This is a genomic window from Chitinophaga parva, from assembly GCF_003071345.1.
Lineage (GTDB): Bacteria > Bacteroidota > Bacteroidia > Chitinophagales > Chitinophagaceae > Chitinophaga > Chitinophaga parva.
The window spans coordinates 1-115,343 of record NZ_QCYK01000001.1 but is presented as its reverse complement, the minus strand read 5'-3'; the positions used below and the strand labels follow the sequence as shown (position 1 = coordinate 115,343).

The following is a 115,343-nucleotide window of genomic DNA, read 5'->3' as shown; positions in this document are numbered from 1 at the left end:
TTTAAAGGCATCGCGCAGGAAGGGGGTATGACCGGTATAGTTCCATTGCTGGGTTTGAATATTTTTCTTGTGGATGGGCGCCGTTACCAGGCCCTCAATGTGGCCATCCTTAAGGCACTGCACGGCCACATCCAGGGAGCGGGCAGCGTATTTGCCACCGGCTTCATTGAGCACACCGGGCTGGATCTGGATCTCCTCTTCCCAGCAGTTGAACACGTTCACCTGCTTGTGGTTGATCTTTGTGAAGTCCTTGATGCTCTGGTACTGGAAATTATTTTCATTGAGCTGTTTACGGTAGAAGTTCACCGTCTTATTGGACGCAAAGATGATGGGGGTACAGAAATCCATCATCCGGCCGTCCAGGAAGGTTTTGATGATGATCTCCGCGCCTATGCTGTTAATGTCGCCGATGGTGATGCCGATCAGCGGCTTGGGATGATTTGTATTACTCATAGCTTTTTGGCTTCGACGGTCAAATATACAATAAATGTGGGTGAATTGGCCGAAGGCCCGATCTTCCGTACCTTTGTGGCCAGATGTATACGCTCAAAAAATCTCTCGGACAACATTTCCTGCGCGATGAAAATATGTGCCGCAAGATCGTGTCCAGCCTGCCGGTAGCGCCGGGCACCCAGCTGCTGGAAGTAGGCCCCGGTGGCGGCGCCATTACTAAATACCTGCTGGAGCTGCCGGGTGTGGATTTCAAGGCCGTGGAGTTTGACCAGGAGAAAGTGGACTTCCTGGAAAAGACCTATCCCGCCATCCGCGGGAAGATCATCCACGCAGACTTCCTCAAGGTGCCGGTGCCTTTTGAAGGCCCTTTCAAAGTGATCGGCAATTTTCCTTACAATATTTCTACCGAGATCCTGTTCCGCATCCTGGAATGGCGGGACCAGGTGCCGGAGGTGGTGGGCATGTTCCAGAAGGAGGTGGCCCAGCGCGTGGCCTCCGTGTACAACACCAAGGAATATGGGGTGATCAGTGTGCTCATACAGGCTTTTTATAAAGTAGACTACCTGTTTGATGTACATGAAAACTGCTTCAATCCACCGCCCAAGGTGAAGTCTGGCGTGATCCGCCTTACCCGCCTGCAGCAGCCCTATGACATGGCCAGTGAGCGCAAGTTCATTACGCTGGTGAAGACCGCCTTTAACCAGCGCCGCAAGCAGTTGCGTAACCCGCTGAAGCCTTTATTTGCCAAAGAAACATTAGCAGAAGATATATTTACCAAAAGAGCAGAAGCCTTAACGGTAGCAGATTTCGCTGCCTTAACGCATAAAATGTTATGAGCCAGAAAGTTTTGATTACGGCCAAAGTGCACCCCTGGTTACTGGAAACACTGACCGCCAAAGGATTTGAACCTGTATACCAACCCGCCATTACCACAGAAGAAACCAAGGCCATTCTTCCGGACATCACGGGCCTTATTGTTACCACCCGCCTGAAAGTGGACAAAGCCATGCTGGATTGTGGCACCCGGCTTAAATGGATAGGACGCCTGGGCAGCGGCATGGAGCTTATTGATGTGGCCTATGCGGAAAGCAAGGGCATTCAATGCGTGAGCAGCCCCGATGGCAATTGCGATGCAGTAGGGGAGCAGGCCCTGGGCATGCTGCTTTGCCTGCGCAATAATATTTTGAAGAGTAACCTGGAACTGCGCCAGGGCATCTGGGAGCGAGACGGAAACCGCGGCTGGGAACTGAATGGCAAGACGGTAGGTATTATCGGTTTTGGGCATACCGGCCAGGCATTCACCAAAAAATTGCAGGGCTTTGATGTAAAGATCCTGGCCAATGATAAATATAAAAGCGGCTTTGATACGGAGGTGGTAAAGCAGGCCAGCCTGGAGGAGATCTTTGCACAGGCAGATGTGGTAAGCCTGCACCTGCCCCTCACAGCAGAAACCCACCACCTGGCCAATGCGCAGTTTTTCAACGCTTTTGCAAAGCCGGTCTATTTCCTCAACACATCGCGGGGTAAAGTGGTAGATACGGCTGCACTGGTGGCCGCACTGGATGCCGGTAAACTGGCAGGTGTGGGGTTGGATGTGTTTGAAAACGAGAAACTGAACACTTATACTGATGCGGAAAAGCAGCAGTTTGAGCACCTGCTGAAGGCGCCGAATGTAGTACTTACACCGCATATTGCGGGCTACTCCCATGAGGCCAGCATCAAGATGCCGCAGTACGTGCTGGAGAAGCTGGGCATACTGCCAAATAGCCGGGGATAGGCCCTGGTGGCGGGTTGGTGCCGGATCGTATTATGGTTTTTAAAATACTTGGATTGGTGCTAACGAATCCAAAAAACCTTATATTTGCATAACAACATCTTGACAACGCTTCCGTGTAAACGGGGGCGTTGATTTTTTTTATCTTTTTAAAACGAATAAAGGTATGTCTGGCATCAATTACGTTACCAAGGAGACCCTGGAGCAAATGAGGAGTGAGCTGAATCAGCTGAAGACGAAGGGGCGTGCCGAAATTGCCAGGGCCATTTCTGAAGCCCGCGAAAAAGGTGACCTGAAAGAAAATGCTGAATACGATGCAGCCAAGGAAGCACAAGGCTTACACGAAGCCAAGATAGCCGCCCTGGAAAGCGCCATCGTAACTGCCCGCGTGGTAGAAGCTACGTCTATTGACACCTCCAAGGTTTCCATCCTCTGCAAAGTGACCATCACTAACCTGGCTAATAAGAAAACGCTCACTTACCAGCTGGTAAGCGAGCAGGAAGCAGACCTGAAGGCCGGCAAGATCTCCGTATCTTCCCCCATCGGCAAAGGCTTGCTGGGCAAAACCATCGGCGATGTAGCCGAGGTGCAGGCGCCTAATGGGAATTTGCAGTTTAAGATTGATAACATCACTGTGTAAGGAAATCATACAACGTACAATGTACCGCGTACAACGTACTTTAAGCCGCTTCGGAAGGAGCGGCTTTTTTTGTGACGGCAGGTGGCTTTCTTATATTGGAAATAGCTTGTACCTTGTATGCGGCCGTACGTTGTACGCGGTACATTGTACGTTGTACAAAACTTTTTCCCATGACAATATTCACCAAGATCATCAACGGGGACATTCCCAGTTACCGCATTGCGGAGAATGATAAATTCTATGCATTCCTGGATATCTCGCCGCTGGCGGAAGGGCATACGCTGGTGGTGCCTAAAGTGGAGGTAGACAAGTTCTTTGATGTGCCGGATGCGTACATGACGGAGTATCTCTTATTTGCAAAGAAGGTGGCCGGGGCACTGGAGCGCAGCTTTGCATGCAACCGTATAGGCGTGAGCGTGGTGGGGCTGGAAGTGCCGCATGCGCATATGCATCTGATCCCGATTAATCATGTGGATGATATGAACTTTGCCCGTCCTAAGCTGAAGTTAACACCGGAACAGTTCAAAGTGATCCAGGAGAAGATCCTGTCTAATTTTTAGTTCTGTGGAACATTGAAGCGGAAACCCACGCCATGCAGGGTTTCCAGTTTGATCTCGGGGTCTGGTTTGAAGTGTTTCCTCAGTTTGGTAATAAATACATCCATGCTGCGGCCCAGGAAGTAATCGTCCTTGCCCCAAACATGATAGAGGATCTCTTCGCGTTTGAGCGTTTTATTTGGGTTTTCGCAGAGGAATTTGAGCAGGTCTGCTTCTTTTTGGGTGAGGGTGCTGGAAGTGGATGCTGCGGCAAAGGTGAGCCGTAATTCCCCGTAGTCAAATACAAATTTGCCCACGGTGTAGCGGTTCCGTTTTTCAACAGCCGGCTGTACGGTGCTGTTGCTGCGGGTGCGCTTGATGAACACCTCTATGCGCATGAGCAGTTCCGTCATGCTGAAAGGCTTGGTGATATAATCATCCGCACCTGTTTTGAAACCGGTGATCTTGTCTTCGTCCATGGACTTGGACGTGATGAACAGGATTGGAATAAGGTCGTTCTTTTTACGGATCTGCTGTGCCAGGGTAAAGCCATCTTTTTTAGGCATCACCACATCCAGCAGGCAGATATCGAAATTGCGCATTACGAACTGGTCCCAGGCCATTTGTCCGTCTGTGCAGTGAAATACTTCATAACCCTGTTCTTCCAACCTTTTTTTAGTGACCGCACCCACATTTTCATCATCCTCTACCAAGAGGATCCTTGCTTTCATATCCATCTGTGATGCTGATTAAAAGTAATATCGAATAAGTATACCATGGATAGCCCCTTTATGGTGTAAATCAGATTCATAGTATAGTTTAATACGCCGGGTCTTCTGCCAGGGATTAAAAAAAGGAGATTTTTGTCAAAATAAATACAATTTCCCGATTTAAAAAATATGCGCTGCCGGCCTTTTACCATGCAGGCCCCCCGGAAGGGCCGCTGCCAGCAACGGTATGCAGCCATAGGGCCGGCTGAAACCAGCCACCAGTAAGGGTTTTATTTCACAATCCGGTGTGGGTTGTCCTGTAAAAACTGGTCCCATCCCCTGGACTTGCCCACCCCGGCCAGGGGGCTGCTTTCCTGGAAGAAGTGGCAAACGGCCACGGCCAGGGCATCGGAGGCATCCAGGTACTCCGGGCGTTCCCCGCATTGGAGAATGCGTTGCAGCATGCCCCATACCTGTTCCTTGTCTGCGTTACCATTGCCGGTGATCGATTGCTTTACTTTCTTGGGAGAGTATTCAGACACGCCTACGCCCGCCTGCATGGCTGTGGCGATGGCTACACCCTGGGCGCGGCCCAGTTTCAGCATACTTTGCACGTTCTTCCCGTAAAAAGGTGCTTCAATAGCGCAGGCGGAGGGCCTGTGAAGCCCGATGAGTTCCTGCACCCGCAGCTGTATCAGTTGTAACCGTTCGTAATGATCTTTGTGTTTGGATAGCTTCAATACATTCATCTCAATGAGGCTGGCTTGCTTGTTTTCAACGCGGATCAGGCCATAGCCCATTACCAGGGTGCCGGGGTCAATGCCAAGAATTATTTTAGAAGTGTTTGTCAACCAACAGCGTATTTTTGCCCAAATTTATTCGTCTGGACAAAAGTACAAAAACAATCCTCAAATACGGGCTAGGCACGGTTTTATTTGTAGTGCTGGCTTACCTCATCTACCGGCAGGTAAAGCAGCAACCCGATCTTGATGAGGCCTATCGCGTAATGCGGCAGAACCTCACTTTCAGGTCCGTGGTACGCATACTTACCGTGCAGCTGTTGCTGATGCTGGTGAACTGGGGGATTGAAGCCTGGAAATGGCAGTTGCTGGTGAAGCGGCTGGAAGCCATCAGCTTCCTCAGGGCCTTCCGGGCCACTTTGGCCGGCGTGTCCATCAGTATCACCACGCCCAACCGGGTGGGGGAGTATGGGGGAAGGATACTGTACCTCAAGAATAAGAACAAGCTTAAGGGCATTGCCGTGACCATTGTAAGTAGCTTCAGCCAGTTGATCACTACTATTATCTTTGGGTTAATTGGCCTGGCCTACTATCTCTACTATTATTCCTTAAGTGCAGGCAGTGAGGCAGTTATGTCTGCCGGATGGGAGAAATTCTTCGTGGTGCTCCTCATCCTTATTTGCATATTCACGATAATCCTTTACTTTCGGCTTCCATGGATTGTGACCTTGTTTGAAAAAATACCCAGGCTTCGCAAAGTCCGCATTTTTGTAGCCATTGTAGCACGCTACAAGCCCCGTGAATTAAGCATTTTACTCCTCCTATCCGCTGTACGGTACGTGGTCTTCTCGGCACAGTATTTGATTTTGCTTCGGGCACTGGGGGTGGAAATCGTGTGGTGGCAAGGGTTTTTAATGAACTGTGTGATCTACCTGGCCCTGGCAATCATCCCCACGTTTGCCATGGCCGAACTAGGGATAAGAGGGCAGGTAAGCGTTTATATAATGCGCCAGCTCACTACCAATACTGCAGGGGTCATTTATGCAACTGCAGCTATCTGGGTCATCAACCTTTGTATACCCGCTGTGCTGGGAATTGTTCTGCTGCTGGGCGTTAAAATATTCAGGGAAAAATAGCCACCGTCAAATGAAGCGTTGTTTACTTGTACTCCTCGGTATCCTTCTACTTAGCTCCGCACGGGCCCAGGACTTTTGCGGCTTGCGCAACACCGCTTACCACGCCGGTGAATCCTTTACCCTCAAAGTATTTTACAATCTCGGCCGCATTTATGTAGGCGCCGGAGAGGCCGTAATGACCATCAACAATGAAAAGCTCGATGGCAAGGACGTGTACCACATCGTTGCTGCCGGCAAAACCTACCGGTCTTACGACTGGATCTTCAAAGTACGGGATACCTACCAGACCTATATAGACACTGCTACCCTCCAGCCCTATAAGTTTGTGCGCGATGTGAACGAAGGCGGTTATAAGATCAATGCCAACGTGACCTTTGACCGGGAAAGCAATACCGCAACCAGTACCAAGACCAAGATCACCGTGCCCCATTGTGTGCAGGATGTGGTGAGCGCCGTATATTATGCCCGCAATATTGATTTCAATAAATATAAGGTGAACGATAAGATCACCTTTTCCATGTACCTGGATGACCAGGTGTACGAGATCTATATCCGCTACCTGGGCAAGGAGGAAGTGGATACCCGCTTTGGGAAGTTCCGCGCCATCAAGTTCAAGCCCCTCCTGCTCAAAGGTACCGCCTTTACCGGGGGAGAGCAGATGACGGTATGGGTGAGCGATGATGAGAACAAGATACCCCTGCGCATAGACAGCCCCATTTCCGTGGGCAGCATCAAGGTGGATATGATCGACTACAAGAACCTGCGTTACCCCTTCACCTCCCTGCTCGGTAAGCGTTAGGGCCCTAAACTTTAACAAAACATACACGGTCGTGAACGCTATGCGGACGCAGCGGTGTTGAGATATAAAGTATATTTGTCAGTATATAATTGCAGTCACATGGAAGAACGCAAGCCTAAAATATTACTGGCCGAGGATGACACCAACCTGGGCATGGTATTGAAAAATTACCTGGAACTGAACGACTATGATGTAGAACTGTGCCGCGACGGCATCCTGGCGCTGGCCGCCTTCCGCCGTGAGAAGTTCGACATCTGCCTGCTGGACATTATGATGCCCAACATGGACGGTTTTAAACTGGCCGAAGAGATCCGCGATGTAGACCCGGATATTCCCCTGTTTTTCCTTTCTGCAAAGACGATGAAGGAAGACATCATCCAGGGTTACAAACTGGGTGCGGATGATTACATTTCCAAACCTTTTGACAGTGAATTACTGTTGCTGAAAATAAAGGCCATCCTGAAACGCAACCAGGAACTTTCCGCGAAGGAAGAAGACCTGCACGAGTTCCAGATAGGCCGCTATCATTTCAACTCCCGCCTGCGTAGCCTGGAGCATGATGGACAAACGCAGACGCTCTCCCCGAAAGAGAATGAGCTGCTGCGTATGTTGTGTGAACACAAGAATGACCTGCTGCCGCGTGAACTGGCCCTGAAAAAAATCTGGGGCAGCGATACGTATTTTAACGGCAGGAGCATGGATGTGTACATTGCGAAGCTGCGTAAGTATTTAAAGGATGATACCCATATTGAGATCGTGAACATTCATGGGAATGGATTCCGGTTAGTAGTACAGGAATAGTATTTGATTTGAAGATACAATGCGGGACGCCGCTTTCCTTTTTAAGGGAGGCGGCGTTTTTTTGTGAGCTGCTTTGCCATGCGGATGCGGCCATCGCAGATGGTCATGATTATGATCGCTCTAATTGTGCCTAGAGATAGCTTAGATGCAATTAAGGTACCGCAGGTCGATCGTATCGTATTCGCCTCTACCAGTTCAATAGGTTTACTATCATTCTTTTAAACCGATATCAAAAATGCAAAGAGACGGCATATTAGACAAAAAGAAAATGCCTCGCGCCTGCTGTGGTTATCTTACATTTACTGAAAGATCTGATACTTGTCCTGTGTGCAATCAGAAGCATGATCTCGTACAGGAGGAGCGTTTGTACGATGACGATGGCGCTAATAAAGTATCCTTGGTCAAGGCAAGAGAAAATTTCAGGAAATTTGGTGCGTGCATGGATATGGAGTTTTAAACTTACACAGTTCCTGAAATAGTCCCCACAAAAAATGCCGCTGTCTGAGCGGCATCTTTGTATGACATCTAAAGTGTTTCTAAAACAACAGACTCCCATTCCCCTTCCCCGGCGTCTTCCCCAAATGCAGATACGCCTTCTCCGTCACTTCTCTTCCCCTCGGCGTCCGCTTAATAAACCCTTCCTGTATAAGAAAAGGCTCATACACCTCCTCCAGCGTCCCCGCTTCTTCTCCTACCGCCGTAGCAATGGTCGTGATCCCCACAGGACCACCTTTAAAATTCTCAATGATCGTATTCAGGATCCGGTTATCCATCTCATCCAGCCCATATTCATCCACATTCAGCGCACGCAAACTATGCTGCGCAATGGCCAGGTCTATCACTCCATTGCCAATCACCTGCGCAAAGTCCCGCACACGGCGCAGCAAGCCGTTGGCAATACGGGGCGTACCCCGGCTGCGGCGTGCTATCTCCATGGCCGCATCAGACGTGATCTTGGTCCCCAGTATTTCCGCGGCGCGCCAGATGATCTTCTGCAGCATATCCGCACTGTAATATTCCAGTCTTGACTTAATGCCAAACCTGCTGAGCAGGGGCGCCGTCAGCAACCCGGAACGGGTGGTGGCGCCTATCAGTGTAAAGGGCTGCAAATTGATCTGGATAGACCGCGCATTGGGCCCGTTATCGATCATGATATCAATGCGGAAATCCTCCATGGCGGAGTACAGGTATTCCTCCACCACGGTGCTCAGGCGGTGGATCTCGTCGATGAAGAGTACATCATGCTGGCCCAGGTTTGTGAGCAGGCCGGCCAGCTCGCCGGGTTTTTCTATCACCGGGCCAGAGGTTTCCTTAATATTCACCCCAAGCTCATTGGCTACAATGCGCGACAGGGTGGTCTTTCCCAGGCCGGGAGGGCCATGGAACAGCACATGGTCCAGGGCTTCGCCCCGGAGCTTGGCCGCCTTGATAAATATCTTCAGGTTTTCGATGATCTGATCCTGCCCGGAGAAATCAAGGATCTCTTTGGGCCGTATGCTGTTTTCAAACTCTTTTTCAGCGTTGGTGAGCCGGTTCTCGTCTGGCCTTAAATGCGGATTGGACATAATGATCGGGTAGTTGATACCTGCAACAAAAATAGGGTTTTTACCGCGCTGTGATGGAAATTCCGATTTAGCCCGGAAAAGCCTTATTTTACCGCACATTTCTAAACTGCCATTATGAACCGGTCAACCAAAATGTTACTGGCCCTGGGCCTGCTGCTGCACGCCGCATGCGCCCTCCATGCCCAAAGCGATATTAAAGAAGGCGAAGTAAAACGCATCATCAGTACCCTGGCGTCCGATAAAATGCGGGGCCGTAAAACCTTTACCCCGGATATCCAGCGGGCATCTGCTTTCATTGAAAGCGAGTTTGCCAAGGCGGGCCTCAAACCCCTCCCCGGCGAAAAGAACTTCCGCCAGGAATTTTCTGTGTTCAAACTGGTGAACACCAAAACAGACCTGCGCATCAATGGCCAGCCTGCCCATAACAAGACCATCCTGCGCAGCAATAACACCCACCTGGACTGGACCTCCACAGACAGCCGCGTAGAGATCATGAACATTGGCCCGGATGAGGACCTGTTCAAAGAAATGGGCAAATACCTGCGCCTGCAAAAGAACGCCGTGATCTGGGTAGATGCCAAACATGCAGAACAGTTTGCCCAGTTCCAGGGATACCTGAACAACAACGCAAAGGAAAAGCTGGACAGCAGCCATAGCCTGCTGTTTGTGCTGAAGGATAATAACAATGCCAATATTGATAACTGGAGCCTGTCTGTAAACCAGCGGATCGATAAGGCGAAGCTGAATAACGTAGTAGGCATCCTGCCCGGCAGGAGTAAAAGCCTGAAAGGTGAGTACGTGGTATTCTCCGGCCATTATGATCACCTCGGCATCATTGAGCCCAATGCCGCTAAAGACAGCATTGCCAATGGCGCAGATGATGATGCTTCCGGCACTACCGCGGTGATCACGCTGGCCCAGCACTTTAAAAAACTGCATAACAATGCGCGTACCCTTGTATTTGTAGCTTTCACCGCGGAAGAAATGGGCGGCTTTGGTTCCCATTATTTCTCCCATCAGCTGGATGCAGACAGCGTAGTGGCCATGTTCAACATAGAGATGATCGGTAAGGAAGCCAAGTTTGGTACCAACACCGCTTTCATCACCGGCTTTGAGCGCAGCGATTTTGGCCCCATCCTCCAAAAGAACCTGGAAGGCACCGCCTTTAAATTCTACCCCGATCCTTACCCGGACCAACACTTGTTCTATCGCTCAGACAACGCTACCCTGGCGCGTTTGGGCGTACCGGCGCACACCATCTCCACAGACCAGATAGATGCTGATAAAGACTATCACCAGGTAACAGATGAAGTGAAAACGCTGGACATTGCCAACATTACCAAAACCATCCAGGCCATTGCCCTGAGTGCACAAAGCATTGTCAGCGGCAAGGATACGCCTACCCGCATTGATAAGAACAGCGTGGATCAATAAAAGAAATAACATACATAAAATAAAAATGGACTGATCAAATGATGATGCAGTCCATTTTTATTTTTATACGGGATGATCGTTAGATCACCAGGTTGATCATCCTTCCTTTCACGATCACCACGCGTTTTACCGTTTTACCATCCAGCCATTTCTGGAGGTCTTCATGGGCCAGCACGGCGGCTTCTATGGCTGCATTGTCTGCATCCAGCGGGAGGCTCATTTCAGTGCGGGTTTTACCATTCACGGCTACGGGGTAGTTGAAGGCGCTTTCCTTGGTGTACTGTTCATCAAACACCGGGTAGGCTGCATCCAGTACGCTGGTGGTGTTGCCCAGGGCTTCCCACAGCTCTGCGGCAATATGCGGCGCGTAAGGCGCCAGCAGCACCAGCAAAGGTTCCAGCACTGCACGGCGGCTGGCCTTCAGGGTGGCCAGTTCGTTCACGCAGATCATGAACTGGCTTACCGCGGTATTGTAGGAGAAGTTCTCCGTATCGTTATCAATTTTCTGGATGGCTTTGTGCAGCACTTTCAATGCTTCCGCGGAAGGTGCTTCTTCGGTCACGATCCAGCCTTTCTGCTCATCGTAGAACAGGCGCCAGAGTTTTTTCAGGAAGCGGTGTACGCCTTCAATGCCCTTGGTATCCCAGGGTTTGGATTGCTCCACGGGGCCCAGGAACATTTCATACATGCGGAAAGTATCAGCACCGTATTTATCCACCAGTTCATTGGGGTTTACGGTATTGTACTTGCTTTTACTCATTTTCTCCACTTCCGTGCCGCAAATGTACTGTCCGTTTTCCAGCACGAACGTAGCATCTGCAAAATCTGTTTTCCATTTGCGGAACGCTGCTGTATCCAGCACCACGCCATCTACAATATTTACATCCACGTGCAGGCGGTCTGTTTCATATTGATCTTTCAGGCCAAAGGAAACGTATTCATTGGAGCCTTTTACACGATAAACAAAACGGCTGGAGCCCTGGATCATGCCCTGGTTGATGAGCTTTTTGTAAGGCTCGTCAAAACCGATGAGGTCCAGGTCGCAGAATACTTTCGTCCACATGCGGGAATACAGCAGGTGGCCTACGGCGTGCTCTGTACCCCCTACATATACATCCACCTGGTTCCAGTAGTCCGTGGCATGGCGGCTGGCAAAGGTTTCTGAATTATGCGGGTCCATGTAGCGCAGGAAGTACCAGCTGCTACCGGCGTAACCGGGCATGGTATTGGTTTCGCGGCGCACACCGGGGGCAATGTCCACCCACTCGGTAATGTTGGCCAGCGGGCCTTCGCCTTCAGGGCCGGGTTTGTAATTTTCAATATGCGGCAGTTCCAGCGGGAGTTCCTTTTCATCAATGGGATGGGCCACGCCGTGTTTGTACACGATGGGGAAAGGCTCGCCCCAGTAACGCTGGCGGCTGAAGCCAGCATCGCGCATCTTGTAATTGATCTGGCGGCGGCCAATGCCCTTATTTTCCAGCTCCCGGATCACGATCTCGCTGGCGTCGCGCATGGGCGTGCCATTGAGGGAGCCGCTGTTTTCCAGGATCGCATCCTTGGTAGGATTGGCTTCCTGGCCGTTGAAGGCGGCACCGAGGATATTGGTGATGGGAATATCAAAATGCTTTGCAAAGCCAAAGTCGCGCTGATCACCGCAGGGCACGGCCATGATAGCGCCGGTGCCGTAGCCGGCCAGTACGTACTCGGAGATCCACACCGGCACTTCCTGCCCGCTGATAGGATTAATGGCATAGGCCCCTGTAAAGGCGCCGGTCACCTGTTTTACTTCTGCCATGCGCTCCCGCTCTGAGCGGCTTTGCACATAATCAATATAAGCGCTGATGGTAGCCTGTTGTTCGCCGGTGGTAATGATGGATACCAGCTCATGTTCCGGAGCCAGCACCATGAAATCTACGCCGTAAATGGTATCCGGGCGGGTGGTGTACACGGTGATAAAAGTCTCTGCCGGCGCGCCTTTGATGGGGAATTTGATCTCTGCGCCCTGGCTCTTGCCGATCCAGTTGCGCTGCATTTCCTTCATCGCATCGCTGTAGGCCACGGTTTCCAGGCCTTCCAGCAGGCGGTTTGCATATTCAGTAATGCGCATGAACCATTGGCGCATTTTCTTTTTCACTACGGGGTAGCCACCACGTTCGCTCACACCGTTCACCACTTCGTCATTGGCCAGTACGGTGCCCAGTGCCTCGCACCAGTTCACCTCTGCATAGGCCAGGAAAGCCAGGCGGTACTGCATTAATACCTGCAGGCGGGCGTCTTCACTGTACGCCTGCCAGTCTACCGCGGAGAAGCGCAACTGGCGGTCGCCGGGGCATTCATGGCGCACATTACCTTCCGCCGCAAAGATGGATACCAGGGTGCTGATGGGTTCTGCCTTCTGGGTGTGGCGGTTAAACCAGCTGTTATAGATCTGGAGGAACAGCCACTGGGTCCATTTGTAGTAGGAAGGATCGCTGGTTTTCACCTGGCGCTCCCAGTCGTAGCAAAAGCCGATATTATCCAGCTGGGTGCGGAAGGTGTTGATATTATTTTCCGTGGTCACCGCCGGGTGCTGGCCGGTTTCCAGGGCATATTGTTCTGCGGGAAGGCCAAAGGCGTCATAACCCATGGGATGTAGCACGTTAAAGCCTTTCAGGCGTTTATAACGGGCATAGATATCGCTGGAGATGTAGCCCAGCGGGTGGCCTACGTGCAGGCCGGCGCCGGAAGGGTAGGGGAACATGTCCAGCACATAACATTTGGGTTTGTCGCTATCGTTGCTGACGCGGTATGCATGGGTAGCATCCCATTGCTGCTGCCATTTTTGCTCGATTGACCTGAAATTGTATTCCATAAAAGCTTGTATCCTGTCTTTTCAAGTGTGTTTGCAAACAAAATAATGCATTGTCTGCCAACGTTATTGAATTTGTTAATTTTTAAATCTGTTGGGACGGCAAAATTAAACATATTTGTTATTTTCGCCCATAAACCGTGACTAATGGCTCAATCTGGGAAATCCTCGTCTAAAAAATCCAGTCCTTCTTACATATCTTCCATCATAGGTGTAGCCCTGGTCCTTTTCCTGCTGGGCACCCTGGGCCTCTTTGTTATCCAGGCCAATAAGCTTAGTGTGTATTTCAAGGAAGGGGTGGAGATCCAGGTGATCCTGCGCGATAACGTGAAGGATACCCAGGCCCAGGCATTGAAAGACTCCATTGCCAATAAACCGTATGTGCGCAGCATTGAATATGTGTCCAAAGATATGGCGGCAGAGCGCTTTAAGAAAGACTTTGGAGAGGATTTTACCAGCCTGCTCGGCTATAACCCCCTGTATGCCAGCATTAACTTCAAGGCGCGGTCTGCCTACGTGAACGCAGACAGCCTCAAGATAATTGAAAACAGCTTCTCCCAGATCGCAGCGGTGCGCGAGGTATCGTACCAGCGGGCCCTGGTAGACAAATTAAATGAGAACGTACGCAGGATAGGCCTGGTAGTGCTCGGGCTTTGCGTGGTGCTGGCCCTGGTAGTGATCGTGCTGATAGACAATACGATCCGCCTGGCCATGTTCAGCAACCGTTTCCTGATCAAGACCATGCAGATGGTAGGCGCCACCCGCTGGTTCATTGCCAAACCGTTTGACCTGCGGGCCATTATCAATGGCGCTATCAGTGCGTTGCTGGCCATCATCGGCCTCATTGGGGTGTTGTGGATCACCCGCCAGCGCCTGGAGCTGCCCGGTTTTGAAGACCTGAAGGATTACTTCCTGGTAGGCCTCCTCTTCCTGGGCCTGATCTCCCTGGGCATTGGCATCTGTGTGCTGAGCACCCACCGGTCTGTGATGAAATACCTCCGCATGAAACTGGACGACCTGTACTAGCAGGTACCCGTTAGACCCGGATTTCCCGGCATTGGGCGGTGAGAGCGGGGGCCTGGGCGGTTTTGACATTGGTTTTTGGACATTAATCGTATATTGCTTTCCAATTTTAGAAAATACTTATGGCTAAAGGATATAATGCACCGGGCAAACCGGCAGAAAAACATGCCGAAAAAGCTGCGCCGGCCGTAGATAACCGCTTCCTGTTCGCTAAAGATGCGTACAAGATCATGGCTGCCGGCCTGGTGGTGATCGTGATCGGCTTTCTCCTGATGACCGGTGGTGGCAGCAATGATCCCAATTCCTTTAAACCGGAGGAAGTGTACAGCTTCCGCCGCATCACCCTGGCGCCCATCGTGATCCTCCTGGGCCTCGCTATTGAAGCTTATGCTATCATGCGCAAACCGAAGAGCACCACGCCGGAAGCCGCAAAAACCCTTTAATTCCCTCCCGGATAAACGATATTTTTTTAAGTCACAAAAGCGATGCACCCCATCGCTTTTTGTATGCCCATAAGCAGGCATTAATTTTTTATTATGGATTGGTTACAAACGGTTATTCTTGCTATTGTTGAAGGTATTACAGAATACCTGCCCATTTCTTCCACCGGGCATATGATCCTCACCAGCGCTGCCATGGGCATTGCCGACGATGAATTTGTAAAGCTCTATGAAGTGGCCATACAGCTGGGCGCTATCCTGGCCGTAGTGGTGCTGTACTGGAAAAAGTTCTTTTCCTTCCAGCAAGGCTGGCTGCAGTTTTACCAGAAGATCATCCTGGGGGTGCTGCCCCTGCTTATCCTGGGGTTTTTACTACACAAGGAAATTGAGAAACTGCTGGGTAGCCCATTGGTAGTAGGGTGCACCCTGTTTGTAGGGGGCATCATCCTGCTGTTTGTGGATAAGTGGTTCAACAAGCCGGAGATCGATTCTGTAGCCAAGGTGGATGTGTTCCGCGCTTTGCGTATCGGGTTCTTCCAATGCCTTGCATTATTGCCTGGCACCAGCCGCAGTGCCGCCACGATTGTAGGCGGTATGCAGCAAAAACTAACCCGTGCGGAAGCCGCGGAGTTTTCCTTCTTCCTGGCCGTTCCCGCCATGCTGGCCGCTACCGGTTACGACCTGTTGAAAAAGAAAGACCTGCTGATCGGCCCCGGCGTAGGTAGTGATAATCTGCTGAAACTGGCCGTTGGTGGCTTCATCGCCTTCCTGGTAGCCATGGCGGCCATTAAATTGTTCATCAACTCCCTGAAAAAATATGGCTTCAAAATGTGGGGCGTTTACCGCATCATTGTAGGCCTGTTGGTGTTTGCAGCGGTTTACTGGGGGTATTTGAAAGCGTAAAAATTGTACAATGTACCGTGTACAATGTATAGTGTACCGCGAAGGATATTAAAGAACGAAGGGGTTGCGATATGACCATCGCAACCCCTCTATAATTTATGTCATTGTACACTGCACAATCATCAACCCTTCACTGCCAACAGCAGTTCCAGGTCCGTATATTTCAGTTTAAAGCGTTCGCTCAGGTGGTAATTGGTAAGGGCGCCTTTGTAAAGATAGATGCCATTGCGCACACCCCGCTTTATCCATACCAGGTTCTCAAAACCGCCGTCGTCCGCGGCTTCCAGGAGCAGCGGCATGAGCACATTGCTGATGGCTTCTGAGGCGGTGCGGGCAAAGCCGGAGGCAATGTTGGGCACACAGTAGTGTACTACGTCATATTTTTTGAAAATGGGATTTTCGTGGCTGGTGATGTGGGACGTTTCAAAGCAGCCGCCCCGGTCTATACTCACATCCACGATCACGGCCCCGGCTTTCATATTGCTCACCATGGTTTCAGACACCACAACGGGCGTGCGGCCATTCTGCGATGAAAGGGCACCCACTGCCACATCCGCATTGCGCAGCTGCTCTGCCAGTACCTTGGGCCGTAATACGGAGGTAAATACCCGTACGCCAATATTGTTCTGCAGGCGTTTCAGTTTGTAAATATTGTTGTCAAATACTTTTACAGACGAGCCCAGGGCCAGCGCGGTGCGGGCGGCAAATTCGCCCACAATGCCGGCGCCGATGATGACCACCTTGGTAGGCGGAATGCCGGTAACCCCGCCCAGCAAAATGCCTTTGCCATAATGGGCGTTGCTCAGGTACTGCCCTGCCAGCAGCATCACCGCCCCCCCGGCTATTTCACTCATGGCGCGCACGATGGGGTAGGTGCCTGCGTCATCTTTCAGGTTTTCAAAAGAAAGCAGGGTAATGCGTTTATCCATCATGCGCTGCATCTGTTCTGCCTGCAGCGCGGCCAGGTGAATAGGGGAGATCACGATCTGGTGCGGGTGCAGCAGCGCTATCTCCGCATCATTCAGCGGGGCGGATTTGAGAATAATATCGGATTTAAAAACAGCCGCTTTATCGTACAGGATCTCTGCACCTGCTTCTGCGTAATCTGTGTCATAGAAATGGGAACCATCTCCTGCGCCATGCTCCACGGCAATATTGTGCCCGTTGTGCACCAGGATGGCCACTGCATCCGGGGTCAGCGCAATGCGGTTTTCCTGGAAAGATGTTTCCTTGGGTATACCAATATGAAGCCGGGTGTTTTTTTGAGGGATGTCCAGCATCTCTTCCAATGGAGAATAAGTAAAGCCCGCACTCACAACCGGTTTTTGCCGCTGCTCCATATGATTATGCCAATTATTTGAGGGTGAATTAAGGTGTTTTCAAAGATAACTGTTATTTACGAAAAGCCGGGCCTGCCCTTAACAGCCTTTTTTGATCGGGCAGGGTTTCCAGCTGCACCAGTACCGTATCTGCCGGCAACAGGCTGGTCACAATGCCCGGCCACTCTACAAAGCAGACATCGCCCCCGTATAAACAGTCCTCCACACCGGCATCCAGGGCTTCCTGCTCATTGCGCAGGCGGTACAGGTCCAGGTGGTAAATGCGGGCCTCCCCGCCGGAAGGGCCGGGGTAATGATACTCGTTGATGATAGAAAAAGTGGGGCTGGACGTTACGTCCTGCACGGCTTTAGCGGTGCACAGGGCTTTGATGAAAGTGGTTTTGCCCGCTCCCATCTGCCCGTCAAAGGCAAAAACAGCGGTATCGGGAAATTTTTCCCAGAACAAGCGGGCCGTTTCCGGCAGTTCTTCCTGCGTGAAAATGCGTTCCATGCCGCGAAATTACGGCATTTCCGGGTGCTCCCATATCCCACGGCAGCATGCTGGCATGTTTGGAGGGAATATGCCAGGGCCCTCCCGTTCCCTTCCTCCATGGCCAGGCCCCGAAAATGAAGGATGGTTGCAATAATTTTTGATACCTGCCGGGCACAAAACGGTAAATTTGTGACCAGCATTTTATGCCGCATAAATGAGGATCAGACTATGGAAACAATCCACTGCAAGGTAGTCGGCATGCACTGCACCAACTGTGCATTGTCCGTTTCAAAATATCTGGAGAACAAAGGCATGGCCGCGGTAAACGTGAGCTTTGCCACCGATGAAGTAAGCTTCCAGCCACCTGCCGGGGCAGATGTGAAAGCGGTGCTCAAAGGCATTGCCGGTATGGGCTACACCGTACAGCTGCCGGAAGACGAAGCCAAACCCGTCCCTTTCACCCGCACCCTGGCATTCAAAGTGATCTTCTGCGCCATCTTCACCGCGCCTTTGCTGCTGCATATGTGGCTGCCCTGGCCGGCACTGCAGCACCCCATCCTGCAGCTGGTGCTCAGTACACCCGTATTCCTCATGGGCCTCTGGTATTTTGGCCGCAGCGGGGTGCGCTCCCTGCGCAATGGGGTAGCCAATATGGACGTACTGGTGGCGCTGGGCGCCACCGCGGCTTATGGCTACAGCCTGTACGGCACCATCAATAACCTGGGGCACGATTATCTCTTTTACGAGACCGCCGCTTCTATCATCCTGCTGGTGTTTGTAGGCAACCTGCTGGAAGAAAGAACGGTGAAGCAAACCACTTCCGCCATCACCGCGCTCGTAAAACTGCAAAAGACCACCGCCCGCCTCATTACCCTCGCGGAAGATGGGAATGAGGAGATCCAGGAAGTAGACAACAAATCACTCAAAGTAGGCCAGCAGGTGCTCGTGAACACCGGTGATAAAATACCCATGGACGGCACTATTTACTGGGGCCAGGCTACCATAGACGAATCGATGATCACCGGCGAAAGTGAGCCCGTACAACGCCGGGAAAAAGACAAGGTAATAGGCGGCACCATCCTGGAAAGCGGCGCTATCAAGGTGTTCATCACCGCTACCGGCGAGAACACAGTGCTGAGTTATATCATAGAACTGGTGCGCCAGGCGCAGGCTAACAAGCCGCCTATGCAAAAGCTGGCAGACCGCATCAGCGCCATTTTTGTGCCCCTGGTACTGGGCATTGCGCTGGTTACGCTCTGTGGCTGGTTCTTCATTGGCCACACTGGTTTGGAAACCGCTATGATGCGGGCCATCGCCGTATTGGTCATTGCCTGCCCCTGTGCCATGGGCCTGGCCACACCGGCTGCCGTAATGGTGGGTTTGGGGCGCGCTGCGCGCAATGGCATCCTTATCAAAGGGGCACATACCCTGGAAGCATTCAAGGACATACGCCAGGTAGTGTTTGACAAAACCGGCACCCTTACCACCGGCAAATTGCAGGTAGGCAGTTATCACGCAACAGGAATGAGTGATGAAGACTTCCGCGCCACGGTGTACAGCCTTGAAAAATTTTCTTCCCACCCCATTGCGCGTTCCATTGCCGCCGCCTGGAAACCTGCGGGGGACAAGGGGTTGCAGCAATTGCGGGAACACAAGGGCATCGGCATGAGTGCTAAAGATAAAGAGGGGAATGTATGGCAACTGGGCTCCTACAGCCTGGCGGCAGCCCAGACCCAGGACGATACGCATAATATTTACCTGCTGAAAAATAACACGCTCGTGGGCTGGGTAGACCTGGTGGACGAACTACGCCCCAATGCAAAGGAAGTGGTGGAAACCCTGCACCAGCGCGGCATCCGCACGGTGCTACTCAGTGGCGATACGGCGTATAAGTGCAATGCCATTGCGCAGCAACTGGGCATCGATGAAGTATATGCAGGCCAGCTGCCCGAGCAAAAACTGCAACGCCTGGACGCGTTATTACAAGCCGCACCCACGGCCATGGTGGGCGATGGCATTAACGATGCACCGGCATTGGCCAAAGCCACCATCGGTATTTCCCTGAGCGATGCCACACAGGTGGCTATGCAAAGTGCCAATGTGGTGCTGCTGAAGAACGACCTGGCCGGCCTGCCCCTGGCGCTGGGCCTTGGTAAGCATACCTATCTCACCATCAAACAAAATTTGTTCTGGGCCTTTGCTTACAATGTGGTGGCCATCCCCATTGCAGCACTGGGTTTCCTGAACCCTATCCTGGCAGCAGGCGTAATGGCCGTATCGGATGTGGTTTTAGCTATTAATTCTATTCGCCTGCGTTACAAAAACATCGGGTAAATTCGCGCATTGAGTGCACCGTTAGACATACTACAACAGTACTGGGGCCACCAGGCCTTCCGCCCGTTGCAGGCGGAGATCATACAATCCGTGATGGATGGACATGATACCCTGGCGCTGCTGCCCACCGGCGGCGGCAAGTCCGTGTGCTTCCAGGTACCGGGCATGCTGCTGGACGGTGTATGCCTGGTGATCACACCCCTCATTGCATTGATGAAAGACCAGGTGCAGGCGCTGCGTAAAAAGGAGATCCCTGCCCAGGCCATCTACTCCGGCATGACGATCACGGAAGTGGAACGCATCCTGGAAAATGCCCGCCGCGGGTACTATAAATTTCTATATGTATCGCCGGAAAGGCTGCAGAGCAAGCGTTTCCAGGACTATTGCGATGGACTGCCGGTATCGCTCATCGCGGTGGATGAGGCGCATTGTATATCCCAGTGGGGCTATGATTTCCGCCCGGCCTACCTGCTGATCGCAGAGATCCGCAACTTTTTTCCCAAAGTGCCGGTGCTGGCCCTCACGGCATCTGCCACGCTGCGGGTGCAGGATGATATCGTGGAAAGGCTCCGCCTGCACAACGCGCGCCGCTTTACCAAAAGCTTTGCCCGCGCTAACCTTTCTTACGCCGTGCGCTTTGAAGACGGGCGCATGGCCCAGTTGCAGCAGGTATTGCAGAAGGTGCCTGGCACTGCGATCATCTATTGCCGTAACCGGAAGCGCACCCAGGAAATAGCTTCCCTGCTGCAGGCGCAGGGTATCAGCGCCCGGTTTTACCATGCCGGCCTGCCCGCGCAGGAGCGCCACCAGCGCCAGGATGATTGGATAAAGGGCGATACCCGCGTGATCGTGTGCACCAATGCATTTGGAATGGGCATAGACAAGCCAGATGTGCGCCTGGTGATCCACTACGACATGCCGGATAGCCTGGAGGCCTACTACCAGGAGGCAGGGCGCGCAGGGCGCGATGAGCAGAAAGCCTATGCCTTGTTGCTTTGCCAGGAAGCGGAGCTGGAAAACATGCAGGCCCGCGTGGCGCTTCAATTTCCCACGGAAGAAGAGATCCGCCACGTGTACCAGTGCATCGTTAACTACCTGCATGTGGCCATTGGCAGCGCGGAAGGCAGGTATTACGATTTTGACATCAACGATTTTACCCGCACGTTCAAACTCAATATCACCGTGGTGTACGCCGCCGTGCGCATCCTGGAGCAGGAAGGCGTGCTGCAGTTAAGCGAAAGCATCCTGCTGCCCTCACGGGTAGGTTTTGTGACCAACAAGGAAGCGCTGTATGCCTTTGAAGAAGCGCACCCGCAGATGTCGCCACTGATCAAAGCCCTGCTACGCACGTATGAGGGTATCTTTGATGTGCCAGTGCGCATTTATGAGCGTCAGCTGGACCGCATCCTGCTGCAGGAAGAAGATGAGATCATGGCAAACCTGCGCTTCCTGGACCGCAGTGGCATCCTGCAATATGAGCCCCGGCGCGATAAGCCACAGCTTTGCTTCCTACAGGAGCGGGTGGGCGTAAAGCAACTGCGGGTGAACATGCAGGTGATTGCGGAGCTGCGCAAAGCTTATGAAGAAAGACTGGCGGCCATGCTGGCCTATGTGCGCAATGAAAGCACCTGCCGCACCAAACAGCTGGTCGCTTATTTTGGAGAACAACTGGAAGCAGATTGCGATGTGTGCGACATTTGCCTGCGCAGGAAAGCAAAGCCACTGAACAAGGATGGCTTTACACAATTGCAGGACCGCATTACCACCCTGCTGAAAGCCACACCGGCAGACGTTTCCGGCCTGCTGGCGCAAATGCCCGGCGTGGAAGAGCCCCGGTTTTTTGAAGTGCTGCAATTCCTCATCGCGGAAGGCCATGTGCTGCGCGACCGGGATGGCATGCTGCGTTGCCGCGAATAGTTTGTACTTTCATCCTCCTGGACCCATATTGCTTGATCTATGAACCAGCCTGACATATTAGAACCCGGGATCACCCGCGAAGCTGCCCGCCCGCAAAACCTGAAGGCTGAAGATCTCCCGCTGTTCCAGCGTTACTTATCTGTGACCACGCCGCCGGTGTTATTAAAACGGCTACGCCATGCACATATCCTGAAAGACCTGGTTTTCACTTTCCGCCCCTTTCATTTTTATACGGAGTACCGGCCCCTGGGCCGCCCCAAACGTAGTACCCTGCTGAAGCGCCTGCTGCGCGTGTTTTATCCTGTCCGCCGGCTGGAACGCGCCATCTGGATAACGGATGAATGGACGCAGGAATATTATCACTGGTACGTGGATGGCCTGAGCCGCCTGGAAGCCGCAGCCACAGCGGTGGGCAAGGAGGTGCCGGTACTGCTCCCTTACTATTATGAGCAGGTGCCTTATGTAGTGGAAAGCCTGCGCCTGCTGGGTTATAAAGCGGTGTATTATGGGCGCAAAGAGCATGTAGTGGTGAAGGAACTTTTGATGCCCGGCTACCCGGCATACTGGCACTTGCCACCCCCTGCGTTGTTCAAGGGCTTGCATGAACAACTGGCACTGCCTGCGGCACCGCCCCCGCACCGTAAGGTATATATCAGCCGGGCGCGTGCCCGCGTGCGCCGCATTTTAAATGAAGATGCCGTGCAGGCATTGATGCAGCAGCATGGCTTCGGGGTCCATTACATGGAAGATTACACACTGGCCCAGCAAATAGCCCTCATGGCGGAAACCCGCGTGCTGGCCGGGTTACATGGGGCCGGCTTTACCAACATGCTGTTCATGCAAACCGGCACCCAGGTGCTGGAGCTGCGCCTGGCAGGAGAAAAGGAGTTCAATTGCTTTTTTAACATGGCATCAGACCTGGGCATCCGTTATTACTACACCACGAATCACGGCGACAACAACAGTGGTTACAATGCAAACATCACCGCCGACCTGGCAGCGCTGGAAGCCGCGCTGCAGGCCATGGGCGCATGATACGTTGGCCGGGCATTACTTTACACCCGGGGTTCCGGGAAGCCGTACTGTAAGCCATGGGCGCATAATGCATTGCCTGAATATTGTTACTTTACACCGGTAATTGACCGCCTGCATGAATCTTCCGCCCAATATATTATACCCGGGATATGCCGTTGAAACAGACCGGCCGCAAAACCTCCGGCCGGAAGACCTGCCGCTGTTTGCGCGCAATCTTTCGCTGGACATACCGCCCGTTACTTTGCAGCGGGTTGCCCATGCACAGGTGCTGAAGGATGTGGTGCTCTCTTTAAAGCCTTTTCATTTTTATATCGCGGAAACACGGGTGGTGCCGGTGAAGCCATCCAAACTGCTGAAACGCTTACCCCGCCTGCTGCTACCAGCGCGCGTGCTGGACCAGGGCCTTTGGATCACACACGAGTGGGGACAGGCTTACTACCACTGGTTTGCCGACGTACTATGCCGCCTGGAAGCGGTGCGTGGCATAGTGGATAAAGCAGTGCCGGTACTGCTGCCGCAGCATTACGCCCGTTACCCTTACATCGTGGAAAGCCTGCAAATGTTGGGCTGCACACCGTTTTATTATAAGCCTGGTGGCAGGGTTGTGGTGAAAGACCTGTTCCTGCCCGGCCTTGCCGCGCCCATGGGGCTTTTTTACCGGGAGGTGGTATGCCGCCTGCGGGACCGGCTGGCAGATAAGCCCGCGCAGCCCCCCCATCGCAACGTATTCATCAGCCGCGCCAAAGCCAGGGTACGCCGCATCCTGAATGAAGATGCCGTGCAGGAATTGCTGACGGCCTATGGTTATGAAACCCACTACATGGAAGATTACACGCTGGCGCAGCAAATAACCCTGATGGCAGAAACCCGCACCCTCGTTGGGCTGCACGGCGCGGGCCTTACCAACATGTTGTTCATGCAGCCCGGTGCCGGGGTGCTGGAGCTGCGCAATGCCGGCGATGATCATTCCAATTGCTTCTTCAATATGGCGGCAGACCTGGGCCATCGCTACTACTACACTACCAATGCCGGCAACAGCACAGACACGTATGATGTGAGCATCACCGTAGACCTGGCAGCACTGGAAGCGGTATTGGAAAGGATGCAATAAGTGTGTTTTACTGCAAGCTTCCTAAAAGCAAAGGCCCCACCAAGTGTGATGAGGCCTTGCCAATATTTGCACAAGCAGCGCTGTACACGTGCTATCTGTTAAATAACACCCCTCATTAAAACCAGCTCTTCGTTTTCTTCCCACCCAATCCTAACGCACCGAGTAAACTGCGTGTGATCATAGAGGCGGCGGTACGTTCTACCTGCCGGGCAGCCTGGCTGTTGAGCACCTGCTCCAGGATGGTGGGCTGGGGCTTGGCGGCTTTGCCCGCAGGGGCGGCGGGGGCACTACCGCCGGCGGCTGGCGGCGGCGCAGCGGCAGCATTCAGCTTGGCTGTGAGGATCTCGTAGGCGCTTTCACTGTCTACGTTGTCGTTGTATTTTTTTACCAGGGCAGATTTATTCACCAGGGCGTCTATTTCTGCATCAGTGAGCACGTCCATGCGGGAGCGGGGGCTTACCAGCATGGTAGCGGCCAGCGGCGTAGGTTGCCCTTTTTCATTGAGGCAGGTTACCAGCGCTTCGCCAATACCGATCTGGGTAAGTAGGTCTTCCGTTTTATAGAAATCGCTCAGGGGATAGTTTTCAGCGGTTTGCTTAATGGCCTTGCGGTCATTGGCCGTAAAGGCGCGCAGCGCATGCTGTACCTTCAGGCCCAGTTGGCCCAGCACGGAGGGCGGTACGTCCATGGGGTTCTGGGTGCAGAAGAAGATGCCCACGCCTTTGGAACGGATCAGTTTAATGATGGTCTCTATCTGCTGCAGCAGTGCATCGCTGGCTTCCTGGAAAATGAGGTGGGCCTCATCGATGAACATGACCAGCTTGGGGCGGTCCTGGTCACCGGTTTCCGGCAGGGTAGCATACAGTTCCGCCAGGAGGCTGAGCATGAAAGTGCTGAACAGGGCCGGTTTGTCCTGGATATCATTTACCCGCAGCACAGAGAGCACGCCGCGACCGTCATCGCTGATGCGCATCAGGTCGTCTACCTCAAAGGATTTTTCTCCGAAGAATTGGGCGGCGCCCTGTTGCTCCAGGGCTATCACCTTGCGCAGGATGGTGCCGGTGGAGGCAGTGCTTACCTTGCCATAGTCTTTTTCTATTTCGTCTTTGCCTTCATTGCTGATGTACTGCAATACCTTTTTGAAGTCTTTCAGGTCCAGCAGGGGCAGTTTATTGTCGTCGCAGAACTTGAAGATCATGGCTACCAGGCTGGCCTGCGTATCATTCAGCTCCAGGATCTTGGAGAGCAGGATGGGGCCAAACTCGCTGGTGGTGGCGCGGAGGTGCACGCCTTTCTGCTGGCTCAGGGAGAGCAGTTCCACCGGGTAGGCGGTAGGCTCGTAAGTGCCGCCTATCAGCTCATAACGGTGCTTGATGTTGTCATTGAGCGTACCGGCGGCGGCTACCCCGCTCAGGTCACCCTTGATGTCCATGAGCAGTACGGGCACGCTGGCATCGGAAAGGCCCTCGGCGATCACCTGCAGGGTCTTGGTTTTACCGGTACCGGTGGCGCCGGCAATGAGGCCGTGGCGGTTCAGTGTTTTCAGGGGCAGGTTCACGTAGGCGTTGGGCACTACCTCCCCGTTGAGCATGGCGGCGCCCAGTTTGATGGAATCGCCTTTGAAGGTGTAGCCGGCGTTGATGGCAGTAAGAAATGCGGTGTTGTCAGCCATGCGGATGAGGTTTGCGGTGTAGAAATGTATTACAGTTCTTCTTCCCTTTCAAGAAGCAAGATGGCACTTTGCGGCACAATGAAAAATTTCTCTCCCTGGTACATCACCTCCGTGGCGCCGGTGGCCAGGAATATGGCCAGGTCGCCCTCTTTCGCCTGGAGGGGAATGTATTTGGTCTGCTCCGCTTCTGGTTTCCAGCTTTCGTCCTCGCTGCTGGGCACCGGCAGGGCGTACCCGGGGCCGGTCTTCAGCACATAGCCGCTCTGCACTTTTTCCTTCTCGCCTACGCCTGGCGGCAGGTACAGGCCACTGGAAGTACGTTCATTGTCTTTGGAAGGGCGGATCAGCACGCGGTCGCCTACTACGATCAGTTTCTTCAGTTTATTATCAGTTGTAAGATGCATATCAATAGAAAATTCTACCAGCAAAGATAAAATTTCCTGCAGCACACTACAAGTCCGCCAGGCGCAGGGTGTCCTTTACGCGGATGCCTTTTTCCGTGAGCTGCAAGGTGGCGCATTCCACCTTGGGGTCGTGCTCAAAGAAGAGGACATAAGGCTTGTCCAGGGCCTCCTGCAAAAAGGCCTTCTTTTCCGTGAGGGTGGTCAGGGGGAACATATCATACGCCATCACATACGGGATGGGCAGGTGCCCTATGCTGGGCAGCAGGTCTGCCATATAAAGGATGGTGTGGTCCTTGTAACGCAGCTGGGGCAGCATCATGCTGTCCGTATGCCCGTTTACAAAGCGCACGTGAAAATTATCGGCGAAGGCCACGCCGTCAAAGCCGTCAATGAAATTTAACTGGCCGCTTTGCTGGATGGGCAAAATGTTATCAGAAAGGAAGGAGGCTTTCTCGCGCTCGTTGGGCTGTGTGGCCCATGCCCAGTGCGATTCATTGCTCCAGTATTTTGCATTCTTAAATGCTGGTACAAGGTTGTCGCCCTCCCGCACAATGGCGCCACCACAGTGGTCAAAGTGCAGGTGGGTGAGGAATACATCGGTGATATCATCCCGGTGAAAACCATACGCAGCAAGGCTTTTATCGAGCGTATCATTCCCGTGCAGGTAGTAGTAGCTGAAGAACTTTGCATCCTGTTTGTTACCAATACCGGTATCCACCAGGATGAGGCGTTTGCCATCTTCGATCAGCAGGCAGCGCATGGCCCAGGTGCACATGTTATTTTCATCGGCGGGGTTCAGCTTATGCCAGATGCTCTTGGGCACCACGCCAAACATGGCGCCGCCATCCAGTTTGAAAAAACCCGTTTCTATGCTGTAAAGTTTCATGCCAGTTGCTTTTGTTTTTGCTGTGCGGAGAAAACCCACAACAGCCCAATGATGAAGAATACACCCAGTGCCAGCACGGACTGGCGCATGCTGCCGGTCAGCTGGTGGATGAAGCCAAACGAGAACATACCGATCACAATGGAGATCTTTTCCGCCACGTCATAAAAACTAAAGAAGGACGTAGTATCCTCCGTTTCCGGCATCAGCTTGGAATAGGTAGAACGGCTCAGGGATTGAATGCCGCCCATTACCAGTCCAACCACGGACGCCAGTATGTAAAAGTCTGTTGCCGTTTGCATGAAATAGCCCGCAATACAAATGCCAATCCAGATCAGCACTACGATCATGATCACGCTGAGGTTCCCTATTTTGCCAGACAGCCATGACATCAGGTTAGCACCTGCAATGGCCACCAGTTGTATGATCACGATGGTTACAATCAGTTTCGTAGCATCCAGGTGCAGTACCTCTGCCCCAAAGAAAGTGGCGGCCAGCATTACGGTCTGTACGCCCATGCTGTAAAAGAAAAAGCCCGCCAGGTAACGTTTCAGTACCGGCAGGTGCTTTACCTGCTGCCATACCATACCCAGCTCGGTAAAGCCATCTTTCCAGATATTGCCCTTTGTTGTTTTAGGTGCCCTGGAGGCCGGAAGCACTGCGAAGGTAAGCTGTGCGAACCCGAACCACCAGATACCCACCAGCAGGAAGGTAATGAGCAATGGTTTTACCGGGTCTTTCATTGTCAACACCATGGCAAAGCCAATGAGCTGCAGCAGCACAGAGCCAATATATCCCATGGCAAACCCTTTGGCACTTACGCGGTCCCGGTCTTCCGGTGCCGCTATTTCCGGCAGGTAAGAATTATAGAACACCAGCCCTCCGCAATACCCGATGGTTGAAAACAGCAGGCAGGCCAGCCCATACAGGGCCATGGTTTCGCCGGAGCCAAATACGCTGTCTTTAAAAAAATACAGGGCGCTGCAGGCAATGCTGCCCAGCGTAGTAAAAAAGCGCAGGAAGATCTTTTTATTGCCCCGGGTATCTGCAATGGAAGACAGGATAGGCGACATCAGTGCCACGATGAGGAACGCCAGCGCGGCGGTATAATCATACAACACGCTGTTGTGAAACGTGCTGCCAAACAGGCGGATATCCGCCGGGGTGGCTTTGTTAAAATAGATAGGGAAAAACGTGGTCGTGATCACCAGGTTAAAAACAGAGTTGGCCCAGTCATACATGGCCCACCCGTTAAGCACTTTTTTAGGCGCAGTGATTTGCATATCAATTTGGTACTAGGTCTTAGGTACTCAGTACAAGGTACGTAGTATGGAAAACAATTCGTATTAATCTCATGAGAAAAAATTGCACCATGCCCCGGGTGCCGGGTCAGGCATACGCCGTATCGAAGAGCGATTACAAACGGGAATTGCCAACCCGTAGATGCAAAGCAGTTACCATGCAATGTACCTGAGACCAGCTATTTATAATCCAGGATAGAAAGCCTTTCCTCGCACATAAAGTACTCCTGTTCATCATTGGAGCTGATGATCAGGGTGCGGCCGGCCGTATATTGGGCAATAAGGCCCTGGTAAAGTTTGATACCGGTAGTATCCAGGTTGGTGCAGGGCTCGTCCAGCAGGAGCACGGGGGTGTTGGAAAAGATGGCCAGGGCCAGTTTTACGCGCTGGCGCATGCCGCTGGAGTAATGGCGCAATTGCTTGTCTGCCGCATGTTCCAGGCTGATGGCGGCGATTACTTTTTCCGGGGTGAAGCCGGGCAGCAGCTGTTTAAACTGAAGATGGAATTGGAGGGTTTCTTTCAGGGTCAGCTCTTCAATGAGCTCCAGGGCCGGGGCGGCCAGGCTGAAATACTGGTAGAAAGTATCGGCAGGCACCGGCTGGTCTTGCAGATGGTAACTTACGCTGCCTTCGTTCTGGTGCTGGTGCCCGCTGATGACCTGCAATAAAGTGGATTTCCCTGAGCCATTGGGCCCCAGGATGGCATAGCGCCCACCCGGCCGGAACGTGTAAGTGACCTTACGGAAGATCCAGTCGTAATTATAGCGCTTGCCGGCCTGGTTAAGAGATATCGTCATTATTGCGGGAAGTATAGCCTTTCATGATGCCACGGGGCGAATCACGGATGAAGGAGAGGATCTCGTCACGTTCATCGGTAGCCGGGAATTCGGCTTCAATGATGCGCATGGCCTTGGACGTGCTGTAGCCTTTTACGAACACCACTCTGTAAATATCAAGGATGTGATTGATCTTTTCCAGGGAGAATCCACGGCGTTTCAGGCCAATGGAGTTTACGCCCACGTAAGACAAGGGCTCACGGGCAGCCTTTACGTAAGGCGGCACGTCTTTGCGCACCAGTGAACCACCGGTTACAAAAGCATGGGAGCCGATCTTTACGAACTGGTGCACGGCTACAAGCCCCGCCAGTACTACGTAATCGCCCACGGTGATGTGGCCGGCCAGGGTAGTGCTGTTGGAGAAAATGCAGTAGTCGCCCACCTGGCAATCGTGTGCAATATGGCAATAGGCCTGGATCAGGCAGTTCTTGCCGATGACGGTTTTTCCTAAGGCTTTTGTGCCGCGGTTTACGGTCACAAATTCACGGATAGTGGTGTTGTCGCCAATTTCTGCTGTGGTTTCTTCTCCGGCAAACTTGAGGTCCTGTGGAATGGCGGAAATTACGGCACCAGGGAAAATGCGGCAGTTCTTCCCGATGCGGGCGCCTTCCATGATCGTAACATTGGAACCGACCCAGGTGCCCTCTCCGATCTCCACGTTCTTGTGGATCACGGTGAAAGGATCAATCTTTACGTTAGGCGCTACCTTGGCGTCCGGGTGAATGTACGTGAGCGGATGAATCATTGCTGTGTTTTACCTTCTTTTACAATTTGTGCCACCAAGTCTGCTTCTGTAGCTACTTTGTTGCCGATGAAAACGGTACCACGCATTTCCACGATCCCTCTGCGGATGGGGTTGAGCAACTCCATCTTGAGGACCATCGTGTCGCCCGGTACCACGCGTTGTTTGAATTTACAGTTATCGATCTTCAGGAAGTAGGTGCTGTATAGTTCGGGATCGGGCACGGTGTTCAGCGCCAGGATGCCCCCGCACTGCGCCAGTGCTTCGATCTGCAACACGCCCGGCATTACCGGGTTGCCGGGAAAGTGGCCCTGGAAGAACTGCTCATTGAAGGTCACGTTCTTGATGCCGATCACCTGGCTGTCGCTCAGTTCAATGATCTTGTCCACCAGCAGCATCGGGTAGCGGTGCGGCAGGGTGCGTTGTATCCGGGTCACGTCAAAGATCGGTGGCTGGTTGGGGTTGTAGATCGGAACGTTTTGCGCGTGCTTGTTTTTCTTGATGTATGCTTTGATCTTGCGGGCAAATTCCACGTTGGAAGCGTGGCCCGGGCGGTTGGCGATCACATGCGCATTGATGGGGAAGCCCACCAGTGCCAGGTCGCCGATCACGTCCAGCAGTTTGTGACGGGCCGGCTCGTTGGGAAAACGCAGGGATACGTTGTTGAGGATGCCTTCACGCTGTACGGCTATTTCCGTACGGTTAAAGGCCTTGGCCAGGGGGGCCAGTTCCGCATCCGTCATCTTGCGGTCTACCACCACGATGGCGTTGTTAATATCACCACCCTTGATCAGGTTATTTTTCAGCAGGTATTCCAGCTCGTGCAGGAACACAAAGGTGCGGCAGGGCGCTATTTCCCCGATGAAGTCCTGCATGCCTTTCAGGTTGGCGTGCTGGGTGCCCAGAACGGGCGAGTTAAAATCGATCAGCGTGGTCACGCGGTAGTCTACGCTGGGCATAGCCACCATTTCCACTTTCTTCTCTTCATCGTAGTAAGAGATATTCTGATCAATGGAGTAATAGATCTTTTTTGCATCCTGGTCCTGGGTACCTACTTTCAGGATCACTTCCACAAAAGGCAGCGCGCTGCCATCCATGATCGGCACTTCAGGGCCGTCTATCTCCACCAGGCAGTTGTCTACACCGGTGCCTACCAGGGCGGCCATCAGGTGCTCAATGGTACTTACGCGGGCACCGTTGTGCTCCAAAGTAGTATTGCGGGAAGTGTCCACTACATAATCCACGTCCGCCTTCACGGTGGGTTGGTCCGGCAGGTCTACGCGCTGGAAGCGGATACCGAAACCGGGAATGGCAGGTTTTAAAGTGATGTTCACCTGTTTTCCCGAGTGTAAACCAACGCCCGAAAATGATATAGGCTCGTTCAGCGTGTGTTGGTTCTGCCGTTGTGTATTGTCCATCATAATTAGCTAAAAAAGGTATTACAGTTAAAGTGTAGGTCAAGGTGGGTGGCGTACGCCGGCGGCCATCACGCGGGCTGCTTATCAGATACCTGCTTTCTCTGCCAGCATTTGCTTCACCATGTCTTCCAGTTCTTTCACGCGTTTTTCAAGCTCGGGCAAATTTCTAAAAATTGCCTGACTTTTCAGTGAACTTTTATAATCAAACGCCGGGGAACCATTCACGGCGGTGTTGGTTTCAGTAATGGATTTAGACAACCCGCTCTGTGCATTGATCTTGGTACCATCCGCCAGTTGTATGTGGCCTACAATGCCTACCTGGCCACCGATCACGCAGTTTGCCCCGATCTTGGTACTGCCGGAAATGCCCGTCTGGCCTGCAATTACGGTGTTGTTGCCAATGTCTACGTTGTGAGCTATCTGGATCAGGTTATCCAGCTTCACCCCCTTGCGGATCACGGTGCTGCCCATGGTGGCGCGGTCTATGGTGGTATTGGCTCCAATCTCCACGTCGTCGTGGATCACCACGTTGCCGATCTGCGGTACTTTCTTATAACTGCCATCGGGCTGAGGGGCAAAGCCAAAGCCATCGCCACCGATCACGCAGCCTGCATGCAGCATTACGCGGGCGCCAATGATGCAGTTGTCATACACCCGCACACCGGGGTACAGGATAGCGTCATCCGCTACGGTCACATTATCGCCCAGGTATACGTTGGGGTAGATCTTTACATTATTGCCCAGCACCACATTCTCGCCCAGGTAGGCAAAAGCGCCTACAAACACGTTCTGGCCCATCTTCACGGAAGACGGAATGTAAGAAGGCTGCTGGATGCCCACCTTATTGCCGGTCAGCTCGCGGAATCTTTCCAGGAGCAATGCAAAGCTGCTGTAAGCATCCTTTACACGGATGAGGGTGGGAGATACCGGCTTTTCCAGCACCAGGCTCTCATTGATGATGAGGATGGATGCCTGCGTGGTATAAATAAATTCTTCGTACTTCGGGTTGGCTATAAAGCTCAGCTTCCCTTCGCCCGCTTCCTCTATCTTGGCTATGTTATTGACTTTTATGTCGGGATTCCCCTCTATTTTACCATCCAGCAGGGTGGCTAATTGTAATGCGCTAAACTGCATAATGTTATTTTGAAAAGTGACCGATCCGGCTTTCTTCGGAACCGCAGATTCACACGTTCGCGATGTTTATCCCTGAAACGTCGGTAGCCTGGATTTTCGGATGACAAATGTAGAATTTTTTTACTGGTATAGCCAGCGTATGACTGACTAATGCATTATCAATAGAAGAAATATCTTTTACGGTGCCATCCTTGAAAAGTATATTGATGCGCTCGTTTGCCACATTGTAGGCGCGGAGGCTGGCTGTGCCAGTAAATACAAAGTAATGCAGGTCTTCCGCGGCAATGCCCAGCTGATCCTGTATGCTACGGTCCAGCACGTCCGTGACATTCTGTTCAAAAGGCTCCCCGCTGAGCACTACTTTAAACAGGCGGCGGTTTACCAGCCAGGTGCAGAGCAGGCTCAGGATGCGGTCCGGGTGCCGGGCCCATACCTTTACGGCGCCCATGATATCGTAATCATCCAGGCGGCAGAACTCCTGCAGGCATTCCGGGTTTTCCTCAAAGTGGCGCCCGGTAATGTGCCGGTACAGGAAAAAGCGCAGGGCAGGCGAGCAGAACAGCTCCTGGCCCTGGTGCGCCAGGTATTTAGCCCTTTCCAGGATCTTTACCAGCATGTTTTCGGCGCTCAGCACCGTTTTATGCAGGTACACCTGCCAGTACATAAGGCGGCGGGCCACGATGAATTTTTCAATGGAATACACGCCTTTTTCTTCCACCATCAGCTCTCCCTGGTGTACGGTGAGCATTTTCAGGATACGGTCATGGGCTATCACCCCTTCTGCTACCCCGGTATAAAAACTGTCGCGGTTCAGGTAGTCCATCCGGTCTACATCCAGCTGGCTGCTTACCAGTTGGTGCAGGAATTTTTTATGGTAACGGTCATTAAATATCTCGATGGTGAGGCGGAGGGCCCCGCCCAGTTCCTCATTTAATTGTTCCATGAGCCACTGGCTCAGTTGCTCGTGCGATACGCCTTCCACGATGGTGCTTTCCAGGGCGTGGGAGTAAGGGCCATGGCCTATGTCGTGCAGGAGGATGGCCAGTTTGGCGGCTATTTCTTCTTCCCCGGTGATCTCAATGCCCTTGCTTTTGAGCTCCGTCAGGGCGCAGCTCATGAGGTGATAGGCGCCCAGGCTGTGGTGGAAGCGGGTGTGCATGGCCCCGGGATACACCATATTGGCCAGCGCCATTTGCTGTATGCGGCGCAGCCGCTGGTAATATGGGTGAGAGATCACGGCAAAAATAAGCGGATGATCGATGGTGATGAAGCCATACACCGGATCATTCACGATTTTGCGCTTGCTGTCGGTCATTGAAATTCGCTTTAGGCCAGTGCAAAACTACTGTAGTTATTAATTCTTTATTATTTTTTACGTCAGTAGTTTGTATTTATTTCCAAAATAATCATAGCGAAAGTATATGATAAGTTTTAACAATGCGTTATAAGTCAGGCTTTTTGACCGCTTTTAACAAATAATTGTTGAGAATACCCCTGGCGGGAACGGTTTTTGACCAAATACGCGCTACATTTAAGTCTGATGGCTTTTGAAGCCGTAAGTTCAAAACCGGAACCAATTTTAACAATAGCTAAACTTCTACGACCAGTGAGTCAAATTCATATACTTTGGGTAGACGATGAAATAGAATCCCTGAAATCCCAGATCATGTTCCTGGAGACCAAAGGTTATAAAGTATCTGCCCGGACCAACGGTTACGACGCGCTGGACTTCCTGAAAGAGAACACGGTAGACGTAGTACTGCTTGATGAGAGCATGCCCGGCATCACCGGCCTGGAAACGGTGGGCCGCATCCGCGAAACCAACCAGCAAACGCCCATCGTGATGATCACCAAGAACGAGGAGGAAAACCTGATGGATGAAGCCATTGGCTCCCAGATAGCCGACTACCTCATTAAACCGGTGAACCCCAACCAGGTGCTGCTTTCCCTGAAAAAGATTATCGATAATAAACGCCTGGTGGCCGAAAAGACCACCACCGCCTACCAGCAGGACTTCCGGTCCCTGTTCATGGCGCTCAACGACAATCCCGGCCACGCCCAGTGGATGGACATCTATAAAAAACTGGTGTACTGGGAAATGGAAATGGGCAAATCCAACAGCCCGGAAATGCTGGAAGTGCTGCAGTCACAAAAGCAGGAGGCCAATTCCGAATTTGTAAAATTCGTAGGCCGCAACTACACCGACTGGATGACACCCAGGGCCAAGGATGCCCCTATCATGAGCCATACACTTTTCCAGGAAAAGGTATTGCCCTTCCTGGACCCCAAGGTGCCCAATTTCTTTGTACTCATCGATAACCTGCGGTACGACCAGTGGAAGGCCATCCAGCCCATTTTCATGGAATCGTTCCGCCTGGTGGAGGAAGATACGTTTTACAGCATTTTGCCCACCAGCACCCAGTACGCGCGCAATGCGATCTTTGCAGGCCTGCTGCCGGTAGACATTGAAAGCCGCTTCCCCGAGCAGTGGCGTAATGATGACGAGGAGGGCGGCAAAAATCTTTTTGAAGACCTTTTCCTGGCCCAGCAACTTAAAAACCTGAAAAAGGACCTTAAATTTTCCTACACCAAAGTGACCAACCACCAGGACGGCCAGCATATGGTCAACAATATTCACAACCTGCTGGACTACCCGCTGAACGTGATCGTGTACAACTTCGTGGACATGCTGAGCCACGCCCGCACAGAGATGGAAGTGCTGAAAGAACTGGCCGGCGACGAGGTGAGCTACCGCTCCATAACCGCCAGCTGGTTTGAGCACAGTCCCCTGCACCAGGCCCTGAAAAAACTGGCAGACCGCAAGATCAATCTCATCGTGGCCACCGACCATGGCAGTGTGCGGGTGAAAACGCCGGTAAAAGTGATAGGCGACAAGCAGACCACTACCAACCTGCGTTACAAACACGGGCGCAACCTGAACTACGAGCCCAAAGAGGTACTGGCCTTCCGCGACCCGCGCGATGCCGGCCTGCCACGCCCCAACGTGAACTCGTCCTACATTTTTGCCAAAGGCGATAACTACCTCTGCTACCCGAACAACTATAATTACTTTGCAAACTATTACCGCAATACGTTCCAGCACGGCGGTGTAAGCATGGAAGAAATGATAGTGCCCGTAGTGCGGATGGTGTCTAAATAAGGGTTTTTGCTAAATTTGTAGTTAATTGTCAAACGTTAAATGTTAATCGTGCAAAATCATTCATCCGCTACGGTTAACCATTAACATTTAGCGGTTAACCATTAACCAATAACCATTACCGCGATGAATATAAAAATCACGCCCGCCAGCCTGGCGAAACTGGAGAAGATCTTCGAGGAAGCCAAATATGTACTGCGATTTGAAAAGGGCACTTTCAATTCGGGGTATTGCATCCTGGAGCACAAGCGGGTAGTGGTGATCAATAAGTTCCTGAACCTGGAAGGCCGCATTAACAGCCTGCTGGACATCCTGCCTACCATAGACCTGGATGAGAGCATGCTCAGTAGCGAATCACTGAAGCTGTACCACCAGGTGAAGGAAAGCCGCGAACAGCTGCTGGCGGAGGCGGAGGCCCAGGCCCGCGGCGAAGCAGCCCCCGCGGAAACACCGCCTGCGCCCGCGAAAAAAGGCCGCAAAGGTGCCGCAAAAAATGAACCCTCTTCCTCCGCTGATACCGAAACCAACGAGCCACAGTGAAAGTAACCTTCCTTGGAACGGGTACTTCCCAGGGGGTGCCTGTGATCGCGTGCAACTGCCATGTCTGTACTTCGCCGGATGCGAAGGATAACCGCCTGCGCAGCAGCATTATGCTGGAAAGCGCAGCGGGCACCATCGTGGTGGACACTACGCCGGACTTCCGCTACCAGATGCTGCGGGCACAGGTAAAACACCTGGAAGCCCTGCTGGTCACGCATTCCCACAAAGACCATATTGCCGGCATGGATGATATCCGCGCTTTCAACTATTTCCAGCAAACACCCATCGACGTATATGCCTCTACGTTCTCGCAGGAGGTGATCATGCGGGAATTTGCCTACGCATTTGCAGACCATAAATATCCCGGCATCCCGGAGATCCGGCTGCGGACCATTGATGAAGAGCCTTTTACCGTGAATGGACTGCCCATTATTCCCATCCAGGTAATGCACTACAAGATGCCCGTGCTGGGTTTCCGCTTCCATGATTTTACCTACATCACGGACGCTAATTTTATCCATGCATCGGAGAAGGAAAAGATCAAAGGCTCCAAGGTCCTGGTGCTGAATGCGCTGCGGCGGGAAAAACATATTTCCCATTTTACGCTTGATGAAGCCATTGCACTGGCGAAGGAGCTGGAGATCCCGCAGTTGTACTTAACGCATATCAGCCACCAGCTGGGCCGGCATGCGGAGGTATCGCCGGAGCTGCCGGATGGGGTGGCGCTGGCCTACGACGGGTTGAGCTTTGAGATCTGATGGAAATATTTTCCGTATCTTGAAATAGCTCCTGTTAAAACCCCCTTTCATCCATGTGGAGAGAATTCATTAAAAACTACCTGGATTTTTCCCGGCGCGAACGCCGCGGCATTTACATTTTACTCGCCTGCATTGTTGTTTGCTATTTGCTGCCTTACTGCCTGCCCGCACCGGACTTCCCGGATATCAAAACAGCCTTGCTATTCCCCGAAAACGCAGTGGCCGCAGGTAAGCGCAACACCGTAAAAAGCACAAGCCCGGCCACCTACTTCTTCTTTGACCCCAACACCTTGCCCCTGCAGGGTTTCCTGGACCTGGGCATCCGCGAAAAAACAGCCCTCACCATCATCCATTACCGCGAAAAAGGCGGCCATTTCCGCCAGCCGGCAGACCTGGCAAAGATCTATGGCCTGCCCGCTGCACAAGCGGCTGCACTGGCGCCCTATGTACGTATAGGCGCTACCGTTAGTAAGGGAGACGGGCGGCCTGCGGCCAATGCCGGCGCCGCGGAAAAGCGGAACAGTGTGGACACCGCCCGGTTCTCACACAGCGGGTTCCACCGGGATAGCTTGGTGTTTAAGCGCAAAACCTATGTGATGACAGACATTAACCAGGCAGACAGTGTGGCCTGGATGCAGTTGCCGGGTATAGGGCCGGGGTTTGCAGGGCGCATTACCCGGTTCCGGGACCGCCTGGGCGGTTTTTACAGCGTGCGGCAGGTGGGGGAAACTTACGGGTTGCCGGATAGTACGTTCAAAAAAATTGAACCATTCCTGCAATTGCATGAAACTTCTTTAAAGAAAATAGACCTGAACCAGGCAGATGAAAAAACTTTAGGCGCACATCCTTATATCCGCTACAGTTTAGCTAAATTAATTACCCGGTACCGCAACAGCCATGGGCCTTTTACCGAAGTAACGGGGCTGCGCCAGATAGCCGTGATCAACGACAGCGTGTACCAGCGTATTGCCCCTTATCTGACGATTACACCAAAACCATAAAACCACGGATATGAATTTTCAGCTCACGGAAATGCAACAGCAGGTGGCCCAGATGATCCGAGACTTTGGAAGATCCCACATCCTGCCGCACGTCCTGGAATGGGATGAATCCCAAACCTTCCCCCGGGAATTATTTACCCAACTGGGCCAGCAGGGGCTCATGGGCGTGCTGGTGCCAACGGAATATGGCGGCAGCGGCCTCACTTACCCCGACTATGTGACGGTGATCAGCGAAATAGCCCGCCACTGCGGTGCCATTGGTCTCAGCGTGGCGGCGCATAACTCCCTTTGCACCGGGCATATTTTGCAGTTTGGCAACGAGGCGCAAAAACAAAAATATTTACCCAAACTGGCCAGCGCCGAGTGGATAGGCGCCTGGGGCCTCACAGAGCCCAACACCGGTAGTGATGCCATGAATATGAAATGCGTGGCGCACCAAGAGGGCAACGAGTGGGTGATCAACGGCGGTAAATGCTGGATCACGCACGGTAAAAGTGGCGATGTAGCGGTGGTGATAGCCCGTACCGGTTCCGTGCGCGACAGCCATGGTATGACCGCTTTTGTCGTAGAACGCGGCACGCCTGGCTTTTCCGGCGGTAAAAAGGAAAACAAGCTGGGCATGCGCGCTTCTGAAACGGCGGAAATGATCTTTGACAACTGCCGCATTCCTGCTGAGAACATGCTGGGCAACGAAGGCGAAGGTTTTATCCAGTCCATGAAAGTGCTGGACGGCGGCCGCATTTCCATTGCGGCACTGTCGCTTGGCATTGCAAAAGGAGCATACGATGCCGCGCTGAAATACTCCAAGGAACGCCAGCAGTTTGACCAGCCCATTTGCAATTTCCAGGGCATTGCGTTTAAGCTGGCAGACATGGCCACCCAGATCGAAGCCGCGGAGTTGCTCACTATGCAGGCCGCCTGGATGAAAACCGCGGGGCAGAAAATGACACGGGAAGCCGCCATGGCCAAGTATTACGCATCAGAAGTAGCCGTGAAAGTGGCTACGGAGGCAGTGCAGATCTTTGGTGGTTACGGTTATACAAAAGACTTCCCGGTGGAGAAATTTTACCGGGATGCAAAGCTTTGTACCATTGGTGAGGGTACGTCTGAGATCCAGAAGATCGTTATTGCAAGGGAAGCGTTGAAATAAGTTTTTCCTAGGCAATTTTCCGGGCACATGGAAATTTTGAAACATGAAATTTATCATGCGCTGTTTTATTTTTCATTTCTCCAAACAAAAGGCGTTTAAATTGATGTTTTCAAAGAAACGCGCTGAACAGGGCTTTTCATTTAACTAAAACACCAGTGATTAAAATGTTTTTTAATGAATGTATTTAATGCTTAGATAAAAAATATTTTCGTTTACCCCTTTCGTTGTATAGAAATATCAGAAAGGAACGTTAAATTTGGGTTAATTCATTCTTACCATATTATCAACCTAATTAATCCAAAAAAGATCGAAACATTTCTACCCTCCAACAAAAAGCATCCATTCTAAGCTGGATGCTTTTTATTTAAGAATGTTTTGAGCCTGTACTTGACCCCACATTATTGAAAATACATCTGAAGCCGGGCTTTTGGTCCGGCTTTGCTATTTACGGCTTTGGGAGGGCATTGGCAGGGGCTTGCACGTTTATCCGGCATACGCTCACAATAAATTGTCGTTGGCGAAATGTAGGGGTGGCCCATACCAATAAAAAAGCGGATGCTTTGCAGCACCCGCTTCCTTAAAAAATATATTTCCTTTTGCTTACGCAAGAAAATCTTCCGCGTCATCTTTTTTTGCCGGCGCAGGGGCAGACAAAAAATTATCCACCATACCGGAGAGGCCGGGAGGCAGCGCCGCTTTTACGTGGTCTTTCACGGTATTGAGCGCTTTAATGGCCTGCTCTTCGGTGATACCGGCGGCATCCTTGATTTTGTTGATCAACTCTTGCATAGCATTACGTTTGAGGATGTGAGCAAATTAAATTAGGCCACTTTCAGTTTCACCAGGGTGCTGGTTTCCAGTTTTTGCTGGGCGTAGGCTTTGTCCAGGTGGAACACGGTTTCATTGGTGGAAGGCAGTTCAAACATGGCGTCGCTCATCACGATCTCGCAGATGGAGCGGAGGCCGCGGGCGCCCAGCTTGTATTCCATGGCCTTGTCCACGATGTAGTCGATGGCGTCTTCGGCCACGGTGAGAGTTATACCTTCTACCTTGAAGAGCTTCTGGTATTGTTTAATAAGGGCATTCTTGGGCAGGGTGAGGATGCTCTTGAGGGCATCTGCATCCAGGGAGTTCAGGTAAGTCACTACCGGCAGGCGGCCCAGCAACTCGGGGATGAGGCCAAAGGATTTCAGGTCCTGAGCGTTTACGTAACGCAGGATCTGTTTCTTGTTCTCCTCTTCCCTTTCCTTGTTCACGGTAAAACCGATGGAATGGGTTTGCACACGGCGGCTGATGATCTTATCAAGGCCGTCAAATGCGCCACCGCAGATGAAGAGGATATTAGAGGTGTTGATCTTGATCAGTTTTTGTTCGGGGTGCTTGCGGCCGCCTTGCGGGGGTACGAGCACTTCAGTGCCTTCCAGGAGTTTCAGCAGGCCTTGCTGCACGCCTTCACCGCTTACATCGCGGGTAATGGAAGGGTTATCGCTTTTGCGGGCGATCTTATCAATTTCGTCGATGTATACGATACCGCGTTCGGCGGCTTCCACGTCATAGTTGCACACCTGCAGCAGGCGGGTGAGGATGCTTTCCACGTCTTCGCCCACGTAGCCGGCCTCTGTGAATACGGTGGCATCCACGATGGCAAAGGGTACGTTCAGCAGTTTGGCGATGGATTTAGCCAGGAGGGTTTTGCCGGTACCGGTTTCACCTACCATTACGATGTTGGATTTTTCGATCTCGATCTCATCATCCTCCACCTGCTGGTTGAGGCGTTTGTAGTGGTTGTACACGGCTACGGCCAGGATCTTCTTGGCATCGTCCTGCCCGATCACGTAATCGTCCAGGAAGTGTTTTATTTCCCGGGGTTTAGACACCTTGGGAACAAAGTGGGAGGGGCTGGCTTTCTTCTTGTTGGCATTCTGGAACAATTCCTGCTCAATGATCTCCTGGGCGTTTGTCACGCAGTTTTCGCAAATGTGTCCTTCAGCGCCTGCGATCAGTATCTGCACTTCGTCTTTGGAGCGGCTGCAAAAGGAACAGCGTATTTTCGATTCTTTCATCAGTGATTTTTAGCGGGTATTTGGATAAAGGCCTGGTAATGATCCCGGTTAGGGAAGAACCAGTCTACAAATTTAAGGGAAAAAACCCGGTAACCCATACAAAGAAGACGGTCCCGCCTGGTGGGCGGGACCGTCCCTGTTTTCAAAGTATTATTGCTGAGGAGCTTCCGTCTTTTTGCGGGGATTTTTGTCCAGGACGTCGTCGATGATACCGTATTCTTTGGCTTCGTCGGCGGTCATCCAGTAGTCGCGGTCACCGTCTTTTTCCACTTTCTTCACGGGCTGGCCGGCGTGGGTGGCAATGATCTCGTTCAGCTCTTTTTTCAGCTTGATAAATTCACGCGCTGTGATCTCGATATCGGAGGTCTGGCCTTCCGCACCGCCGTGGGGCTGGTGGATCATTACACGGGCGTGTTTCAGGGCGGTACGTTTGCCTTTTGAACCTGCTACCAGGAGTACGGCGCCAAAGGAGGCGGCCATACCGGTGCAGATGGTGGCTACGTCCGGTGCTACGAGCTGCATGGTGTCGTAGATACCGAGGCCGGCGTATACGCTACCACCGGGGCTGTTGATGTACATCTGGATATCGCGGGCGCGGTCTACAGATTCCAGGAACAGCAGCTGTGCGGTGATGATATTGGCCACATAATCTGTCACGGGGTCGCCCATGAAGATGATGCGGTCCATCATCAGGCGGGAGAATACGTCCAGCTGGGCAATCTGCATGGGTCGCTCTTCGATGATGTAAGGCGTCAAAGAGTTGATCTGGTGCTTGGTGTAGCTATCTACCACCAGGCTGGACATACCACGGTGCTGTATGGCGTATTTACGGAATTCGTTATTAATGTTCATGATGGTGATGATGTTTATTTGGTAATTTAACAAATTCTTCTGCTGAAATTTCCTCTTCTTTAATATTCACCTTCGTTTCTGCGTAATCAAACAACTTGGCGGTAATCATCTCCCGGTAAGTCTGGTCTACGAACTTCTCATCCTGCAGCAGGCGGTCCAGGTAGCTATCCAGCCACTCAGCACCGGCAGCGGCGCCACCAAAGTGGCCCAGCAGTCTGGCTTTGGCACCTTCTTTCAGTTCTTCGAAAGAAACTTCCATTTTATTATCGCGGATCAGTTTATCGCTAATCAGTGTCCAGCGGAGCTGGTGGTCAAAGTTCGGCCATTCGTGGTCGGCTTCTGCGGCGGTTTTAGGCTTTTCGCCACCTACCTGCAGCCAGCGTTTCAGGAACTCCTTAGGCAGTTCGATGGGCGTTTCGTGCACCAGGGTTTCGAACAGTTCGTTGTGGAGGGCGTTGCGGCTTTCCTGTGCCCAATAGGTTTCGATCTCGGATTTCAGCTTGGCGCGGAAATCTTCAACAGTGGCCAGGTTTTCGTTGGGATATATTTCTTTGAAGAAAGCTTCGTTGAGTTCTTTCTTGGCGATCACCTGTACTTTGGTGATGTCCAGTTTGAAATATTTCCTGGCGGCTTCCTTGTCATCTGCGTCAAAGCCCAGGTCTTTCAGGATATAGGCCAGGCGTTCCTCATCAAAGGAACCTTCGAGCTGGAATACAATGCTGTCGCCGGTTTTCTTGCCGATCAGTTTTTCAACGATGGCGGGGGAAAAGTATTTAACGAGGAGGGAATTTTCTTTGGTGATACCACCTTCTACGGGCGTGCCGTTGGCATCGCTTTCAATGAAGGTTACATTTACAACGTTCTCGCCATCCACGATCGTATCGCCTTCCTGGATGTCGCCGCCTTTCAGCTGCATGCGTTCTACTTCTTCGTCCACCATTTTGTCGCTCACAATTACTTTGTAGCGGGTCAGGTTGGTCTTGCCACTTTCCAGGGGCGTGATCTCTACGGCGGGCTTCAGGCCCACTTCAAAATTGAAGGTATATTCCGCGGGGGCGTTGTAGTTAAATTCGTTTTCGTTTCTTTCGAGGGGGATAGGCTGACCGAAAATATCGAGTTTCTCTTCCTGGAGGTAGCTGCCCAGTTTGGATTCTACCGCTTTGATCACTTCATCTGTGAAGATGGCCTGGCCATGCATTTTCTTCACCATACCGGCCGGAACCATGCCTTTACGGAAGCCAGGAATGCTGGCACTTTTGGTGAATTGTTTTACGGCCTTGTCAAAATTAGGAAGATAGTCATCCTTGCTCACTTTCACAGTGATCTTATCATTCAATAAACCAATATTCTCTCTGGTAACGGTTGCCATAATAAATTAAAATATAAGTGTTGTAGATGAAGCAATAATAGTTCCTTAATTGTTTTGCTGCCAGAAGGTCACAAAAAAAGCGAAAGAATGACAGCTGGAAATAATTGGTGGAATACCCGGGTGCCGTAATGGCCTGTAAATGCCTGACCGGTAGGCACTAAGGGCGTGAAAGAAATTCCACCCCTGGTTGTAGGCCTGGATACCGGGCAGGCTGTAATAAGTGCGGATGAAGGGACTCGAACCCCCATGCCGTGAAGCACCAGATCCTAAGTCTGGCGTGTCTACCAATTTCACCACATCCGCAGTAAGAGAAGAACTGTTTTCTAACCTTTTGAAGGAGTGCAAAGGTATTCTTTTTTATGAATTAAAAAAATGCTAATGGGGCATGGGCGCGGGTTCCGGGGCAAGAGGGGAAGGTGGGCGGGGCTGTGATAAAAGCGGACGCGGATAGTCCGCATCCGGACGGTTTACGCGGTTATCTTGTGGCCAAAGTAATTGATTGTGAGGGTGTTATTTCCATGGCATGATCCATGCAAAACCTGGGCATCGGATGTTGCTCCTTCCGCCAGAAAGAAAATATTCAACCGATATAAAAGATACTGTTTTGTTAGAGAACCGGCCTTCGGTTCATATTGTGGTATTCAAGCAGCCTTGCAAGTCGTTGCGAGGCTTTTTTTTATAAATTTTACGGGGGAAAAATTTTGTTATTTCGATTTATGCTCTACATTTGCACTCCCATCACATAAACACGGGGGATTAGCTCAGTTGGTAGAGCGCTTGCATGGCATGCAAGAGGTCAGCGGTTCGAACCCGCTATCCTCCACAGGATATATAAAAGCCTTCAGGTCATTGACCTGAAGGCTTTTTGTTTTTACCTAGTTTTCGAAGTTGGCTTGATCCTGGGTCAAGACGGGTCAAAAATTGCTGATTACCTTACACGGTAAGCAATAACAATATTCTTATTAAATGCTGGTACGTACAGCGTTTTCGTGCTGTTGTCATAGCTGATGTCATTTGTCATTAGTTTCTCCGCCTGCGTATCCAGCAATACTTGCCTGGAGCCATCAGCCTCCAGGTAGTATAAAATGCCCGTGTAATTACTGATGATGAATTCGCCTGGCGCAACCATCACAATGCCATCCAGGCCATTTTCAAAACCGCCCGCAATTTTTGTTGCTTGTTTGTTTATGTTGATCTTATACAAGGCGCTGGTAGTGGGCAAGAGTGGTGCACAAATTATTTTGTGTGTAAATTTCGCAAAGTCCGCTACACGCGATTTTAGGAGTTTTTTACATTTTGCATACTTGCACAAGCGGGAAGAAATATTGCAGGTTTTGTTGATACATTTGTAGATGCTCAATTGCAGGAATAAGTGTGTCCGGTTCTTGTGCAAGGGAGCGGCCACGGAGAAAAATGATATTGATATTACCCGGCCAACGGGATTAAGCTCCGTGGCCAACTTCATGGCCAGCTAAAACACATACCCATGAAACTTACGCACTACGTCATATCGCCCCCTCTTCAGCCATTTGTAAAGCTGATCTGCACCATGGACTGTGAAGGGGACACCGACACCTGTCATATCACCGTGCTCCCTGATGCCTGCGTGGAATTATTTGTGAATTATTCCACCACCCCCCTGGCCATCATCGACAATGAAATATACCATCAAAGCATTGTCAGCGCCCGCATGACACGTCCCACTTCGGTACAAATGCGCAAAGGCGCCGGTTGCATTGCGGTTTGCTTTTACCCCGGAATGGCACACCGCTTTTTTAATGTTGCTATGCACGAGTTGACAGACAAAAACACTTCCTTAAATGATCTTTGGAAAGGCCTAACCCCGGCGTTGGAAGAAAGACTTGCCAACACACCGGGCAATAATGAACGGGTAGCGCTACTGCAACATTATCTTCTGCAACAATGCAACGGAGAAAACGAGGACGTGGTGCTTGCGTATTGCCTTAGCCAGGCCCGTGCCACCAAAGATTTCCTGCCGGTAAGCCAGCTTGTAAACGCCACCGGCATCAGCCAGCGCCACCTGGCCCGCAAGTTTCAACAATACGTGGGCGTCTCCCCCAAAGAATACCTCAGCGTAACCCGGTTTGTCCGCGCGCTTGCACAACTGAAAAGATACCCTGAACTTTCACTCACCCAAATAGCCTATGAGAGCGGCTACTACGACCAGGCACATTTCAACCATGATTTTAAAAATTACACCGGCCTTGCACCCGGCGATGTGGTCCGCGCAGCACATGTTTTATATTGATGTCCGTTTTATACAAGCCCTGGATCTTTAATGGAAGTAATTTTGATGCATAGCAAACAGACTTTCTATGCGAAATTTAGTTGTTGCCCTGGCCGTCTCCCTGGATGGCTTTATAGAAGGGCCCCATGGAGAATACGACTGGTGTTTTACCGACCAGGACTACGGCCTGCATGAATTTTTTTTACGCATCGATGCGGTGTTCATAGGCCGTAAAAGCTATGAAGTGGCCCGGGAATACAGGGATCATAACGGCCGGCTGGTGCCCGGTATGCCACCGGTGACGGAGTATGTATTTTCCAGTACACTCCAATCCGCAAATGAAGGTGCTGTGATCATTGCAACAGATGCGGTTGCAGAAGTGCGTAAAATAAAAGCGCTGCCGGGCAAGGACATCTGGTTGTATGGCGGAGCAGTGCTCACCAATGCCTTACTCCGTGAAGGCCTGGTAGATGAAATATGGATGGCAGTGCATCCCATCCTGCTCGGCAGCGGAAAGCCACTGTTTGAGCCCCGCAGCCAGCGCATCGGCCTCACGCTGCTGGAAAACAAAACCTATGAAACAGGGCTGGTATCGCTCCGGTATAAGGTAAATAACCACGGGCTGTAATTACGCAGTGCCCGTGTCAATGGCTGCCCCGAAGGGACGGGGCCGGACCGGCAGGGTAGGGCTGCCTGGTCTTCATGCGGCCCGGCCTCCCCCGCTCACTTTTTCCCGATCGGCCCATTTTTTTTCCCGATCCGCGTAGGTTTCCAACCCTTGCGTGCGGACCTTTGCCGCCGCAATAGCCAATCATGGGAAAAATAATATATACATTCAAGAAATTTATACTTTCTATTCTCTGCCTGATCAGTGTCTTATCCCTTCATGCCGAAGATGCCGGTGGGAAGATCTCCGGCACCGTGGTCACCAGCGACGGACAGCCTGCCGCCGGCGTTACCATCGTGATCAGCGGGTTTGCCAGGAAAACCATCACCAACGAAAGCGGCCAGTTCAGCTTTAATAATGTAAATCCCGGCACTTACACCCTCATCGCCTCCATGATCGGCGCAGAAAAAGCCTCGGCCACGGTAGAAGTGACCGCCGGCCAGCCTGCTACGGTAAATTTCACCCTGCAATCCTCCTCTCAAAGCCTGGAAGAAGTAGTGGTGAAAACCGGTGGCAACCGCTTTGCCAGGAAGGAAAGCAACGACGTTTCCAAACTGCCCCTGGCTAACATTGAAAACCCCCAGGTGTACACGGTAGTAGGGAAGGAGCTGATGAAAGAACAGCTCATCACCGACTACAACAGCGCTTTCAAGAACGTACCCGGTGCGGGTGTTCCTGAAGTAAGGAACCAGGGCCGTTCCGGTTTCGTTTCCCGCGGTTTCTCTACCTCGCAACTGGTGCGCAATGGCGTGGGCAGCTTCACTTATTCCACCATCGACCCGGCAAACCTGGAAAGGGTGGAAGTGATCAAAGGCCCTTCGGCTACCCTGTTTGGCAGCACCCTGTCTTCGTTTGGCGGACTGTTTAACCGGGTTACCAAGAAGCCTTTTGAAACTTTCAAGGGAGAAATATCCTACTCCGCCGGCAGTTGGGATCTGAACCGCCTCACCGCAGATATCAACGCCCCGCTGAACAAGGAGCAAACAGCGCTCCTGCGCGTAAACACAGCCCTGCACAGTGAAAGAAGCTTCCAGGACGCGGGCTTTAGCCGCAATTACTTCATTGCGCCCAGCTTTGTTTACAAAGTGAATGACCGTCTTACGCTGACGCTGGATGCGGAACTGGGTGCCTACAAGGCTACCTCGCCCACCCGCCTGGCACCTTACACCAAAGGCACCGCCCACAGCGTAACGGACCTGCACATTCCCTATAAATTATCCTTTGCTAACAACACCATTAATTACGTAGCGCAGCAGTACAACATCTATGCACAGATGCGTTACAAGATCTCCGACAGCTGGACCTCCCAGACGGTGATCTCCCGCACCCGCTCTTCTTCCGATGGCAACGTGGTGCAGCTCAGCATCGTGTCTGACAGTACGCTGCGCCAGGCTGTGACCAACCAGGAATATCCTTATTACGGGACAGATATCCAGCAGAATTTTATGGGTGATTTTAAACTGGGCAGCCTCCGCAACCGCGTGGTGGCGGGCCTGGATTTCTATTCCCTGCGCGCCACCCGCAACGATGCCACCATCAACATGCCGGCCATCAATTACCGCAAACCGGGTGCTGCGTATAATAACTTCACGTACGAAAAAGTATCACCGCTGTTTGCAAACGCAACGTATACGAACTTTGTATCGAACAATGAAAACACCTATGCAGCCTACGTTTCCGATGTGCTGAACATTACGGATAAGCTGCTGGCCATGGCCAGCCTGCGCGTGGACCACTACATTAATAAAGGCGTGTACTATCCCAACCTGGATTCTACCGCCGGCAATTACAATCAAACCGCCCTCTCCCCGAAGTTTGGCCTGGTGTACCAGGTAGTAAAGGATAAGGTGGCCCTCTTTGCCAACTACATGAATGGTTTCAGCAACGTAAGCGGTGCCGATTTTTATGGCAATACATTTAAGCCCAACCGGGCCAACCAGGTAGAAGGCGGTGTAAAAATAGACCTGAGTACCATCTCCGCTACCCTGAGCTATTACAACATCCAGGTAACCAATGTGACCCGCGATGACCCGGACCACGCTAACTTTTCCCTGCAGGATGGTACGCAACTGAGTAAGGGTTTTGAGGCGGAAGTGATTGCCAATCCGCTGCCCGGGTTGAACATCATTGCCGGTTATACCTACAACGATAGTAAATACACCAGGGCATCTGCCTCCATCCAGGGCCTGCGCCCCTCCACGGCCGGATCGCCGGACTATGCGAACCTCTGGGTAAGCTACCGCCTCACCAAAGGCGTGGCACAGGGCCTGGGCATTGGTTTTGGCGGCGTTTACGGCAGTGAAAGCTACCAGACCAATACAGCCGCTTTCAAGTTTACCATTCCGTCTTACACCGTGCTGGATGCCGCTGTTTTCTACGACAAGCCAGCCTACCGCCTGGGGCTGAAGGTAGACAACCTGACCAACGAACAGTACTGGTCGTACCGCCTGGCTGCACAACCACCCACCCGCCTCACGGCTAACGTAACGTTCAAATTTTAGTAATAACTTGCGCCTCTTATGACGTTCAGGAAGCTGATTAATACACTGCATCTGTACCTGGGACTTGTTTCCGGTATTTTGATCCTCATCGTGGCCACCACGGGATGCATACTTGCATTTGAGGACGAGATCCGCTTTGCCACCCAGCACAGCGCCTTGTATGTAACGCCTGAAAATAAACCACAGGCCAGCGTGGAACAATTGATCAGCGTTGTGAAAAAATACGACGCAAAGGCCAAACTGGCCCAGGTGCGTTACCTGGGCAATCCATCCAGGGCGGTACTGTGCTACCTGAAAGACAAGCGCATCATTTTCGTGAACCCATATAATGAACAGGTAGTGTCTGTGCGCAACCCGGACACTGATTTTTTTACGGTGGTATTGTCCATCCACCGCACATTGATGCTGGGTAAAACAGGGGAAACCATTATCCTGTGCAATGTGGTGGTATTCCTGGTGATGGTGCTTTCCGGGTTTGTGCTATGGCTGCCCAGGAAAATAAAACAACTGAAGCAGGCCATTACCATCAAGGCCAATGCGTCTGCAAAGCGCCGCTACTTTGACTTGCACAGCGTGTTTGGGTTTTATGGATTTATCCCGTTGGTGATGATCTGCCTCACCGGCATTTCCATGGCTACCGGCGGGTCTGATAAAAAAGTGCGCTCTTTGCAAATGGGGACTAAGCCTTCCAAAAATTTCTACGACAGCCTGGTGGCGCAAGTGTATCATAAGGAGCCGGTGGAAATGCTGCGCGTTTCTTTCCCGGCAGATAGTATGGGCGTAGTAAATGTCCTGATGCGCTATGAGACCAATGGCCTGCGCAAACAAAGCAGCTTCACGTTTGACCGTTATTCCGGCGTGTTGCTCAAAAGCGACACTTACCAGGATAAGCCGTTCATACAGCGCTTCTTTGGCTCCAGCTATGAAATTCACACCGGCAGGGTGTTCGGCATTCCCGGCAAGATCATCATGTTCCTCGCGGGGCTCATTGCATTGAGCTTACCCATTACCGGGTGGCTGATCTGGACCGGGAAACGGAAAAAGAAACCCGCCCCGGTTGCCATGGCAGCGTAATGGCAAAGGCCTTTAAACATCACTGGTTAAAGGCCTTTTTGTTGCAGGAAAGTTATTCCCCATCCACCCTGATCACAATCTTTCCCCTATGCCCGCCGGCTTCAAAATACCGGTACGCCTCTTTGGCTTCTTCAAATGCAAATACCCGTTCAATACTAGGCTGTACAGGATGTGCCGCCAGGGCCCGGCACATATTTTCAAACGTCAGGCGGCTGCCTACAAAAATGGGGTGTACCGTAACACGCTTCGCAAACATGGCCAGTAAAAGCTGATCCAGCGCGGTCGGCGCGGCCGGCGCCTGCAGGTAGCGGAAATTCAGTAAAGAGATAACACCCCCCACTGTTACCGCCTGCAGGGATTGCGCAAAGGTTTCCGCCCCGCCGGTTTCCAGTACCCGGTCCACGCCGCGGCCACCGGTAAGGTGCAATACCTGCTGGCTCCATGCATCGTTTGCATTGTACTGCACTACCTCGTCTGCACCAAGCGCACGCAGTGCAGCCTCACTGGAAGCCCGCGTGGTAAGCGCTATCACCCGTGCCCCAAACAGCTTGGCAAACTGGATCTCAAAACTGGCAATGCCGCCGCTGCCAAAGGTGAGCACCGTGCTACCCGGAGCAGCGGGGTAAGGCGCTGTGAGCGCACTCCAGGCGGTGAGCGCCGCACAGGGCAGGGTAGCGGCAGCTTCGTAATCCATACCGGCAGGAATGGCCACCAGCGCATCTTCCGGTAGTATCACGTATTCTGCCAGCATACCGTCCAGGGTACAGCCCAGTTGATCAATGATATCCATTTGCATCTGGCCATCGCGCCAGCGGGGAAAGTAATTGCCCATCACACCCTGCCCCGGCTGGAAGCGGCGTACCGCGCTCCCGCAGCGCACTATTTCCCCCGCGCCATCGCTTACGGGAATGATGCCGGCTTTGGGCTGCAAGGCGTATTTTTGATGTACAATGGCAATGTCCCGCCGGTTCAGCGACACCGCCTTTACCCGCACCAATACTTCATGGGGCCCGGGTGCAGGAATGGGCCGGTCCCGGCATACAATGCCGTCTATCGAATTGAATTGTTCCAGGTAATAAGCCTTCATGGTGCTGTTATTTTAACGGCAGCAAATTACCGGGGATTGTTCCCGCACAATTGATATAACACGACAAATGCAGATCCCCGCCCGCTTCCTGGCTCCTTTTCTCACGTACGCACGCCTGCGCCAGGTGCCGCTGCCCCGCATCCCGGAAATGGCGGAATACCCGGAACCCTTACTGGCAGACCGTTTTACGGTGATGCCGGTGGAAGGTTTTCTGGCAGTACTGTCGGCTATTGTAACACATCTGCCGGAAGAAGACCTGGGCCTGCGGGTAGGCCGGAGCATGGAACTGGCACACATTGGTATCGTATACGAACTTTCCCTGAGAACTGCCAGTTTGCAGGAAGCATTGCACTATTGCCACGATTACCTGCGCCGGTCGCTGCCCTTTGCGCTGATCACTTTGCGGGAACGGCCCGCCTGTGTGGAGGTCAGTATAACGATGGAAAGCCCGCTATTGCAGCGGGTGCTGGCGGATTTCGTGGTGACGTTGATAGCAAGGGAACTGGCGGTGCTAACCGGCAATGCAGGCGATACCGCCGTGGAGGCCCTGCACCCGGGGGCGTACCGTGTGCATTTTAATACAGCGGGCCTGCTCCAAAAGCCACGTCATTACAAGGGCTTTTACAAGGGCTTTGAAACATTATTACCGGCTTACCTGCAATTGCTGGAAGCATTGCAAGCAGACCATTCCTTTACCAGCCGGGTAAAGCAAATGGCACTCAGCATGGCCAATCCTTTACTGCCAGACCTGGCCCAGACTGCCGCTGCATTCCACCTTACCCCCCGCACCTTACAGCGCCGACTCCGGCATGAAGGAGGATCTTTTGCCGCCGTGCGGGAACACCTGAAGCGGCGCATGTGCCACCTGCTGCTGCACCACGATGATTATGACCTGCTGGAAGTAAGCCTGTTACTGGGATACGCGGAGCCAGCCAGCTTTTACCACGCGTACAAGAAATGGTATGGGCGCAGCCCGGCGAAACACCGTGAACTGGAAAAATAAAGGCAAGCCTCATAAGTAAAATGAAGGCGCCGGAAACCATGTAAGTAAAGACCCAAAAGGGCTGTTTCGAAATAAAGCAAGTCATGCCGCCATACCCTTCTCCGGCAGGGACAAGACGCTCCCATGGCCGCGATACTTCCGGGCATTAAAAAAGAGAGGCACTGCCTCTCTCTACGTGCCGGTGAGGACAAAGGCCCGCACCGGTACTAGTGTTTTTTTGCATAACAAACACGTTACTTCCCAAACAAGCCACCCAGCATGCCTCCCAGGCCGCCTTCCTGCTGTTCGCCACCATTTGCAGCGTGCTGCTGGCCAAACTGCGCCAGGATACCCGGTACGGCTGCCGCAATGTTGTTGGCAATGGCAGGGTCCAGGTTGAACTTACTGGTAAGCTGCTCTATGAGGCCACCAGACATGGAAGAAGCAATGTTGGATGCGCCGCCACCGGAGAAAAGCTCGGAGAGGCTGCCCAAACCGCCACCCAGGCTGTTTTGCAGGCTGCTTACAATATTGCCCGCCACTTCATTGTGAACGTCAGCGGCTTGGTCTGCCGGTACTGCACCAGCTACCTGGGGATGATTTTCCAATTGCTCTTTTACGAGGGACAAGATCTGATCAAACATAACTGTAGATGTTAAGTGAAGAAATGTGGTGTTGTAAGTTGTGGTCTGTTACTGGGAAACCTGGCTATGGCAAGATGGAACAATTGTACAACATTTGCTAATTAATTCCTTATTATCTTAGGGCTTTGCGTATTTGTTCCATCAAGCTGACTGTCACATGCTTAACCTTAGACTCAACTACCCATCGGTACATACGGAAATGGACGTGTTCCAGCGTTACGTAGCGGGCCTGCCCGAAGAAAGAAAGTACCACCTGCTGCAACCTCCCAACCCGCCGCCCCCTGCGGCTACGGCGGATGTAGTGGCGCAGTGGCTGCAACTCCCGGCAGATACCTGGCGCAATACCAGCACCATGATGGCTATTGCCAGCGGCAACTCCGGCCTGTACACCGTACTGTCCTGGTTCCAGTCTGTTTCAAAGGAAATAGCTACCGATGCGTATACCTTCACCGGTTTCCGCATGATAGCCAATACGTTCGGGTTTCCCCTCATCCCTATTGCCGGCGATGAAGAAGGCATGCTGCCCGCTGCCCTGGAAGCGTACCTGCAGCAGCGCAGTACCGTGCCGGGCACAAAACTGGTCTACCTGCAGCCCACCGTGCACAACCCCACCTGCGCTGTGATGTCGCTGGAAAGACGCCAGGCCATTGCGGAAGTGTTGCTGCGCTTCCCGGATACCTATATCCTGGAAGACGATGCCTACCGCTTCCTGCATCCCGCACCGCCACCTACTTTCCTGCAGTTGCTGCCGGAACGTACGGTGCATGTGTACAGCCTTTCCAAGAACTTTAATCCCTTTTTAAAAGCGGCTTACCTGGTGTATCCAAAACATATCATGGATAACATCGAGAACATGGTGCGCCTTACCACCAGTAGCACCTGCGCCCTGTTCCAGGATTTTGCCGTGCACCTCATGCAAGGGGAGGAACTGAAACAGATCATCCAGCAGAAACAGGCGGAAGGCCTTTACTGGTATAAGAAAGCAGCGGAGATCTTCTATGACCAGGAGTTCACCCTTTTTCCCGGCAGCTTCCACATCTGGCTGCACGTGGGCGCCCACCTCACCGGCCAGCAGGTGGCAGATTATTGCCTCACGCAGGACATTGCCGTGCAGCCGGGAGTGGAGTTTTCCGTAACCGGCGATGACCAGTATGTGCGCATAGCATTGGGCGCAGAATGGGCCAATCCTAAGCTGCAATCCGCCCTGGAACTGATTGCCGCTGTGGTAAGGGCCGGCAAGATCCCCGCATAAACATCCACTGCCTGTCCTTGAAGAAAGGGGCTGCCTGCTGTTAACAACAGGCGGCCCCTTTTAGTTTTTAAAATTTTCCAGGTTGATCCTCAATTCATTATGTAAAGTATGGATTACTTTTTGTAAAGTTTATTTGTCTATAAGTAAAGTTAACTTTACATTCGGATAATTAAAACCTCAAGACATGAGATCATCCCTTCTCCTTCCGCATCGATTTAAGCTGATAGGCTGGTGCCTGTTGGCCCTGGGTATTATTTGTTACCTGGCCAATGTGGTTTGGCGCCTTAATATCCCGTTCTGGGTTTTCAGCATTGACCGCTCCGGGTTGTTAAGCTCCGATAAGCCCGGCCCCGGCCTTGAAATGCAGGATATTGCTTTATCCCTGGCTGGGGTGCTGGCCATTGTGGGCTCACTGATGGTTGGCTACTCCCGTGAAAAACAGGAGGACGAATTTATTGCCCGCATCCGCCTCACTTCCCTGCAATGGGCGGTATTGGTAAACCAGTTACTGCTTGTGGTGAGTATCCTCGTGGTGTGGGATATGAACTTCATGATCGTGATGTTGTACAACATCGTTACCATTCCGCTTATCTTTATCGTTCGCTTTAACTATCTCTTACTCCGCTACGCTAAACAGGCCCGCCATGAAAAATAGCATAAAGGTAGAACGGGCTGTGAAGGGCCTTACGCAGGAGGAGCTGGCCCAGGCTATTGCTGTAAGCCGGCAGACCATCAATGCCATTGAATCCGGCAAATATGTGCCCAGCACTGTGTTGGCGCTCAAGATAGCCCGTGTGTTTGAAAAGCCGGTGGAGGAGATTTTCTCGCTGGAAGCAGGGGATTAGTGCTCGTTGAATATTTCGGTGATGGTTTCCATCAGGTCCTTTACCATCAGGGGTTTGCGCAGCAGCTTCATCACCATGGGGTTGGCATTGCTGCGGTTAATGTCTGAATAATCCAGGGAAGAAGAAACCATGATCACATAGCACTGTTGCTTGATGCGGGGCGGGTAGGTGGCAAAGGACTGGAGAAATTCAAAGCCGTCCATTTCGGGCATCTGGATGTCCAGCAGGATCACTGTGGGAGGAATTTCACTCAGGGTCAGGTTGGAAGAAAGGTATTCTAAAGCTTTGTTGGCACTGGTAAAAGGTAGTACGGTATGGCTGATCCGCTGGTGCAGGATCAGTCTTTCGTGCAGCAGCAGGTCAATTTCATTATCGTCGATCAATAAAATACGCAGATCAGGAATCGAATTCATTGCGGTTCGGAATGATAATTTCAAATTGAGTACCTTCTCCGTATTTCGATTCTACATTGATAGTGCCGCCAATTTTGTTTAATGCCTCTTTCACGATATACAGCCCGATGCCGCTGCCCGGCTTGTTGTTATTCTTGGAGCGGAAGAACATTTTGAAAATGTTCTGCAAGTGCTCACTGAGAATGCCGATGCCATTGTCTTCTATGCGGATAGTGCCTTTGTGGGGCTCTATTTTCACGCTCAGTTTCACCTGCGGCTGTTCTTCATTGGGCTTCTGGTATTTCACCGCGTTGGAGATCAGGTTATTCAGGATCACGAGAATACGGAAGGTATCACCTTTGAAATCTATCGGTTGATCTACTTCGACCAGGTACTCTATGGAAGTGTTCTGCGGACGGAACGCGTTCACACAATCTTCCAACAGGGTCGCGAAGTTAATCTTTTCATACTCTACATCCAGCCGGGAGTTCCGGTAATATTCAATGATCTTCTGGATAAAGCCGTCCAGCTTCTGCACGCAGGTCTCGATCATGTCCATATACCCGTTCGGGTCGGTCACGGTGTTATCCAGGCGCGCCAGGTTAATGATGCCCAGCACCGACATGAGGGGGCTGCGCAGGTCATGGGAAGTGGAGTAGATAAAGCGATTCAGCTCGTCGTTGGTCTTTTCCAGCTCAATGATCTTTTCTTTCAGCTGCTGGCGGGCGGTATAGATCTCAAAAGCGTTATTGATCGTTTTCTGTAGTTCCAGTTCATCCCAGGGCTTCTTGATATAAGAGTAGATGTGCCCCTTGTTGATCGCATCAATGATATCTTCCACATCGGTATAGCCGGTGAGCAGGATGCGTATAGGCTCCGGGGTAGTTTCACGGATCTCGTGGAAAAATTCCACCCCCGTGGTAACTGGCATTTTCTGGTCGGCAATGATGATATGTACGTTGATGCTCCGGATCAGCTGTTTGGCTTCCTGTGCCGAACCTGCCGTATAGATTTCATAATTCCTGCGAAAGCTAGCCTTGAACGCGTTGAGATTATGAACTTCATCATCAATGTACAATATCCTGATACGGTTGTTTTTCATTAAAGATGCAGGGTGTTGGATGATTTGGTTTTAGTTGGATACATTTAAAGGTAAATATATAATAAATTCTGCACCATTGCCTGGTGACGATTCTACTAATATTTTACCGTTATGCTTACCAATAATACTGAACACAATGGACAGCCCCAGGCCCGTGCCTTCCCCCACATCCTTGGTGGTAAAGAAAGGCTCAAAGATACGCTCTTTCACGTCCTCGCTCATCCCGATGCCGGTGTCCTTAATGGAGATCACGGCCTGGTTGTTCTCCAGGAAAGTGCTGATCGTCAGGGATTCTGCAGGGCCCTGAACAGGCTTCATCTTAATGGCGTTCAGGCCATTACCCATGATATTCATGAACACCTGGTTCAGTTTACCGGCATAACACTCAATTTTAGGCAGCTTTCCGTAGTTTTTGATGATCTGGACGTGGTGCGGGATGCTGTTACGCAGCAAGACTAACGTGGAGTCCAGCCCTTCATGGATATCTACATATTTGAGGTCACTTTCATCCAGTCGGCTAAAGGTGCGCAGGCCTTTCACGATTTCGGCGGTGCGGGCCGCCCCTTCCTCTATGCCTTTGATCAGGGACGTTATTTCACTGTGAATATAATCAATATCCAGTTCCTGGCGGTAGGCTTTTACGCTTTCCAGCTGCTCGTGGATGTCGCCGTTAGCCTGGTCCAGCTGCTCATAGCGGTCCAGGAGGCTTTTCAGGTCCTGGATGTCCAGCTTCAGGGGCTTTATGTTGGAGGTTACAAAGTTGATCGGGTTATTGATCTCGTGGGCAATGCCGGCCGTAAGCTGGCCCAGGGAGGCCATTTTCTCTGATTCCACCAGCTGGGTCTGGGCATCCTTCAGGTTGTCCAGTGTTTCGCTCAGCTTCACGTTAGAGGCCTGCAGTTCTTCCGTTCTTTCCTGCACCTTGGCTTCCAGCAGGATATTTTGTTCTTTCACCAGCCGCTCGTTCTCCTGGGAAATGTGCAGGGCAATGGCCTGCGATTCCAGGGCCTGGGCCTGGGATTGTTCCTTTTCTTTCTTGTACGTATTGATCTTATCCGCCAGGGCAAAGCTCAGGAGGATCACTTCCAGCCCGGAGCCAATGAGCAGGATATGGCTGGTAAATACGTTGTAAGGGATAATGCCGGTGTCCTTCAGGACCCACACCATCACCGCGATGATGAAGATGAACCATGCCGCCAGGAAGAACACTGCGGGACGGTAGCGCTTCAGGGCCTGGCTGATGGTAAAGCCGAGGATAAATACCACGCCGGACATGGCCAGTACGTCTATCAGCAGATAAGCCGCGGAGTAAAAATGCAACAGCGCCAGGATGATACTGCAGATGTAGCCGTAAATGAACCCGTTAAAAATGCGATAGGCGAGAAGGGCCCGTTCTTTCACGTGCAGGAACTGCTGTACAAACATGGCCACCGTAATGCCGGACAAGGCGCCCGTCCACAACACGCTTTGCTCTGTAATGAAACGGTTGTTGTGCCAGAAATACCGGTAGCCCACGCCCTGCAGGCATACCTGTGTAAGGCCTACGGCCAGGATATAAAGGATGTAGTAAAGGTAATTGTAATCCTTGGTGGTGAGGAAAATGAAGGCGTTGTACAGCAGCATTACCATGATCACTGTTACATACAGGGCCAGCCAGAGATCATCCGTATTGATCTTATTGTACACATCCAGGACGGTGCCGACGTAAATGGGCACCTGCATGGATTCCCGGCTGCTCACGCGCAGGTAATAATCGCGGGTAGCGCCCACCGGCAGGTTCAGGTTGAAGATGAAGGTCTGGTGGCTGATGGCACGCTGTGCAAAGGGCACCAGCTCCCCGCTCTTTTCAATATGATAATGGGTACTGTCTTTCAGGTAGTAAAAATCCACGTAGTCCAGGATGGGATTGGAGATCACCAGTTGCAGGCCGGCGCTGTCCGTATGGTTGGTCACCCGCAGGCGCATCCACACCGCATCCGTGGTTACATTAAAGTTGGGCACCTGCTGGTGCAGGGGCTGGAAGGGCTGCCGGCGCACCTGCTCAAAGGTGAGCTGGTGCGTCGGGTCGCGGAAGTACTCCACTTCATTGTATTCCGCCAGTTTCAGGGGCTGCGCACTGTTAATGTGCACAGTATCTGCTGTTGCCGCAAGTGCCTTCCCCGCAGGTAGCACGGTACCGAGCAACAGTATCAGCCAGAGAAGTGGCCTGCAATACGTTTGTCTCAACATCTTCGTGTATTTATCAAATAGGGATAAGCCTTTGCTATAGGTAGCGCTTGCGCTATTGCGCGCTGAATATCTGGTCAAGGTCTACATAATAACGGCCGGAGGGCAATGCGGCGCCCAGGCAGATGCCCCGGGCCACATGGGCCACTACGGCTCCACCCAGTACCACGGCGCTGGCCAGTTGCGGCCAGGTGGAGATGGTCTTGCCGATCTCGCCCAGCGACATGCGGAAACGTTCGGAAGTATTGTTCACATCCACAAAGGCGGCCGCCAGCCCAAAGCGTTCCTGGGGGTTGAGGGCCTTTACCGCCTCAGGGCTCAGGGGCGGGATCTTGCCATGCAGGATGGGCCTTTCCGGCTCCAGGTCAAAGCGCTCAATGTCCATCAGCCCCCGGTCGCTGGTGTCCATCACCACGGGAATGCCGTAATGCTGGGCGCGCACACGGGCCAGGATCTTGATATCCAGTCCGTCACATTCCTCCACCAGTACATCCAGTTTGCCGCCCCCGGTAAGGAAGGCGTCAATATTATCAGGGGTAATGCCGTCGTGGAAGGGCACCACTTTAATGAATGGGTCTATCTCCGCGATCTCGCGGGCCACCACCGTGCTTTTGAGCATGCCCAGGCTGTGCACTCCCGCGCGGATGCGGTTCAGGTTACTCAGGTCCAGGGTATCAAAATCCGCGATGCGCAGTTCCCCACACTGCCTTTCCATGGCAATGGTGAGGGCGGCGCTCTGCCCCACGGAAAGTCCAATTACCCCAATTTTCTTGGTGGCCAGGATGTCCCTTTCTTCGGGGGTTATTTTATAAACGTTCCGGTTGGTGCGCAGTTGTATAAACTCGGCTTCGTCCAGCATATGCACCAGGCGCTGGCTCCAGGGGTAGTATACCCACACGCCGTAGGCATCCCAGGGCGTGCTGCCCAGGTGGGCCTTGGCTTTGGCTTCAATTTCGTCGGGCGTGAGGCGTGCCGCGGGGTGCTGGCTTTTTACCAGCTCGTTCAGCTGGCGGTCCAGCGTGTCATAGACCTGCAGGCCGGGCGTATTGGCTGCCAGTGCGGCCACGGCGGCGGCATCTGCGGCATCGGACAAGCGAAAGAAGGAAGGACGGAAAATGGCGTTACTTTCTGCAGTATGTTGAAGCTGTGCTTGTAGCATTGAGACGTTCGGACTTTTATGGCGTGCGTTGAAATTGGCAAAAATCGGTAAAAGATCAGGCATTCACAACCTGCTGGCTGATGCGGATGTTGTAGTCCAGCTCCATTTCCCCCTTAGGGCCCTTTTCCACCATGCGTTGCACCGGACGGGCCCGCAGGTCAAAGATCTTATCACGTACCAGGGGGTGGGCGCTGGCCAGTACCACCGGGTCGGGGATAATGAGGGCCGTGGCAATGAGGTCTTCCTTCGGGTAGTAGAAGGTACCGTTGTTGCCCAGTTCATTTTTGATGATGAAGCCCAGGCGCTGGCAATTCTTGAACGTGGCCTGCGCACAGAAGGCCACCATGGTGGTGATGGGCAGCTGCTCACAAAGCGCCACGCCCACCTGGCCCATTACAATGCTGCCGATGCCCCAGCCGGCCACCTCGCGGGAGTTCCAGAGGCCACAAAGCTCGGCGGTGCCACCTTTTTCCTGCAGCTCGGCAATAATATCGTGAATGCGGGGGTCCAGGTTGGAAATAGCGGTTTCAATGGGCATTGCCAGGTCTCCGCCCGCCAGCTGCACCCGGCAGCCGGCCAGTACTTTTCCTTCATCTGTTTCTACGGTAGAAATGTAGGAGTTAGGTGCATACATCCAATCTACGTTGGCAGAAGTTACTTTGGTAACACCGTAGGCTTCCAGCACTCTCCGGTGCCCGTCTATGTAACGCATACACTCTTCCGGGTGATCGACTGCTTTGAAAACTCTTACTTGCAGCATGAGGGATATACTTTAATCAAAAACGATAGCGCAGGGCCCTGTGAGGAGCACTGCTGTTTAAATTAGAACAATTATTGCGCTTGGGTACCAGGTAATCGAATATAAATGTGTGACGTTCACTGTACAGCAAGTGGTGAGGGTTAGTGGTATTTCAACGCGTTGTGCACAGTCTGTTGTCGGCTATAGTTTCGCTCCTGCATTTCATACTACATCTACACAAGCTGACAGGGATAAAATCAGATTCATTGTTGAATATTAATGCCATTGCTGTCTTTAATGCTTCACACGCATGTAAGGTAAGGTAAATAGTAATTAATTTCAAAATAAACCGCATTTGGTTGACCGTATTTTAATGAATTGGAACGGGTTAGCACATTTTGCTAAATAACGGACTGAAGAAATAGTAAAAATTCAATATGTGTGTGGGTTTCCGGCGGATAATGGCAGGCTAAACTTTCATCCTTTTTTTAATGCTTTATAGGTTAGATTTGTGCATGAGGATTCACTAAAAACTCATGCTATGGAAAAAAGAGAATTTATAAAGATCGCAGGACTGGCCGGTGTGGCAATGCTCAGTAATCCTACGGGCCTCTTTGCCGGGAGCCGCAAGCCTGGCCAGCTGGAAACCCTGCAAGCCCCTTTTGCCCTGCCCGCCCTGCCTTATGCTACCGATGCATTAGAGCCGCATATTGATAAGCTGACCATGGAAATACACCATGACAAGCATCATGGCGCTTACGTGAAAAACCTGAATGATGCCCTGGCTTTACCGGCCAACAGTGCATTTGCCAACCTCACCCTGGAGCAGATCCTGGCCAAGGTAACTGCAAAAGACGGCGCTATCCGCAATAACGGTGGCGGCCACTATAACCACTCCCTGTTCTGGGCACAGCTCTCCCCTAATAAGACCGAACCTTCCGCCGCCTTCAAAGCTGCCATCGCCAAGGCTTTTGGCAGCTGGGAAACCTTCCAGTCACAGTTCAATGACGCCGCAAAGAAAGTATTCGGCTCCGGCTGGGCATGGCTTACCGTGAATAAAAATAAAGAACTGGCGATCATCAGCACCCCCAACCAGGATAATCCCCTGATGGAAGGCCTGGGCTACAAGCCCGCTACGCCCCTCCTGGGACTGGATGTATGGGAACATGCGTATTACCTGAAACACCAGAACCGCCGCCCGGAATACATTGATGCTTTCTGGAACGTGGTTAACTGGCCGGAAGTGGAAAAACGCTGGAAAGCTTAATGCAGCTACACTTTAATGAATTTTATTTCCATAAAAAGAAGAAGGCTTTAGCACCACGCTAAAGCCTTCTTTATGTTTACTGCTTTCGTTTAAAGAACACAAAACCATTCTTCTCGCCTACCAGTTCCAGGCGCGGATCGGTACGCCAGTGATCACTGTTGCTCACGCGGCAGATGAAGTAGGCCGGCTTATCAAGCTGCCCGTTCAGCAGCCAGTCAGGGTCTGCATAATAATGCGGGTTGGTAGCCGGCAGCTTGCGGGTGTAAAAAAGATGTGCGTAGCTTTTGTAGTCTAACGGTGCCACATATACGTCTTTTCCGATGAACGACTGGAAGTACTCAATGGCTGCACGCTGTGAGTAAGCTTCTACCTTGGGAACAAAATGCACCACCGTTACCTGTATAGCCACGATGGTACTGATGAAAAGGCAGAGCAGCCCTGGCTGCACCTTTTTGCGCAGGAGCAAAACGCAGCTGACGACCACCATCACGGCATAAGCCAGGCCGTAGCCGCACTCTGCAAATGACCAGGGCACATCTGCCTGCAGGTTGCCCACGGCAAAGCGGTCATGGATCTGGGGAATGAGCTGTGCTTTGTAAATGCCTACCAGCGGCAGCGCACCAATAGCAATGCCCAGTACCACCCCTACCAGCATGAGCAACGCTACCTGCCACTTGCGCAGGGTAGCCTTGCCTTCCAGCAGGCGGTATACCTGGTAAGCCGCCAGGAAACTAAGCGGGAAATAACACAGGGAGGAGTAGTGCACGATCTTGGTTTTCACGATGGAGAACAGGATGAGCACCACCCAGAAAAGCACCCACATCCATTTTACCAGGTCCTTCACTTCCGCTTTCTCAACCTGCCTGTTTTCCTGCCTGGCACGCAGGTAGCTGAAGAGGAAAATGCTGGCCGGGAAACAGCCAATGAGCAGGATGATCCAGTGGTAAAAGAAAGGGCCTCCGTGCCCCGCATCTTCCGTCTGGAACAGGCGTACCTGGTAGGTTACAAACTGGTTTACAAACCACCAGCCATGCCGCACGATCTCCACGCCAAACCAGGAGGCAGTAGTGATCACGGCAAACAGCGCTACCAGCAGCAGGTGGCCGATCTTGGCCCCCAGGCGGAACCGGTTCACCACGAAATACACGGCCAGCGTAAGCCCGCTCACCAGGATGGCCACCGGCCCCTTGGTAAGCACGGCCAGCCCCAGGAAAACGCCCGCCAGCACCGCCAGGCGGATCTTTTTTTCACTGAAGCCAATACGGTATACGCAATACACCGCCAGGAAAATAAAATAGTTGAAAGTAGGATCGATGATGCCGGACTTAAAATAGAAATGGGGCAGCCAGCAGCCTGCATACAGGAGTGCCCACCACATGCCGAATTTTTCACTCACCAGCTTTTTGCCAATGGCAAAAAAGGTAACGATGGTAGCAATGCCAACCAGCGCATTGGGCAGGCGGGCCGCAAATTCATTGACCCCGAAAACCGCCATACATGCAGCCTGCATCCAGATAAACACCGGCGGCTTTTCCCAGAACGGGTGGAAATCTATCTGCACCTGCAGGTAATTGTGGCTCACGAGCATCTCACGCGCCGCTTCGGCAAAATTGATCTCGTCCCAATCAAATAAATGTACAGCCCCTAAGAAAGGGATAAAAAGCAAGGCAGCCACCAGGCCAATGAGGAAATATTTCATATACAGTAAAATGCCGGCGCTGTTTGCAGGCGCCGGCTATCAGAAAATGGTTTGTCGTTTTTAAAACAAATACCTGGTACCCGTCTAATTTCAGATCTCCGGTACCAGCTCAGGAGCAGGCTCCGTTGCGGGAGCGGCCTGGCGGATGCGGATGTAGGCAAACAACCATGCTACCAGCATAGCGCATACCGTACCCAGTATGCTGCCAATGTACACATCTTCAAAGAAATGCTGCGCCAGGTAAATACGGCTGTAACCCACCAGCAGCGCTGCAAAAAAGAGGGTGGCGCCCAGCTTTTTGTTGGGCAGCAGCATGGCCGCAAAGCAGCAAAGACTGAATGCGCAGGCCGTGTGCCCTGATGGAAAACTGTTGCTGCCATGCACATGCACCCAGCTGATGGTATGCACAATAGGACTGTGGTCAAAATATACGATGGGGCGGGGGGAGTGGTAGCGGTGTTTCACTACCTGCACCAGGATGCCCATCAGTACAATGATTGCCACGCCGGGCAAAAAATCATGGAAGCGGCGCTTCCACAGCAGGAACAGCAGCACAAGGATAAACGGGGTGGCATCACCCACATAGGTATACCCTGTGAAAAAATAGTCCAGCACCAGATTGTGCGTATGATTGATACCAAGGAACAGGTGTTCTTTTCCAATAGTAACAATGAGCAGCCCGCCCAGGATCACCCAGGCAAGGAAGAACAGGAAAAACGGTTGGTTTTTCCTGCACAGGGAGACGATCGCTTTCACTTTTTCAGTGTTTTAAGTTGTAGGTCTTGGTAGCGTTTTCATATGCGCAGCGGTCTTGTCTCCTGGTCCCAAAATAGTCTAATGGTCATTTACCGCATGCAAAGGATCATCTGGCGTACTTACGTTCGTCTGTTGTATAGAAAGTGGTGTCGTTAAAGTTGTAGGTCTTCGTCTCTCTTGTTAATTAAAAATCCGTCAGCGTACAGGTTAAAGTGGATGTACTTCGTATAGACATAAAGGTTAAAGTGGTATAAAAACAGATCGTCTGCATCAGCAACCAACCTGGAAATGTTGTATGTTCAGGATGCCCGCTTCCCGTTGCTGGCGCGCACTTTTACCAGTGCGGCCACCGGCGTGCGGTCTATGAGCTGCCGAATGTACCGGAACAGGCGGAAATAAAATTCTTTGTTGAACAGTTGTGAATCGTTGAGTGCTTTATAGATCAAAAAGATCGCGATCGGCATCAATACAATATTGCTCAGCCACATGCCGCCAAAGGTGGTAAGCACGTTACTGCGGGCCATCTTTTCACCTACCATGAAGAAGATGTTGAAGATCACGAAAAAGATCACGGCAAATACCAGCGGGGTGCCCAGGCCGCCCTTTCGGATGATGGAGCCCAGCGGCGCACCGATCATGAACATCACGATGCAGGCAAAGGCCAGGGTGAATTTGCGTTGCCATTCTACTTTGAACAGCAGGATCTGCGAAAATTTTTCTGCATAGTCTTTAGCTGAGCCGTCCAGCGTCATCTGCGTTTCGCGCAGGTTCTGCGCTACGCGCTGCCACACATACTCCTGCTGCTGCGCGGGAATAGCGTCAATGAAGTGGGACACGGCCAGGGGTGGTGCCTGCTTCAGCCAGCCCGTATCTTTCCACTTGTTAAAGCTGTAACGGGTGGTTACATAAGCGTTGAGGCTCTTGGTATAGATCTTAATATCACGCTGCAGGGAGTCCAGTGCTTTATCCAGCTGTCTGACGTTCAGCATCTGCTGGTTACTGGAAAACAGGTTCACGTCTGTCTGGTTAAAACGGAAGCTGCTCATGTCAAAGGCCTTGGTGTATTCTTTGAAGCCCAGGCGGATCAGGTCACCCGGCTGCATATTGCCCATGCGGGCATAGCGTTCTTCATAGCGCCAGCCGTTCTCCAGTTTAAACAGCAGGAACTGTTTGTTGGCCGAAAGGCCCATGGTGCCTTTATCCGCAAGGATCACCTGGTCAGAGCCACCACCGCTGCTTTTATCATAAATGATCACCTGGTGGATGGTCTTGTTATCCGGGTCCTTCTGCGCTACCTTGATGGTGTAGCCGGGAATATCTGTATAGAACTCGCCTGGCTTGATGTTAAACGCAGGCTTGGAATTGGTCACGTCATACAGCAGGGACTTGGCCTGCAGGTTGGCCACGGGAATGGCGTAGTTGGCAAAGAGGAAATCCAGCGTGGCAATGAGGAAGCACAGTACAAACAGCGGGCGCATGAAACGCAGCAGGGAAATGCCGGAGCTTTTCAGGGCCACCAGTTCAAAACTTTCGCCCAGGTTGCCAAAGGTCATGATGGAAGAAAGCAGCACGGCCAGCGGCAGGGCCAGGGTTACCAGGCTGGCGCTGGTGTAGGCCATCAGTTTCATGATCACCCAGGTATCCAGGCCTTTGCCTACAAAATCATCAATATACTTCCACAGGAACTGCATGATCAGTACAAACAACGTCACGAAAAAGGTGGCGATGAACGGACCGGTAAAAGTTTTTATGATGAGTTTATCGAGTTTCTTCACAGTGCGTAACTTCTTTAAGCCATGCGTTGCAATGACTACATTTGAATCGTATTGCGGTGCACGGGTCGTGGCAAAGTTAACATCTTTGCCTGTAGTTTCCCTGGTGGCACATTAGAAGTGCGTTAAATAATACTTAATTAAATGTTAAGCATGCTCACACCCGAAGAAAGAGCCCTGGTATTCAATACAGACTGGCTCCGCATGAAGCACGGCATCATGGATAAAGTAATGCACTTACTGGGCCAGGTGCAGGACGCCATCACCATATTGCCTGCCTGGCAGCAATGGCCGGAGGCGGCGCCGGTACGCTCCCTGGGCGCCAAAATATCGAAAGGGGAGCGCTACAAAGACCTGCCATATGTGATCCTGGACTACCCGCGCCTGTTTTCCCGGGAAGATATTTTTGCCTTGCGCACCATGTTCTGGTGGGGGCATGATTTTACCGCCACCCTGCACCTGGCCGGCCATTCCCTGGCCCGCTACCGCGCCCGCCTGGAAAGCGCCAGGCCCGCCCTGGAAGCCGCCGGGGCGCAGCTCTACATCCTGGAAGAAGATCCCTGGCACCACGAGATAGGCGCCGGTATTTACCAGCCTTTGTCCGCAGTTGCGCAAACGGGGTGGGAGCAGGCCCTGGATAAGGATTTCGTGAAGCTGGCAAGGTCTTTTGATCTGGGAGAATGGGAGCAGGTGGTAACAGGAGCTGCAGGTTTTTATGGGGAGGTACTGGCTGTGCTTAAAGGTGCGTGAGGTGGCCGGAGCTGGCGCGGAATGCCGGGCCCATAAACAATGAAAACCGTGCGGGAACTGGCTTTCAGCGGGCTGCATTGCTCATGCAGTCCGCTGCTATACGTGATGCCGGACGCGCCATACACCCGCCACGCCGGCAATATACTGCATGAAATGATCCTACTGCTACGCGCCCGCATTTCTGGGTATCCGCTACGCGGCTCCGGTTGACGCCACCGCAAAACAACGATGTAGCCACCTCACACGCCCGTGCGCCCACGCATTGCCGCATTCCCGCCCGGGGGCGAAAACTTACCAGGTAATTTAATGGCCGTGAAAATAAACGCCTGCTAAAAAGAGGGAAAAGCAGCGGCAGGCAACCTGTAATTTGTTGAAACTGGAAATGAAGATGTGAATTGGGAGAATCTCTTGAAAGGCCCGCCGTGGCGGCGTTACATGATCACGGGATCGGATTGGAAGAGTATTCGCTTAAGCACAGTCTTGCATGCATAAAAACAGCAACGGCATCAATTGCCAATGCGGTGGAAGAGATCTTTCACCTGGTAATCCCAGAGTTGGCTCTGGTCGGCAATTTCCTTCTTTTCCGCAAAGTCCTTTACAATCAGGATCGTTTCCGTTGTTACATCGGAAATGCGGATACGGAATTCAAAAAATTCCTCTTTCGGGGCAGATAGCCAGCGCAGGCGGATGAACTCCAGCTCTGCCTGATCCAATACCTCGGCTTCTTCAACATTACCACTCCAGGAAAACGAAAAAATATTGTCCCGGAAATCCACCTTGTCTGCAAACCATTCCTGCAAGCCAGCTGGGGTGGAGAGGAATTCATAAAGTATTACAGGAGAGCATCTTACCGGGTATTCCAACTCATATTGCACTTTCTTTGACATCGCGCTGATTATATTAAAATTCAATTCATCTAGGCTGCAATTATAGAAAATTATTCATAGGAACAAAATTTATTAGCAGTTTTTTGTCCCCCCTTTTTACGGTCACGCTGGCAGCCCCTTCGCATATGGTAAAATGCTAATCTGTCAGCCACCCTTCCCAATGCTTTTCCTTCGCAGTCAATTCCTTTTTGCAACCGGTGGCAGGCAAATGCCCTGCTGTAGGGCAGATGAAAGGTTAATCGATTTTCGTTAGAACGCTTCCAAAAAGGGATAATTTTTTTTGGTCAGTTTCTAAAAAAAGTTATTTTTGTCAGGCATTCATCAAAAATTAACTTTTTATTAACCTGTAACTGTTCCGACTTGTATGTCAATGCGCCAACTCAAGATCACTAAGTCCATCACGAACAGAGAATCTCAATCCCTTGAGAAATATCTGCAGGAAATTGGAAAAGTAGACTTAATCACGCCGGAAGAAGAGGTGAACCTCGCTATCCGCATCAAGCAGGGCGATCAGCGTGCACTGGAAAAACTGACCAAAGCCAATTTGCGCTTTGTGGTCTCCGTGGCCAAACAGTACCAGAACCAGGGCTTGTCCCTGAGTGACCTGATCAACGAGGGGAACCTTGGTCTTATCAAGGCTGCCCAGCGTTTTGACGAAACAAGAGGCTTCAAGTTCATCTCCTACGCCGTATGGTGGATCCGCCAGAGCATCCTCCAGGCATTGGCAGAACAGTCCCGCATTGTGCGCCTGCCGCTCAATAAAGTGGGCCTGTCTAACAAGATCAGCAAAGCTTACTCCCAGTTGGAACAGGAATACGAACGTGAACCGTCCCCGGACGAACTGGCTACCATCCTGGAAATAAACACGGAAGAAGTGGAAGCTACCCTGGGTGTAGCCGCCCGCCACGTGTCCATGGATGCACCTTTCATTGATGGGGAGGACAACTCCCTGCTCGATGTGCTGGAAAACCCGAATGCATCCAGCGCAGACGAAGCCCTCGACCACCACGATTCGCTCCGCCGCGAAATAGAACGCTCCCTGTCTACCCTCACCGACCGCCAGAAAGACGTGATCATGCTCTACTTCGGCATTGCCGTGGAGCACCCCATGTCACTGGAAGATATCGGTGAAAAATTTGGCCTCACCCGCGAACGCGTACGCCAGATCAAAGACAAGGCGATCACCAAACTGCGCACCACTTCCCGCAGCAAACTGCTCCGCAATTATCTCGGCGCGTAAGCAGTGGATAAATTTTCTGAATGGCCATATGACGAGGGGAAACCCGGAGCATAGGGCCATTTTCAATTTATCTAACCACCCAACAATCTAACAATTTTCCTACTTTTGCCCTCCCGTGGCATTTTTGCCATTTTTTCAAGCAACTATTCAAGAATTCATCATGTTTGAATCATTATCAGAACGGCTGGAGTCGGCGTTTAAACAACTCAAGGGTGAAGGCCGCATTTCTGAAATCAACGTAGCCTCCACCGTAAAGGAGATCCGCCGCGCACTGGTAGATGCCGACGTTAACTATAAGATTGCCAAGGACCTCACCGACAAGATCCGGGAAAAAGCCCTCGGTGAAAAGGTACTGACCGCCATTTCCCCCGGCCAGCTGATGGTAAAGATCACCAAGGATGAACTGGCGGAGCTCATGGGCGGCACAGAAGCCGAACTGGAGCTGAAGGCCAATCCTACCGTGATCCTCATTGCAGGCCTCCAGGGCTCGGGTAAGACCACCTTCTCCGGCAAACTGGCCAACTTCCTCAAAACCAAGAAGAACAAAAAGCCACTCCTGGTGGCGGCAGATATTTACCGCCCCGCGGCAATTGACCAGTTGAAAGTGCTGGGCGAACAGATCGGGGTGGAGGTGTACAGCGAGCCTGAAAACAAGAACGCCGTACAGATCGCGGAAAACGCGATCAAACAGGCCAAGGCCAATGGCAATACCGTGGTGATCATCGATACCGCCGGCCGCCTGGCCGTGGATGAGGTGATGATGGCCGAGGTGGCCAACGTAAAGGCAGCCGTGAAGCCGAACGAGATCCTCTTCGTGGTGGACTCCATGACCGGACAGGACGCCGTAAACACGGCCAAAACCTTCAACGACCGCCTGGACTTTTCCGGCGTGGTGCTCACCAAGCTGGATGGCGATACCCGCGGTGGTGCCGCACTGACCATCCGCTACACGGTGGATAAGCCCATCAAGTTTGTGAGCATGGGCGAAAAGCTCGATACCCTGGACGTGTTCTACCCCGAGCGTATGGCCCAGCGTATCCTGGGCATGGGTGACATCACCACCCTCGTGGAAAGAGCACAGGCCCAGTTTAACGAAGAGCAGGCCAAGAAGCTGGAAAAAAAGATCCGCCAGAACCAGTTCGACTTTGACGACTTCCGCGAACAGTTGCAGCAGATCAAGAAAATGGGTAACCTGAAAGACCTGATGGCCATGATCCCCGGTGTGGGCAAAGCCATTAAGGACCTGGATATCAGTGACGATGCTTTCAAGGGCATTGAAGCCATCATCAGCTCCATGACCCCCGCGGAACGGAGCAACCCCGACCTGATAGACGGTAGCCGCCGCAAGCGCATTGCCAAAGGGGCTGGCAAGGACATCCAGGACGTGAACCAGTTCATGAAGCAGTTTGAACAGATGCGCCAGATGATGAAATCCATGAATAAACTGGGTGGTAAAGGCATGCGTGGTATGCCGATGCGCTGATAAATTTTGTATATTTGATGTCCGGGACGGAAATATTGGAAACAAAATTTGCGCAATTCCCGAAACTTTGTACATTTGCTGCCCCTTCACAGGGAAAATTTTTGAACGAAACAATATTCACTCACTCGCAAAAAAATAACTCGATTATTTATGCCAGTAAAAATCAGACTGCAGAGACATGGCGCCAAGAAGAGACCCTTCTATTTTATCGTAGTAGCCGATGCACGCGCGCCGCGTGATGGTAAATTCATCCAGAAGATCGGTACTTATAACCCGCTCACCGTTCCCGCTTCCATCAACATCGACACTGAACGTGCCCTGGGTTGGTTGCAGAAAGGTGCGCAGCCCACTGACACCGTACGCCGCATCCTGTCTTTCAAGGGTGTACTGTACCTGAAACACCTGCTGAGAGGTGTAAGCCTGAACCTGTTCGATGAGCGTACCGCTTATTCCAAATTTGAACAATGGCAGGCTGAGCACGAGCAGAAAGTTTCTGCCCGTCGTGATTCTGCCAAGAGAGCGGCCCGCCCGGTTACCCCGGTAGTACGCCGCACTGAAGATGCTCCTGCCGCTCCGGCTGCATCTGAAGGTGAATCTTCCGAAGCATAATTCAGCGCAAGCTGAGATCATACTGAAAAGGAAATATTTGTCCGCAAATATTTCCTTTTTTTATTGTATTCCTTTCCAGATCTATCATGGATAATTATTTCAGCATCGGCAGGCTGGTAGCCACTTTCGGCTTACAGGGAGAGCTGGTGCTCAAGCATAGCCTGGGCAAGCGCACTTCCCTCAAAGGCATTACCGCCATCTTCCTGGAAAACCGGAAGAACAGCTTCATTCCCTACTTCGTGGAAAAGGCAAGGGCCAAGGATCACGACCAGGTGTACGTGAAACTGGAAGGCATTGATACCAGGGAGGCGGCCCAGAAGATCACCCAGACCAATGTGTACCTCACAGAGCCCGACTTCAAAGCGCAGGTATCCAAGGACGCCGCGGTATCCATGCTGGGCTTTATGGTGGAAGATGAAAGCCTGGGCGAGATCGGCATCATAGACGAAGTGATCGAAATGCCGCTGCAGGTCCTGGCCAAGGTGATCTACAAAGAAAAAGAAATGCTGCTGCCCATCAACGAGGCCACCCTCGTGGAAGTGAAGCAGAAAGATAAGCGCGTAAAACTGCGCCTGCCGGAAGGCCTCATCGATATTTACCTGTAAGCAGATGGCTCAGAAACAAGTTGCCTTACTGGAGCTGGGCGGATCGCACAGCGAATGCATGTATGCCCAGATACAGTTCCTGCAAAGCAGGGGCTATGGGGTACACATTGTCTGTAATGCGCACCTGTGGCCGTTCTTCGAGGCTGTGACCGGGCTGGCGGGCCACCAGTTGCACGTGGTGGAAACCAGCATCAAAAACCACTGGGGCATCTGGCGACGCTTGCGGGCTTACCTGAAGGCCAACAGTATCCACACCATCGTGGTAAATACCGCGGAAAACAGCGTGGTGCGCGATCTTACGGTATTGGGCCTGCCCGTGAAAACATGGGCCGGTATTGTGCACAACGGCCGCAAATTTAACCGGGGCTTCACCTTGCGCAAACTCATTCTCCGGAAAATAAAGCGCTGCTATGTGCTCAATGACACGCTGTTGCTGCATGTGCTGCCACCGGCGGGCATAAAGCTGGGGTGCTTTTATCCCATTTTCTTCCCGCAGCTGGAGGCCACCCCGCTGGAAAAGCCAGCCGGTGAAACCTGGGTAACCATCCCCGGCAGCGTAATGCCCTCCCGCCGGGATTATGAAAGCCTGCTGGCGCAGGTGGCCGCAAAAGGCCTGCCCGCCCATGTAAAGCTGATCTTCCTGGGAAAATACGATGCGGCAAAACACCCGGACCTGGCCAGCCGCCTGCAATCCCTGCCCCGGCGCAGCCAGGTGGTCACCTTTGAACAACCGGTGCCGGAGCCCCTGTTCCAGTCGTATTTGGCCCAATCCGACGTAATTTTGCCCCTGCTGCACCCGGGTGTCAATATGTTTGAACAATACATCCAAACCCGCATTTCGGGGGCGTACAACCTGGCCTTTGCCTGGAAAATACCGCTGCTGATGGAACGGAGCTTTGGTGCCTGGGAAGACTTTGCGCGGCATGCCGTGCTCTATGCCGTACCAGACCTGCTGGAAACCCTGGCGGGGCTGGTACAATCGCCAGACCAGCTGCAAGCCCGGAAAGCCGCCATGGAGGCCGATCCCAAGTTTGCCTTTGCGGTGCAATGCCAGCGTTATATGGACCTTTTACAATAATTGTTATGCGAATAGATATCATCACCGTGTTGCCGGAACTGCTGGAAAGCCCTTTTTCCCATTCCATCCTGAAAAGGGCTAAGGACAAAGGCCTGCTGGAAGTGCAGCTGCACAACCTGCGGGATTACTCCACGCTGCCCCGCGCCCAGGTAGACGACTACCAGTTTGGGGGCGGTGCCGGCATGGTGATGATGATGGAGCCGCTGGTGAACGCCATTGAAAGCCTGCAGGCCAAAACCACCTACGATGAAGTGATCTACCTGACGCCGGACGGGGAAACCCTGAACCAGCGCATGGCCAACCAGCTTTCCCTCAAAGAGAACCTGCTCATGATCTGTGGCCATTACAAAGGCATTGATGAGCGCATCCGCGAGCACTTTGTCACCAGGGAGATCTCCATCGGTGATTTTGTGCTCTCCGGCGGGGAACTGGCTGCCGCCGTGCTGGTGGATGCCCTGGGCCGCCTGTTGCCGGGGGTGCTCAATGATGAAACCTCGGCCCTTTTTGACTCCTTCCAGGACAACCTCCTGGCCCCGCCGGTATACACCCGGCCGGAAGAGTTCCGTGGCTGGAAAGTGCCGGAAGTGCTCATGAGCGGGAATCACCGGCTTATTGAAGACTGGCGCCACGACCAGGCAGTAGCAAGAACGCAGGCGAGGAGACCGGATCTGTTGAAGTAGGATAGGGCATGGGTGCCTGCGGCAGCGCTGCAGGCACGTATAACCATAAGCACAATAAGAAATTGTAAAACAATGACTTACCCGGAACAGCTATTATTTAATTGCCCCGGGCAAGAAATAATTTCCAATTTAAGCGCGCTGCATTTGGAATTTATGTGGATTAAACGTTAACTTTGCACTCCCTTAAATATTTGAAAGATGAACGCAATTAATTTTGTTCACGAGCAGTTAACTGCTAAGAAACAGCACCCGAAGTTTAAAGCCGGTGACAACGTTACCGTAAACTATAAGATCGTAGAAGGTAGCAAAGAGAGGATCCAGTCCTTTAAAGGTGACGTATTGAAGATCCAGGGCACTGGTTTTACGGCATCTTTCACCGTAAGGAAAATTTCCGATGGCATTGGCGTTGAGCGCGTGTTTCCCATGTTCTCTCCCAACATCGACAGCATTGTACTCAATAAAGTGGGTAAAGTAAGAAGGGCACGCCTGTTCTACCTGCGTGAACGCGCTGGTAAAGCTGCCCGTATCAAAGAAAAAAGGGTTTAGTACACAATACAGGGAAATTTGTAAGGAACGGGAGGCGTATGCCTTCCGTTTTTATTGTGCCCATACCTGGCAAAAGCAGGTATGCAAATTATTGAATGGGTAAATGGTTACATCACAGGACCGTTTGCCCATTTTTTTAAGTTGTAACCGGCAAGGCCCGGCCCGCTCAGTTGTTACATATTTGTTATATGAGCGCCATAAAACCGCGCTCCGCCTAGGTATTGCCGATTTTATGCCCTATCTTTGTTCACTAAACTTTTAAATTGGAGACAATGACTGTTGTAATGGTTAAATCTTCTTTCTTATTCCTCAATGAAGTGGGTGGCACAGAGATCCTGCTGATCGCTGTGGTGGTGTTGCTGCTGTTTGGCGGTAACAAGATCCCGGAGCTGATGAGAGGTTTGGGTAAAGGGATGCGTGAGTTCAACGATGCCAAGAACAATGTTCGCCGTGAGATTGAAGAAGGAATGCGCGATGTACAGGCTCCGCCTAAACCCGCTCCTGCTGCCACCACCACTGCTGCCGCTGCTCCTGCACAGCCCATCGGGCCCGCTGCAAATGAAGCGCCGGCCGCACCGGCTACCCCGGAAAACAATGCCTAGTCTTAGTGCTGCTGGTTTTCCCATGCCAATTGAAATAGCGCTGTTTAATCCTTAAAACATACTGATTTAGCTTGCCTGAATTCAGCACAATACATCTTTTACATCAAGCCTTGCACGAGGGCCGTACCACCTGTACCGCCGTTGTGCAGTCTTATTTAGACAGGATTGCCGCCCATGCGCGCTTGAATGCCTTCCGGGAAGTATACGCGGATGAGGCGCTGGCGCAGGCAGCGGAGCTGGATGCCCGCATCAGGGCGGGGGAGCCGGTAGGCGCCCTGGCAGGTGTGGTGGTAGCCATTAAGGACGTGATCTGCTACGCAGGCCACCACGTAGGCGCCGCCTCCCGCATCCTGGAAGGCTTTGTGTCCCCTTACTCTGCCACGGCGGTAGAACGCCTGCTGGCTGCCGATGCCATCATTATCGGGAACCTGAACTGCGATGAATTTGCGATGGGCTCCACTAACGAGAACTCCGCCTACGGGCCGGTGCGCAATGCGCTGGATGAAACCCGTGTACCGGGTGGATCTTCCGGTGGCAGCGCTGTAGCAGTGCAGGCAGACCTGTGCATGCTGAGCCTGGGTAGCGATACCGGTGGTTCCGTAAGGCAGCCGGCGGATTTTTGTGGCATCATCGGGCTAAAGCCTACCTATGGCCGCATTTCCCGGTACGGCCTCATCGCTTACGCTTCTTCCTTTGACCAGATAGGCATCTTTGGCAAGAATATTGCGGATGTGGCAAAACTGCTGCAAACGGTTGCAGGACCGGATCAGTTCGATAGCACGGCCTCTCAACTGGAGGTGCCGGACTACCAGGCACTGCTGGATCACAATAAATCCTGGAAATTAGCGTATTTGAAAGATGCGATCCGTCATGAGGGCCTGGACCCTGAAATGAAGGCCGGTTTTTTGAATTGCTTTGAAGAAATGGAACAGGCTGGTCATACCGTGAAAGCGGTTGACTTTGACATACTGGATTACGTGGTACCCGCGTATTATGTGCTGACCACCGCCGAAGCATCTTCCAACCTTTCCCGGTTTGATGGTGTGAAGTACGGTCACCGCACGGCCCACGCCAACGTAGCGCTGACAGACTTTTATAAGCTGAGCCGCTCAGAAGGTTTCGGCAAAGAGGTAAAACGTCGTATCCTGCTTGGCACCTTTGTATTGAGTGCCGGCTATTTTGACGCCTACTTTACGAAAGCCCAGCAGGTGCGCCGCCTGGTGATGAACAGGATCAATGCTATCCTGGAGCACTACGACGCCATCCTGCTGCCCACGGTGCCTTCCACCGCCTTTAAACTGGGGGAAAAAATGGAAGACCCGATCGCCATGTACTTAGCAGATATCTATACAGTACTGGCAAACCTGGTGGGAGCACCCGCCATTTCAATACCCTTAACTGTACATTCCAACGGCATGCCCTACGGAATTCAGATAATCACCCGGAAGTTTGACGAAGCAAACTTGTTAGGTTTGGCGTATACGATCAATGTTATGACCAACAAACAGGTCACTACCAGTTAAAAAACAAACATGTGTATGAGGAAATTATTATTATTACTGTTGGTGCCATCACTGGTAACAGGCGTGGCTAAAGCAGCAAAAGTAGCAGGCGACGTGATGCCTGCATTTACCTCAGTAGCAGCAGTAGACACTGCAATTACGGCCCGGAAGATTGTCCTGCCGAAGGACAGCGTGGTACGCCCATCCGCAGCCTCCGCACTGATGGTAAGACGGGAAGCTGAGTCCCTGCCCAGCTCTATCCGCAGCCCCAAGGTGTATGAGCAGATCAATAACAACCTGGTATCAGGTTATATCAACGATTTTGCTTCACACTACAGCCAGCATCTCCAGATCATGATCGAAAAGGGTCAGCCCTATTTTGCCATGGTGGAAAAAGTATTCCGGGAGAATGGCGTACCCGAGGAAATGAAATACCTGGCGGTAATTGAATCCAGCTTCAATACCAATGCCCGTTCCAAAGTAGGAGCTGTAGGCGCCTGGCAGTTCATGTCCGGTACCGCCCGCCTTTTTGGTCTGACAGTGGCCAAGAAGAAAGATGAACGTAAAGACTTTTATAAAAGCACCGTGGCTGCCGCCAAGTTCCTCAATGAACTGCACGACCAGTTTAACGACTGGCTGCTGGTGGTAGCGGCTTACAACTGCGGCGCCGGCGGCGTACAACGCGCCATCAAGGCCAGCGGCCGTAGTGATTTCTGGGGCATGCAGTATTTCCTGCCCGCAGAATCCCGCAACCACGTGTACAAATTCATCGCCACCGGTTATATCCTGGACCGTTTCAACACCTTCTTTGGTGTGGGTAACGATGCCGTGGATGCCTCTGATGATGCTATCGTCAACGCTGCAGAAGCCGTAGCCGGCGCGCCCCTCAGCGATGAAGAGCTGATGAACACCGTAGTGTTTAACGTAACCGGCAAATACCGCCTGGACGCCATCGCCAAAGGCCTGGACGTAAACCTGGGCGACCTGGAACGCCTGAACCCGAACTTCTCCCGTTTACTGGCTGGTCCTACTAATTCTGCAGACCTGCGTTTGCCGAAGGACAAGATGAACCAGTTCATGACGCAGAAGAATGACATCCTGAAAGAATCTGTACAGATGTCGCTCGATGATAAAGCGGTAGCAGTAGATAAGTCACGTTTCCCGGCCCCGGTGAAGGTACCGGCAGTGGATAGCGCGGCGGTAAAGAAAGCACCGGCCCAGCGCACTGCTGCCCACCACACCAGCAGCAAAAAAACGGTAGCGCATAAGAGCACTACTGCCAGCAAGAAGAGAGTTACTACTAAGCATAAATAAAGCTTTCTACGAAAAGCATTTTTAACAAAGATCCCGCACACATTGTGCGGGATCTTTGTTTTTTGTAAGCAGTAAAAAGCCATTTACATGCACCTGTTGCCAGGGATATAAATGGCTTTATAAAATGAATCCCCGGGGGGATGATCAGTTATTATGCGTTCTGCACGGCAGCAATGCCGGGAAGTACCTTGCCTTCAAACAGTTCCAGCAGGGCGCCGCCACCGGTGCTCACGTAGCTCACCTGGTCTGCCAGGCCAAACTGGTTCACCGCTGCAACGCTGTCGCCACCACCTACAAGGGAGAAGGCGCCTTGGGCGGTAGCGCGGGCCACGGCTTCTGCAATGGCTTTGGTACCGCCCTGGAAAGCGGGCATTTCAAATACACCCATCGGGCCATTCCAGAGGATGGTCTTGGAGTTCAGGATCACTTCGCTGAACAGGGCGATGGATTTCTCTGCAATGTCCAGGCCCATCCAGCCGGCGGGGATATTGTCGTTAGACACTACCTGGGTGTTGGCATCCGCTGCAAATTTATCAGCGGCTACAGAATCCACAGGGATCAGCAGGTTCACGCCTTTGGCCTTTGCCTTGGCAATGAGTTCCAGGGCCAGGTCCAGCTTATCGTTTTCCACCAGGGAGTTACCTATTTCCTTTCCTTGTGCTTTGAGGAAGGTGTAAGCCATACCACCACCGATGATCAGGTTATTGGCACGGTCCAGCAGGTTCTCGATGATGAGGATCTTGTCGCTCACTTTGGCGCCGCCCAGGATGGCGGTGAAAGGGCGTTCCGTATTGTTCAGTACTTTCTCCGCGCTGTTCACTTCCGCTTCCATCAGCAGGCCAAACATGCGTTTGTCTGCGGGGAAATCTTCCGCGATCACGGCAGTGGATGCGTGTGCACGGTGAGCGGTACCAAAGGCATCGTTCACATATACATCACCCAGCTTGGCCAGCTGTGCGGCAAATGCCTTGTCACCTTTTTCTTCTTCTTTGTGGAAGCGCAGGTTTTCCAGCAGCAGTACTTCACCGGGCTGCAGGTTGGCGGCGGCTGTTTCGGCTTTGGGGCCAATGCAGTCTTCCGCAAACTTTACGGTAGCGCCATTCAGCAGTTTCACGAGGTGGTTTACCAGGTGGTGCAGGGAATATTTATCAGTAGGTCCATCTTTCGGACGGCCCAGGTGAGACATGAGGATCACGGAACCGCCATCTGCCAGGATCTTCTGGATGGTGGGCACGGCTGCACGCATACGGGTATCATCGGTGATCTCAAACTTATCGTTCAGGGGAACGTTGAAATCCACGCGGATCAAGGCTTTCTGGCCTTTGAAGTTGTGTTGACTGAATTTGCTCATCGGTCAATTGGTTTGGGTGTAATAAGTGGTAGTCAAAAATAAAACCGCGGAGCCGCCGGGCAAAAGCTATCGCTGCTGCGCTGCGATTCCGCGGTAAGGGAAAGCAGTAAAAAGGCCGCCAGCAGGGGCTGACGGCCTTTTGCAAGATTATTTGGAGATCAGGCCTGCGAAGTATTTCACAGTACGTACGAGCTGGGAAACATAGCTCATTTCGTTATCGTACCAGGATACAGTCTTCACGAGTTGCTGATCACCTACGGTCATTACTTTAGTCTGTGTAGCGTCGAACAGGGAACCGAAGTGGGTGCCGATCACGTCGCTGCTCACGATCTCGTCGGTGGTATAACCGAAAGATTCGTTGGAAGCGGCCTTCATAGCAGCATTGATCTCTTCTGTAGTCACCTTGGTATTCAGCAGGGTGGTCAGTTCAGTGAGAGAGCCGGTTACCACGGGTACGCGCTGTGCGTTACCGTCCAGTTTACCTTTCAGGCTGGGCAGCACCAGGCCGATAGCCTTTGCAGCACCCGTGCTGTTGGGAACAATGTTCGCAGCAGCGGCGCGTGCACGGCGCAGGTCACCTTTGGGGTGCGGGGCGTCCAGGGTGTTCTGGTCGTTAGTGTAAGCGTGGATGGTGGTCATCAGGCCTTGTTTGATACCGAACTTGTCGTCCAGTACTTTTGCCATCGGAGCCAGGCAGTTGGTAGTGCAGGAAGCGCAGGAGATAACGGTTTCGCTACCATCCAGGATGTCGTGGTTCACGTTGAACACAACAGTTTTCAGATCGCCAGTGGCAGGAGCAGAGATCACTACGCGTTTAGCACCGGCAGTCAGGTGGGCTTTTGCTTTTTCAGCGTCAGCGAAGAAACCGGTAGATTCGATCACTACGTCAACACCGTGCTGACCCCAAGGAATCTGGGAGGGATCCTTCTGTGCGTATATCTTTACTTCTTCGTTATTAACGATAATTGCGTTATCAGTGTTTGTTACGTCTACACCAAAACGACCCTGAGCCGTGTCATATTTCAGGAGGTGAGCCAGTACAGCGGGGCTGGTAAGATCGTTGATTGCTACTACTTCAATGCCGGGCATGTTGTAGATCTGACGGTAAACGAGACGACCAATGCGGCCAAAACCATTAATACCGATTTTAAGAGAAGTTGCCATTTTTCACTGTGATTTGAGATGATAAATTTGAGTAGCGAATTTACGCGCAATGTGGTGATTCTGCAATATAAATTTGCGTTAAGTAAAAATATTTTGGAAATATAAAACAGACACTTACCTTTGCAATCCCAATAACGAAACACGGCGCGTTGGTCAATCGGCTAAGACGCCTCCCTTTCACGGAGGAATGACGGGTTCGACTCCCGTACGCGCTACAAAGAAACCATCGTAAAAGACGGATTGTTCAATAATAAAGATCGTAAAAGAGTTTGGCGCGTTGGTCAATCGGCTAAGACGCCTCCCTTTCACGGAGGAATGACGGGTTCGACTCCCGTACGCGCTACAAAGGGCAAGCATCACTGCTTGCCCTTCTTGTTTTTATATAATACAGGTGCCGGTAACACGCCGGCATCGCCCATTGCGCCATCAGCCCCGGGGGGAGACCAGGCAGGCCTCAGATGATAGCTGCCTTACTCGGCCCATGGCGAGTGCCGGATGGCCTCGCAAAAATCACCCCGCTGGAAGCCAGGGATCATGCACACACAAATGTCTGCATTGATGCTCCCGTAAGTGGTGTGGGGCTTGTGTTTAAAGCCGTCGAAAAAAGTGCTGATCATATTTTGCTTTAACCCGCTGCGCGGAAACTCCCGGATGATCTCTTCCCGCTGTTGATCCGTTAAATGGTCATATCCTTTGCCTACCATATCCAGCGCTACCCCATAATTCAGCAACGCCACTTCCGGTTCTTTGTACTCCGCAATGCCGGGAGACGTGTGGAGTGCAACGGCATCCCACACCAATTGCAGCGATTGCGGGGGCAGGCCGTGGCTGCGCACAAATTCGCGCGCGGCATTGGCACCATCCACCTCAAACCGCTTGTCATCACTGCGGTAATGTGCAGTGAGCCCCAGGTCATGGAACATGCTGCTTACGTACAATAATTCCGCGTCGTAGCGGATATTATGTTGCTTGCCATGGAGCGCGGCAAAGACAAACGTGCGCAGGGAATGGTTGTATAAAAGCTCACTTCCATGTGTGCGCAGCAATTCCGTGGATTGCTGCGCCATAGCGCTATCCGGCAGCTCTATGCCGGCGATGGTGTTAGCAGACATATGATTTGATTTTGGATAAAAGGAAGTGGGTTTAAAGCGCAACGGTCTTGGTGGAAATACCGATGCGGTTTAAAAAATTCATATGGCTGATGCAGATCAGGATGTCTGCTATTTCTTTCGTGTTGAAATAGGATTGCAGCTTTTGATACGCATCGTCTGCCAGGCCGTGGTTGAAAATAAGGGTCACCTCTTCCACCGCTTCCAGTACGGCGCGTTCCGCGTCTGTAAACAAGGGGCTTTCCTCCCAGGCAGACAGGGCAAAGATGCGGCGGATGGTTTCACCATTTTTCAATGCATCTGTGGTGTGGTAGTCAATGCAGAAAGCGCATTTATTGATCTGGGAAACCCTGATCTTGATAATGTCTATTATACTGACAGGCAGGGTGCCTGCATGCAGGCGCTTGTCTATCCCGGACATCATTTCCCAATACAGTGGCTCTTGTTTCCATACGTCTAACCGGTGGTTGATCACTTTGTTCATAACTGTTCATTTTTGATGGTACAAAGGTCAAGAACGGGCAGGTGCAATTGCTTAAACTGGTTTAAGAAACAAACTTCTTCCGCAGCTCACTGAGGTATACGGGCGTAAAGCCCAGGAAAGATGCCAGCAGGTATTGGGGGACCCGTTGGGTGAATGCCGGAAAATGCCGCAGGAAATGGAGGTACAGTTCTTCTTTGGAAAATTCATACAGGTACCGCAATCTCATCTGGGACGCGGCATAGGCACGCTGGAACATCAGGTGGAAATAGGCGTGCAGCTCCGGCACCTGCTCCAGCAGCGCATGCTGGTGGGCTGCACTGATGGCTAACACCTCTGTGCGCTCTACGGCCCGGATAGAAAACTGTGAGATGCCGCCGTGGGCAAAGGCCATAAAGTCCGAGATCCACCAGTTTTCCAGCGCAAAGTCGAGGGTCTGCTCGGTACCATCCTGGCGGAGGTAACTGAGCTGCACACAACCTTTCACGATAAAGAATTTTTCAAAGCACCGCTGGCCTTCCGTGAGGAGCAGTTCTTTTTTGGCGTAAGATCTTTGGTCAAAGAAGGACTCCAGCAGACTGGTTTTGTTTGCCGGGAGGGACATGTAGTTCCCGATATGCGTGCATAATTGCTGTATGGCCACCGATGTAGGTACTATATGCACAAAGCTATCACAATTTTCCGTACGCCTGAATATTGCTAACTTTCCGGCATGCAGCACCAGGAATTTGCACCGCCCGAAGTACTCCGGGATGTGATAAAATGTTTTTGGTACAATACACGGGACTCCGGGCCCGGGCAAACCACTTTTGAAGTGATGCCCGATGGTTACGCGGAGATCATCTTTCATTTTGGGAATGCCTGCAGTGTCATGCATGACGGTATCCCGGAGCCATTGCCATCTCCTTTCATGATGGGGCTACTCAACCAGCCGGCCATTTTCTACACCCAGCACCGTTTACAGATCATTGCCATCCGTTGCTACCCATGGACGGTGTTTGATCTCCTGCGCATTCCTGCCGGCCGGCTCGGCGTGCAAACCTTTGAACATCCCATTGCCCTGTTGCAGCCGGCACTGGATACCTGCGTGCAGCAAAACAACCTTACCGCGGCGTTGGAAATACTGACGGCCTACCTGCTGGATGCAAGGTCAAAGGTGGCAATAGACAGTATGTTATTCAAAGCCGGGAAGGCCATGCAAAAAGCAAACGGCACCCTGCCGGTAAGCGAAGTGGCAGCAGCGGCCCATGCCACGGTGCGCACGCTGGAAAGGAACTTCAAACAATCTTCCGGGCATACGGTAAAAGATGTATCGGGCCTCATGCGCTTTGAGCAGGTGCGTAACCGCTTATGGTGGCAGCCCGGCAGCAACCTGGCCGGCCTGGCGGCAGAACTGGGCTACACGGACCAGGCGCATTTAAGTAAGGACTTCAAACGCTATAGCGGCACCACGCCTGCGGCCTTTGCACGGAATGCAAAGCAGGAGCAAAGGATCCTGCACAGCGATTTTGTCGCGTTTATACAATCCTGACCGGCAGGCATTATGGAATTTTGTGTCTCAATCATTTTTATGAACGATACACAACTATCCAAACAACCCCCTTATGACGTGATCATCTCCGGTGCAGGCCCCGTGGGACTTTTCCTGGCGGGTGAGCTGGCCCTGGCTCAATGTTCCGTGCTTATACTTGAAAAGGCAGCAGACCCGCATTCCCCTTTAAAAAGAGTTCCCTTTGGCATACGCGGGCTTTCTTCGCCCAGCATTGAAGCACTATACCGCCGCGGCCTCCTGGACCAGCTTGAACTGCACAAGCGCATGAGCAACCCTCATGCCCAGTTAAAAGAACAAACCCCGCAAAGCCGCCCTGTGGGCCACTTTGCAGGCATTTCGCTTTTTAATGACAAGATAGATGCCTCCCAATGGAAATACCGCCTGCCCGGTTCCCCACCACCTACCCTGATGTCTGAAATGCAGGAAGTGGAATCCATCCTGGCCCGCCGCGCAGCGTCCCTGGGCGTGGTGATCCTGCGCGGGCTGGGCGTTACAAGCTTCCAGCAGGCGGCTGATGGCGTAACCGTGGAGGCGGGCCACCAGTCGTTTCACGGCCGGTGGCTGGTGGGGTGCGATGGTGCCCGCAGCGTGGTGCGTAAGTTGGGCCACTTTGAATTTGCCGGCACGGAGCCGGAATTTACCGGTTACTCCACGCAGGTAGACCTGGCCGACCCGGAAAAGCTACAGCCCGGCCGCACGCTTACGCCCAAGGGCATGTACCTGCAATCACAGCCGGGATATGTACTCATCCAGGATTTTGATGGCGGCGCATTTCACCATGCAGACAAACCTATTACCCGGGAGCATGTGCAGGAAGTGCTGCGCCGCATTTCCAATACAGACGTAACTGTCACCGCCCTGCACAGCGCTACTACCTGGACGGACCGTGCGCGCCAGGCCACCACCTACCGGGATGGCCGCGTATTGCTGGCTGGTGATGCTGCGCATATTCACTCCCCGCTGGGGGGCCAGGGTCTTAACCTGGGCCTGGGCGATGCCATGAACCTGGGCTGGAAGCTGGCTGCCACCATTCATGGGCAGGCCCCGCAAGGCCTGCTGGACAGCTATTTTACGGAGCGTCATCCCCTGGGCGCACAGGTATTGGACTGGTCGCGCGCGCAGGTGGCCATCATGCATCCTGCTCCCGCAGCACGGGCGTTGAACGCCATCTTCCGCGACCTGGTAAACACCCGTGATGGTGCGACTTACTTTGCAGGCCGCATCTGGGGCGTGCATACGCACTATGACCTGGGTGGCGATCATCCGCTGGTGGGGTACAGTGTGCCTGATTACGCGTTGGATAACGGGGTTAAAGTGGGCGCATGCATGCGCGCGGGCAATGGCCTCCTGCTGGACTTTGAGGATGATGCTACGCTCAAGGCGCTGGCCGCGGAATATGGACTGCCGTATGTGACCGGCAAGCCGGCGGACCGGCTGGGTGTGAATGCCGCGCTGGTACGCCCGGATGGCATAATTGCCTGGGCGGCAGATGGAGTGCCGGATGTAAGCGGGTTGCGGGCCGCGGCGGACCGGTGGTGTATGCGCAGGTGAGCGGTACACCGGGATATGCAACCACCAGGGCACCGTGTGTGATGCCCTGGTGGTTCATTACATTATTTTACCCGCGTGTAAGGCGTGGGTGTCGTATAAATATTACCGGCATTCATGATGGTTTTGCGGGTAAGGCTTTCAATATTTCCATTTGCATCGCGGTGAATGTACACGCGGCTGCAATTGGGCCCGCCAAATTCCAGGTTCATATCCACTACTGTAAGCACGTCCGGCATCACTTCGCGCAGTGCATAACTTTGTATACCTCTTCCTTCTTCCACACGGTTCCAGCGCAGGCCTGTTTTATCTGCGGTAATGGTTACATCCTGGTTGTATTTGCCCACCAGTGCTGCATATTTCTTTTTCAGGGCATCGCCTTGCAGGCCGGTAATGCTGTCGTCTTCCAGGTGCCATCTGGCGGCGGCCTGGCCTATGGAATCCTGATCATCTGCCAGGATATCTTTCAGGATAAGGCGGCGGGCGGCTTGCAGTGCGTCCGGGCCTTTGGAGGCAACGTCGGGGATAACGCCGGTGCCTTCCCAGCCCACCGTAGCGTGGGGGGCGGTGACCATTTTCACCGGGAGAAATACCACCAGGTTATTGCCCAGGTGGTTCATACTGCCGGCAATGCCCGCGCCGGCCGTAGTATCGCCCACGATGGTGCCGCGGTGCAACTGCTGCATGGCGTAGGCAAAGCCTTCTGATGCAGACGCCGTGTTATGGTCTACCAGGATGTACAGCTTTGCATCCGGCATGCGGTGGCCCGGTACATAAGCATAGGTCCATTCCTGCTCATCGCGGGAACGGTCTTTATGAAAGCCATTCAGGTAGAACTGTTCATTGCCGCCGCTATAAAAGTAAGACGCCAGGAAACGGCCCATCTGGCCGGAGCCGCCCCCGTTATGGCGCAGGTCTATGATCACATGCTTGCTGTAAGCGGCCATGCCCATGGCCGACGCGGCCATTTCAAAGGCTTCCTGGCTGCTCTTGAAGCCACCGGGAATATTGATGTAAGCCGTGCTGGTGGCGCCATCCAGGGTTACCTGCTGGAAGCCGTAACCGCCGCGCCGGTCTGCCGCCAGTTGCTCATCTTCATTTTCTTTATACACCGCAGGGCGGGGTTTGTAGCTGTTGGCATCGCGCCATACGTGCAGGTGCACATCTTTATGCGTGGCTTGCAGGTCGGCGGTAAGCCGTGCCGCCAGGGCCTCTTCGGTAAGATTAAAGTAGTGCCCTTCGGCTTCGTTCTTTTCCAGCGCCGCCTTGTACCGGGCGGAAAGTTCGGGAAATGGATAACCCTCGGTTAATTTTTCGCTAAGGGTGTGCACAATGCGGGATGCGTCGGCATTGCTTACAGTTTGGGCCTGCAGGGCGGAAAACGGCAGCAGCAGGGCTATACAGCCCATTTGCCGCAGCCATTGGCCCAGGCGGTCGGTCGATAAAAGCATGGCAGGGAGTTGGTTTTTTTGAAACGGTGTTGATAATAGGCACAAGATATTAAAAGACATTTTATAATTTCAGTATTTGAACCGCTATGCCGCGCTGCCGCAGGAAATACCGTTTACAGCTATTATACCTACTGTTATTATGTTGCAGTGTGGCACTGCACGCCCAGCAATTACCTTACACCTTCAGGCATCTCAATATCCAGCAGGGGCTGGCCGGTAACCATGTATCAGCCATTTTGCAGGACCGGCGGGGGTTCCTGTGGATAGCCAGTACGGCCCTGCAGCGGTATGATGGCAGTAACTTTAATACGGTGGCCAATTTTGACCGGCTGCCGGGCTCCGTTTTTTATGACGATATCTGCCTGGTGGAAGATAATGCCAACCGCATCTGGATAGGCTCTCCGCAGAACGTGCGGCGGTATGACCCGGTAACGGGCAAGGTGAGTGTAGTGCCGCTCAGTTTTAAACCCACGAGCCTCCGCGAGCTGCAATGTGAGCAGATGATCTGTGACCACAATGGGGTGATATGGGCCACCAGCGAGGAAGGCCTGCTGGTGTACAACAGTGATAAGGACCAGATGGAACGCGCCTCCATGGTGCCGGAAAACATACGGTGCCAGATGAACAGCGGTATTATTGAAGACGCCAGCGGCAACATCTGGATAAGTGGCCGCAATGGCATTTTTATGCTGGACCACCAGCGCAAAACCCTTTACAGCAAAGATTATAACCCGGGACACATCCCGGTGCTGAACCTGGAAACCAGCGTGCGCAAATTTTACCGCGATCATACAGGGCGCATGTGGATAGCTGCCCGCACTAACGTGGTGTACTGCTATACAGCCATGCAACTGCGTATGGACTCAGTGCTGCTGTATGCACCGGAGGCAAACCAGGGAAAAGGCGCTTATGCGCGTGCCTTTGACGCTATGGAAGACAATGCCGGCACGGTGTGGCTGGCCACGGAGGGGGTAGGCATGTATGGCGTGCCCTCCGGCACGATGCAGGCCAGCCTGCGTATTCTCGGGAATAACAATGATGAACAGGGGCTTTATTATAACGATGAGATCAACTGCTTTTTCAGAAGCGATGATGGGCAATTGTGGGTAGGCACGGATTATGGCATCAGCATTATGAGCCTCCAAACGCCGGAACTGAAAATTTGGAGCTACCGCACATCCTTTTCCGGCACGCCTTTGCGCCTGCCCAAGTCGGAAGTAACAGACCTGCTGCAAACGCCGGACAGTGATATTTACATAGCCTACTGGGGCGGTGGTGTATACCGCCTGGATGCCGGTATGCACCCTAAGCAGGTCATGGAATACGGGAACAATGCTGCTGTCAACCTGCCTAATCACCAGAGTAAAGTATGGAGCCTGGCCGCTTTCCAGGGCAAGGTGCTCATAGGGCAGGAAAACGGGGAGCTATCGGTGTTTAACCCCCGTACCAATAATTTTGAGGTGCACTATCATCCCGCCGAACTGGATAATGAAGCATTGCTGGACATTTTCCCGGATAATGATACTGCCGTGTGGATAGGGCTTTACAAAAAAGGCCTGGCACGCTGGAACCCACGGTTGCAAAGGTTTTACAACTGTGATCTTAGTGCTTACAATACCGGCGCCCTGTCTGTGATGGACATGATAAGGGAAGGGAATGACCGCCTGTGGCTGGCCACAAACGATGCCGGCCTGCTGCTGTGGGATAAGCGCAAAGGCGGGGTGATAAAGAACGTATTGTTTAAAAACGCAGATAGCAGCGTGGTGAATAATGTGCTTTGCCTGTATCGCTGTAATGATACCACCTTGCTGGCCGGCACAGATCATGGCCTGTTTATTTATAATACGCTGCGCAATGCTTACACACAGTTGCAGGCCGGTGAAAATGCCTTTGATGAATGGGTGCTGAGCATGCAGGGACGTAATGGAGCAGTGTGGCTTACCACCACATATGGCTTTTACCGTTATAACCCTTCCACGCAGGAGCTGGAGATCTTCCAGCAGAATGATGATATTATTGACAATGCCCGCAAAACCAGGCGGCGTATACTGCCCCTGCAGGATGGGCGCCTGCTGGTAGGCGCTTCCAACTTTGTAGTGAGCCTGCTGCCCGCCACGCTGCAACCCGCGCCCCCGCCCCCGGATGTAACCATCACGGGGCTCAGAGCCATGGACAGTACCATGTTGTTTGAAGCAGCCCTCACGGCTGGCGGGGCGGTAAAGCTTACGGCGCATCAAAACTTCATCACCATCAGTTTCCGCAGCATCCACTTCAACCGCGGGCGGGTACGTTACTACTACAAGCTGGAAGGACTGGATGAAGACTGGACACTGAATAACTTGAGCACCACCGCCCGTTATACCAATCTTTCCCCTGGCTTTTATACATTTAAAGTGAAGGCGCTCAACACGGCCGGCACTTTTTCAGATCATATCACCATCCTGCGTATTTATGTGAAGCCGGCGTTCTGGCAAACATGGTGGTTCAAGGTGCTTTGCGCTATTGCTATCCTGGTGGCTATTTTTTCGTTTATGCGTTTCCGTATCAGGCGGGTGCAGCGGGAAGCCAGGCGGCGTGCGGAGTTCCAGCAGCAGATCTCCCAGCTGGAGATGAAAGCACTGCGGGCGCAGATGAACCCCCATTTTATTTTCAACGCGCTGAACTCTATCCAGATCTTCATGATGAAGAACCAGCCAGAGCTGGCACTGGCTTACCTGGGCCGCTTTGCCCGCCTTATCCGGGATGTGCTGGACCACTCCCAGCTCAACACGCTGCCGCTCTCCAAGGAGTTGAAGATGCTGGAAAATTATATGGAGCTGGAAAAACTGCGCTTTGCAGATCAATTCAGTTATAACATCACCATCTCCCCGGAACTGGAGCTGGACTTCATTGAAATTCCCTCCATGATCCTGCAGCCTTTCGTGGAAAATGCCATCTGGCACGGGCTGCTGCATAAGAAAGCACAGGGCACGCTGCACATTACTTTTGAACAAAAAGGGGAGCGGCTCCTGTGCATCATTAAAGACGATGGCATTGGGCGGGACCGCTCTGCTGCTATTAAACAACAGAATGGCCAGACCCACCATTCCCGCGGCCTGCAGATCACCCGTGACAGGTTATCGCTCTACAACAGCCGCTTTGATATGGACGCCTCCTTTGAGATCATAGACCTCAAAACCACCCTGGGTGAGCCTTTGGGCACGCAGGTGAATATCTGGATACCGTTGGAGAAGTAGTTTAAATGTTCCGGGCCTTTATCCCGGCCTAAGGCAACGTTACCTCACTATGCTGCGCTGGTATCTCCACATCCCCGAAACCCAGCTTCTGCAGCCACTCCCGGAAGATCTGCTGTACTTCATACTCGCCGTGCACGAGGAATAGTTTTTTTACTTTTTGCGCGTCCTGGCATTTAAGCCAGTGGCCCAGGTCGTGATAGTCGCCATGGGCGCTCATAGAGCGGATGGAGCCTACACGGGCGTTCACTTCGTAGAGGGTACCGTAAATGTGCACCTGCTTGGCGCCGCGCATGAGCCGCCCGCCCAGGGAGTCTGGCTCACAGTAGCCTACCAGCAGGATCATGTTCTGCGGGTTCAGGATATTATTGGCAATGTGGTGTTTTACACGGCCGGCTTCCGCCATGCCGCTGGCCGCAATGATCACGCAGGGCGCGGTGCGGAAGTTGAGCTGCTTGGACTCATCCACGGTGCGGATATAAGTGAGGCCGGGAAAGTCAAACGGGTTATCATCACGGCGCAATACGGCCTGCAGGGTATCGTTGAAGCATTCCGGGTGGCTACGCACTACTTCCGTGGTTTCCAGGGAAAGTGGGCTGTCTACAAAGAAATCTACCTTGGGTAGCTTGCCATTGAGTTGAGCCATGTTCAGCGCATACAGCAGCTCCTGGGTGCGGCCCACGCTGAAGGCAGGGATGATCAGCTTTCCTTTGTTCTCAATACAGGTTTCGTGGATGTAGCGCAGCAGCTCCGCATCAGAAGGCACGGCTGCCTCGTGCAGGCTACTGCCGTAAGTGCTTTCCATCACGATGAAATCCGCCTGTGGAAATACCTCCGGCGATTTGAGGATCATGTCTCCATAGCGGCCTACATCACCACTGAAAGTGAGCTGGCGGGTTTGACCGTGTTCTGTGATGCGCAGGTGCACACAGGCGCTGCCTATGATGTGGCCTGCATCGGTGAAGAGCACTTCCACATCCGGGTCTATGCGGGTCCAGGTATTGTAGTTTACCGGTGTCAGTTGTTTAACGGCACGCAGGGCATCGTCCACCGTGTAGAGCGGCTCTATGGGCGGCAGGTCTTGCTGGTGGCGCTTCTTGTTCTCATACTTGGCATCGTCCCGCTGGATCTCTGCAGAATCCTGCAGCAGTACATCGGTAAGGTCCCGGGTAGCGGCGGTACAAAAAATGGGTCCGTTGTAGCCCAGTTTGGGCAGCCGGGGAATGAGGCCGGTGTGGTCAATGTGGGCATGCGAGAGCACCATGTAGGTGACCTTCCGCGGATCAAAGCCCAGCTCCTCGTTGAGGCGGTCTGTGTCCTGGCCCATGCCCTGGAACATGCCGCAGTCCAGCAGGATCTGCTTGCCATTGTCCAGCGTGATCAGGTGTTTGGAACCGGTAACGGTGCGCGCTGCCCCGTGAAATGCGATCTTCATAATTTCGTGTATTGGTCACCGTTAGTTGTGGTGGAATTATTGTTGATTGTCGTTTATACGTACACGTTGGTAACCGTAAAAAATGGCAAGCTGCTTTGCCATTATTCATTGATATAGTTATTCGGGTTGAGCGCGGAGGGCGACCATTGCTTCAGCATGTCCATCACCTTCTTCGGGTCGTAGCCGTTTGCTTCTTCCAGCAGGCCGGTATTCTGGGTATGCAGGCGGTTGCCTTTTGCATCCAGCACCAGGATCACCGGGAAGCCGAAACGCTCAGGGTAGCCGTACCGGGCCAGGATGGGCAGGTTCTTTTGCTCCTTGCTGTAGTTGAGATGGTACACCACGTAGTTTGCATCTATTTCACGGCTCAGGGCAGTATCTTCCGTGGTGAGTTTGTAAAAGCGCTTGCACCAGATACACCAGTTACCGCCCACCTGCACCAGCACGTGCTTATGCGCGGCGGCGGCTTCTGCGCAGGCCTTCTTCAGGTCTGCTGCAGCATCGGCATTGGGATCGTAAATGTGGTCATATGCGTTGGATTGCGCATGGGCTGCTCCAAAACCGAGCAGCAGGGAAGTGCATATTAAAAGGAACGTCTTCATATGATTAAAGTTACTTAAAACCGCCTTACCTGGAAAGCCCTTCTACATAGGCGTAAATGGCCGTTTGCGCGTTAATGGGCATTTCACCGGGGGCGGGCCGGATGGGCACATTGCGCAGCTGGTCATCCAGGTACACAGCGTTGGTATTGTCTGCCACCTGCAGGGCCACAATGTCCTTGATCTGTTTTTGATAAGCGGAATGCAATACCGGGAAGCACACTTCTATGCGGCGGTGCAGGTTGCGCACCATCCAGTCTGCAGAGCCCAGGTACACTTCTTCCTGGCCGTTGTTGTAAAAGATAAATACGCGGGCATGCTCCAGGTAACGGTCCACCAGGCGGCGCACACGGATGTTGGCGCTGGCAGGCTGCCCTGGTACCAGGCAGCAAATGCTGCGGGCCAGGAGATCTACCTGTACACCGGCCTCGCTGGCTTCGTACAGTTTGTAGATCATATTTTTTTCCTGCAGGTTATTCACCTTTACGGTAATATGGGCTCTGCGGCCCGCTTTGGCATGGGCTATTTCCCGGTCTATGAGGGCCGTAAAACGGTCTGTCATATTGAACTGGGCCACCAGCAGGTATTTAAAATCGAGGAACTTATAAGCAGCGGGTTGCCTGCGGCTTTGCAGGTATACGAAGAGCAGTTCCATTTCCTGGGTCATGCCTTCATGGGCGGTAAGCAGGATATGGTCTGCATAAAAGCGGGCGGTGGTTTCATTCAGGTTGCCGGTGGAGAGCAGGCCTATGTATTCCGTTCTCCAGCCCCGGCGGCGCTTTACCAGGCCTACCTTGGCATGTACTTTCATGCCGGGAATGCTGTACACCAGCTTTACGCCGGCGGCTTTCAGCTGCTTGGCCCAGTTAATATTATTGGCCTCGTCAAACCGGGCCTTCAACTCCACAAAAGCCACTACCTGCTTGCCATTGCGCGCAGCGCTGATCAGCGCATTCGCAATCTGGGAAGCAGCGGCTATGCGGTAAAAGGTGACGTAGATCTCTTCCACATCCGGGTCTACCGCGGCCTCGTTGAAGAAGCGCAGGATGTAATCGTATTGCTGATAAGGTGTGTGCAGCAAAATATCCCGCTGCAGGATGCTGTCCAGGATATGCGTCTCTTCATCCAGGCGGTGCACGCTGGCCGGCGCCAGTTTATTGTAGGTGAATGCCGGGTTCTTTACCGGCATGGGCAGGTCTGCAAGGTCTTTCAGGTTGTGATAGCGCCCGCCCGGCACCATTTCTTCTTTCTGCAGGTCAAAGAACACGGCCATCATTTCCTGGAGGAACAGGGGCATGGTGGCATCATAGAGGAAACGGGTGGGCACGCCCAGTGCGCGCTTTTTTACCCCGCTTTCCACCTGTTCCAGGATATCGCCTTTCAGCTCATCCAAATCTATTTCCGCATCGCGGGTGATCTTGATGCTGTGGCAGCCGGTGATGGTGTGGCCGGGGAAGAGGTAAGCCAGGTTTTCACGGATCACATCGTCCAGCATCACAATATGGTGCATGCCGCCAGCCGTGGGCAGTTCCAGGAAACGGGGCAGGGATGCTCCCGGGATATTGACGATGGCAAATTCCAGTTCATGGTCTGCATTGGACAAAGACACGGCCAGGTACAGTGCATTGTTTTCCAGGAACACCTGTTCGGATGCTTTGCCCTGCAGCCACACGGGTTGCAGGAAAGAAAGCACGCGGGTGCGGAAGTAGTTGCGGATGAAAGCCTGATGCTCCGCGGCAATGGGCTCTTTGTAGTACAAATGGATGTTTTCCCTGTACAATGCCGGCAACAACTGGGTGGTGAGGATCTGGCCGTAGCGCTCCTGTTGTACGTTTACCTGTTGCAATACTTCGCTGAGTGTGCCCGGCGTAAGCGTTTCATCGATCACGGGTGCGGTGTTCAGTACCTTATGTACGGCCATGAGCGCAGGAATGCGCACACGGAAAAACTCGTCCAGGTTAGAAGAATAGATAGACAGGAAGCGGATGCGCTCATACAAGGGTACATTGGCATCGCCCGCCAGTTCCAGTATACGTTCGTTGAAAGTGAGCCAGCTGCCGTCACGGCTGAAGAGCGGGTACGGTAATGGTGTAGCGGAGGATGCGTCCATGGTGTATAAGCTTTGTCAGCGCTTTTATTGACGGTTGGGAAACCAGATGGCAGCAATGGTAAAGGCAACCACGGAAAGCACAATGCCAAACATGAATACGTTGTATGCCTTGTGCAGCAGGCGGTATTTTTTACCCAGCACTACGCCCAGGTAATAAATATCTTTGATCATGCTGCCATACAGGTAATCACTGTTGTTCATCATCTGCATCATACCCCAGTTGTAATCTTCCAGGGGCATCTTATGAAAGTTGCCAAAGAAAAGCAGGTTGGTACGCTGGTGCTCAATATCATCTTTATTGAACTTGCCCGCGCTTACATTGGGGCGGGTAGCCAGAACGGAAAATACGATGGTGGTAACGCTGGTGGCCAGGAAAATAAGGCCGGGAATGATAAAGCTGGGATAGTCGTCCAGCTTGCGGAACAGTACAGAGAGCAGCACGGAAATGATGATGGAATTTACCGAGATCATGATATGTGCTTTGCTGTCTGCCATGGAGCTGAGGCGGATATGATTGGTGCTGGTGGTGCGGAACATGGTTTCCACGCCCCGGTCTGGCTTGGCGGGTTTGTCTTTTTTCTTATCTTTTTTATCGCCCTTGTCATCTTTTTCCACGGCGGCCTTCAGTGCCGGCACATCGTTGTCCAGTGCTACCAGGCGTTTCTCATGTTTCGCCTGTTTGCCTGCCAGCTTCTCCCGCAGTTTTTCCAGGTTCTCTTCTTTGCCGGGGCGCAGCAGGGCATTGGCGTAAGCAGTGTGGTAGGTGTGGTTTTCCAGGAAGCTGATGGAGTTGGCGGTCCATTCTTCACCGGTAAATTCTTTGTGTTGAACCAGGGCCAGTTCATGGCGCAGCAGCTTGTTGCGGTCTTTAAAATCCTTGGAGCCCAGGTGGGAAAGGTCTGCATCGCAAACTATCTGCTCCAGCAGGTTCTTGGGCTGCTGGGGGATCTGGGTGGCCAGGATGCAGCCGGCCACGGCCAGTTGTATGTGCTCGGGCACTTCCTGCGCGGTGAGGAAGGAATGGGCCATTTCCGCGCTGCGGGCCTCATGGCCGGTGCCTTCCCCGTAGAGGTAGCCTATGTCATGAAACCAGGCAGCTACCATCACGGTGAGCATTTCCTCCTCAGACAGGTGATAGTGGGCGGCCAGCTGCGCCGCTGATTTGACTACCTGCTGGGTGTGGGTGAGATTATGATAAACAAGGGTGGGGTGCGGATGCTCAGCGTACTGTTTGGTGATGAACTGCTTCGCCGCCGCAATGATGATTCCTGGTTCCATATGAGTGAATTAGACAACACTGATGCGAGCAATTTACGGCAATTTTAATTTAAATTTACTGTACAAAACCGTTTATGCGTTACCTCCCGGCTGTACTCCTCGTGGTGGTTTTTCTAGGTGGTTGTAATAATGTAAACCACGATAAGAACACCGATCCTACACCTGCCACTTATGATCTTGCAAATCCGCAGCGCTACCGCGTGCGGGAATCCATGCAGGAGATCTCCGGCCTTGTTTACTACCAGGATGAACAACACCTGGTAGGCCAGAACGATGAAGAAGGTCGCCTGTATTTAATGGATATCCGCGCGGATGAACGTTATAAACACTGGAAGTTTGCCAAGAGTGGCGATTATGAAGATGTGGTGTATACCGGTAAAGACTGGGTAGTGCTGAAAAGCGACGGCACCTTGTACGTAGTGGACCATATGTTTACAGACAGCGTGGCCTCCACGCCCTATGCCTTTCCGGCGGAAATGCCCCGCCAGCATGAGTTTGAGGCGGCCTATTATGATCCACGCACCAATCACATTGTGGTGTTGTGCAAGAACTGTATTGAAGATAAACATTTGCAAAGAGCCTCCGCTTACCAGTTTGACATGGCTACGCTCACCTACGACAAGCAGCCGGTGTACCAGCTGGATGGCAGCAGGATACAGCAGCTGGCCGGGCAGGACATCAAGCGCATCCGCCCGTCTGCGGCGGCTATTCATCCCATTGAAAAACGCCTGTACATACTGGCCTCTGTAAACGGGCTGCTGGTCATTGCGGACCTGGACGGCAAGGTACAGGAAGTATACCCGCTGCGGCACTCGATCTATAACCAACCCGAGGGACTTGCGTTTGCGCCGAATGGCGACATGTATATCTCCAATGAGAGTGGCGCACAAACCAGCGCCAGTATCATGAAACTTGTGTACAAGCCTTTAAAGAAATAATATGCGAGGAATTAAGTTAGCGTTGAGTGTATTGGGAATTGTAGGCGGGATCAGTGTGTCCAGGGCGCAAACGCCCGACGACAGCGTGTTGCAGCGCATTATCCTCATTGGTGATGCCGGTGAGCTGAAGAACGGCCACCACCCCGTGGTGGATGCCCTGAAAGGAAAAGTGGACTTCAGCAACCCACATAATACCGTGATCTACCTGGGCGACAACGTGTACCCACTGGGCCTGCCAGACGAATCGTCTGCCAGCTACCCCGCGGCCAGGTCCATCCTGGACTACCAGGTAAGCCTGGTGAAGGGCACGGAGTCACGGGCCATCTTTATACCGGGCAACCATGACTGGAAACGGTCAAAGCCCGACGGCTGGAACACCGTAAAAAACCAGCAGCAATATATTGACTCCCTCAACCTGCCCAACGTTTCCTTCTTCCCGAAAGATGGCTGCCCCGGCCCGGTACCCGTGCCCATCGGGGACAATATCATTGTACTGCTGTTTGACAGTGAATGGTGGCTGTTCCCCTACGACAAGCCGGATGAAAAGTCCGACTGCGAATGCAAGTCAAAAAATGAAGTGCTGGCCGTGGTGAATGATATTGCCAAGCGCAATCCCCGCAAGATCATCGTGTTTGCATCCCATCACCCTTTCCGCAGCTATGGCCCGCATGGGGGTAACTACACCCTCAAGCAACATATTTTCCCGCTTACAGATCTGAAACCAGGCCTGTACATTCCCCTGCCGGTCATTGGCTCCATTTATCCCCTGGTCCGTGGTGTGTTTGGCACCCTGGAAGACCTGCCTAATACCACTTACCAGGAGATGGTCACCGGTGTGGAAGAAGCACTGGCAGATCATGGGCCGGTGATCTTCGTATCCGGCCATGATCATACCCTGCAGTACATTGAAGACAAAAAGAACTTCTACATTGTAAGCGGTGCGGGCGCCAAGCAAAACCGCGTGCGCAAAGGCCCTGGCAGCGAGTTTGCCAGTAATGAAAATGGTTTTGCCATGCTGGAATATATGAAAGACAGCACCATGCGGGTGCGTTATTTCACGGTAGACGATATGCAGCAGCCGGTATTTGCAAAGGAGCTTTTCAAATACAATGGCCAGGGTGGAAGGGAAGCCCTGCCAGTACCGGTGCCGGTGTTGAAGCCCGTGATCACCATGCCGATCGACGAAAGTTATAATAAGGTAGGTAAAAGCCATCGCTTCTGGTTTGGCGAAAACTACCGCACTACCTGGGCAGCGCCGGTAGATTTCCCCGTGATCCACCTGGACTCCATGGGCCTGAAACCCCTGAAACGGGGTGGTGGTATGCAAACGTATTCCCTGCGCCTGGAAGATAAAAACGGGGAGGAATGGGTGCTCCGCTCCCTGAAAAAGTATCCGGAACGCGCCATACCGGAAGCTTTGCGCCAAACCTTTGCCAAAGACCTGGTGCAGGATAACATGTCCAGCGCCATGCCCTACGGCCCGGTAGCCGTGGCCCGCCTGGCCGGTGCCGCCGGGGTGCCCCACGCTAATCCCCGCTTTGTATACCTGCCAGACGATACCGCCCTGGGCGTGTACCGGGACCTGGCCAATGATGTATATCTTTTTGAAGAGCGGGAGCCCGGTGACCACGGTAAAACCCTGAATACCGGCGACATGCTGAACAAGATCTGGAAGGATAACGATGACCAGGTGAACCAGAAAGCCTTGCTGCGCGCCCGCATACTGGACATGTACATTGCCGACTGGGACCGCCACGACGACCAGTGGCGCTGGTACGTAAAGAAAAAGAGCGATGGCCGTAAAGAATACTACCCCGTGCCCCGCGACCGTGACCAGGGCTTTTATGTAAATGAAGGAGTGGTGCCCCGCCTGGTATCCAGGCCTTACCTGTTGCCCCGCATCCAGGGCTTCCGCAGCTATTTCAAGGATATCAATGGTTTTAATACCAGCGAGGCCCATATAGACCGTGCCCAGCTCAATGAAATGGATGAGAAGGATTGGTCAAAAGCCACCCAACAATTTGTAGCCATCATGACGGATTCCGTGCTGCGCAATGCAGTAGCTGCCATGCCGGACACGGTGCAAAAACTGGAGGGGCAGGGTATCTACGATAAGCTGGTAAGCCGGCGCGCCAGGCTGGAAGCTGCTACCAATAAGTATTACCGGTTCATCTCCAAAGGGGTGGATGTGGTAGGCTCCCATAAAAATGAACTGTTCGTGCTAAAGCGCCTGCCCCAGGGCAAGCTGTCTGTAGATGCCTACAAGATCAGCAAGAAAGACGAAGTGCAGCAAAACCTGTATTCCCGCGTGTTTGATCCCGCGGTGACCAGGGAAGTGCGCGTGTATGGCCTGGGCGGCGAAGACCGTTTTGTTATAAGCGGGGATGATAAAACGCCCATCCGCATCCGCCTCATTGGCGGCAAGGATACTGATACCTACATTGACAGCGCCCATGGCCGGGCCGGTAAAAAAGTGCTGATCTATGACCTGGCAAACCGTAAGGACAGCTTTGCCCTGGATGGTGCGGATAAAAAGAAGCTGAGCAACCGCCCGGAAGTGATCCGCTATGACCGCCTGGCCTTTAAATACAACAAATACACGCCGCTGCTGGCAGCCGGTTATAATTATGATGATGGCGTGTCATTGGGCCTGGGCTACCAGTTCATTACGCAGGGTTTCCGTAAAGCGCCCTTTGCTGCCAGGCAAACGTTTGCGGTGACCCATTCCCTGCTTACCAAAGCCTGGAACTTCCACTACAACGGTCTCTTTACCGATGTAATAGGCCGTACAGACCTGGAGCTGGATGCCCGCATCCGCGCACCCAAGAACGTGCAGAACTTCTTTGGGTATGGCAACGAAACCGTGTTTGATAAAGACGATCACAAGATCTACTACTACCGCAGCCGCTACAGTTTATATTCCGTGAATGCCTTGCTGCGCAATGACCTGGGCCCGCATGTACATGTAGGCTATGGCCCGCTGGTGGAGCATTACGGTTTTGATCCGGATGATAACCAGGACCGCTTCATCACTGACTTTACCCACAACGGGCTGGACTCCGCAAGGGTGGCGCAAAGCAAGAGTTATATTGGTGTGGGCACTTTGTTCCAGGTAGATACGCGGGACAGGGAACTGTTACCCACCAAGGGCATCAACTGGGTAACCACCCTGCAGGGCCGCCACGGCTGGGATCACTCCACCCTGAACACAGCCACCCTGAAATCTGACATTACCTTTTTTGCCAGCACCCGTGTGCCTAACCGCCTTACGTTTGTAACCCGCTTTGGTGGTGGCGTGATCTGGGGCGACTACGAATACTTCCAGGCCCTGACCCTGAGCGGTAACAACAATATGCGCGGCTACCGCAACGACCGCTTTGCCGGCCGCAGCCTGGTGTATAACAACACGGAGCTCCGCCTTAAACTGTTCGACTTCCGCAATTATATCCTGCCCGGCACCATAGGCCTCATCGCCTTCAACGACGTAGGCCGTGTATGGGTAAAAGATGAAGTCTCCCACGTATGGCACGATGGCTATGGCGGCGGTATTTATTTTGCCCCCATAGACATGTTCGTGCTCACTGCCAGCCTCGCCCATTCTTACGACGGGAATATGTTTTATGCTTCGTTTGGGTTTAAGTTCTAGGATTCGTACAACGTACGGCGTACAACGTACAGCGTACAACGTACAACGTACAACGATATTGAGTTGCAAATTGATCGCATAAAAAAACCTGAGTTGTATACTCAGGTTTTTTTATGCCGTGTGTAGTATTATCTCATTCGCTGCGTTTATTCGTGATAGGTATACGTTGTACGTTGTACGCTGTACGTTGTACGTTGTACGTTTTATTCAAAATCCATATTCACCGTTACCCGCATGGCTTTGAGGCCGCTGATGCCTTGCAGCTCTTCTAGTTCCAGCATTTCTATTTCAGGGAGCAGGATGTTCTTGTTTTGCAGGAAGTGGATGTATTTGCGGTACTCTTCCGCTTCGCGGGCGTAGTTGTACACGAGGGCTATTTTGCCGGGTTGGGTGAGGCGTTCGCCGGTCTCGCGGATGTGCACCTTGTCTATCCGTTTCTTAATGATCTCGTAGCGGATATTGTAGGCGCCTTCCACGTCAAAGCGGCGCTCATCCAGACGGAAGCTGATGTCTATCGGATTGCTGTGGATGAGGATGAGTTGCGTGGTTTGCAGCGGCACTTCCAGCTCGTGCTGCAACTTGTGCGTCATGCGGGCAATGCCGGCCATGGACGTAAGTTGCCACAGCTGCAGGTTACGCAGGTACAGCAGGTCAAACTTTTTATTTTGCGCAATGGACTGTCCAATGTAGATGTTGTATTCTACACCATCCGTGCGGTATTTTTCAAAGTAGCACGGGAAGGAATTCTGGATGCCATCCCGTTCTTTTTCCAGGAACTCGTTCAGTTGTGTATTGATGCGCTGCAGGCTTTCTTCATAGCGGCGGCGGTGGTGGAATACGTGGCCCTCCGTTTTATTCACCGTGTCAAAATACTTGGCCAGCATGGGTTGCAGGCTGGGATAGCTGTCGTACAGGTGGCGGAAGGTGGGCGCAATTTCATAGTCCAGGAACTCATTCACCTGCGCTTCTTCTTCTGCTACCAGGCTTTGGCTGATGCGCTGCATCAGGCTCTGGTTCTTGAATTGCAGTTCCTCCAGCAGGGGCAGCTCCAGTTCTTTTTCCATGCGTTCCAGGCATTGCTGGATGAGCAGCAGTTGCTCGCGCAGGTCTTCCTGCAGGGCCATGCCACGTTCCACGGAAGAGTTGCGTACATCTACTGCGCCGTATAGCGGGTATACTTCGCTGAAGGTAATGTTCTCTATTTCATTCTTGCCTTTCTCCGGATCATGCAGGTATTGCCAGGCGGCGTCGATGAACTTCCATTCTACAGAAGGCTGCAGGGCGGTGAATTTCTGCTTGATCACATTGCTGATGCGGGCTGCCTGTATGTCTACGCTCTTGCGCAGCATCAGGGTAACCAGGGGCAGCAGGTATTCTATGCGGGCCACTTTCTGGTAGGCCAGCCCGTTCGATTCCAGGGAGGCAATTTCCACCATGCCCAGGAGCTCATTTTCATATTCGATACCCACCAGCACAAAGCTGCGCACACCCTTGTGGGGCAGGAACTTCAGGAAAGGGTAGAGGGTAAGGCTTACATCATCCAGGTTGGCAATGTTGAGCGGCTCTTTATGATTTTCCAGGTATTGTACCAGTTGCTGGTAGAGTTGTTGCTGCTGTTTTTCATTGCCCTGCATGCCCAGGATCACGCTGCTGGAGGCAAACTCGCTTTCCAGCACGTATTTGTTCTTCACTTTCAGGAAGGGCATTACGTGCACGGCAATTTCTTTGTTTTCCAGCACTGCCTGCAGGGCGTCATTCAGCTGCAGGTAGGTTTTTGCTTCATTGTCTGCACTGATCTTGAGCACCAGGTTCTTGATGTAGTTCATCATTTCATCCCGGGTCACATCCTGTACCGTCCAGATCACAAAGCCTTCCAGCTGGAACATGCTCAGGGGCAGTATTTCCGCCAGTTCCTCAATGGAACCGCCATGGTTGCATACCATTTCCCGGTCCAGGTCCGGCAGGGGGCCTTTCACTTTGATGTCCATGAAACGGGCGTCCAGGTGCAGCTTAAAGTAGCGGCGCAGGCCTGTTTCATGGGAATTTACATGGTGGATAATGGCATGATCATAATTCATCTCAAAGCCATAAAAGCGCTCCAATACCTGCTTATACAGCCAGCCACGGCGGTCCTGGGCTATCTTGTCCATGGAGATGCCGCTTGGGATCATGGCTACATTACCATTCCCGTTTTCGGTGAACAGGTGTTTGAAAAGAGAGGAGTAGTAGAAAATGGAAAAACGGAAGGGTACGCCAATGCCATAAACATCTTTGTCGGTATCCGTCATGATGGGGAATACGGCGGCGGTCACTATATCAAGATACTCTTTGTACTTGTCCAGATCTTCCATTTCCAGCGGTTGCAACACGGCAGGGTTGCTTTCAAACCGCTCCACGATATGCTTGTAGAACCGGGATCTTGCGTCGTTGGAGTTCTGCGCTTTTTCTTTGAGGAACCTCACAAATGGAACAAATGAAATGCGCGTATCTACCTGTGCTTCTTCTTTAAATAATCCCGGTCTCATTTTTAATACTTCCATACGAATAGTGGCATTATCCCGCCTTGCGGCAGGGGGTTCTAAGTGCTATAAACGAAGTGTAGTACAGTTGTCAGGAGGCGTCACAAAGGTACTGTATTTCCGCTGAATCTATCAGTATGGTAGACGATAGCGGGCGCCCGATATTGTAGTGTTGATCCTTTATTTCCAGGAGGTTATCCTACAAAAACAGCCGGCCTTGCGGACCGGCTGTTTGAATCAAGCCATAATATATTGCAATATTTACAATTCAATTTCTACTTGGTTGCGCAGCAGGTCATCCAGCACATCCGCCCTGCGGATCAGGCGCGGCTTACCGTCTTTGATCAGCACTTCCGCCGGTTTCAGGCGGCTGTTAAAGTTGCTGGACATTTCAAAACCATAGGCGCCGGCGTTATAGAACACCAGGTAATCGCCCTCGCGCACCTCGTTGATCTTACGGTCCCACCCAAAGGTATCGGTCTCGCAGATGTTGCCCACCACGGTGTAGATCCGTTCCGTGCCCTTGGGATTGGAAATGTTGCGGATCAAATGGAAAGCGTCGTAGAACATGGGGCGGATCAGGTGGTTAAAGCCGGAATTCACGCCTACAAACACGGTGGCCGTCGTTTGCTTGATCACATTGGCCTTCACCACGAAATAGCCGGCCTGGCTTACCAGGAACTTCCCGGGCTCAAACCACAGCTGCAGCGGGCGTTTGTAAGCGGCGCTGAACTTATTGAAAGCCTCGCTCACCTTGTCGCCCAGCAGTTCAATGTCCGTCTCGGGATCACCAGGCTGGTAGGCCACTTTAAAGCCGCTGCCCAGGTCCAGGAATTCCAGGTCGTCAAAGTTGGCGGCAATTTCAAACATGATGTCCACCGCGCGCAGGAACACGTCCACGTCCTTGATCTCGGAGCCGGTGTGCATGTGCAGGCCGGTCACTTTCAGTTTAGTGGATTTTACAATGCGCTCAATGTGGCGCAGCTGGTGGATGGAAATGCCAAATTTGCTGTCCACGTGGCCGGTGGAGATCTTGTAGTTACCGCCCGCCATGATGTGCGGATTAAGGCGGATGCAGATAGGATAGCTGCCGCCAAATTTATTACCCCATTGCTCCAGGATGGAGATGTTGTCAATATTTATATTTACACCCAGGTCCTTTGCAGCGATGATCTCGTTGATATCCACGCAGTTGGGGGTGTAAAAGATCTTCTTAGGATCAAAACCGGCCCTGAGGCCCAGCATCACTTCCTGGATGGACACAGTGTCCAGCCCGGCGCCGAGCGACTGCACGTAGCGCAGCACATTGATGTTGGTGAGGGCCTTGCAAGCGTAGAAAAAATGGGTGTCCGCCTTCTGGAAAGCCTTCTGGAGCTTGCCGTACTGCGTCTTTATTTTTTCCGCGTGATAGATGTACACCGGGGTACCAAATTCCTCCGCCACTTTCACGAGGAAGTCTGCGGAGAGCACGTCGCTTTGTTTAGCCATTGGAGATATCTGATTTTGGGCAGCGAAGGTACTACGCAAAAGCGAGAAAGTTGAATTATTACGGCCGGGGCGGTTCTCCCGCGCGAAAACTACAGGTTTAATGATGGCGGCAGGGCTCAGTCGTCCCCCCGCATGAAGTCGTCCAGGTCGCGCCGGTCGGACTTGGTGGGGCGGCCTATTTTGCTGGGGCGCTTGCCCGTATGGAAGCTGGCAGCTACGCGCTGGTTCATCTGCTGGTCTTCTTCCGGGGTGAGGTCCACGTAGTATTTAATGGCCTCGGCATATTGCACGCGGTGGTCCAGCAGGGCGGTCACCTCGATGGTCCATTTGCGGTTTTCTGCGCGGATATCGTATTTATCGCCCACGGACACGGCCTTGGCCGCCTTCACGGAATTACCGTGGAGCTTTACTTTGCCCCCGTCGCAGGCATCTGCCGCCTGGCTGCGGGTCTTAAAAATGCGGATGGCCCAGAGGTATTTGTCTACACGGAGTTTCTCTGCTGCTGGTGCTGGTTTCGTTGCCATAAGTCACAAAAATAGTCAGTCTGCGAATGTACAAAAATGACGGTTTCACAAAAAGAGGGGAAGCGCTACCGGCTTCCCCTCTTTAAATATCAATACCTAAGACCTAAGACATAGGACTTAAGACCCCTTATTGCTTAAACTGCTCTGCAAAGAACTTATGGAAATACGGGATGGTCTCGATGCCTTTGTAGAAGTTTTCCAGGCCGTATTTTTCGTTGGGAGAGTGCAGGTTATCGCTATCCAGCCCAAAGCCCATGAGGATGGTTTTGAGGCCCAGCTCGGACTCAAACAGCGATACGATGGGAATGCTGCCGCCGCCGCGTACGGGGATGGGCGCTTTGCCAAAGGTAGCTTCTACCGCCCGGGTAGCCGCTTTATAACCGGCGTGGTCAGTAGGTGTTACATACGGATTGCCGCCATGGTGGCGGGTTACGCTCACCTTTACGCCGGCGGGGGCTATCTTTTCAAAATGGGCTTTGAACAGGTCGGAGATCTCCAGCCAGTCCTGGCCGGGCACCAGGCGCATAGAGATCTTGGCAAATGCCTGGGAAGGCAGCACGGTCTTGGAGCCTTCACCGGTGTAACCGCCCCAGATACCGTTCACCTCCAGGGTGGGCCGGATACCGGTACGCTCAATGGTGGAATAGCCTTTCTCGCCCCATACAGCGTCTATGCCCAGGTCCTTTTTGTATTCCGCCTCGTCAAACGGGGCGCTGTTCAGGGCTTTGCGTTCTGCATCACTGAGCACCTGCACCTTGTCATAAAAGCCGGGGATGGTAACGTGGTTATTTTCATCATGCAGGCTGGCGATCATCTTGCAAAGGATGGTAGCAGGGTTGGCCACAGCGCCGCCATACACACCGGAGTGCAGGTCGCGGTTAGGGCCGGTCACGGCTACTTCCATGTAGGAGAGGCCACGGAGGCCGGTGTCCAGGGACGGGTTTTCGAGGCTCAGCATGGCGGTGTCGGAAATGAGGATCACATCCGCCTTCAGGCGCTCTTTGTTATCCTTGAGGAAAATGCCCAGGTTAGCGGAGCCCACTTCTTCTTCACCCTCAATCATGAATTTTATGTTGCAAGGCAGGGTATTGGTCTTCACCATGGTTTCAAATGCCTTCACGTGCATGTAGAACTGGCCTTTATCGTCGGCACTGCCGCGGGCCCAGATCTTACCATCCTTGATCACCGGGTCAAAGGGGCCGCTGTGCCACAGTTCCAGCGGGTCTGCAGGCTGCACATCGTAGTGGCCGTACACCAGTACAGTAGGCAGGGCGGGGTCAATGATCTTTTCGCCGTACACGATAGCGTGGCCGGCGGTAGGGCATACCTCCACTTTTTCAGCGCCGGCTTCCTGCAGGCGTTGTTTCACTGCTTCAGCGCAACGCAGGGTGTCCTGGTTATAGCGGGAGTCCGCGCTCACAGAGGGGATGCGCAGTAAGTCCAGTAATTCGTTGAGAAAACGGTCCTTGTGCTGGGCCTGGTAATCTTTCCAAACTTGCATGATGGAGATTTAAACGTTCACAAAGGCTGCAAGTTAACGGGGCGGGCGGCATTCGCCAAAAAATTGGTGCTACCGGCTTACCGGCCGGAGGATGGGCAAAAAAAGGCCGGGGCTGTAAAAAGTCCCGGCCTGGTAATATGTGCGGATGCCATAACGTTTAAGAGATCAGTTTCTGGCGCAGCAGGAACTCCAGCTTTTCATTCACGTCCAGCAGCTTGGCGGTAAGCTCCTTATTTTCTTTGCGCAGGGAATAAACTTCGTACGCCTTTTCAATGTTATGTTTCAGTTCGTCCTCGTTCCAGGGCTTGGAGAAGTATTTGTACACCTGGCCCTTGTTGATGGCGTCTATCACCGCATTAATATCCGCATAGCCGGTAAGCAGCACGCGGATGGGCTCCGGGTAGCGCTCCAGGATGGATTCAAAGAATTCAATGCCCGTCATTTTGGGCATGCGCTGGTCGGAAATAATGATGTGAAAGGTGTTTGACTCCAGTAATTTTTCTGCCTCTTCCGCGCTGGTGGCGGTTTGTACGGTATAGATCCGGCGAAACGAAGCTTTAAAGGCGTTCAAATTATTTACCTCGTCATCAATATATAAAATATGGATGTGTTGAGAACTCATATTGCAGTCTTAAACTCAAATGAAGATGAACAAAAAGAATAGTAAAGTCGATAGGTATTGCATTGCGTTGACTTGGAAGGGCTGGCCTTCTTATTGTCACATGATTCAAAGGTACACGCTGGAATAATCAGTCCTGCAATTAATTGCATAAACATAGTTTTTTGCCAGGACTTAATCAATACACTATCGTGTTTTTTTTTAAAGTCTTATTAAAATTAATACATTTTTTCCGATAAGTGTCTGATACTGCCAGGCGCATCCTTTTTGCCATATGGCAATTTTCTTGTAGGTTTGATCAAGCCAATTTCTCACAAAACACATACATTTTATGAAGACAGGAAGTATTGTTGCCATTGTATTAGTAGCGTTGCTGTTGATAGCAGGCTGCGGTGGTTGCGCCAAATATAACAGCCTGGTGGGCCAGGACGAGAACGTAAAGAAGGCCTGGTCCAACGTGGAAGCCTCTTACCAGCGCAGGATGGACCTGTATGACAACGTAGTATCCACTATTAAAGGCTCTGCAAACTTTGAGCAAAGCACCCTTACCAAAGTGGTAGAAGCCCGCGCCAGCGCCACCCAGGTAAAGATCGATGCGGAGAACCTGACCCCGGAAAAGCTGCAGCAATTCCAGGCCGCACAGTCCCAGTTGAGCTCTTCCTTTGGACGCCTGCTGGCAGTAGCAGAAAACTACCCGGACCTGAAAACCACCAAGGCCTTCCAGGATTTCCAGGCACAGATAGAAGGTACAGAAAACCGCATCAACGTGGCCCGCAGGGACTTCAACGATGCTGTGCAGACCTACAACCAGTCTGTAAGATATTTCCCCGGCAATATCGTTGCGGGCCTTGCCGGCTTCCATCCCAAAGCCGGCTTTACCGCCCAGGAAGGTGCGGATAAGGCACCCAAGATCGACTTTGGCGACAGCAGCAAATAATCCGCAGCAGGCGCAGTGGCGTGCGCCGTGAATGTTTTGCAAGTCCCGGGCCCCGGCTTTTACAGCGCGGGAACCTGGGATTTGCCCTTTTTCCTGATCCCTCAAAAACGTCCTCCATGGGCCTGTTCCCTTTTTTCAAAAAGAAGGAGTTTTTTACTGAACCCGAGAAAGAACGCCTGCTCCAGGCCATCCGCCAGGCAGAGCGCCTCACTTCCGGTGAGATCCGTCTCTTCGTGGAAAGCCGCTGCGGTTATGTAAACCCGCTGGACCGCGCCGGGGAAGTGTTTGGCCCCATGGGCATGGGCAATACCCGCCTGCAGAACGGCGTGCTGCTCTACGTGGCCCTGCTGGACAAGCAGTTTGCTATCCTGGGCGATAGCGGTATTCACCAGAAAGTAGGACAGGAGTTCTGGCAGTCCGCGGCCACAAAGCTCCGGAGCCAGTTCCGCGAAGGCCAGATCGTGCCCGGGCTGGAAGCCTGCATCCTTACCATCGGGCAGTCATTGCGCCAGCACTTTCCCCACCAGGCAGATGATGAGAATGAGCTGCCGGACGATATTGTCTTTGGCCGCTGACCATTCACCACTTTTCCCCGGGAAGGGGCCACATGGCCTGCATCCGGGCATCCTTTAACGCACAGAATTATTTTTTGATATGAAACGCTTGCGCTGCTTCTTTTTATGCGTAATGGTCTTGCTCACCGGCCGGCTGGCTGCCCAGCAGATACAACCCAAGCCTAACCCGCCCCGCCTGGTAAATGACTTTGCCGGTGTGATGGTACAAAGCGAGGTAGATGCCCTGGAACATAAGCTGGTGGCCTATAGCGACAGTACCTCCAACCAGGTGCTGGTAGTGACGGTAAATACGGTAGGCGATTACGACATCAGTGACGTAGCGCTCAAATACCTGCGGGACTGGGGCGTGGGCATCAAGGGCCGCGATAACGGCCTCGTGATCCTGGTGGCCAAAGACGATCACAAGGTCTGGATAGCCACAGGCTACGGCCTGGAAGGCGCCATCCCCGATGTGATAGCACACCGCATCATTGAAGCCGCCATGGTGCCCAATTTCAAGGAAGGGCATTATTATGCCGGCCTGGATGCCGGAGTAGATCTCATTTTCAAGGCAGCTGCCGGGGAGTATAAAGGCATTCCGCGCAAGTCCGGTGGGGGCGGGATCAGTCCCATCATCATTATCATCATTGTGATCATTGTGATCATCCTCTTCAGCCGGGGTAGCGGCGGTGGGGGCACTTATAGCCGCCGTGGTTATGGTGGCTGGTGGATACCCATGGGCGGCGGCTGGGGCAGCGGCGGTGGTGGCGGATTTGGTGGTGGCGGCGGAGGAGGCTTCGGCGGTTTTGGCGGCGGTTCCGGTGGGGGTGGTGGTGCCGGCGGCAGCTGGTAACCTGGTGCTCCCAACTATTTGTATGGATTTTGTGTAGTAAGGTAACGCACTTTAAACCATTACATCCCATGGCCATTCTGCACATACTAAACGGAGACGCAACCCTGACCCCATTTCGCAACAGTGGCCTCCCGGGCGAGATCGTGGTGAACCGTTCCATGATGAGCGAGGGCCACACCATCTTCACCACGGATATGGATGAGTTCTTCAAAGCCAGGGCAGATCACGCGCAGCAGGTGTATGGCATTGACCGGAAAACCTACCTTACCCAAGTGGTACAGGAATTTACCCGCCTGGAAAATGTATCCAAATACGAGGAGGTGGTGCTTTGGTTTGAATTTGACCTCTTCTGCCAGATCAATCTTTTATTCACCCTATTTTATTTACAACAGTTCCGGCTGCCACCCCGCGTAAGCCTGGTGGCGCCGGGGCCGCAATATCAGCCCGCAGGATTCAGGGGCCTGGGCATGCTCACGGCCGGCCACTTTCCCGGCTTGTTTGCAGACCGTCTGGTGCTGCAGCCACAGGACCTGGGGCTGGCCACGGAGATCTGGTCTGCCTATTGCGCTGTGACACCCATGCGGCTGGAGCCATTTTCCGGCGACCGGCAAAACGGGCAGCTGTATCACATTGGCCCTGCCTTGAAAGCCCACCTGCAGCGGCTTCCGTCCGTGCAAAATGGGTTGAACCGTATTGAAAGTTTCTTCCTCAATCTCCTCCTGGTTTCCGAATACCGCTGGTACGACCTGTACACCCAGTTCTGGGACCAGCTTACCATTTATGGTTTCGGTGATTTCCAGCTGGATGTATACCTGCGCCGCATGATCAGCGCGGGTGTGGTGGATGAAAAAGGGCAGCAACTGTCCATCACAGGCCTGGGCCGTGACATCCTGAACGGGGAAGAAAACTACCTGCGCTACGCCGCGCGCAAAGGACGTTACCTGGGCGGCATACCCCTGCACGACACGCCCTGGCGCTGGGATGAGCGCACCCAATCTGTGGTGAGGGTGGGATAAAATGACAAACATACGTGCAATAAAAAACGGCTGTCTCTTTTACGGAGACAGCCGTTTTCAGTTTATGCATCAGCGCAGTTTATTCTTCTGCGGCTTTGGGTGATCTAAGGGATTTAATGATCTCCTGCAGGTGCGTTACCTGTGCATTGTATCCTTCCTGCGTCGCGCCGGTGGCGGATTGGGCGGCAGCCTGCTTTTTCTGCAGCGCGGGGGTGAGCATGTTGATGATGTAGTTTGTCACCATCTTGTTACGAAACTGTTCCGTCATTTCCCTGATCTGGTCATAGCCATGGTTTACCGCTTCTGTATTGGATGCGTTGGCCAGTATTACTATGTACTGGGCCGCTGCTTCAAACTTTTCCTGGCCGGTGGCGCTTTCAAAATGCCTGCGGAAGAAGGGGAGGGTTGATTCATCACCTTTCTTCAGGTACACTTCTGCAATGCCGCTCATAAGGTCTCCCTTGGCGTCTTTCTCGAGCGATTTGGCAGTGGTGAAGGCTTTGGTGGAGTCCACATCGTACAGCGCAGAGAGGGCTTTGCCTTCTACGGCATAAGAGCGGTCGGCTATTTTGCTTTCAAACAGGGAGGCGTATTGTGCATCTGCCAGGCCACCCAGCTGTTCCACGGCGGCGGAGCGTACTTTGGCAAAGACATCATTCTTAGCCAGGTCCACGAGGGTGGGGGCGATGGCGCTCTTTATGGCTGCTTCATCCATTTTCAGGTGCTCAATGGCGTAAGCACGCAGGCCTTCAAACTTGTCTTTTACCGCGGCCAGCACCACTTTGCGTGCATCGGCGTTAGTGGATTGCTGTTCAATGCACACATCCAGTGCCTCGCGGCGGTCCAGGTAGTTGGGGGCGTTGAAGTATTGGAATACATAAGTGCTCAGGTCACGGTGGTCGTCCTTTTTCATGACGATCACTTTGTCTGCATCCACGTTCACCAGGTCCGGTTTCACGGCGCTTTCAAAGGTGAACGTATCAATGCGGTGCTTAGCATCGATCATGTATCTTTCTTTCTTTCCGCCGGCGTAAACATCAACAGCCATGGGCAGTTCCCATACCTTATCTGTTTTCTGTACCTGTTTGATGATCACGCTTGTCTTCCTGCCGGCCTCGTCATAGGCATAGCTCAGGTCCAGCGTGGGATAGCCTTGTCCGTAATACCATTGGTTAAAGAACCAGTTCATATCACGGCCGGTCACTTCTTCAAAGGCCAGGCGCAGCTGGTGCGCTTCTGTGGCTTTGTAGGCATTGGTTTTCAGGTAAAGGTTCAGGGATTTGAAGAAGGCGGAATCACCCACGTTATTGCGCAGCATGTTGAGAATGCAGCCACCTTTCTGGTAGGTGATGGCATCAAACATATCTTCTTTATCGTGGTAGTGGAAACGCACCAGGTCTTTGTCACCGCTGTATTGTGCCGTGCGGAAGTAGCCCTGCAGGGCATTGTAGCCATGTTCGTCTGCCGCGTCTTTGCCAAATTTGTGTTCAAACCACAGGTATTCGCTGTAGTCGGCAAAGGATTCATTCACGGTGAGGTTGCTCCAGCTTTCGCAGGTGGCCAGGTCGCCAAACCAGTGATGGAACAGCTCATGCGCGATCACGGAATTGCCCTCGCGGTCATCGTCCAGCAGCTCCCGGTCTGTTTTCTGTACAAACTGGCCGTGCAGGGTTGCGGTCACATTTTCCATGGCGCCGCTTACATAATCGCGGGCAATGATCTGGGAATATTTGGGCCAGGGGTAATCGTAGCCCAGGATCTTGGAGTAGAAGGAGAGCATTTCCGGTGTATCGCCAAAAATGTCACGTGCATATTTTTCATACGCAGGTTCCACATAGTAGCTTACTTCCTTGCCATGCCAGGTGTCCTTTACAATGGCATAGTCGCCCACGGCCATCATAAACAGGTAGGGGGCAAAGGGCTGGTCCAGCTTCCAGGTGTCTGTGCGGGTACCGTTGGCATTGTTCACCTGCTTTACCAGCAGGCCGTTAGACAGGGTTTTATATTTCTTTTCCACTGTCATGCTGATCTCGGAAGTGGACTTCTGGTTGCTTTTATCGATGGTGGGAAACCATACGGAAGACGATTCACTTTCGCCCTGGGTCCAGATCTCCGTGGGTTTACCGGGATCTTTACCATCCGGGTTAATGAAGTACAGGCCTTTGGCATCCGTGATGGCGGCGCTGCCTACTGCTTTATATTCTTCCGGCTTGGCCGTATAATCAATAAAAATGGTGTACTGTTCGTTTGATTTGTAAGTGCGGTCCAGTTTTATGGCCAGCTGCAGGCTGTCGCGGTAGGTGTACGGCAGGTTCACTGTTTTACCATTCTTCACCAGGGCTACAGCGTTAATGTTCATGCTTTTGGCATCCAGTGTAAGGCTGTCTGTAGGATAGAAGTGCGGATGGAGGGTTACCCATTCCTTGCCGTACATATAGCGTTTGGCATAGTCGAAGCGTACGTCCAGCTTAGTGTGTACCAGGTCGTTGATCTTGGTGGCAGATGCACGGTAGATCTTCAGGGCCGGATCGTTGGGGTCCTTTTGCTGGCCCAGCGTCGCGGCAGACCAGCCCAGCAAGCCGCAGAGCGCAGCGCCGGACAGGGCCTTCTTCATTTGATGATGCATGAGGTTTTTGATTTTTGTCAAAAGTATTCGCTAAAGCGGTGAATAGTGGCCAAATTTAAACAAATGGGCCAAATACAAGGCAAGTGGTTAAAATTCCTATTTTTGTTTGCATAAACCAGTATAATGATCAAAGCCACGGTAAACGATAAAGCTGCATTTAAGGTGGATATGGCCAATGGCGTCACCTGTAACGGGGAAACGGTAGACTGGTCTGCCGCCCAGCTGCCCAATGGCAATTACAGCGTGATCATGGACAATCGCAGTGTGGCAGTGCAACTGTGTGGGATAGACCGGGAGCACAAAACTGTGAGCCTGCAGATAGAAGGCCGCGTGTTTGACGTAAAGCTGGAAGAGCCTATTGACCAATTGCTTGCGGCCATGGGCATTAAAGACGCTATGGGCCGAAAGGTCAACGACATCAAAGCGCCCATGCCAGGCCTGGTGCTCCAGGTGCTGGTGGCGCCCGGCCAGGCCATAAAAAAGGGAGATCCGGTGCTGATCCTGGAGGCCATGAAAATGGAGAATGTATTCAAAGCCACCGCCGATGCCATCGTAAAAGAAGTAAAGGTGGCCCCGCGCACCGCCGTGGAAAAGGGCCAGGTCCTTGTCATCTTGGAATAGTATTTGCAATTATCCTGATATACATACCGCCACAATAGACTTATGCTTTCTTATTTAAAAAAATCATTATTTGCTTTGTTGTTGCTGGTGTCCACCGCTGCGTGGGCCGGCGATGAGCATCATTTTATATACATCCAGAGCGAGAAGGGGGAGTTGTTCTACGTGCGTTACAAGGGCAAAGTGCTCAGCGCTTCCGCGAAAGGATATGTGATAGTGCCGGAACTGCCCAAAGGCACGGCAGACCTGGTGGTGGGCTTCCCGAAGAACGAGATCCCCGAGAAACATTTCAGCATTACCCTTACCGGTACCCGGGACGAGGGCTTCGTGATCAAGCACACCAGTGCACAGGAAATTGCCCTGTTCAACCTCCAGACATATACTTTATTAAAGCCGGTAGCAGCTGAAACCGCGGCGGCACCGGAGGCTGCTCCGGCCACCGCACCTGCAGAAACGGCCGCCGTTCCCGCACAACCCGTGCCTGCAGACGCTTCCGCGGCCATGATGAGTAATGTGAAGAAAGACCTGGACAGCACTTTTGCCAACAACAAAGACGTAGCCATTGCCGCGCCGCAAAGCACCGCACCCGCGGTTGCACCGGCTACACCACCTACCACAACGCCGGCAGCTCCCGCTAAACAACCCAATAAATTTGCATCAGCCCTTGATAAAGTAGCCGGCGATGACCGCCCGGCAGATATGGACGAGCCGGCGCCCACGCCCGCTAGTGCAGCCCCTGCCGCTGCAACAACCGCGGAAGCAGCCGCCGCCCCTGCTGGAGCAATACCAGCTCCTAAAAAGGGTAAGAAGCCCGCCAAGGCCACTGCTGCAGACGATGTGCTGACACCGGAAGAACAGGCCTACCTGAAAGACGTGATGGCAGATGAGCAGAAAACCGCCGCGGAAGCAGATGTAGTGGCTGCCGCCCCGGTAGTGATCGATAATACCCAGCAAACAATACCCCAGCCGGTAGCACAACCGGCAACGGCCCAGCCCGTGGCAGAAAGCGCCGTACCTGCGCCCAGTGCAGACAGCGCAGCCACCGCCTATACAGAGAACGCCGCTGCTCCCGTAGCTTCCAGAAAGAAAAAGAAACATGCCACCGGTGATGAACCGCAATTCATAGATTTTGGTACCACAGCGCCTGCAGCTGCCGCCACAACAGCCGCTGCTGCCCCGGTAGAAGATGCGCCTAAGCCATCCAGGAAAAAGAAGAAACGTAGCGAAGAGAGCGCAGTTGCTGATTCTGTGGGCAACCTGCATTCAGATGAATGGGTGACCGTGAATAAACAGACTGCTGCCACGGAAGCCGCTACCACTGCGGCTCCTGTAAGCAGTGCAAAGACATCGCTGAATTCAGATTGCCAGCAGATGCTCAATAACGATAGCTTTAAGAAGCTGATGCGGAGGGTTTCTTCCCAGGGCAATGAATCCAATATGGTGGAAACGTTCAATAGGAACATCCGCAATACGTGCCTGTCTACAGAGCAGATCCGCGCTTTTGCACAGCTGATCGATACGGATGAATACCGTTACCGGCTGCTGGAAACGGCTTACCTGCATACGTATGAAACCGGTAAGTTTGTGGGCTTGCAGGACCTGCTGAAAGATGACTATTACAGGAAGCGCTTTAATGCCATGCTGCGCTAAGCGTTACTACATAACTGAAGGCCTCACCGCGCACCGGTGGGGCCTTTTTCATTTTACATTGTCGGTTTTTGTGAGGAACTTGCCGGCTGAAACAGCAAAGGGCATGAAACGGTATTTTTTAGAAGTGGCCTACAAAGGCACGCAGTACGCGGGTTTCCAGGTACAACACAACAGTCATTCTGTGCAGGGCACTATCGATAAAGCGGTTAGTACCCTCATGCGTGTACCCGTGCAGACCACGGGCTCCAGCCGTACAGATGCCGGTGTACATGCGTTGCAGAACTTCCTGCATTTTGATACGGAACTGCCTTTGCATCCGCAGTTTTTGTATAAGGTGAATGCCATCCTGCCGCCGGATATCGTACTGAAAGGAGTGTATGCCGTGCCGGAAGAGACCAATGCCCGCTTTGCCGCTGAAAGCCGCTCCTATCAATACTTCCTGTATAACCGGAAGGACCCGTTCCGCCAGGACAGGGGCTATTATTTCCCTTATAAGCTGAACGAAGCATGGCTGCAGGAAGCGGCTATTATCGTGAGTGGTTATACGGACTTTTCTACTTTCTCCAAGCGCAACAGCCAGGTGAAAACCTACAATTGCAACATCCTGCATTCTTACTGGAGCCACAGCGAAGATGGGCAGCTCATTTACAATGTGCGGGCCAACCGTTTCCTGCGGGGTATGGTGCGTGGGCTGGTGGGCACTATGTTGCGGGTGGGCAGGGGCAAGCTTTCCATTGAGCAGTTTCATGAAGTGATACAGGCAAAGGACTGTACGAAGGCAGATTTTGCGGTGCCGCCCCAGGGTTTGTTCCTGGTAAAGGTGCAATACCCGGATGGCTTGCTGCTGCCGGTTGAAAAAATATAAGCGCTGAAAGTCTTGCTGCTGGCTGATTTCAAAAATTTATAAATGTTTTTGTAGCGAAAGATTTGGCAGTATGGAAAAACCGCCTACCTTTGCGTCCCGCTTTGATAGAAAGCACGGTTACAGAAAGCTCTTCACGATACTGCAATTCCTTCTCTTTTACGATAGCTCAAATACGCTGAAACTGGCGCCAATGCTAAGTTTCAACGGGTCTCTCATGAAAGAAAGAAGAATGAAAAAATCTTTAGAAAAGATTTGGTGAAATGAGAAACTCCTTCTACCTTTGCAACCCCAAACGGGACGAAAAAAATGAGTGCTTCGATAGGGAGCGGCTAAGAGATCGGATCTCACATTTTGACAACAAGCTTTAAGATGAAAGGATGTAAATCCGCATAATCAAAAGCAAAAGATCTTTGAAAGTCAGGAAACAACAGCACTACTATTTTCGGATGGTAGTGAGGTAAGCAAACAAGCGAAAAAAATTAAAACACTCTTGTCTAATTAGAAGTAGAGAGAACTGCAAGGTTTTCTCGCTTTGAGAAAAAATTAGTCAGTGAGCAAACAAACTATTTACAATGGAGAGTTTGATCCTGGCTCAGGATGAACGCTAGCGGCAGGCCTAATACATGCAAGTCGAGGGGCAGCACAGGTAGCAATACTGGGTGGCGACCGGCAAACGGGT

The 115,343-nt window shown here is 52.4% G+C and carries 101 protein-coding genes, 4 tRNA genes and 1 rRNA gene (1 of these 106 running past the window's edge); 57 read left to right on the top strand and 49 right to left on the bottom strand.

The genetic code is table 11. From position 1 onward, the window contains the following. On the bottom strand, window positions 1-453 hold the beginning of the coding sequence (gene pdxA / locus DCC81_RS00535) for a 4-hydroxythreonine-4-phosphate dehydrogenase PdxA (RefSeq protein ID WP_108684648.1). Its footprint begins 612 nt before the window's first position; 453 of the gene's 1,065 nt are visible here — the first part of the coding sequence; it begins with the start codon at window positions 451-453; the stop codon falls past the left edge of the window. Between the two features lie 83 nt (window positions 454-536). Between pdxA and rsmA the strand changes: the two genes are divergently transcribed. The 4 genes from rsmA (at window position 537) to DCC81_RS00515 (ending at window position 3,427) form a co-directional block, all read left to right on the top strand. After that, window positions 537-1,289: a 16S rRNA (adenine(1518)-N(6)/adenine(1519)-N(6))-dimethyltransferase RsmA gene (gene rsmA / locus DCC81_RS00530; RefSeq protein ID WP_108684647.1), complete on the top strand. Its 753-nt coding sequence runs from the start codon at window positions 537-539 to the stop codon at window positions 1,287-1,289. Further along, window positions 1,286-2,230 (top strand): NAD(P)-dependent oxidoreductase, encoded by a 945-nt coding sequence (locus DCC81_RS00525; protein WP_108684646.1) that lies wholly within the window; start codon window positions 1,286-1,288, stop codon window positions 2,228-2,230. The genes rsmA and DCC81_RS00525 overlap by 4 nt, the downstream gene beginning before the upstream one ends. A 163-nt stretch (window positions 2,231-2,393) precedes the next feature. Further along, window positions 2,394-2,867, top strand: a complete 474-nt coding sequence (greA, locus tag DCC81_RS00520; protein WP_108684645.1) for a transcription elongation factor GreA — start codon at window positions 2,394-2,396, stop codon at window positions 2,865-2,867. A gap of 170 nt (window positions 2,868-3,037) precedes the next feature. Then, complete coding sequence (locus DCC81_RS00515) at window positions 3,038-3,427, top strand: HIT family protein (protein WP_108684644.1); 390 nt, start codon at window positions 3,038-3,040, stop codon at window positions 3,425-3,427. Here the strand turns inward: DCC81_RS00515 and DCC81_RS00510 are convergent. Both DCC81_RS00510 and ruvC read right to left on the bottom strand, forming a co-directional pair. After that, the gene (locus DCC81_RS00510) at window positions 3,424-4,134 is read right to left on the bottom strand and encodes a response regulator transcription factor (RefSeq protein WP_108686419.1); all 711 of its coding nucleotides are present in this window, start codon (window positions 4,132-4,134) and stop codon (window positions 3,424-3,426) included. The two genes, DCC81_RS00515 and DCC81_RS00510, sit on opposite strands and share 4 nt — an antisense overlap. Window positions 4,135-4,403: 269 nt before the next feature. After that, entirely contained in the window at window positions 4,404-4,964 is a 561-nt protein-coding gene (gene ruvC, locus DCC81_RS00505; RefSeq protein ID WP_108684643.1) for a crossover junction endodeoxyribonuclease RuvC, read from the bottom strand. Between the two features lie 14 nt (window positions 4,965-4,978). Between ruvC and DCC81_RS00500 the strand changes: the two genes are divergently transcribed. The 4 genes from DCC81_RS00500 to DCC81_RS26020 all read left to right on the top strand — a co-directional run bounded on the left by DCC81_RS00500 (window position 4,979) and on the right by DCC81_RS26020 (window position 8,046). After that, a complete protein-coding gene (locus DCC81_RS00500) occupies window positions 4,979-5,989 on the top strand; it encodes a lysylphosphatidylglycerol synthase transmembrane domain-containing protein (protein ID WP_165806379.1) in 1,011 nt (336 codons plus the stop codon). Window positions 5,990-5,999: 10 nt separating this feature from the next. Further along, window positions 6,000-6,788: a DUF3108 domain-containing protein gene (locus DCC81_RS00495; RefSeq protein ID WP_108684641.1), complete on the top strand. Its 789-nt coding sequence runs from the start codon at window positions 6,000-6,002 to the stop codon at window positions 6,786-6,788. 99 nt (window positions 6,789-6,887) lie between these two features. Beyond that, complete coding sequence (locus tag DCC81_RS00490; RefSeq protein WP_108684640.1) at window positions 6,888-7,589, top strand: response regulator transcription factor; 702 nt, start codon at window positions 6,888-6,890, stop codon at window positions 7,587-7,589. 235 nt (window positions 7,590-7,824) lie between these two features. After that, entirely contained in the window at window positions 7,825-8,046 is a 222-nt protein-coding gene (locus tag DCC81_RS26020) for a CPCC family cysteine-rich protein (protein ID WP_205686240.1), read from the top strand. A gap of 79 nt (window positions 8,047-8,125) precedes the next feature. On the opposite strand, the gene ruvB is transcribed toward DCC81_RS26020, so the two are convergent. After that, complete coding sequence (gene ruvB / locus DCC81_RS00480; RefSeq protein ID WP_108686417.1) at window positions 8,126-9,154, bottom strand: Holliday junction branch migration DNA helicase RuvB; 1,029 nt, start codon at window positions 9,152-9,154, stop codon at window positions 8,126-8,128. Between the two features lie 114 nt (window positions 9,155-9,268). Here ruvB and DCC81_RS00475 point away from each other — a divergent pair, with 114 nt between their 5' ends. After that, on the top strand, window positions 9,269-10,588 hold the full coding sequence (locus tag DCC81_RS00475; RefSeq protein WP_108684639.1) for a M20/M25/M40 family metallo-hydrolase: 1,320 nt from the start codon (window positions 9,269-9,271) through the stop codon (window positions 10,586-10,588). 79 nt (window positions 10,589-10,667) lie between these two features. On the opposite strand, the gene leuS is transcribed toward DCC81_RS00475, so the two are convergent. After that, the gene (gene leuS, locus DCC81_RS00470; protein ID WP_108684638.1) at window positions 10,668-13,439 is read right to left on the bottom strand and encodes a leucine--tRNA ligase; all 2,772 of its coding nucleotides are present in this window, start codon (window positions 13,437-13,439) and stop codon (window positions 10,668-10,670) included. A gap of 144 nt (window positions 13,440-13,583) precedes the next feature. Between leuS and DCC81_RS00465 the strand changes: the two genes are divergently transcribed. The 3 genes from DCC81_RS00465 to DCC81_RS00455 all read left to right on the top strand — a co-directional run bounded on the left by DCC81_RS00465 (window position 13,584) and on the right by DCC81_RS00455 (window position 15,802). Further along, window positions 13,584-14,462, top strand: coding sequence for a cell division protein FtsX (locus tag DCC81_RS00465; RefSeq protein WP_108684637.1), 879 nt, complete (start codon window positions 13,584-13,586; stop codon window positions 14,460-14,462). A 119-nt stretch (window positions 14,463-14,581) separates the two neighbouring features. Then, entirely contained in the window at window positions 14,582-14,902 is a 321-nt protein-coding gene (locus DCC81_RS00460) for a DUF3098 domain-containing protein (RefSeq protein ID WP_108684636.1), read from the top strand. Between the two features lie 93 nt (window positions 14,903-14,995). Next, window positions 14,996-15,802, top strand: a complete 807-nt coding sequence (locus DCC81_RS00455) for an undecaprenyl-diphosphate phosphatase (protein WP_108684635.1) — start codon at window positions 14,996-14,998, stop codon at window positions 15,800-15,802. A 122-nt stretch (window positions 15,803-15,924) separates the two neighbouring features. On the opposite strand, the gene DCC81_RS00450 is transcribed toward DCC81_RS00455, so the two are convergent. Then, window positions 15,925-17,142 (bottom strand): alanine dehydrogenase, encoded by a 1,218-nt coding sequence (locus tag DCC81_RS00450; RefSeq protein WP_108684634.1) that lies wholly within the window; start codon window positions 17,140-17,142, stop codon window positions 15,925-15,927. A gap of 52 nt (window positions 17,143-17,194) precedes the next feature. Next, window positions 17,195-17,632, bottom strand: coding sequence for a tRNA (adenosine(37)-N6)-threonylcarbamoyltransferase complex ATPase subunit type 1 TsaE (tsaE, locus tag DCC81_RS00445; protein ID WP_108684633.1), 438 nt, complete (start codon window positions 17,630-17,632; stop codon window positions 17,195-17,197). Between the two features lie 210 nt (window positions 17,633-17,842). Here tsaE and DCC81_RS00440 point away from each other — a divergent pair, with 210 nt between their 5' ends. From DCC81_RS00440 to DCC81_RS00425, 4 genes are all read left to right on the top strand, one after another. Continuing rightward, window positions 17,843-19,948: a heavy metal translocating P-type ATPase gene (locus DCC81_RS00440; RefSeq protein WP_108684632.1), complete on the top strand. Its 2,106-nt coding sequence runs from the start codon at window positions 17,843-17,845 to the stop codon at window positions 19,946-19,948. A 9-nt stretch (window positions 19,949-19,957) separates the two neighbouring features. Next, the gene (locus tag DCC81_RS00435; protein ID WP_108684631.1) at window positions 19,958-21,865 is read left to right on the top strand and encodes a RecQ family ATP-dependent DNA helicase; all 1,908 of its coding nucleotides are present in this window, start codon (window positions 19,958-19,960) and stop codon (window positions 21,863-21,865) included. 39 nt (window positions 21,866-21,904) lie between these two features. After that, complete coding sequence (locus DCC81_RS00430; protein ID WP_108684630.1) at window positions 21,905-22,900, top strand: glycosyltransferase family 61 protein; 996 nt, start codon at window positions 21,905-21,907, stop codon at window positions 22,898-22,900. Window positions 22,901-23,015: 115 nt separating this feature from the next. Beyond that, window positions 23,016-24,011: a glycosyltransferase family 61 protein gene (locus DCC81_RS00425; RefSeq protein ID WP_108684629.1), complete on the top strand. Its 996-nt coding sequence runs from the start codon at window positions 23,016-23,018 to the stop codon at window positions 24,009-24,011. A 115-nt stretch (window positions 24,012-24,126) separates the two neighbouring features. Here DCC81_RS00425 and DCC81_RS00420 read toward each other — a convergent pair whose 3' ends face one another. The 9 genes from DCC81_RS00420 to DCC81_RS00380 all read right to left on the bottom strand — a co-directional run bounded on the left by DCC81_RS00420 (window position 24,127) and on the right by DCC81_RS00380 (window position 33,716). Next, window positions 24,127-25,683 (bottom strand): helicase HerA-like domain-containing protein, encoded by a 1,557-nt coding sequence (locus tag DCC81_RS00420; RefSeq protein WP_108684628.1) that lies wholly within the window; start codon window positions 25,681-25,683, stop codon window positions 24,127-24,129. 29 nt (window positions 25,684-25,712) lie between these two features. Next, window positions 25,713-26,087, bottom strand: a complete 375-nt coding sequence (locus tag DCC81_RS00415) for a co-chaperone GroES (protein ID WP_108686416.1) — start codon at window positions 26,085-26,087, stop codon at window positions 25,713-25,715. 46 nt (window positions 26,088-26,133) lie between these two features. Further along, on the bottom strand, window positions 26,134-26,973 hold the full coding sequence (locus tag DCC81_RS00410; RefSeq protein ID WP_108684627.1) for an MBL fold metallo-hydrolase: 840 nt from the start codon (window positions 26,971-26,973) through the stop codon (window positions 26,134-26,136). Beyond that, a complete protein-coding gene (locus DCC81_RS00405; RefSeq protein ID WP_108684626.1) occupies window positions 26,970-28,253 on the bottom strand; it encodes an MFS transporter in 1,284 nt (427 codons plus the stop codon). Before DCC81_RS00405 ends, DCC81_RS00410 begins: the two co-directional genes overlap by 4 nt. Before the next feature lie 197 nt (window positions 28,254-28,450). Continuing rightward, complete coding sequence (locus tag DCC81_RS00400) at window positions 28,451-29,068, bottom strand: ABC transporter ATP-binding protein (protein ID WP_108684625.1); 618 nt, start codon at window positions 29,066-29,068, stop codon at window positions 28,451-28,453. Continuing rightward, window positions 29,052-29,852, bottom strand: coding sequence for an acyl-ACP--UDP-N-acetylglucosamine O-acyltransferase (gene lpxA / locus DCC81_RS00395; protein ID WP_108684624.1), 801 nt, complete (start codon window positions 29,850-29,852; stop codon window positions 29,052-29,054). Before lpxA ends, DCC81_RS00400 begins: the two co-directional genes overlap by 17 nt. Continuing rightward, window positions 29,849-31,267: a bifunctional UDP-3-O-[3-hydroxymyristoyl] N-acetylglucosamine deacetylase/3-hydroxyacyl-ACP dehydratase gene (locus DCC81_RS00390; RefSeq protein ID WP_108686415.1), complete on the bottom strand. Its 1,419-nt coding sequence runs from the start codon at window positions 31,265-31,267 to the stop codon at window positions 29,849-29,851. Before DCC81_RS00390 ends, lpxA begins: the two co-directional genes overlap by 4 nt. Window positions 31,268-31,351: 84 nt before the next feature. After that, window positions 31,352-32,401, bottom strand: coding sequence for a UDP-3-O-(3-hydroxymyristoyl)glucosamine N-acyltransferase (gene lpxD / locus DCC81_RS00385; RefSeq protein ID WP_108684623.1), 1,050 nt, complete (start codon window positions 32,399-32,401; stop codon window positions 31,352-31,354). 49 nt (window positions 32,402-32,450) lie between these two features. Continuing rightward, window positions 32,451-33,716: an HD domain-containing protein gene (locus DCC81_RS00380; protein WP_108684622.1), complete on the bottom strand. Its 1,266-nt coding sequence runs from the start codon at window positions 33,714-33,716 to the stop codon at window positions 32,451-32,453. Window positions 33,717-34,007: 291 nt separating this feature from the next. Between DCC81_RS00380 and porX the strand changes: the two genes are divergently transcribed. From porX to DCC81_RS00355, 5 genes are all read left to right on the top strand, one after another. Beyond that, on the top strand, window positions 34,008-35,561 hold the full coding sequence (porX, locus tag DCC81_RS00375; RefSeq protein ID WP_108684621.1) for a T9SS response regulator signal transducer PorX: 1,554 nt from the start codon (window positions 34,008-34,010) through the stop codon (window positions 35,559-35,561). Window positions 35,562-35,684: 123 nt separating this feature from the next. Beyond that, window positions 35,685-36,098 carry a hypothetical protein gene (locus DCC81_RS25655; protein WP_205686239.1) on the top strand — a complete coding sequence of 138 codons (414 nt, stop codon included), beginning with the start codon at window positions 35,685-35,687 and terminating at the stop codon, window positions 36,096-36,098. After that, the gene (locus tag DCC81_RS00365; protein WP_108684620.1) at window positions 36,095-36,856 is read left to right on the top strand and encodes an MBL fold metallo-hydrolase; all 762 of its coding nucleotides are present in this window, start codon (window positions 36,095-36,097) and stop codon (window positions 36,854-36,856) included. The genes DCC81_RS25655 and DCC81_RS00365 overlap by 4 nt, the downstream gene beginning before the upstream one ends. A gap of 53 nt (window positions 36,857-36,909) precedes the next feature. Then, window positions 36,910-37,857 carry a helix-hairpin-helix domain-containing protein gene (locus tag DCC81_RS00360; protein ID WP_108684619.1) on the top strand — a complete coding sequence of 316 codons (948 nt, stop codon included), beginning with the start codon at window positions 36,910-36,912 and terminating at the stop codon, window positions 37,855-37,857. Window positions 37,858-37,867: 10 nt separating this feature from the next. Continuing rightward, window positions 37,868-39,007: an acyl-CoA dehydrogenase gene (locus tag DCC81_RS00355; protein ID WP_108684618.1), complete on the top strand. Its 1,140-nt coding sequence runs from the start codon at window positions 37,868-37,870 to the stop codon at window positions 39,005-39,007. Between the two features lie 600 nt (window positions 39,008-39,607). Here the strand turns inward: DCC81_RS00355 and DCC81_RS00350 are convergent. The 5 genes from DCC81_RS00350 to DCC81_RS00330 form a co-directional block, all read right to left on the bottom strand. Continuing rightward, complete coding sequence (locus DCC81_RS00350; RefSeq protein WP_108684617.1) at window positions 39,608-39,796, bottom strand: hypothetical protein; 189 nt, start codon at window positions 39,794-39,796, stop codon at window positions 39,608-39,610. A 32-nt stretch (window positions 39,797-39,828) separates the two neighbouring features. After that, window positions 39,829-41,070 carry an ATP-dependent Clp protease ATP-binding subunit ClpX gene (gene clpX, locus DCC81_RS00345; RefSeq protein WP_108684616.1) on the bottom strand — a complete coding sequence of 414 codons (1,242 nt, stop codon included), beginning with the start codon at window positions 41,068-41,070 and terminating at the stop codon, window positions 39,829-39,831. Window positions 41,071-41,220: 150 nt separating this feature from the next. Then, a complete protein-coding gene (clpP, locus tag DCC81_RS00340; RefSeq protein ID WP_108684615.1) occupies window positions 41,221-41,922 on the bottom strand; it encodes an ATP-dependent Clp endopeptidase proteolytic subunit ClpP in 702 nt (233 codons plus the stop codon). After that, window positions 41,912-43,291 carry a trigger factor gene (gene tig / locus DCC81_RS00335; RefSeq protein ID WP_108684614.1) on the bottom strand — a complete coding sequence of 460 codons (1,380 nt, stop codon included), beginning with the start codon at window positions 43,289-43,291 and terminating at the stop codon, window positions 41,912-41,914. The genes clpP and tig overlap by 11 nt, the downstream gene beginning before the upstream one ends. 221 nt (window positions 43,292-43,512) lie before the next feature. Continuing rightward, a tRNA-Leu gene (locus DCC81_RS00330) sits at window positions 43,513-43,594 on the bottom strand. 447 nt (window positions 43,595-44,041) lie between these two features. On the opposite strand from DCC81_RS00330, the gene DCC81_RS00325 reads away from it, so the two are divergent. Continuing rightward, window positions 44,042-44,114, top strand: a tRNA-Ala gene (locus DCC81_RS00325). Between the two features lie 105 nt (window positions 44,115-44,219). Here the strand turns inward: DCC81_RS00325 and DCC81_RS25315 are convergent. After that, window positions 44,220-44,495: a hypothetical protein gene (locus DCC81_RS25315; protein WP_133177486.1), complete on the bottom strand. Its 276-nt coding sequence runs from the start codon at window positions 44,493-44,495 to the stop codon at window positions 44,220-44,222. Window positions 44,496-44,777: 282 nt separating this feature from the next. On the opposite strand from DCC81_RS25315, the gene DCC81_RS00315 reads away from it, so the two are divergent. The 4 genes from DCC81_RS00315 to DCC81_RS00300 all read left to right on the top strand — a co-directional run bounded on the left by DCC81_RS00315 (window position 44,778) and on the right by DCC81_RS00300 (window position 49,781). Next, window positions 44,778-45,560, top strand: a complete 783-nt coding sequence (locus tag DCC81_RS00315; protein WP_108684612.1) for a helix-turn-helix domain-containing protein — start codon at window positions 44,778-44,780, stop codon at window positions 45,558-45,560. A 67-nt stretch (window positions 45,561-45,627) separates the two neighbouring features. Beyond that, window positions 45,628-46,167 (top strand): dihydrofolate reductase family protein, encoded by a 540-nt coding sequence (locus DCC81_RS00310; protein ID WP_108684611.1) that lies wholly within the window; start codon window positions 45,628-45,630, stop codon window positions 46,165-46,167. A 185-nt stretch (window positions 46,168-46,352) separates the two neighbouring features. Next, window positions 46,353-48,707, top strand: a complete 2,355-nt coding sequence (locus DCC81_RS00305) for a TonB-dependent receptor (RefSeq protein WP_108684610.1) — start codon at window positions 46,353-46,355, stop codon at window positions 48,705-48,707. 18 nt (window positions 48,708-48,725) lie between these two features. After that, complete coding sequence (locus DCC81_RS00300) at window positions 48,726-49,781, top strand: PepSY-associated TM helix domain-containing protein (protein ID WP_108684609.1); 1,056 nt, start codon at window positions 48,726-48,728, stop codon at window positions 49,779-49,781. A gap of 52 nt (window positions 49,782-49,833) precedes the next feature. Here DCC81_RS00300 and DCC81_RS00295 read toward each other — a convergent pair whose 3' ends face one another. Beyond that, window positions 49,834-50,868, bottom strand: a complete 1,035-nt coding sequence (locus DCC81_RS00295) for a zinc-dependent alcohol dehydrogenase family protein (protein ID WP_108684608.1) — start codon at window positions 50,866-50,868, stop codon at window positions 49,834-49,836. A 67-nt stretch (window positions 50,869-50,935) separates the two neighbouring features. Between DCC81_RS00295 and DCC81_RS00290 the strand changes: the two genes are divergently transcribed. Next, window positions 50,936-51,871: a helix-turn-helix transcriptional regulator gene (locus DCC81_RS00290; protein WP_108684607.1), complete on the top strand. Its 936-nt coding sequence runs from the start codon at window positions 50,936-50,938 to the stop codon at window positions 51,869-51,871. Window positions 51,872-52,104: 233 nt separating this feature from the next. On the opposite strand, the gene DCC81_RS00285 is transcribed toward DCC81_RS00290, so the two are convergent. After that, window positions 52,105-52,494, bottom strand: coding sequence for a hypothetical protein (locus DCC81_RS00285; RefSeq protein ID WP_108684606.1), 390 nt, complete (start codon window positions 52,492-52,494; stop codon window positions 52,105-52,107). A 157-nt stretch (window positions 52,495-52,651) separates the two neighbouring features. Between DCC81_RS00285 and DCC81_RS00280 the strand changes: the two genes are divergently transcribed. The 3 genes from DCC81_RS00280 to DCC81_RS00270 all read left to right on the top strand — a co-directional run bounded on the left by DCC81_RS00280 (window position 52,652) and on the right by DCC81_RS00270 (window position 54,591). Continuing rightward, on the top strand, window positions 52,652-53,746 hold the full coding sequence (locus DCC81_RS00280; protein ID WP_108684605.1) for an aminotransferase class I/II-fold pyridoxal phosphate-dependent enzyme: 1,095 nt from the start codon (window positions 52,652-52,654) through the stop codon (window positions 53,744-53,746). 184 nt (window positions 53,747-53,930) lie between these two features. Further along, complete coding sequence (locus DCC81_RS00275) at window positions 53,931-54,401, top strand: hypothetical protein (RefSeq protein WP_133177485.1); 471 nt, start codon at window positions 53,931-53,933, stop codon at window positions 54,399-54,401. Then, window positions 54,391-54,591 (top strand): helix-turn-helix transcriptional regulator, encoded by a 201-nt coding sequence (locus DCC81_RS00270; protein WP_108684603.1) that lies wholly within the window; start codon window positions 54,391-54,393, stop codon window positions 54,589-54,591. The genes DCC81_RS00275 and DCC81_RS00270 overlap by 11 nt, the downstream gene beginning before the upstream one ends. Here DCC81_RS00270 and DCC81_RS00265 read toward each other — a convergent pair. Genes DCC81_RS00265 through DCC81_RS00245 form a run of 5 tightly spaced genes read right to left on the bottom strand, consistent with a single transcriptional unit; the run spans window position 54,588 to window position 60,230 of the window. After that, the gene (locus tag DCC81_RS00265) at window positions 54,588-55,004 is read right to left on the bottom strand and encodes a response regulator (RefSeq protein ID WP_108684602.1); all 417 of its coding nucleotides are present in this window, start codon (window positions 55,002-55,004) and stop codon (window positions 54,588-54,590) included. The two genes, DCC81_RS00270 and DCC81_RS00265, sit on opposite strands and share 4 nt — an antisense overlap. Beyond that, window positions 54,988-56,085: an ATP-binding response regulator gene (locus DCC81_RS00260; protein ID WP_108684601.1), complete on the bottom strand. Its 1,098-nt coding sequence runs from the start codon at window positions 56,083-56,085 to the stop codon at window positions 54,988-54,990. The genes DCC81_RS00265 and DCC81_RS00260 overlap by 17 nt, the downstream gene beginning before the upstream one ends. Window positions 56,086-56,115: 30 nt before the next feature. Further along, entirely contained in the window at window positions 56,116-58,314 is a 2,199-nt protein-coding gene (locus tag DCC81_RS00255) for a sensor histidine kinase (RefSeq protein WP_108684600.1), read from the bottom strand. Between the two features lie 52 nt (window positions 58,315-58,366). Beyond that, on the bottom strand, window positions 58,367-59,470 hold the full coding sequence (locus tag DCC81_RS00250) for a ThiF family adenylyltransferase (protein ID WP_108684599.1): 1,104 nt from the start codon (window positions 59,468-59,470) through the stop codon (window positions 58,367-58,369). 55 nt (window positions 59,471-59,525) lie between these two features. Further along, window positions 59,526-60,230, bottom strand: a complete 705-nt coding sequence (locus tag DCC81_RS00245) for a hypothetical protein (protein WP_133177484.1) — start codon at window positions 60,228-60,230, stop codon at window positions 59,526-59,528. 520 nt (window positions 60,231-60,750) lie between these two features. Here DCC81_RS00245 and DCC81_RS00240 point away from each other — a divergent pair. Then, the gene (locus DCC81_RS00240) at window positions 60,751-61,476 is read left to right on the top strand and encodes a superoxide dismutase (RefSeq protein WP_108684597.1); all 726 of its coding nucleotides are present in this window, start codon (window positions 60,751-60,753) and stop codon (window positions 61,474-61,476) included. A 76-nt stretch (window positions 61,477-61,552) separates the two neighbouring features. Here the strand turns inward: DCC81_RS00240 and DCC81_RS00235 are convergent, their stop codons facing one another. The 3 genes from DCC81_RS00235 to DCC81_RS00225 all read right to left on the bottom strand — a co-directional run bounded on the left by DCC81_RS00235 (window position 61,553) and on the right by DCC81_RS00225 (window position 65,706). Further along, on the bottom strand, window positions 61,553-63,175 hold the full coding sequence (locus DCC81_RS00235) for an ArnT family glycosyltransferase (RefSeq protein ID WP_205686238.1): 1,623 nt from the start codon (window positions 63,173-63,175) through the stop codon (window positions 61,553-61,555). Between the two features lie 90 nt (window positions 63,176-63,265). Further along, window positions 63,266-63,931, bottom strand: a complete 666-nt coding sequence (locus tag DCC81_RS00230; protein ID WP_108684595.1) for a phosphatase PAP2 family protein — start codon at window positions 63,929-63,931, stop codon at window positions 63,266-63,268. A gap of 299 nt (window positions 63,932-64,230) precedes the next feature. Further along, a complete protein-coding gene (locus DCC81_RS00225; protein WP_108684594.1) occupies window positions 64,231-65,706 on the bottom strand; it encodes an LptF/LptG family permease in 1,476 nt (491 codons plus the stop codon). A gap of 150 nt (window positions 65,707-65,856) precedes the next feature. Between DCC81_RS00225 and DCC81_RS00220 the strand changes: the two genes are divergently transcribed. Next, entirely contained in the window at window positions 65,857-66,453 is a 597-nt protein-coding gene (locus tag DCC81_RS00220; protein WP_133177483.1) for a hypothetical protein, read from the top strand. A 506-nt stretch (window positions 66,454-66,959) separates the two neighbouring features. Here DCC81_RS00220 and DCC81_RS00215 read toward each other — a convergent pair. Next, window positions 66,960-67,340 (bottom strand): START-like domain-containing protein, encoded by a 381-nt coding sequence (locus DCC81_RS00215; protein WP_108684592.1) that lies wholly within the window; start codon window positions 67,338-67,340, stop codon window positions 66,960-66,962. Window positions 67,341-67,704: 364 nt separating this feature from the next. Here DCC81_RS00215 and DCC81_RS00210 point away from each other — a divergent pair, with 364 nt between their 5' ends. The 10 genes from DCC81_RS00210 to DCC81_RS00165 all read left to right on the top strand — a co-directional run bounded on the left by DCC81_RS00210 (window position 67,705) and on the right by DCC81_RS00165 (window position 76,999). After that, entirely contained in the window at window positions 67,705-68,580 is an 876-nt protein-coding gene (locus tag DCC81_RS00210; RefSeq protein WP_240612859.1) for a sigma-70 family RNA polymerase sigma factor, read from the top strand. Between the two features lie 160 nt (window positions 68,581-68,740). Beyond that, on the top strand, window positions 68,741-70,063 hold the full coding sequence (gene ffh / locus DCC81_RS00205) for a signal recognition particle protein (protein WP_108684590.1): 1,323 nt from the start codon (window positions 68,741-68,743) through the stop codon (window positions 70,061-70,063). Window positions 70,064-70,213: 150 nt separating this feature from the next. Continuing rightward, the gene (gene rpsP / locus DCC81_RS25990; RefSeq protein ID WP_108684589.1) at window positions 70,214-70,672 is read left to right on the top strand and encodes a 30S ribosomal protein S16; all 459 of its coding nucleotides are present in this window, start codon (window positions 70,214-70,216) and stop codon (window positions 70,670-70,672) included. 86 nt (window positions 70,673-70,758) lie between these two features. Continuing rightward, entirely contained in the window at window positions 70,759-71,277 is a 519-nt protein-coding gene (gene rimM / locus DCC81_RS00195; RefSeq protein WP_108684588.1) for a ribosome maturation factor RimM, read from the top strand. A 4-nt stretch (window positions 71,278-71,281) separates the two neighbouring features. Further along, window positions 71,282-72,355 carry a glycosyltransferase family protein gene (locus DCC81_RS00190; RefSeq protein ID WP_108684587.1) on the top strand — a complete coding sequence of 358 codons (1,074 nt, stop codon included), beginning with the start codon at window positions 71,282-71,284 and terminating at the stop codon, window positions 72,353-72,355. 5 nt (window positions 72,356-72,360) lie between these two features. Continuing rightward, window positions 72,361-73,035: a tRNA (guanosine(37)-N1)-methyltransferase TrmD gene (gene trmD / locus DCC81_RS00185; RefSeq protein ID WP_108684586.1), complete on the top strand. Its 675-nt coding sequence runs from the start codon at window positions 72,361-72,363 to the stop codon at window positions 73,033-73,035. A 198-nt stretch (window positions 73,036-73,233) separates the two neighbouring features. Further along, window positions 73,234-73,581, top strand: coding sequence for a 50S ribosomal protein L19 (gene rplS, locus DCC81_RS00180; protein WP_108684585.1), 348 nt, complete (start codon window positions 73,234-73,236; stop codon window positions 73,579-73,581). Between the two features lie 272 nt (window positions 73,582-73,853). Beyond that, a complete protein-coding gene (locus tag DCC81_RS00175) occupies window positions 73,854-74,183 on the top strand; it encodes a Sec-independent protein translocase subunit TatA/TatB (RefSeq protein WP_240612858.1) in 330 nt (109 codons plus the stop codon). Window positions 74,184-74,254: 71 nt separating this feature from the next. Continuing rightward, complete coding sequence (gene gatA, locus DCC81_RS00170; protein WP_108684583.1) at window positions 74,255-75,706, top strand: Asp-tRNA(Asn)/Glu-tRNA(Gln) amidotransferase subunit GatA; 1,452 nt, start codon at window positions 74,255-74,257, stop codon at window positions 75,704-75,706. Window positions 75,707-75,721: 15 nt separating this feature from the next. Next, window positions 75,722-76,999 (top strand): lytic transglycosylase domain-containing protein, encoded by a 1,278-nt coding sequence (locus DCC81_RS00165; protein WP_165806378.1) that lies wholly within the window; start codon window positions 75,722-75,724, stop codon window positions 76,997-76,999. Window positions 77,000-77,150: 151 nt separating this feature from the next. Here the strand turns inward: DCC81_RS00165 and DCC81_RS00160 are convergent, their stop codons facing one another. Further along, entirely contained in the window at window positions 77,151-78,350 is a 1,200-nt protein-coding gene (locus tag DCC81_RS00160; RefSeq protein ID WP_108684581.1) for a phosphoglycerate kinase, read from the bottom strand. 147 nt (window positions 78,351-78,497) lie between these two features. Further along, window positions 78,498-79,514 carry a type I glyceraldehyde-3-phosphate dehydrogenase gene (gene gap, locus DCC81_RS00155; protein ID WP_108684580.1) on the bottom strand — a complete coding sequence of 339 codons (1,017 nt, stop codon included), beginning with the start codon at window positions 79,512-79,514 and terminating at the stop codon, window positions 78,498-78,500. A 143-nt stretch (window positions 79,515-79,657) separates the two neighbouring features. On the opposite strand from gap, the gene DCC81_RS00150 reads away from it, so the two are divergent. Both DCC81_RS00150 and DCC81_RS00145 read left to right on the top strand, forming a co-directional pair. Continuing rightward, window positions 79,658-79,729: transfer RNA gene (locus tag DCC81_RS00150), tRNA-Glu, on the top strand. A 56-nt stretch (window positions 79,730-79,785) separates the two neighbouring features. Continuing rightward, a tRNA-Glu gene (locus DCC81_RS00145) sits at window positions 79,786-79,857 on the top strand. Window positions 79,858-79,984: 127 nt separating this feature from the next. On the opposite strand, the gene DCC81_RS00140 is transcribed toward DCC81_RS00145, so the two are convergent. From DCC81_RS00140 to DCC81_RS00130, 3 genes are all read right to left on the bottom strand, one after another. Further along, window positions 79,985-80,626: an HD domain-containing protein gene (locus DCC81_RS00140; RefSeq protein ID WP_108684579.1), complete on the bottom strand. Its 642-nt coding sequence runs from the start codon at window positions 80,624-80,626 to the stop codon at window positions 79,985-79,987. A gap of 31 nt (window positions 80,627-80,657) precedes the next feature. Beyond that, a complete protein-coding gene (locus tag DCC81_RS00135) occupies window positions 80,658-81,107 on the bottom strand; it encodes a carboxymuconolactone decarboxylase family protein (RefSeq protein ID WP_108684578.1) in 450 nt (149 codons plus the stop codon). Between the two features lie 61 nt (window positions 81,108-81,168). Then, window positions 81,169-81,768 carry a Crp/Fnr family transcriptional regulator gene (locus DCC81_RS00130; protein ID WP_205686237.1) on the bottom strand — a complete coding sequence of 200 codons (600 nt, stop codon included), beginning with the start codon at window positions 81,766-81,768 and terminating at the stop codon, window positions 81,169-81,171. Between the two features lie 48 nt (window positions 81,769-81,816). Here DCC81_RS00130 and DCC81_RS00125 point away from each other — a divergent pair, with 48 nt between their 5' ends. Then, a complete protein-coding gene (locus DCC81_RS00125; RefSeq protein ID WP_108684576.1) occupies window positions 81,817-82,635 on the top strand; it encodes an AraC family transcriptional regulator in 819 nt (272 codons plus the stop codon). A gap of 39 nt (window positions 82,636-82,674) precedes the next feature. Continuing rightward, complete coding sequence (locus tag DCC81_RS00120) at window positions 82,675-84,207, top strand: FAD-dependent monooxygenase (protein WP_108684575.1); 1,533 nt, start codon at window positions 82,675-82,677, stop codon at window positions 84,205-84,207. A gap of 62 nt (window positions 84,208-84,269) precedes the next feature. Here DCC81_RS00120 and DCC81_RS00115 read toward each other — a convergent pair whose 3' ends face one another. Next, window positions 84,270-85,655, bottom strand: a complete 1,386-nt coding sequence (locus tag DCC81_RS00115; RefSeq protein ID WP_205686236.1) for a S41 family peptidase — start codon at window positions 85,653-85,655, stop codon at window positions 84,270-84,272. 149 nt (window positions 85,656-85,804) lie between these two features. Here DCC81_RS00115 and DCC81_RS00110 point away from each other — a divergent pair, with 149 nt between their 5' ends. Beyond that, window positions 85,805-88,891 carry a sensor histidine kinase gene (locus DCC81_RS00110; RefSeq protein WP_165806377.1) on the top strand — a complete coding sequence of 1,029 codons (3,087 nt, stop codon included), beginning with the start codon at window positions 85,805-85,807 and terminating at the stop codon, window positions 88,889-88,891. Window positions 88,892-88,919: 28 nt separating this feature from the next. Here the strand turns inward: DCC81_RS00110 and DCC81_RS00105 are convergent, their stop codons facing one another. From DCC81_RS00105 to DCC81_RS00090, 4 genes are all read right to left on the bottom strand, one after another. Continuing rightward, window positions 88,920-90,323, bottom strand: a complete 1,404-nt coding sequence (locus DCC81_RS00105) for an MBL fold metallo-hydrolase (RefSeq protein WP_108684572.1) — start codon at window positions 90,321-90,323, stop codon at window positions 88,920-88,922. 101 nt (window positions 90,324-90,424) lie between these two features. Beyond that, window positions 90,425-90,925 (bottom strand): thioredoxin family protein, encoded by a 501-nt coding sequence (locus DCC81_RS00100; protein WP_108684571.1) that lies wholly within the window; start codon window positions 90,923-90,925, stop codon window positions 90,425-90,427. Between the two features lie 25 nt (window positions 90,926-90,950). Continuing rightward, window positions 90,951-93,032 carry a polyphosphate kinase 1 gene (gene ppk1 / locus DCC81_RS00095; protein WP_108684570.1) on the bottom strand — a complete coding sequence of 694 codons (2,082 nt, stop codon included), beginning with the start codon at window positions 93,030-93,032 and terminating at the stop codon, window positions 90,951-90,953. Between the two features lie 24 nt (window positions 93,033-93,056). Then, window positions 93,057-94,310: a Pycsar system effector family protein gene (locus tag DCC81_RS00090; protein ID WP_108684569.1), complete on the bottom strand. Its 1,254-nt coding sequence runs from the start codon at window positions 94,308-94,310 to the stop codon at window positions 93,057-93,059. A gap of 74 nt (window positions 94,311-94,384) precedes the next feature. Here DCC81_RS00090 and DCC81_RS00085 point away from each other — a divergent pair, with 74 nt between their 5' ends. Both DCC81_RS00085 and DCC81_RS00080 read left to right on the top strand, forming a co-directional pair. Beyond that, window positions 94,385-95,248 (top strand): SdiA-regulated domain-containing protein, encoded by an 864-nt coding sequence (locus DCC81_RS00085; RefSeq protein WP_108684568.1) that lies wholly within the window; start codon window positions 94,385-94,387, stop codon window positions 95,246-95,248. A gap of 1 nt (window position 95,249) precedes the next feature. After that, window positions 95,250-98,894, top strand: a complete 3,645-nt coding sequence (locus tag DCC81_RS00080; protein ID WP_133177482.1) for a metallophosphoesterase — start codon at window positions 95,250-95,252, stop codon at window positions 98,892-98,894. A 203-nt stretch (window positions 98,895-99,097) separates the two neighbouring features. Here the strand turns inward: DCC81_RS00080 and DCC81_RS00075 are convergent, their stop codons facing one another. The 5 genes from DCC81_RS00075 to DCC81_RS00055 all read right to left on the bottom strand — a co-directional run bounded on the left by DCC81_RS00075 (window position 99,098) and on the right by DCC81_RS00055 (window position 105,548). Further along, window positions 99,098-101,434, bottom strand: coding sequence for a hypothetical protein (locus tag DCC81_RS00075; protein WP_133177481.1), 2,337 nt, complete (start codon window positions 101,432-101,434; stop codon window positions 99,098-99,100). A 240-nt stretch (window positions 101,435-101,674) separates the two neighbouring features. Then, on the bottom strand, window positions 101,675-102,901 hold the full coding sequence (gene lysA / locus DCC81_RS00070) for a diaminopimelate decarboxylase (protein ID WP_205686235.1): 1,227 nt from the start codon (window positions 102,899-102,901) through the stop codon (window positions 101,675-101,677). A 116-nt stretch (window positions 102,902-103,017) separates the two neighbouring features. Continuing rightward, the gene (locus DCC81_RS00065; protein WP_108684565.1) at window positions 103,018-103,425 is read right to left on the bottom strand and encodes an RNA-binding S4 domain-containing protein; all 408 of its coding nucleotides are present in this window, start codon (window positions 103,423-103,425) and stop codon (window positions 103,018-103,020) included. A gap of 127 nt (window positions 103,426-103,552) precedes the next feature. Next, entirely contained in the window at window positions 103,553-104,926 is a 1,374-nt protein-coding gene (locus tag DCC81_RS00060) for a dipeptidase (protein ID WP_108684564.1), read from the bottom strand. Window positions 104,927-105,083: 157 nt separating this feature from the next. Beyond that, window positions 105,084-105,548, bottom strand: a complete 465-nt coding sequence (locus DCC81_RS00055) for a response regulator (protein ID WP_108684563.1) — start codon at window positions 105,546-105,548, stop codon at window positions 105,084-105,086. Window positions 105,549-105,876: 328 nt separating this feature from the next. Between DCC81_RS00055 and DCC81_RS00050 the strand changes: the two genes are divergently transcribed. The 4 genes from DCC81_RS00050 (at window position 105,877) to DCC81_RS00035 (ending at window position 108,905) form a co-directional block, all read left to right on the top strand. Then, window positions 105,877-106,482, top strand: a complete 606-nt coding sequence (locus DCC81_RS00050) for a LemA family protein (protein ID WP_108684562.1) — start codon at window positions 105,877-105,879, stop codon at window positions 106,480-106,482. A 116-nt stretch (window positions 106,483-106,598) separates the two neighbouring features. Next, window positions 106,599-107,057, top strand: coding sequence for a TPM domain-containing protein (locus tag DCC81_RS00045; protein WP_108684561.1), 459 nt, complete (start codon window positions 106,599-106,601; stop codon window positions 107,055-107,057). Window positions 107,058-107,136: 79 nt separating this feature from the next. Further along, window positions 107,137-107,889 (top strand): TPM domain-containing protein, encoded by a 753-nt coding sequence (locus tag DCC81_RS00040; protein WP_108684560.1) that lies wholly within the window; start codon window positions 107,137-107,139, stop codon window positions 107,887-107,889. Between the two features lie 68 nt (window positions 107,890-107,957). Then, the gene (locus DCC81_RS00035; protein WP_108684559.1) at window positions 107,958-108,905 is read left to right on the top strand and encodes a hypothetical protein; all 948 of its coding nucleotides are present in this window, start codon (window positions 107,958-107,960) and stop codon (window positions 108,903-108,905) included. Window positions 108,906-108,984: 79 nt separating this feature from the next. On the opposite strand, the gene DCC81_RS00030 is transcribed toward DCC81_RS00035, so the two are convergent. Beyond that, window positions 108,985-111,531 (bottom strand): M1 family metallopeptidase, encoded by a 2,547-nt coding sequence (locus tag DCC81_RS00030; protein ID WP_108686413.1) that lies wholly within the window; start codon window positions 111,529-111,531, stop codon window positions 108,985-108,987. A 123-nt stretch (window positions 111,532-111,654) separates the two neighbouring features. Here DCC81_RS00030 and DCC81_RS00025 point away from each other — a divergent pair, with 123 nt between their 5' ends. From DCC81_RS00025 to DCC81_RS00005, 4 genes are all read left to right on the top strand, one after another. Further along, the gene (locus tag DCC81_RS00025; RefSeq protein WP_108684558.1) at window positions 111,655-112,152 is read left to right on the top strand and encodes an acetyl-CoA carboxylase biotin carboxyl carrier protein subunit; all 498 of its coding nucleotides are present in this window, start codon (window positions 111,655-111,657) and stop codon (window positions 112,150-112,152) included. Window positions 112,153-112,194: 42 nt separating this feature from the next. Beyond that, the gene (locus DCC81_RS00020) at window positions 112,195-113,799 is read left to right on the top strand and encodes a DUF4476 domain-containing protein (protein WP_108684557.1); all 1,605 of its coding nucleotides are present in this window, start codon (window positions 112,195-112,197) and stop codon (window positions 113,797-113,799) included. Window positions 113,800-113,902: 103 nt separating this feature from the next. Beyond that, window positions 113,903-114,664, top strand: coding sequence for a tRNA pseudouridine(38-40) synthase TruA (truA, locus tag DCC81_RS00015; RefSeq protein WP_108686412.1), 762 nt, complete (start codon window positions 113,903-113,905; stop codon window positions 114,662-114,664). Window positions 114,665-115,233: 569 nt separating this feature from the next. Beyond that, window positions 115,234-115,343 (top strand): 16S ribosomal RNA (locus DCC81_RS00005); the annotation flags it as partial.

What these genes read in the sequence shown, in the direction of transcription:
- ppk1 (WP_108684570.1), bottom strand. Translation starts at nt 93,032, where the DNA reads ATGGACGCATCCTCCGCTACACCATTACCGTACCCGCTCTTCAGCCGT.
- DCC81_RS00475 (WP_108684639.1), top strand. Translation starts at nt 9,269, where the DNA reads ATGAACCGGTCAACCAAAATGTTACTGGCCCTGGGCCTGCTGCTGCAC.
- DCC81_RS26020 (WP_205686240.1), top strand. Translation starts at nt 7,825, where the DNA reads ATGCAAAGAGACGGCATATTAGACAAAAAGAAAATGCCTCGCGCCTGC.
- gap (WP_108684580.1), bottom strand. Translation starts at nt 79,514, where the DNA reads ATGGCAACTTCTCTTAAAATCGGTATTAATGGTTTTGGCCGCATTGGT.
- DCC81_RS00025 (WP_108684558.1), top strand. Translation starts at nt 111,655, where the DNA reads ATGATCAAAGCCACGGTAAACGATAAAGCTGCATTTAAGGTGGATATG.
- DCC81_RS00295 (WP_108684608.1), bottom strand. Translation starts at nt 50,868, where the DNA reads ATGAAGGCTTATTACCTGGAACAATTCAATTCGATAGACGGCATTGTA.
- greA (WP_108684645.1), top strand. Translation starts at nt 2,394, where the DNA reads ATGTCTGGCATCAATTACGTTACCAAGGAGACCCTGGAGCAAATGAGG.
- DCC81_RS00175 (WP_240612858.1), top strand. Translation starts at nt 73,854, where the DNA reads ATGACTGTTGTAATGGTTAAATCTTCTTTCTTATTCCTCAATGAAGTG.
- rimM (WP_108684588.1), top strand. Translation starts at nt 70,759, where the DNA reads ATGGATAATTATTTCAGCATCGGCAGGCTGGTAGCCACTTTCGGCTTA.
- DCC81_RS00300 (WP_108684609.1), top strand. Translation starts at nt 48,726, where the DNA reads ATGACGTTCAGGAAGCTGATTAATACACTGCATCTGTACCTGGGACTT.
- DCC81_RS00120 (WP_108684575.1), top strand. Translation starts at nt 82,675, where the DNA reads ATGAACGATACACAACTATCCAAACAACCCCCTTATGACGTGATCATC.
- DCC81_RS00360 (WP_108684619.1), top strand. Translation starts at nt 36,910, where the DNA reads ATGTGGAGAGAATTCATTAAAAACTACCTGGATTTTTCCCGGCGCGAA.
- DCC81_RS00050 (WP_108684562.1), top strand. Translation starts at nt 105,877, where the DNA reads ATGAAGACAGGAAGTATTGTTGCCATTGTATTAGTAGCGTTGCTGTTG.
- DCC81_RS00465 (WP_108684637.1), top strand. Translation starts at nt 13,584, where the DNA reads ATGGCTCAATCTGGGAAATCCTCGTCTAAAAAATCCAGTCCTTCTTAC.
- DCC81_RS00350 (WP_108684617.1), bottom strand. Translation starts at nt 39,796, where the DNA reads ATGCAAGAGTTGATCAACAAAATCAAGGATGCCGCCGGTATCACCGAA.
- DCC81_RS00045 (WP_108684561.1), top strand. Translation starts at nt 106,599, where the DNA reads ATGGGCCTGTTCCCTTTTTTCAAAAAGAAGGAGTTTTTTACTGAACCC.
- DCC81_RS00245 (WP_133177484.1), bottom strand. Translation starts at nt 60,230, where the DNA reads ATGCTGCAAGTAAGAGTTTTCAAAGCAGTCGATCACCCGGAAGAGTGT.
- DCC81_RS25655 (WP_205686239.1), top strand. Translation starts at nt 35,685, where the DNA reads ATGAATATAAAAATCACGCCCGCCAGCCTGGCGAAACTGGAGAAGATC.
- ruvB (WP_108686417.1), bottom strand. Translation starts at nt 9,154, where the DNA reads ATGTCCAATCCGCATTTAAGGCCAGACGAGAACCGGCTCACCAACGCT.
- DCC81_RS00140 (WP_108684579.1), bottom strand. Translation starts at nt 80,626, where the DNA reads ATGTCTGCTAACACCATCGCCGGCATAGAGCTGCCGGATAGCGCTATG.
- DCC81_RS00105 (WP_108684572.1), bottom strand. Translation starts at nt 90,323, where the DNA reads ATGAAGATCGCATTTCACGGGGCAGCGCGCACCGTTACCGGTTCCAAA.
- tsaE (WP_108684633.1), bottom strand. Translation starts at nt 17,632, where the DNA reads ATGGAACGCATTTTCACGCAGGAAGAACTGCCGGAAACGGCCCGCTTG.
- DCC81_RS00060 (WP_108684564.1), bottom strand. Translation starts at nt 104,926, where the DNA reads ATGCAAGTTTGGAAAGATTACCAGGCCCAGCACAAGGACCGTTTTCTC.
- DCC81_RS00160 (WP_108684581.1), bottom strand. Translation starts at nt 78,350, where the DNA reads ATGAGCAAATTCAGTCAACACAACTTCAAAGGCCAGAAAGCCTTGATC.
- lysA (WP_205686235.1), bottom strand. Translation starts at nt 102,901, where the DNA reads ATGGCTAAACAAAGCGACGTGCTCTCCGCAGACTTCCTCGTGAAAGTG.
- rplS (WP_108684585.1), top strand. Translation starts at nt 73,234, where the DNA reads ATGAACGCAATTAATTTTGTTCACGAGCAGTTAACTGCTAAGAAACAG.
- DCC81_RS00440 (WP_108684632.1), top strand. Translation starts at nt 17,843, where the DNA reads ATGGAAACAATCCACTGCAAGGTAGTCGGCATGCACTGCACCAACTGT.
- DCC81_RS00380 (WP_108684622.1), bottom strand. Translation starts at nt 33,716, where the DNA reads ATGACCGACAGCAAGCGCAAAATCGTGAATGATCCGGTGTATGGCTTC.
- DCC81_RS00495 (WP_108684641.1), top strand. Translation starts at nt 6,000, where the DNA reads ATGAAGCGTTGTTTACTTGTACTCCTCGGTATCCTTCTACTTAGCTCC.
- DCC81_RS00275 (WP_133177485.1), top strand. Translation starts at nt 53,931, where the DNA reads ATGAGATCATCCCTTCTCCTTCCGCATCGATTTAAGCTGATAGGCTGG.
- DCC81_RS00055 (WP_108684563.1), bottom strand. Translation starts at nt 105,548, where the DNA reads ATGAGTTCTCAACACATCCATATTTTATATATTGATGACGAGGTAAAT.
- DCC81_RS00210 (WP_240612859.1), top strand. Translation starts at nt 67,705, where the DNA reads ATGTCAATGCGCCAACTCAAGATCACTAAGTCCATCACGAACAGAGAA.
- DCC81_RS00515 (WP_108684644.1), top strand. Translation starts at nt 3,038, where the DNA reads ATGACAATATTCACCAAGATCATCAACGGGGACATTCCCAGTTACCGC.
- DCC81_RS00135 (WP_108684578.1), bottom strand. Translation starts at nt 81,107, where the DNA reads ATGAACAAAGTGATCAACCACCGGTTAGACGTATGGAAACAAGAGCCA.
- DCC81_RS00235 (WP_205686238.1), bottom strand. Translation starts at nt 63,175, where the DNA reads ATGAAATATTTCCTCATTGGCCTGGTGGCTGCCTTGCTTTTTATCCCT.
- DCC81_RS00290 (WP_108684607.1), top strand. Translation starts at nt 50,936, where the DNA reads ATGCAGATCCCCGCCCGCTTCCTGGCTCCTTTTCTCACGTACGCACGC.
- DCC81_RS00190 (WP_108684587.1), top strand. Translation starts at nt 71,282, where the DNA reads ATGGCTCAGAAACAAGTTGCCTTACTGGAGCTGGGCGGATCGCACAGC.
- DCC81_RS00250 (WP_108684599.1), bottom strand. Translation starts at nt 59,470, where the DNA reads ATGCTACAAGCACAGCTTCAACATACTGCAGAAAGTAACGCCATTTTC.
- DCC81_RS00255 (WP_108684600.1), bottom strand. Translation starts at nt 58,314, where the DNA reads ATGTTGAGACAAACGTATTGCAGGCCACTTCTCTGGCTGATACTGTTG.
- DCC81_RS00430 (WP_108684630.1), top strand. Translation starts at nt 21,905, where the DNA reads ATGAACCAGCCTGACATATTAGAACCCGGGATCACCCGCGAAGCTGCC.
- DCC81_RS00450 (WP_108684634.1), bottom strand. Translation starts at nt 17,142, where the DNA reads ATGGAGCAGCGGCAAAAACCGGTTGTGAGTGCGGGCTTTACTTATTCT.
- DCC81_RS00355 (WP_108684618.1), top strand. Translation starts at nt 37,868, where the DNA reads ATGAATTTTCAGCTCACGGAAATGCAACAGCAGGTGGCCCAGATGATC.
- DCC81_RS00165 (WP_165806378.1), top strand. Translation starts at nt 75,722, where the DNA reads ATGAGGAAATTATTATTATTACTGTTGGTGCCATCACTGGTAACAGGC.
- DCC81_RS00040 (WP_108684560.1), top strand. Translation starts at nt 107,137, where the DNA reads ATGAAACGCTTGCGCTGCTTCTTTTTATGCGTAATGGTCTTGCTCACC.
- DCC81_RS00020 (WP_108684557.1), top strand. Translation starts at nt 112,195, where the DNA reads ATGCTTTCTTATTTAAAAAAATCATTATTTGCTTTGTTGTTGCTGGTG.
- DCC81_RS00260 (WP_108684601.1), bottom strand. Translation starts at nt 56,085, where the DNA reads ATGAAAAACAACCGTATCAGGATATTGTACATTGATGATGAAGTTCAT.
- DCC81_RS00115 (WP_205686236.1), bottom strand. Translation starts at nt 85,655, where the DNA reads ATGCTTTTATCGACCGACCGCCTGGGCCAATGGCTGCGGCAAATGGGC.
- DCC81_RS00075 (WP_133177481.1), bottom strand. Translation starts at nt 101,434, where the DNA reads ATGGAAGTATTAAAAATGAGACCGGGATTATTTAAAGAAGAAGCACAG.
- DCC81_RS00460 (WP_108684636.1), top strand. Translation starts at nt 14,582, where the DNA reads ATGGCTAAAGGATATAATGCACCGGGCAAACCGGCAGAAAAACATGCC.
- DCC81_RS00305 (WP_108684610.1), top strand. Translation starts at nt 46,353, where the DNA reads ATGGGAAAAATAATATATACATTCAAGAAATTTATACTTTCTATTCTC.
- DCC81_RS00420 (WP_108684628.1), bottom strand. Translation starts at nt 25,683, where the DNA reads ATGGCTGACAACACCGCATTTCTTACTGCCATCAACGCCGGCTACACC.
- DCC81_RS00065 (WP_108684565.1), bottom strand. Translation starts at nt 103,425, where the DNA reads ATGGCAACGAAACCAGCACCAGCAGCAGAGAAACTCCGTGTAGACAAA.
- ffh (WP_108684590.1), top strand. Translation starts at nt 68,741, where the DNA reads ATGTTTGAATCATTATCAGAACGGCTGGAGTCGGCGTTTAAACAACTC.
- DCC81_RS00100 (WP_108684571.1), bottom strand. Translation starts at nt 90,925, where the DNA reads ATGAAGACGTTCCTTTTAATATGCACTTCCCTGCTGCTCGGTTTTGGA.
- truA (WP_108686412.1), top strand. Translation starts at nt 113,903, where the DNA reads ATGAAACGGTATTTTTTAGAAGTGGCCTACAAAGGCACGCAGTACGCG.
- DCC81_RS00080 (WP_133177482.1), top strand. Translation starts at nt 95,250, where the DNA reads ATGCGAGGAATTAAGTTAGCGTTGAGTGTATTGGGAATTGTAGGCGGG.
- lpxD (WP_108684623.1), bottom strand. Translation starts at nt 32,401, where the DNA reads ATGCAGTTTAGCGCATTACAATTAGCCACCCTGCTGGATGGTAAAATA.
- DCC81_RS00490 (WP_108684640.1), top strand. Translation starts at nt 6,888, where the DNA reads ATGGAAGAACGCAAGCCTAAAATATTACTGGCCGAGGATGACACCAAC.
- DCC81_RS00090 (WP_108684569.1), bottom strand. Translation starts at nt 94,310, where the DNA reads ATGGAACCAGGAATCATCATTGCGGCGGCGAAGCAGTTCATCACCAAA.
- DCC81_RS00285 (WP_108684606.1), bottom strand. Translation starts at nt 52,494, where the DNA reads ATGTTTGATCAGATCTTGTCCCTCGTAAAAGAGCAATTGGAAAATCAT.
- DCC81_RS00215 (WP_108684592.1), bottom strand. Translation starts at nt 67,340, where the DNA reads ATGTCAAAGAAAGTGCAATATGAGTTGGAATACCCGGTAAGATGCTCT.
- DCC81_RS00400 (WP_108684625.1), bottom strand. Translation starts at nt 29,068, where the DNA reads ATGACGATATCTCTTAACCAGGCCGGCAAGCGCTATAATTACGACTGG.
- tig (WP_108684614.1), bottom strand. Translation starts at nt 43,291, where the DNA reads ATGGCAACCGTTACCAGAGAGAATATTGGTTTATTGAATGATAAGATC.
- clpP (WP_108684615.1), bottom strand. Translation starts at nt 41,922, where the DNA reads ATGAACATTAATAACGAATTCCGTAAATACGCCATACAGCACCGTGGT.
- trmD (WP_108684586.1), top strand. Translation starts at nt 72,361, where the DNA reads ATGCGAATAGATATCATCACCGTGTTGCCGGAACTGCTGGAAAGCCCT.
- DCC81_RS00510 (WP_108686419.1), bottom strand. Translation starts at nt 4,134, where the DNA reads ATGAAAGCAAGGATCCTCTTGGTAGAGGATGATGAAAATGTGGGTGCG.
- DCC81_RS00270 (WP_108684603.1), top strand. Translation starts at nt 54,391, where the DNA reads ATGAAAAATAGCATAAAGGTAGAACGGGCTGTGAAGGGCCTTACGCAG.
- DCC81_RS00125 (WP_108684576.1), top strand. Translation starts at nt 81,817, where the DNA reads ATGCAGCACCAGGAATTTGCACCGCCCGAAGTACTCCGGGATGTGATA.
- rsmA (WP_108684647.1), top strand. Translation starts at nt 537, where the DNA reads ATGTATACGCTCAAAAAATCTCTCGGACAACATTTCCTGCGCGATGAA.
- DCC81_RS00310 (WP_108684611.1), top strand. Translation starts at nt 45,628, where the DNA reads ATGCGAAATTTAGTTGTTGCCCTGGCCGTCTCCCTGGATGGCTTTATA.
- DCC81_RS00280 (WP_108684605.1), top strand. Translation starts at nt 52,652, where the DNA reads ATGCTTAACCTTAGACTCAACTACCCATCGGTACATACGGAAATGGAC.
- DCC81_RS00390 (WP_108686415.1), bottom strand. Translation starts at nt 31,267, where the DNA reads ATGGACAATACACAACGGCAGAACCAACACACGCTGAACGAGCCTATA.
- DCC81_RS00315 (WP_108684612.1), top strand. Translation starts at nt 44,778, where the DNA reads ATGAAACTTACGCACTACGTCATATCGCCCCCTCTTCAGCCATTTGTA.
- DCC81_RS00410 (WP_108684627.1), bottom strand. Translation starts at nt 26,973, where the DNA reads ATGAAACTTTACAGCATAGAAACGGGTTTTTTCAAACTGGATGGCGGC.
- rpsP (WP_108684589.1), top strand. Translation starts at nt 70,214, where the DNA reads ATGCCAGTAAAAATCAGACTGCAGAGACATGGCGCCAAGAAGAGACCC.
- DCC81_RS00425 (WP_108684629.1), top strand. Translation starts at nt 23,016, where the DNA reads ATGAATCTTCCGCCCAATATATTATACCCGGGATATGCCGTTGAAACA.
- DCC81_RS00035 (WP_108684559.1), top strand. Translation starts at nt 107,958, where the DNA reads ATGGCCATTCTGCACATACTAAACGGAGACGCAACCCTGACCCCATTT.
- DCC81_RS00455 (WP_108684635.1), top strand. Translation starts at nt 14,996, where the DNA reads ATGGATTGGTTACAAACGGTTATTCTTGCTATTGTTGAAGGTATTACA.
- DCC81_RS00525 (WP_108684646.1), top strand. Translation starts at nt 1,286, where the DNA reads ATGAGCCAGAAAGTTTTGATTACGGCCAAAGTGCACCCCTGGTTACTG.
- DCC81_RS00220 (WP_133177483.1), top strand. Translation starts at nt 65,857, where the DNA reads ATGCTCACACCCGAAGAAAGAGCCCTGGTATTCAATACAGACTGGCTC.
- DCC81_RS00240 (WP_108684597.1), top strand. Translation starts at nt 60,751, where the DNA reads ATGGAAAAAAGAGAATTTATAAAGATCGCAGGACTGGCCGGTGTGGCA.
- clpX (WP_108684616.1), bottom strand. Translation starts at nt 41,070, where the DNA reads ATGAAAGAATCGAAAATACGCTGTTCCTTTTGCAGCCGCTCCAAAGAC.
- DCC81_RS00265 (WP_108684602.1), bottom strand. Translation starts at nt 55,004, where the DNA reads ATGAATTCGATTCCTGATCTGCGTATTTTATTGATCGACGATAATGAA.
- leuS (WP_108684638.1), bottom strand. Translation starts at nt 13,439, where the DNA reads ATGGAATACAATTTCAGGTCAATCGAGCAAAAATGGCAGCAGCAATGG.
- DCC81_RS00085 (WP_108684568.1), top strand. Translation starts at nt 94,385, where the DNA reads ATGCGTTACCTCCCGGCTGTACTCCTCGTGGTGGTTTTTCTAGGTGGT.
- DCC81_RS00030 (WP_108686413.1), bottom strand. Translation starts at nt 111,531, where the DNA reads ATGCATCATCAAATGAAGAAGGCCCTGTCCGGCGCTGCGCTCTGCGGC.
- DCC81_RS00405 (WP_108684626.1), bottom strand. Translation starts at nt 28,253, where the DNA reads ATGCAAATCACTGCGCCTAAAAAAGTGCTTAACGGGTGGGCCATGTAT.
- lpxA (WP_108684624.1), bottom strand. Translation starts at nt 29,852, where the DNA reads ATGATTCATCCGCTCACGTACATTCACCCGGACGCCAAGGTAGCGCCT.
- DCC81_RS00415 (WP_108686416.1), bottom strand. Translation starts at nt 26,087, where the DNA reads ATGCATCTTACAACTGATAATAAACTGAAGAAACTGATCGTAGTAGGC.